The sequence below is a fragment of the Streptomyces sp. B5E4 genome (genome assembly GCF_039871555.1).
GTDB lineage: Bacteria > Actinomycetota > Actinomycetes > Streptomycetales > Streptomycetaceae > Streptomyces.
Genome location: NZ_JBDPMI010000011.1, coordinates 115344 through 224528 on the forward strand (window position 1 = coordinate 115344; position 109185 = coordinate 224528).

Sequence of the window (109185 nt, forward strand, 5' to 3'; positions counted from 1 at the left end):
CCTGGGCGCCGAAAACTACCGGCGCTAGTTTGGTGCCGTACGCACACCGCCGACCCACCGGGAGACGTACCGATGCAGGCTCACGACGGCATGTTCATCGACGGCCGCTGGCAGCCCGCCGCCGGCGACGGTGTCATCGAGGTCGTCGACCCCGCCGACGAGCAGGTCATCGCCACCGTCCCGGCCGGCACCGCCGCCGACGTGGACGCCGCCGTCGCCGCCGCCCGCGCCGCGTTCCCCGGCTGGGCGGCGACCCCGCCGGCCACCCGGGCCGCGTACGTCGGGGCGCTCGGCGACGCGCTGGCCGCCCGGGCGGAGGACGTCGCCGCGACGGTCACCGCGGAGCTGGGCGCACCGCTGACGTTCAGCCGGAAGGTGCACGCCGCGGTGCCGGTCGCCGTCTGCGCGGCGTACGCGGAGATCGGCGCCTCGTACCCGTACGAGGAGAAGGCCGGGACCGCCACCGTCCTGCACGAGCCCGTGGGCGTCGTCGGCGCGATCACGCCGTGGAACTACCCGCTGCACCAGATCGTCGCCAAGGCCGCCCCGGCGCTCGCCGCCGGCTGCACCGTGGTCCTCAAGCCCGCCGAGAACACCCCGCTGGTCGCGCGGATCTTCGCCGAGGCCGTCGCCGCGGCCGGCTTCCCGCCCGGCGTCCTGGGCGTCGTCACCGGGTACGGCGCCGAGGCCGGCCGGGCGCTGGTGGAGCACCCCGGCACCGACTTCCTGTCGTTCACCGGGTCCACCGCCGTCGGGCGGGCCGTCGCCGCGGCGGCGGGCGCGGCGGTCAAGCCCGTGGCGCTGGAGCTGGGCGGCAAGTCCGCCAATGTCATCCTGCCCGGAGCCGACCTCGCCAGGGCCGTCACCGCCGGCGTCGCCAACGTCATGGCCAACTCCGGCCAGACCTGCACCGCCTGGACCCGGATGCTCGTCCACCGGTCCGCGTACGAGCAGGCGCTCACCCTCGCCACCACCGCCCTGGCCACGTACGCGCCCGGCGACCCCCGCGACCCCGCCACCCGCCTCGGGCCGGTCGTCAGCGCCGCCCAGCGCGAGCGCGTCCGCGGCTACATCGAGCGCGGCACCGCGGAAGGCGCCGTGCTGCTCGCCGGCGGTGCCGGGGCCCCCGCGGGGAGCGAGCGCGGCTACTTCGTCCAGCCCACCGTCTTCGCCGACGTCACTCCCGACATGGCCATCGCCCAGGAGGAGATCTTCGGGCCCGTGCTGGCGGTCATGCCGTACGAGGACGAGGACGACGCCCTGCGCATCGCCAACGGCACGGTCTACGGCCTGGCCGGCGCCGTGTGGGCGGCCGACGACGCGACGGCGGCGGCGTTCGCACGGCGGATGGAGACCGGAACGGTCGTCGTCAACGGCGGGAAGTTCGACGTGCTGGCGCCGTTCGGCGGCCACAAGCAGTCGGGCATCGGCCGCGAGCTGGGAGTGGCCGGACTCGCGGAGTTCCTGCACACCAAGTCGCTGCAGTTCTGACGTACGCACCCACGCCGCCACCCGGAGATACGGAGCCCCCGATGACCCGCGCCGCCGTCCTGCCCGCGATCGGCTCCCCGCTCGAACTCGCCGACATCGACCTCCCCGCGCCCGGCCCCGGCCGCGTGCGCGTCCGGCTGGCCGCCGCCGGCGTCTGCCACTCCGACCTCTCCCTGGCCGACGGCACGCTGCGCCAGCCCGCCCCCGCGGTGCTCGGCCACGAGGGCGCCGGCACCGTCGTCGCGGTCGGCGAGGGCGTCGGCGGCGTGGCCCCCGGCGACGAGGTGGTCCTCAACTGGGCGCCCTCCTGCGGCGCGTGCCACTACTGCGGCCTCGGCGAGCCGTGGCTCTGCGCCGCGGCCGGCGCCGCCGCGGCCGAGCCGTACGCCACCCGCGACGGCGCCGGCCTCTACCCGGGCCTGGGCACCGCCGCCTTCGCCGAGGAGACCGTCGTCCCCGCGCGCGCCGTGCTGCCCCTGCCCGCCGGGGTGCCGCTGGCCGACGCCGCGCTCCTCGGCTGCGCCGTGCTCACCGGCTGGGGCGCCGTGCACCACGCCGCCGCGGTACGGGCCGGGGAGTCGGTCGCCGTCTTCGGCGCCGGCGGCGTGGGTCTCGCGGTGCTGCAGGCCGCCCGGATCGCGGGCGCCGGGCCGCTGGTCGCGGTGGACGTGTCGCCGGCGAAGGAGGGGCTGGCGCTCGCCGCGGGGGCCACCGACTTCGTCCTGGCGGCGCCGGGCGCGGAGCGCGACACCGCGAAGCGGATCCGTACGCTGACGGCCGGGATCGGCGCCGACGTGGCGATCGAGTGCGCCGGCCGGGCGGAGTCGATACGTACCGCCTGGTCCTCCACCCGGCGCGGCGGGCGGACGACGGTCGTCGGCATCGGCGGGCAGGATGAGCGGGTCTCGTTCTCGGCGCTGGAGCTGTTCTCCTTCGGCCGCACGCTCGCCGGTTGCGTCTACGGCAACAGCGACCCGGCCCGCGACCTGCCCGCCATCGCCGCGCACGTCCGCGCCGGCGAGCTGGACCTCGGCGGGCTCGTCACCGCGCGCATCGGGCTCGACGGCATCCCGGCGGCGTTCGACGCGATGCTGGAGGGGCGCGGGGGCCGGGCGCTCGTGGTGTTCTGAGCGCCCGCCGCCGTCCGCACCCCGCGGTCAGCCGGATGACGTGACGGCCGTGCCGGCGCGCGGAAAGGAGGCGCCCTGACGGCCGGTCCGCGGTGTCCTCACTTCTCGGAGCGGGGGAAGCGGCGGCCGGTGAACGGGCGGCACGCCGGATAACCCTTCATGGCCCGGTCGCCGAAGTCCGGCGGCACCGGGGCACCGGTCGGCCACAGGGACCAGACCAGCAGCGCCGACAGGACGGCGGCGACAACCGCGGCGGCCCCGACGGCCGCCGCGGAGAGGCGCGCGCCCTCGGTGGAGGAACGCATGCCCGTCTGTCAGTTGCTCCGGCTGCGCCGGCGGCGGGAGGCCAGTAGACCGGCAACCGCGACGGCACCCGTGGTCCCCGAGGCGAACCAGACGGCGGCGGATTTGTTGTCGCCGGCCATCGCGCCGCTCTCACCGGCGCTCGCACCGTGTGGTTAGGAACCCACGCCGCTGATCGTCTGCGTCTTCAGTGCCAGGTTGTCGTCCTCGGCGCTGCCCCAGGCGTAGACGATGGTGTGGGTGCCCTCGGCGAGGTTGAGGTCGGCGGGGCCGATGGCCACGGTGTCCGTCCCGGCCAGGACGACATCGGCGCTCACCGTGCCGGCGGGCACCTTGAGCGACTTCTCGTTGGGGTTGGTCAGGCCCTCGATGACCGGCTTGCCGTCCGCGCGGACGTCCACGGCGGGTGCCGCAGCCACATGGCGGACGGTCAGCCGCGACTCGCCGGCCGGGACCTTGGAGGTGTCGTTGACGAAAGCGGTGAGCGTGGGGTCGCCCTGCGCGTTGAGGTGGGCCGCGATCGTGGCGTTCGCCCCGGCCGGGACCTCGACGCTCTTCTGGATGGCGGGTTCGCCGTCGGGGCCCTCCCCGTCGGGGAAGACCTCGATGTCGTAGGTGCCGGGTGCCAGCGGCTGCGGCTCGGTCAGGGTGCCGGGCTTGAAGTCGGGAACCAATGCGTCCCCGTTGGCGAACACGTCGACCGTGAGGCCCGGAACACCGTGGAAGACGGACACCTCGGTGTCTTTCTGCGCCGTGCCCTCTGCGGAGGCGGGGACGGCCACGGCCAGGGACAGTATGCAGGCACCGGCGGCGGCAGCGGCGGTCTTCCTGCTGCGCGAGTTCATCATATGCAGTCCATTCGTGTGGGGGGGGGACCCATGCGGGCCCGGCTTTCGGATGGATGCCCAACGCGGAGTTCCCGGCCGGACCCCGGCCGGCCTCTCTCACAGCCGCCCGCCGGCCGTCGCGGAATGCCGGGTTGATCACGTGTGGTGTCGGTTGACGCCAGGTGGTCAGGCGGCCCTTACCCAGCACTGTGCCTTGTGGCACCTTTTCCTAGTATGTAATGGAGTGTGACAGTTCGCCACTTGCATCCCTGGCGGTGCCCGAACGCCTTTTACCTGGCCAGGAGTAGAGCGCAGCCGGTCGTTCCCCATTGTGGCGGCCCCACCGCCGAGTCGTACGCCGAGCCGGACTTCGTCCGCCACCTCCTCGGCGGCGTCCGCTGGTCCGCGGGCGCGAGAGAGGCCGACTGCGGCTGAGCCCCGCCCCACGAGACCCGTCGTCGCCGCGAGGGGCGGCGGCGACGGCCCGGTCCCCGGGCCGGGCGGCGGAGGGTGGTACGCCGAACCACCCCCGCCGAACCCAGGTGCCCGGCCGGCCGGGCACCTGGTCCGTACCGCGGCCGGCCCTGCCGCTTCTCCCGTCCTTCTCAGGCGTCCTGGATCCGGCGCCAGGGCAGGTCGGCCTCCAGGGCGAAGGCCAGCTCCAGCAGGGTGCGTTCGTCGCCGTGGGCCGCCGAGAGCATCACGCCCGTCGGCATGCCGTCCGCGGGCGCCGGGTCGGTGGCGGGGGCGGGGAGGGAGAGGGCGGGGCTGCCGTTGATGTTGTTGATGGGGGTGAAGGCCACGTATGCGCGCAGGCGGTTCAGCAGTTCCTCGTAGGGGACGTTGGGCGAGAGGTGGCCCAGGCGCGGGGTGGTGTGCGCGAGGACCGGGGACAGCAGTACGTCGTAGCGGGTGAGGGCCGCGTCGTACGCCTCGTCCGCCGCGCGGCGCAGGCGGCGCAGGAACGCCGGGGTGGTGTGCATCCGGCGCACGTACGTCGCGCGGAGGCCCTTGCTGAGCCCGTCCATCCGGCGCGCGTCGAAGTGCCGGTCGTACACGAACCGGCCGCCCGCGCCCGCGAGGAACGCGAGCATGCCCCAGTACGCGATGAAGTCCTGCTCGAAGCGCCCGTCCAGCGGCAGCGCGTACGTCTCGACCGTGTGCCCCTGTCCCGCCAGCGCGGTGGCGACCGCGGCGACGGCCGCGCGGGTGGCGGCGTCGGTCGGGGCGCCGGTCGGCGACTCGGCGACCAGGCCGATCCGCAGCCGGCGCGTGCCCGGGCCCTCGACCAGGCCGAGCGGGGGCATACGCGGGTTGCGCCAGTGCCGTTCGGCCGCGGCGAGGAACGCGGCGGTGTCGCGCACGGACCGGCTCAGCACCCCGTCGCCGACCATGTCGATGGGCAGCCGGCGGCCCGTCTCGTTGGCCACGACCCGGCCCCGGGTCGGCTTGAGGCCGACGAGCCCGCAGCACGCGGCGGGGATGCGGATGGAGCCGCCGCCGTCGTTGGCGTGCGCGATCGGCACGGCGCCGGAGGCGACGAGCGCGGCGCTGCCGCCGGAGGAGCCGCCGGGGGAGTAGGACGGGTGCCAGGGGTTGCGGACCGGCTCGTCGTTCTCGTACTCCGTGCTGGCGTTGAAGCCGAACTCCGGCAGCCGGGTCTTGCCGAGGAACGTCATGCCGGTGCTCAGGAACTGGCGCGTGAACGGCGCGTGCCGCGGCGCGGCGTGCGGGGTGAAGGCCGCGCTGCCGTGGCCGGTGGGGAGGCCGCCGTAGTCGGTGTTGTCCTTCAGCAGGGTGGGCACGCCGGCGAGCGGGCCGGTGGCCGCGTCGTCCGTCTCGTACGTGTCGTAGGCGGGGACGGCGACGGCGTGCAACTCGGGGTCGACGAGCCGGATCCGCTCGACGGCGGCCCGGGCCAGCTCCCCGGCACCGACCTCGCCGTCGCGGACGAGCGCGGCGAGGGCGACGGCGTCGTGCGCGCCGAGGGCGTCGTCCCGGAAGGCGTGCACGGGCGGGCGGCCGGCGGGCGTTGCCGCCTTGCGGGTACGCGATCCCGCGCCCGCGCCGCCGCGCGGCGCCGCGGTGCCGCTCCTGCCGGCCGCCCCGTCCTCCTGGCGGTCCGCCGTCACGTCGTCGGTCATGGCCTGCCTCCCGGCTCGGGCAACGCGGCGGCCATCCGGTCCACCGCCTCGGTCAGCACCTCGGGCGAGGTGGCGAAGTTGAGCCGCGCGTGGCCCGCGCCGCCCGTGCCGAACGGGATCCCCGACGCCAGCGCCACGCGCCCGTGCTCCAGGAACACCGCCGCGGGGTCGTCCCCGAGCCCCAGCGCGCGGCAGTCCAGCCAGGCCAGGAACGTACCGTCCGGAACGCGGTACTCCACGCCGGGCAGCCGCTCCGACAGCAGCCACCCGAGCAGCCGTCGGCTCTCGTCCAGCCCGGCGAGCAGCGCGTCCAGCCACGGACCGCCGTGCCGGAAGGCGGCCACGTGCGCGATGGCGCCCAGGTGGCTCGCCCCGTGCGACACCTCCTCCGGCATGAGCGCCAGCTCGCCCGCCGACTCCTCGCCGGCGACGGCGACCGCCGCCTTCAGCCCCGCGAGGTTCCACGCCTTGGACGCCGAGAGCAGGGCGAAGCCCCGCTCCGCGCCGGGGACGGTCAGATACGGCACGTGCCGCGCGCCCGGCGGCACCAGCGGGGCGTGTATCTCGTCGGCGACGACCCGCACCCCGTGCTCCCCGGCGAGCGCGGCGACCTGCGCCAGCTCGGCGGCGGTGTGCACGGTCCCGGTCGGGTTGTGCGGGCTGCACAGCAGGTACGCCGCGCGGTGGCCGCCGGCGCGCGCGGAGGCGAACGCCGCGTCCAGGGCGGCGAAGTCGATGCGGCGGTCCTCACCGAGCGGGGATTCGACCACGCGCAGGCCCAGATGCTCGGTGAAGGCGTAGAACGGCGGGTAGACCGGGGAGTTGACGACGACGGCGTCATCCGGGGCCGTGACCAGCTTCAGCACCTCGACGATGCCGAGCATCACGTCCGGCACGAGGGCGCACCGCTCGGCCGGCACCCGCCAGTCCCAGCGGCGCCCGGCGAACTCCGCCAGCGCCTGCGCGTACGGCTCGACGGTCGCGTATCCCGTGTCGCCCAGGTCGATCGCCGCGTGCACCGCCTCGGCGACGGGCGCGGCGAGCCGCGTGTCCATCTCGGCGACCCACAGCGGCAGCACGTCGGGCGGATACTCCCGCCACTTCATCGACGTCCGCCGGCGCAACTCCGCGAGCGTCGGCCCGCGCAGCGGATCGGCCACGGGGGCGTCCCGCGTCCCGGCGCTCATCGGTGCCCGCCGGCCGGGCGTGGCGGGACGGGGCGGGCGCGGGGGCTGTTCGATCGGGCCATGCCCGCCATGGTAGGTCGGCCGACCGACACCGGACCTGCGAATTCACGCCTCTCGACGCGACGGTCACCGGCCGGTCGGGGCGCGTCGTCCGGGCTAGCCCTCCGCCACCTGTTCGAGCCACCTGCGGTACGCCCCGGCGAACGGCTCCGTGCCCGCCGCCACCGCCGTCATCAGCCACTCCGCGGACGCCGTCGCGCGCGCGACGGTCTCCTCCGAGTAGCCGTAGCGGACCCGGTGATCGGCGAACTCGTCCTCGTCCAGCAGCCGCGGTGTGTCCTCACCGCGCCGCCGGGCGACGTCGAGGTCCAGGTCGACCATCGTGACCTCCGCGGCCGAGCGCCACCGCGGCGGCGTGGTGATGTCCACGTAGAGATCGGTGCGCCGCGGCGGGGCGTTGAACTCGGCGGTCCACCAGGCGTCGCGGGGGAAGAGCGCCACGTGCGCGCACTCCATGATCACGGGCGGGCCCGTGCCCTTGCGCGTGGTGCCGCCCGCGGGCTGGCCGAGCCACACGCCGTGTTCGTCCTCGCCGAGGCGGCGCATGGTCGAGTTCCAGTGCAGAGTGCCGTCGTACTTGCGGTAGATCACGCGTACCAGGTCGGCCATTGCGGGATCATAGCCCCGCCCGCGGCCTGCCGGGCGGCATCCCCGCGTCCCGCCCGCGTCAGACCGACGGCTGGCCGCTGAGCTGGGCGAACTGCAATTTCAGCCCGTCCACGAGCGCCCGCAGCCCGGTCTCGAAGGCGCCCTCGTCCACCTCCTGGCGGTGCGCCGCCAGCAGATGCGCCCGGCCGAGGTGCGGGTAGTCCTCCGGGTCGTACGCCGCGGGGTCGGCGACGAAGCCGCCCGCGAACGAGCCCAGCGCGGATCCGGCCACGTAATACCGCATCAGCGCGCCGACCCGGGTGGCCTGCGCCGGCGGCCAGCCCGCCGCGACCATGCCGCCGAACACGGCGTCCGCCAGCCGCAGCGCCGCCGGCCTGCGGCCGGGGCCCTGGGCGAGCACGGGCACGATGTTCGGGTGCGCGGCCAGCGCCGCCCGGTACGACCTGGCCCAGGCGAGCAGCGCCTCGGGCCACGGCGAGCCGTCCGCGAACATCGACAGGTCGACCTCGGCGACCACGGCGTCGACCGCGGCGTCCAGCAGTTCGTCCTTCGTGGTGAAGTGGTTGTACAGCGACGGCCCGCTGACCCCCAGTTCGGCCGCGAGCCGTCGGGTGGACACGGCCTGCAGCCCCTCGGCGTCGACGAGGGCGAGCGCCGCCGTGACGATGCGCTCATGGCTCAGCAGGGGCTTGCGGGGGCGCGCCATGGGGCACATTTTAGAGCGCGCGCACCGGAAACCATCAGCGCCAACCGCGAGGTCACGGGCCGGATCCGCGGGCCCGCCGCGCCCGCGCGCCGGGGGGTCGCACCCGGTCCGCACGGCCCTAAGCGCTTGCTCAGCGTCGGGGGTAGGGTGTTCACGCTGCACCCGGGAGAGCGGAGAGCGAGCATGCAGGACGTCCAGGACCCCGCGGCCTGGGGCGGCGTCGAGCCGGAAGCGGCGCAGCGGCTGCTCACCGCGGGGGTCGAGGCCTTCGCGGAGCGCGGCTACTACGCCACCACCACCCGCGACATCGCCGGCCGCGCCGGGATGAGCCCTGCCGCGCTGTACATCCACTTCAGGACCAAGGAAGAGCTGCTCTTCCGCATCAGCCGGGTCGGCCACGAGCGGGCGCGGGCGATCATCGCCGCGGCGGCCGAGTCCGAGGGCCCGGCGGGGGAGCGGCTGGCGCGCGCCGTACGGGCCTTCGTGCGCTGGCACGCGGAGCACCACACGACGGCGCGCGTGGTGCAGTACGAGCTGGCGGCGCTCGGCGAGGAGCACTACGCGGAGATCGTCGCGCTGCGGCGGGACATCGACCGGCTGGTGCGGGGGATCATCGAGGACGGCGTACGGGACGGCGAGTTCGCGGTGGCCGACGTGCCGGGGACGGCGCTGGCGGTGCTGTCGCTCTGCGTGGACGTGGCCCGGTGGTTCAGCGCGGCGGGCAGCCGGCCGCCGGACGAACTGGCGGCGCTGTACGCGGATCTGGTCGGCCGGATGGTCGCGGCACCGGACGCGCCGGGCGCCCCGGGCTGAGTGGCCGCGAGCGGGGCGGTCAGAAGGAGTAGCGGACCACCGACTCCGCGACGCACACGGGCTTCTCGCCGCCCTCGCGCTCGATCGTGTACCGCACGGCGAGCTGCACGCCGTCCGCGACCTCGGTGACGTCCACGATCGTCGCGGACGCCCGCAGCCGGGAGTTCACGGGGACGGGCGCGGGGAAACGCACCTTGTTCGTGCCGTAGTTGACGCCCATGCGCACGCCCGCGACCTCGATGAGCTGCGGGCCGAAGAGCGGCAGCAGCGAGAGCGTGAGGTAGCCGTGGGCGACGGTCCCGCCGAACGGGCCCGCGGCGGCCCGCTCCGGGTCGACGTGGATCCACTGGTGGTCCCCGGTCGCCTCGGCGAACATGTCGATGCGCCGCTGGTCGATCTCCACCCAGTCCGTGGGCCCCACCTGCTCGCCCACCGCGCCCTTCAGCTCGTCGACCGAGGTGAACGTGCGGGGCTCTGCCATGGCGTGCCTCCCGGGGCGGGCGAGGGTGCGGCGGGATCGTCTAAGCGACTGCTTAGCATGGTCGCGCTGCGGAACGCTGTCAACGGCCCCGCGCCGGGGCCGGCTCCCGCCGGTGACCTTCCCTCCCGACATACCGACCGGTTAGTCTGCGCAAAGTCGGCAACTGTGGGGAGGCGGGCACCGTGGGCGGCGTGCAAGACGCGCGGGCAGTGGTCACCGGGGGCGGCGCCGGCATCGGCGCCGCGCTGGCGCGGCGGCTCGCCGCCGAGGGCGCCCGGGTGGCCGTCAACGACCTCGACGCCGCCAGGGCCCGCGCCGTCGCCGCCGAGATCGGCGGCGTCGCGCTGCCCGGCGACGCCTCCGGCGCCGTCACCGCCGCCCGGGAGGCGCTCGGCGGCGTCGACCTCTTCTGCGCCAACGCCGGCCTCGCCACCGCGGGCGGCCCCGAGGCCCCGGACGACGACTGGTCCGCCGCCTGGGACGTCAACGTCATGGCCCATGTGCGCGCCGCGCGCGAGCTGCTGCCGGAGTGGCTGGAGCGCGGCGAGGGCCGGTTCGTCGCCACCGTCTCGGCCGCCGGACTGCTCTCGATGGTCGCCGCCGCCCCGTACGCCGTCACCAAGCACGCGGCGCTCGCCTTCGCCGAGTGGCTCTCCCTCACGTACCGCCACCGCGGCATCTCCGTGCACGCGGTCTGCCCCCAGGGCGTACGCACCGGCATGCTCCGCGCCACCGGCGCCGCGGGCGACCTCGTCCTCGCCCCCGGCGCCATCGAGCCCGAGGAGGTCGCCGACGCCGTCCTGGCCGGCATCGCCGAGGACCGCTTCCTGATCCTGCCGCACCCCGAGGTCGCCGGTTACAGTGCGCTGCGCGCCACCGACCCGGACCGCTGGCTGACCGGCATGAACCGGCTGCAGCGCACACTGGAGCAGGGCCAGGGCTGACGCGGAAGGCCCCCGGACCTTCCGGGACGCCGGGACGGGCCGGGGTTCCGGGACCGACACTGGAGGCCGGGACGACGAAGGGCGAGAACATGGCGACGACGACGGGCGGAAACAGCGGGACGGTGCCGGAGCGGCTGCTCGCCGCCGCCACGAGGCTCTTCGCGGAGCGGGGATTCGACCGCACCTCGGTGCAGGAGCTCGTCGAGGCCGCGGGAGTCACCAAGGGCGCCCTCTACCACTACTTCGGCTCCAAGGACGATCTGCTCCACGAGATCTACGGCCGCCTCCTGCGGCTCCAGCAGGAGCGCCTCGACCACTTCGCGGCGCTGGACGCCCCGGTCGAACAGCGGCTGCGGGCGGCGGCGGCCGACGTCGTCGTCACCACCGTCGACCACCACGAGGACGCGCTCATCTTCTTCCGCTCGATGCACATGCTGAGCCCGGAGAAGTTCAAGGAGGTACGGGCGGAGCGGCGGCGCTACCACGAACGCTTCCGCGGTCTGATCGAGGAGGGCCAGGCCGGCGGCGTGTTCTCCACCGCCACCCCGGCCGACCTGGTGGTGGACTACCACTTCGGCGCGCTGCACCACCTGGGGAGCTGGTACCGCGTGGACGGGCCGATGTCGGCGCGCGAGATCGGCGACCACCTGGCGGAGCTGCTGATGCGCGCCCTGCGTCCGTAGCTCCGGCGGGCCGCGGCCGTACGGAGCCGCGCACCCCCGCCCGTACGGCTCACGCTCAGCCGCCCGGCGCGTACTTCCGCAGCTCGCGCCGGGCCAGCGACCGCTGGTGCACCTCGTCGGGACCGTCCGCCAGCCGCAGCGTGCGCGCCGACGCCCACAGCCCGGCCAGCGGCGTGTCCTGGCTGACGCCCGCCGCGCCGTGCAACTGGACCGCGCGGTCCAGGATGCCGGTGACCTCCCGCGGCACGGCGATCTTGATGGCCTGGATCTCCGTGTGCGCCCCGCGGTTGCCGACCGTGTCCATCAGCCACGCGGTCTTCAGCACCAGCAGCCGCAACTGCTCCACCGCCACCCGCGCGTCCGCGATCCACGTCTGCACCACACCCTGCCGCGCCAGCTCCTTGCCGAACGCCGAACGCTCCACCGCCCGCCGGCACATCAGCTCGATCGCCCGCTCCGCCATGCCGATCAGCCGCATGCAGTGGTGGATACGGCCGGGACCCAGCCGCGCCTGCGCGATGGCGAAGCCGCCGCCCTCCTCGCCGATGAGGTGCGCGGCCGGGATCCGTACGTCGTCGAGCACGATCTCGGCGTGGCCGCCGTGCAGATGGTCCTCGAAGCCGTAGACCTGCATGGCCCGGCGGACCGTGAGGCCCGGGGTGTCGCGCGGGACGAGGACCATGGACTGCTGGCGGCGGAGGTCCGGCCCGTCGGGGTCGGTCTTGCCCATGACGATGAAGACGGCGCAGTCCGGGTTCATCGCCCCGGAGATGTACCATTTGCGGCCGTTGACGACGTACGAGCCGCCGTCCCGCTCGATCCTGGTCTCGACGTTCGTGGCGTCGGAGGAGGCGACGGCCGGCTCGGTCATCGCGAACGCCGAGCGGATACGGCCCTCCAGCAGCGGCTCCAGCCACCGCGTGCGCTGCTCCGCGTCGCCGAACTGGGCCAGCAGCTCCATGTTCCCGGTGTCCGGCGCGCTGCAGTTGAGCGCCAGGGGCGCCAGGTGGGGGCTGCGGCCGGTGATCTCGGCGAGCGGTGCGTACTGCAGGTTCGTCAGACCCGCGCCGTACGTGTGGTCGGGGAGGAAGAGGTTCCACAGCCCGCGCCTGCGCGCCTCGGCGCGCAACTCGGCCACGACGGGCGGGTGCACCCACGGGTCGCCCTGCTCGGCGAGCTGGGCGGCGGCGACCGGTTCCGCGGGGAGGACGTGCTCGGTCATGAAGGCGAGCAGGCGCTCGCGCAGTTCCCCGGTGCGCGCGTCGGGTGCGAAGTCCATGGCCGGTCAGCCTTCCTGCAGAGCGGTGCGGCCGCCCGCGATGAAGCGGGGCACGAGCTCGCCGATGCGGTCGAAGCCGGCGCCGACGGTCCGGCCGAGCGTGAAGCGGTAGTGGATGCCCTCCAGGATCACGGCGAGCTTGAAGTACGCGAAGGCCGTGTACCAGGCGACGCGGGAGACGTCCCGGCCGGACCGCTCGGCGTAGCGGGCGACGAGCTCGGCGGCGGTCGGGTGTCCCGGGGCGTCGGCGGTGGTGGCGATGGGGGAGTCGGCGCCGGCGGGGGTGCTGTACATGGCCAGCAGGCCGAGGTCCGTGAGCGGGTCGCCGAGCGTCGACATCTCCCAGTCCAGGACGGCGGTCACGGTGCCGGCGGCGTCGACGAGGACGTTGTCGAGGCGGTAGTCGCCGTGGACGACGACGGGCACGGCGGCCGGCGGTAGATCGCGGGCGAGGGCGTCGTGGAGCTCGTCGATGCCGGGCAGCTCGCGGCTGCGGGAGGCGTCGAGCTGCTTGCCCCATCGGCGGAGTTGGCGCTCCAGGAAGCCGTCGGGGCGGCCGAAGTCGCCGAGGCCGACGGCGGCGGGGTCGACGGCGTGCAGGCGGACCAGGGTGTCGACGAGGCCGTCGGTCACGGCGCGGGTGCGCGCGGGGCCGAGCGGCGCCAGTTGCCCGGCCGTGCGGTACACGGTGCCGGGGACGAACTCCATGACGTAGAAGGGGGCGCCGAGTACGGCCTCGTCGGAGCAGAGCAGCAGCGTCCGCGGTACGGGGACGGGGGTGGGGTGCAGGGCGGTGAGCACGCGGTGCTCGCGGGCCATGTCGTGTGCGGTGGCGAGGACATGGCCGAGCGGGGGCCGGCGGACGACCCAGCGGCCGGTGCCGTCGGTGACGTCGTAGGTGAGGTTGGACCGGCCGCCCTCGATGAGCCGGGCGCGGAGCCCGCCGCGGACGAGCCCGGGGAGCTGCGCGTCGAGGTGGCGGCGCAGCGCGTCCGGGTCGAGGCCGGGCGGGTGGTCGTCGCTCATACGGGTTCCCTCCGGGGGCGGCGGTCGACGGGCCCGGAGGCACGGACCCGGCCCCCCATAATGCCGACCGGTCGGTATGTCGTCCAGGGCGCGGCGCCCGGGACCGCCCGCGCGCCGCCGGCGGGGCCACGCGACGGCACGGCACGACCGGCGACCGGGGTACGTGCCGGTCCCGGGTGAGCCACCGGCGGGGCCGGAACGGCCGCGGACCGGGCCGTGCACGCCGAGCCCTGCGCGACGCCTCCGACCGCACACGTGCCCCCCGGCGCCCCGAAGCCCTCCGCCCCGCCCGCCCCGCCGCGCGTGCCGCAGGCGCTACGCATGACAGGGCATCATCTCACCGCCGTTCAGCGCCGCCATGTCCGCGAAGTACTCCGCCGCGTCCAGCGGATGGCCCTCCGGCTCGCCCGCCAGCTCGCTGTACGCCCGGTGCAGGTTCGCCACCAGCCGCTCCGGCTCCCGTAGCTCCGCGAACGCCTCCGGGTCGGCCGCCCGCGCCGTCTCCAGCGGCGTCCGGCCCGCCGCGCGGCCCTGCGCGGCCAGTTCGCCGACGTAGCGCAGATACCGCTCCACCGCGTCGAACACCCCCGCGTCCGTCACCGGACCGTGCCCCGGCACCACCGTCTCCGCGCCCAGCGACCGCAGCCGCTCCAGCGCCCGCAGCGACCCCCCGAGCGAGCCGAACGCGACGAACGGCGTCCCGCCGCACAGCGCTATGTCCCCGGCGAACACCACCCGCTGCTCCGGCAGCCACACCACGGTGTCGCCCACCGTGTGCGCGGGGCCCGGGTGCAGCAGCCGCACCTCCCTGCCGCCGGCGGTCAGCGTCATCGACTCGGTGTACGTCATGTCCGGAGCCGTCAGCCGCACGTCCCCGTACTCCACCTCCGGCCACACCAGCTCCAGATGGCGCCCCGCGGCGAGCACCTGCTGCCGGCACGCGGCGTGGCCGACGACCGTGGCGGGCGCGAAGACGCTGTTGCCGTACGTGTGGTCGCCGTGGTGGTGGGTGTTGACCACGAGCGCCGGGTCCGGCGCCCCGCTGGCCAGGACCGCCTCGCGCAGCAGCCGTGCCCGGGGCTCGGTGGCGGCGGTGTCGACGAGCAGCGTCGTCGTGCCGTCGCTGACGAAGCCCGCGTTGCTCAGGCACCAGCCGCCGTCCGGCTGGACGTAGGCGTGCACGCCGGTGGCGAGCTGCACGCAGTACGGCGTGCGGGCGGCGTCGACCGCGCGGTCCACGATCTGCTCCGGGGTGCCCTCGATGCCGACCGCCGCCCCGTGCTCGTCGGGCGCCAGCGGTTCGAGCGCCGCGAACTGGGCGTCCAGCACGTCGTGCGGCACGAACAGCTCCTTGCGCTCGGCCAGCCGTGCGTCGACGAGTCGCCGCGAGCCGTCGAGGTGCAGGAAGTACAGCCCCGGCACGGCCGCCGCGAGCCGGTCGCGGTCACGGCGGCGCAGCGCGGGCCGGCTGACGACGCCGCCGCTCGCGGCCCGCCTGCGCAGCCAGCCGGCGACGGCTTCGTGGGGCGGTTCGCCGAACGCGCCGGTGAGACCGGCCTCCCGGCCGATGTCGGCGCCGTCCGCGTACGGCACGTTCAGCCGCTCGGCCAGCTCCCGGCCCACCGTGGTCTTGCCGCAGCCGGACACCCCCATCACGACGATCAGCGGCACGGTGACGGCCATGCGCATGTCCCCCTCAAGGCAACTCCTGCCCGCGCTGCGGTGCTGCCTGCGAGCTTAGGACCACGCACCGGCACGGACGGCGGCCCACCGGCGACCGGTGAGCGGACGCGGGGCGTACGGACGGCCGCCGCGGGGGCCTCAGATGAGCAGCACGGCCGCGGACGTCGCCGACGCCACCAGGCACAGGCCCGCGCCCAGCGCGAGCCCCGGGGCCATCGCCGCCGGTGCGGCGGCGGCCAGTTGGTTTATCCGCCGCTGACCCACCACCAGGAAGACCAGCCACGTGCACAGTGCCAGCGACAGCCCGGCGTACCCGCCCGCCGAGCCGCCCTCGACGACCACCCGCCGTATCTCCAGCACCACCACGACCGCGAACGCCAGCGTCGTACGCCGCCACGCGAGCCGCGTCCGCTCCGGCTGCGCCGCGGGGTCCCGGGCGTCGCTCACCGCCTGGTCCCCACCAGCACCGCCACGATCAGCGCGACCGCCGCCACCGCCGTGCCCACGGCGAGCAGCCCGGGGAAGCGGGACTCCGGCAGGTCCTCGCCGCGGCGCATCGCGCGCTCGCAGCGGATCCAGTGGTTGACGGCCCGTACCGCGCAGACCGCGCCGCCCACGAGCAGCACCGCGGCGATGGCGGTACGGATGGGGCGGGCCATCTCGTCGAGGAACTGGTCCGCGGCGATGCCGCCGCCGACGAGCGCCAGCGCGGTCCGTACCCAGGCGAGGAACGTCCGCTCGTTGGCGAGCGAGAAGCGGTAGTCCGGCGTGCGGCCCTCGGCGCGCAGCCGCCGGGGCGAGAACCACAGCCGCACGGCGGACGGACGTTCGGGGTCGCTCACGGCCTCGACCCTAACCGAACGCCCCCGCCCACCTCGCGGCCGACCCGCCCCCGCCCGCGGGCGGGGAAAGTGTCCGGCGTCCGGCGGTTGACGGGCGGGCGCCCAGTCAACAGGATCTGAACCCACCGGTAACCTTCGAAGGGGCGGCAGCCATGGTCTACGACGCCGACGTCATCGTGATCGGAGCGGGGCTCGCCGGCCTCGCCGCGACCGCGGAGCTGGCCGACGCCGGACGCAAGGTCATCCTGCTGGACCAGGAGCCGGAGCAGGCGCTCGGCGGCCAGGCGCACTGGTCCTTCGGCGGCCTGTTCTTCGTCGGCTCGCCCGAGCAGCGCCGCATGCGCATCCGCGACAGCCGCGAGCTGGCCTGGCAGGACTGGCTCGGCACCGCCGGATTCGACCGGGCCGAGGACCACTGGCCGCGCAAGTGGGCCGAGGCGTACGTCGACTTCGCCGCCGGCGAGAAGCGCGCCTGGCTGCGCGCCATGGGCATGTCGTTCTTCCCGGTCGTCGGCTGGGCCGAGCGCGGCGGCTACGACGCGGAGGGCCACGGCAACTCCGTACCCCGCTTCCACATCACCTGGGGCACGGGACCCGGCGTCGTCGCCCCCTTCGAGCGGCGGGTGCGCGAGGCCGCCGAACTCGGCCGCGTCGACATGCGCTTCCGGCACCGCGTCACCGGCCTGGCCCGCAGCGGCGGCACCGTCGACACCGTCAGCGGCGAGATCCTCGAACCCAGCGACGCCCCGCGGGGCACCGCCAGCGGCCGGGAGGCGGCCGACACCTTCGAACTGCGTGCCCAGGCGGTGATCATCACCTCCGGCGGCATCGGCGGCAACCACGACCTCGTCCGCGCCCACTGGCCCGAGCGCCTCGGCACCCCGCCGGAAAAGCTGCTCTCCGGCGTCCCCGCACACGTCGACGGGCTGCTGCTCGACGTCGCCGGGGCCGCCGGCGGCCGGCTGATCAACCGCGACCGGATGTGGCACTACACCGAGGGCATCGAGAACTGGAACCCCATCTGGGCCCGGCACGGCATCCGCATCCTGCCGGGACCCTCGTCGCTGTGGCTGGACGCGACCGGCCGTCGGCTGCCCGTGCCGCTGTTCCCGGGCTTCGACACGCTCGGCACGCTGGAGCACATCATGAAGTCGGGCCACGGCTACACCTGGTTCGTCCTCAGCCAGAAGGTCATCGAGAAGGAGTTCACGCTCTCCGGCAGCGAGCAGAACCCGGACCTGACCGGCAAGAGTGTGCGCGACGTGCTCGGCCGGGCCGGTTCCGGGGCGCCGGGGCCCGTGCAGGCGTTCATGGACAACGGCGCCGACTTCATCGTCGAACGCGACCTCGGCACCCTCGTCCGCCGGATGAACGAGCTGACCGGCGACAAGCTCATCGACGAGGACGCGCTGCGCCGCACGCTCACCGCCCGCGACCGCGAGATCGACAACGCCTACACCAAGGACATGCAGATCACCGCACTGCGCGGCGCCCGCAACTTCCTCGGCGACAAGCTCATCCGCGTCGCCTCCCCGCACCGCTTCCTGGACCCGAAGAACGGCCCGCTCATCGCCGTACGGCTGAACATCCTCACCCGCAAGTCCCTCGGCGGGCTGGAGACCGACCTGTCGTCGCGGGTGCTCGCCGAGGGCGGGGAGCCGCTGCCGGGTGTGTACGCGGCCGGGGAGGCCGCCGGCTTCGGCGGGGGCGGCGTCCACGGGTACCGCTCGCTGGAGGGCACCTTCCTCGGCGGGTGCCTCTTCTCCGGCCGCGCCGCGGGCCGCGCGGCGGCGAAGGCGGTGGGCTGACGGCTCGTACGGGCCGCGCGTCCCTTACGTCTCCGTGCCCGGCGCGGGTGCCGGATCCGGTACGGCGCCGGGCGCCTTGGCCCTCGTCTCCGAGCGCCGCCCGCGCAGCAGTCCCGCGCCCGCGATGAGCCCGGTGGCCAGCACCGTCACCAGCCCGAACGACATGGTCAGCGACGTCGCGTCGGCGACCTGCCCGATCGCGGCCGGGGCGATCAGCCCCGAGGCGTACATGATCGTCGCCACCCCCGCGATCGCCTGGCTCGGCGCGTTGGCGGACCGGGCCGCCGCCGCGAAGACCACCGGCACGACGACCGCGATGCCCAGCCCCAGCAGCCCGAACCCGGCCATCGCCTGCGCCGCGGCGGAGGAGGTGACGATGAGTACCCCGCCGAGCGTCGCCAGCACCCCGCCCAGACGCACCGTGCGCACCGGGCCGAGGCGTTCGACGACCGCGTCGCCCACCAGCCGGGCCACGGCCATCGTCAGCGCGAAGCCCGTGGTGCACGCGGCGGCGAGGCCGGGGGAGGAGCCCATCTCGTCGCGCAGGTAGACCGCCGACCAGTCCAGGCTGGCGCCCTCGGCGAACACCGCGCAGAACCCGACCGCGCCGATGAGCAGCGCCGAGCGCGGCGGCAGCGCGAAGTGCGGCGGCGGCTCCTCGTCGGCGTGCGCGACGGGTGCCAGCACCCAGCGGCAGGCGAGGGCCGAGACCGCGGTGAGGACGGCGGCGGCGATCGCGAAGTGCACCCGGCCGTCCAGCTCGGTGTGCGCGGCGACGGTGCCGGCCGCGGAGCCGGCGAGTGCGCCGCCGCTCCACATGCCGTGCAGCCCGGACATGATCGAGCGGCCGAGCCGCTGTTCGACGTCGACGCCGAGGGCGTTCATCGCGACATCCGCCATGCCGGCCGTCGCGCCGTACACGAACAGGCCCGCGCAGAGCGTCGCGAGCCCGGGCGCGAGGGCCGGCAGCACCAGTGCGAGACACCACAGGACCATCAGCCCGCGCAGCGCGCGGCGGGCGCCGAAGGTGTGGCTGATCCGGCCGGCGAGCGGCATCGCGGTGGCGGCGCCGAGCGCGGGCATGGCGAGTGCGAGGCCGAGCTGCCCGGCGCTGATCCCGGCGTGGTCCTGCACCCAGGGGACCCGGGTGGCGAAGCTGCCGGTGACCGCGCCGTGCGCGGCGAACACCGCCGCGACGGCGTACCGTGCCCGCCGTATCTCGCCCGTGCTCGCCACCCGGCCTCCTCCGTCCGCCTGTTGAGCCCCTTCGGTGCACGGGCCCGCGGGTGCGTTCCCCTGTCCAACCAGCTCGATTCCCGCACACGATCGCATACGAACGCCCGGGGGCCCGCGCGTTGGTGCGATCTTTCCCGCCGTCCCGGGTCTTGCCTCGCGCCGCCGCGCCCTCTACGTTTTGCGATCAGACATCCCACCTCCTACGTCCCATGACTTCGGAGTCGCCGCATGCGTACCTCGACCAGCCTCCTGTTCCTCTCCGCGACCGCCCTCCTCGGCACCCTGGCCGTGGGCCCCGGCACGGCCGCGGCCGACGCCGGAGCCACGGCGTCCGGCAAGGCCAGCTGCACATCCTCGGTCCCCTACAGATCCGGTGAGGGCGGCTACGCCACCTACCGCATCCCCGCCACCGTGAAGACCGGCGGGGGCTCCCTCCTCGCCTTCGCCGAGGGCCGCGTGGGCGGTGCCGGGGACACCGGCAACATCGACGTCGTCGTCCGCCGCTCCGAGGACGGCGGCTGCACCTGGGGCCCGATGTCCGTCGTGGCCGCCGGCGGCGGCGACACCCGTGGCAACCCGGCGCCCGTCGTCGACCCGAAGACCGGCGACCTGGTGCTCGTCACCTCGTACAACAGCGGCAAGGTCACCGAGGCGCAGATCATGCGCGGCGAGGTCACCGCCGAGCAGAGCCGGCGGGTCTTCGTACAGCGCTCCACCGACGACGGCCGCACCTTCGACGCGCCGCGGGAGATCACCGCCGACGTCAAGCTGCCCCAGTGGCGCTGGTACGCGACCGGTCCCGGCCACGCCGTCGCCCTCAAGCACGGCCCGAACCGCGGCCGGCTCGTCATCCCGTCCAACCACTCCACCTCCCCGCCGGCCGGCTCCGCCGACACCGGGCAGGAGGCCAAGTACTACGGCGCCCACGCCCTCTACAGCGACGACGGGGGCCGCACCTGGAAGACGGGCTTCATCGACGACCAGTACGAGGGCGAGATCAACAGCAACGAGAACATCGCCGCCGAACTGCCCGACGGCCGCCTGTACTTCAGCACCCGCGACCAGAACGGCACCGCCGCGGGCAACCGCCTCGACTCCTACTCCAGCGACGGCGGCACGAGCCTCGACCGGCCGTACCGGGTGCAGCCGGACCTGAACGAGGTGCCCGTCGTCCAGGCGAGCGTGCTGCAGCCCGTCGGGCGGCACGCGCCGCTGCTCTTCTCCGGGCCCTCGAACCCGACCAAGCGGGAGAAGATGGCCGTCTGGCGCAGCGACGACGCCGGGCGCAACTTCACCAAGGTGACGACACTGTCGCAGCAGCCGGCGGCGTACTCGGACCTGGTGCAGGTCAACGGCCAGACGATCGGGGTCCTGTACGAGACGGGGACGGCCGGGTCGTACGAGACCATCGAGTTCCGCCGCCTGGACCTGCGGGACCTCGACGGCTGACGGCGCCGGACGGCGCGGTGCGCCGGCTGACGGCGGTGCCTGACGGCCGGTCGGCCGTGTGCCGCTCGACCGCCGCCGGTGCGCCGGGACTTCCCCGGCGCACCGGCGGCGGCGGGCGCGACCTAAAATTCCCCCCGTGGTGGCGATAGGCGTCCTCGGCCCGCTCGCCGCCGATGTCGACGGCGCGCCCGCCGAACCCGGCGGCCCGCGCCAGCGTGCCGTCCTCGCGCTGCTGCTGACCGCGCGGGGCTCGACGCTCTCCGCGGACCGGATGATCGACGACCTGTGGAACGGCGCACCGCCGCCGCGCGCGGGCCTCGCTCCAGGCGTACGTCTCCCACCTCCGGCGCGGACTGGAACCCGGCCGCTCCCGCCGCGCCCCGGCCCGGCTGCTGGTGAGCACCCCGCCGGGCTACGCCTGCCACCTGCCGGAAGAGGCCGTGGACGCCTGGCGGTTCGAGCGGGCGCTCACCCGGGCGCGCGGCCTCCTCGCGGCGGACCCGGGGCGGGCCCGTACCCAGACGGCGGCGGCGCTGCGGCTGTGGCGCGGCGAGGCGTACGCGGAGTTCGCCGGCGCGCCCTGGGCGGCGGCCGAGGCCGCCCGCCTGACCGGGCTGCGCCTGACCGCCCGCGAAACCCACGTGGCGGCGACGCTCCGCCTGGGCCGCCCCGCGGAGGCGGTGGCGGAGGCGGAGGCGCTGACCCGCGAGGAGCCGCTGCGGGAGGAGGGCCGGCGGCTGCTGGTCCTGGCCCTGTGGCCGGACGGGCGCCAGGCCGACGCCCTGGCGGCACTGCGCCGGGTCCGCCGGAGCCTGCGGGAGGACCTGGGGATCGGCCCGGGCCCGGAACTGACGGCCCTGGAAGAGGCCATCCTGAACCGCCGCTGGGACGCCCTCCGGGACAAGGCCCGGGGCGGCCCGCCACCGGCAGGTGCCCCGGCCGCGGGCACCGAGGGGCCTGAACCCCCGGGCCCCGGGCCTGCGGTGGGCCGGGCGGGGTCCTTGCGGGGTGCGGACTCTGCGTCGGTGGGTGCGCGGTGGCCGGGGACGTCGCAGGTCGAGGGGGTCCGGCCGGGCGGCCGGGAAACGGCCGTGGGCCCCGAACTCCCGGCTTCCGGGCCCGCGGTGGGCCCGTCGCCGTCGTCGCCGCCGCTGTGCGGCGCGCGGCCCCGGGGCCCCGGAGGCCGCCGCGCGGAGCGGCGGCAGGGGGCGGATTCCCGTCGGCGGCGGGAAGTGAGACCGGCGGGAGGGGCACCGGGGCATCCCCCGGGCCCCGCCCCTCCCGCCCGCGTACGGCGCCGGAGCCCCGTCAGCGCAGCCCCGCCGCGGCGAGGTGCTTCTCCACCCGCCGTACTTCCTCGGCGTCCAGCGGGATCTGCGGCAGCATCGTCGCCGGGCACTCGATGACCCCGCGCAGATGCAGGGCCGCCTTGAAGGCGCCGAGCGCCGACGAGCTCATGCCCATCCGCGCCGGGTCGCCGCTGCCGACCATCGCGAAGAGCGCGAGCAGCCGCTCCTGTTCGGCGCGGGCCGCCTCCCAGTCGCCCTCCTGCGCGCTGCGGTACAGCCGTACGTAGCCGTGCGGGTCGACGTTGCCCAGGCCCGGGACGACGCCGTGGGCGCCCATCGCCAGCGCGCTGTCCACCATCGTCTCGGAGCCGGTCAGCGCGGAGAAGCCGGCGACCTTGTCCCGTACCCCGACGATGACGCGGCGCAGCCCCGTCTCGTCGCCGCTGGAGTCCTTCAGCCCGGCCAGCACCCCGTCGGCGGCGAGCCGGAGCACCAGGTCGTGGCCGAGCTTGGTGTGCACCGACGCCGGCAGATCGTAGGCGTAGACGGGCGCGCCGGTGCGGCCGGCGACCTCGCGGTAGTGCCGGTCGATCTCCGCCGGGTGGGTGCGGGTGTAGAACGGCGCGGTGACGACGAGCGCGTCCGCGCCGGCGTCGAGCGCGCTGCGGGCGTGGTCGAGCACCCGCGGTGTCGTCATGTCGATCGCGCCGGCGAGCACGGGCAGCTGGCCGCCGACGTGCCGTACCACCGTGTCCACCACGGCCCTGCGCTGCTCGTCCCTGAGGTAGGCGGCCTCCGAGGACGAGCCGAGCACGAAGAGTCCGTCGACGCCCCCCGTCACGAGGTGGTCCACCAGCCTGATCAGCGAGGCGGTGTCCACCTCGGCGTCCGGCGTCAGGGGGGTGCAGACGGGCGGTACGACGCCGGTCAGGTGGGTGGGACGGGTCATGCGTTCTCCTTCGCTTGGATCACGAGATCACGGGTGCTCTCCCCGGCGGCCACCGGATGGTGGCAGCGGAACCGGTGGGCCTGCGCCGCCTGCGTGACCTCCGGCATGGCCGCGGCGCACTCCGCCGTGGCCTTCCAGCACCGGGTACGGAACGGGCAGCCGCTCGGCGGCCGGGTCGCCGACGGCACGGGGCCGACGAGCGGGATCGGGTCGATGGGGTCGAGGAGCCCCGGCGTCGCCGAGAACAGCGCCCGCGTGTAGGGGTGCCGGGCGGTGTCCGTGCTCTTCTCCGCCGGGGAGTCGTTGCCGGAGCCCAGCGCCACCGCAGGCGCCTCCTCCACGATCCTGCCCAGGTACATGGTGATGACGCGGTCGCTCATCCGCCGCACCGTCTGGATGTCGTGCGAGACGAACACCAGCGCCAGGTTCAGCCGCTCCTTCAGATCCAGCAGCAGGTTGAGGATCTGGGCGCGTACGGACACGTCGAGGGCCGACGTCGGCTCGTCGGCCACCACCAGGTCCGGCTCCAGCGCCAGGGCGCGGGCGATGGCCACCCGCTGCCGCTGCCCGCCGGACAACTGGCCCGGCAGGGCGTCCGCGAGGACCGGCGGGAGGCCGACGAGGGCCATCAGCTCCCGGACCCGCTCCGCGCGCTGCGCGGCCGTGCCGCGGCGGTGCACGTCGAGCGGGTCGCGGAGGATCTGCCGGATCGGCAGCCGCCGGTTGAGGGCGGTCGACGGGTCCTGGAAGATCATGCCCGTGCCCGTGCCGATCGCCGCACGCCGCTCGCCGCCGTCCATCTTCCAGATGTCGCGGCCCCGGAACTCCACCGTGCCGGCCGTCGGCGCCTGCACCCCGACCAGCACCTTCGCCAGCGTGGACTTGCCGCAGCCGGACTCGCCGACCACGCCGACCGTCTCGCCGGCCGCGATCGTCAGGTCCGCGCCGGTCAGCGCGTACACCCGGTCGCGGGCGAACAGCCCGCCGGTGCGCGCCCGGTGCACCACGTGTGCGTCCCGCACGGTGATCAGCGCCGGCGCCGCACCGCCGCCCCCGGCCGGTGAACCGCCCTCGATGAGGGGTTCCTTGGCGAGGTCGCCGACCGGCCCCGGGCCGCCGCTGTCCTTCGCGCTCATCGCAGCGCCTCCTTCTCCGCCTCGCCCGCGGCGGCGACCGCCGGCTCGACCGCCGGGTGGTGGCACGCCACCTCGTGCTTGCGTTCCTCGCCGACCAGTGCGGGCGCGGTGTCCAGACAGGCGCCGCCGGCCATCGGGCAGCGGTCGGCGAACCGGCAGCCGGCCGGGAAGTCGGCCGGCGAGGGCACGACGCCGCGGATCTGCGTCAGCCGCTCCTGGGCCGACTCCAGCGACAGCACCGAGCCCAGCAGCCCGCGGGTGTAGTGGTGGGCCGGCGCCTCGACGAGGTCGGCGGTGACGCCGGTCTCGACGATCTGCCCGCCGTACATGACGACCACCCGGTCGGTGACGTCGGAGATCAGCGCCAGGTCGTGGCTGACCAGGACGAGTGCGAAGCCCAGCTCCTCGCGCAGCCGCAGCAGCAGCTCGATGACCTGCGCCTGGACCGTGACGTCGAGCGCGGTGGTCGGCTCGTCGGCGACGATGAGCTTCGGGTTGCGCGACAGCGCCATGGCGATGAGCACCCGCTGCCGCTGCCCGCCGGACAGCTCGTGCGGATAGCTGCGCAGCGTACGCTCCGGGTCCAGGCCCACCAGCTCCAGCAGTTCGGTCGCGGTGCGCGCGCCGCCGCGCCGGATCAACTGCTTGAGCTGGGCACGGACCGTCATGGCCGGGTTGAGCGAGCTGAGCGCGTCCTGGTAGATCATCGCCATCTCGTGGCCGAGCAGCTTGCGGCGTACCCGCATCGGGGTGCCGATCAGCTCGCGGCCGTCGAAGACGACGCTGCCGCGGACCCGCGCGCCGTCCGGCTCCAGGCCCATCACCGTCAGCGCCGTGAGCGACTTGCCGCAGCCCGACTCACCGACGAGGCCGAGGACTTCACCGGGCCTGATGTCGAAGCTGATGCCGTCGACGATGTCCACGCCCGCGTGCCGCTGGTCGAAGCCGATGGCCAGGTCCCTGACCGCCAGCACAGGCTCGCCGCCGGGCAGCGGCCGGGCCCGTTCACGCAGCCGACGCGCTGCTTCGGCGAGCCCGGGCAGCTCCAGCACCTTGCCGGTGCCGGGCGCGGCGGCCTCGATACGGTCCTCGGCGCCGGCCTCCTTGACCGGCACGCTCTCGGCCCGCCGGGAGGCGGGCGCCGCCCAGGCGTCCGAGATGCCCTCGGAGAGGATGTTGAGCGCCAGCACGGTCAGCAGCATCAGCAGACCCGGGAAGACCGTGGCCCACCAGCCGCCGAGCAGCACCATGTTCTTGCCGTCCGCGATGACGCTGCCCCAGGACGGGTCCGGCGGGCGGACGCCCGCGCCGATGAAGGACAGCGACGCCTCGAAGACGATCGCCTCGGCGACCTGCACGGTGCAGAACACCAGGATCGGCGCGGCGCAGTTGATGGCGACGTGCTTGACGATGATGTGCGGCGTTCGGGCCCCGATGACCCGTTCCGCGGTCACGTAGTCCTCGCCGTACTGGTCCAGCACGTTGGCCCGGACGACCCGTGCGATGGGCGGCACGTACAGGAACGCGATGGCGCACACCAGCACCGGGATGCTGCCGCCGAACACGGCGACGAGCACCGCGGCCAGCGCGATCCCGGGGAAGGCCATGACGATGTCCAGGCAGCGCATGACGAGTTCGTCCACCGCCTTGCGGGAGGTGGCGGCGATCGCCCCGAGGACCGCACCGGCGATCAGCGCGAGCAGCGTGGCGCCCAGCCCGATGATCAGCGACCAGCGGGCCCCGTACATCAGCCGGCTGAGGATGTCGCGGCCGAGGCTGTCCTGCCCCATCCAGTGGTCGGCGGACGGGTGTCCGGTGCCGCCGGCCTGCGCCTGCTGGTCGAGCGGGTCGTGCGGGGCGAGCAGCGGCGCGAACACCGCGACCAGCACCACCAGGGCGATCAGACCCAGCGAGATCCGGGACGTCCAGGGCAGCCGGGCGAGCCCGCGGAGCCTGAGGCCCGGCCGGGACAGCCGCTCCGCGAGCTTCTGGCGGCCCCCGAGGGTGGCGAGCATCAGGCGGCACTCCTCAGTCGGGGGTTGACCAGCAGATAGAGGATGTCGATGACGAGGTTGACGACGACGAAGGCGACGGCGACGGTCAGCACCACGCCCTGCACGACCGCGGGGTCGCCGTTCTTCACCGCGTTGATCATCAACGTGCCCATGCCGGGCAGCGAGAAGATCGTCTCGATCACGACGGCGCCGCCGAGCAGATAGCCCACCCGCAGCCCGAGCACGGTCAGCGGGTTGACCAGCGCGTTGCGCAGCACGTTGCGGCCGACCACGACGACCGGCGGCAGCCCGCTGCCGATCGCCGTGCGCACGTAGTCCTTGTCCAGCTCCTCCACCACCGCGGTACGGACGATGCGGGTGAGCTGCGCGGCGACGTGCAGCGACAGCGCGATGGCCGGCAGCGTCATCGTCTTGAGCCAGCCCGTGAAGGAGTCGCCCGGATTGACGTACCCCCCGGAGGGGAACCACCCCCAGTCCACCGCCAGATACTGGATCAGCAGCAGCGCCACCCAGAAGGCGGGCGCGGCGACGCCGATCAGCGAGACGATGCGGATCACCTGGTCCGGGATCCGGTCGCGGTAGATCGCGGCCGTGACCCCGAAGAGCACCGACAGCACGATGGCGATGGCGAGCCCCAGGAAGGTGAGCTGCATGGTCAGGGGCAGCGCGGTGGTGACCTGGTCGATGACCGGCCGGCCGTTGAGCACGCTGAGCCCCATGTCGCCCGTGAGCAGGTCGCCCACGAAGGCGGCGTAGCGGACGAGCAGGGGGTCGTTGAGCCCGTGCTCCTCGCGGTAGTCCTCAAGCTGCTGCTCGGTGGGGTTGGCACCCTGGAAGTGCGCCACCGCCGGGTCGATGTCCGAGAAGCGCATGACGAGGAAGACGAACAGCACGATCCCGAGCATCAGCGGGACGAGCAGGGCGATGCGGCGTAGCAGCATCCTGGCGATCTGGGCCACGTACGTGAGCTCCTAGCCTTGACTGACCGTGACGTGCCGCCCTACGCGGGCTTGGCCTTGAGGAGGTTGATGCCGGGGTAGGGCTGCGGCTGGATCCCGGTGATCCTGTCGGGGTCCCAGGCGGTGACCAGCTCGGTGTGGACCACGGGGTAGATGACCGCGTTCTCGGCGACGACGTCCAGGTACTCCTGCGTCATCAGCTTCTTCTTCTCCTGGTCGGGCTCGCGCGTGGCCGCGTCCATGAGCCGGAAGAGCTGCTTGGCCTCGGGCGCCTGGGACCAGCGGGAGTAGTCCATCCAGACGTTCTCCGCCGTGTAGTTGTAACGGAGGATCAGATCGGGGTCGATGCCGAGCTGGTTGGGGTTCGAGGCGGAGGCGACGACCTGGTAGTCGGCCTTCTGGTCCAGCTTGGTGAAGAGGGCGGAGGTCTCCTGCGGGTCGAGCGTGGTCTCCACGCCGATGGCGTCCCAGGACTCCTTGATGGTCGGGATGCAGTCCGCGATCCAGCTCACGGTCGACGCCATGAGCGTGACCTTCAGCCCGCTGACCCCGGCCTCGTCCAGCAGCGCCTTGGCCTTGTCCGGGTCGTAGCCGTAGACGCTCTTGGCCTCGCGGTACGTGGGGTTGCCCTCGTCGAGGAAGGAACTGGCGGCCTTGCCGTAGCCCTTGAGGCCCGCCTCGATCATCTTGTCGGTGTCGATCGCGTAGTGCAGCGCCTGGCGCACCCGTACGTCGTCGAAGGGCTTCCGCTCGGTGTTGAAGAGCAGGAACATGTGGTTCATCCCCGCCCCGCCCTCGACGGTGAGGCCTTCCTGCTCAAGCTGCTTGACATTGGCGTACGGGATGTTGTCGGAGATCTGGGCGCCGGCGCTCTCGCCGGAGATCTTCGCGACGCGGGGGGCGGCGTCCACGATGGACAGCCAGTTCATCTTCTTGAAGTTCGCCTTGCGCGGGCCGTTGTAGTCCGCGTACGCCTCGAAGGAGGTGTTCGACAGCGGCTGGTTGGCCGTCATCCTGTACGGTCCCGAGCCGACGGTGACCTCGGGCAGGCCGGTGTCGAGGTCCTTCCAGGCACCGGCCTTGCCCAGGATGTGCTTGGGCAGGATCTTCGCCAGGGTGAGCCGGGACAGCCCGTCCGGGAAGGGGAAGGCGAGCACCAGGTCGACGGTGTCGTCCCCGGTCTTCTTGACCTCCTTCAGCCAGCCGGCGAAGAACCCGTGGGTGAGGGTCTGGGTCCCGGTGTCGAGTATCCGGTCGAAGGTGAACACCACGTCGTCGGCGGTGACCGGCTTGCCGTCGTGCCACGTCGCCCCGTCGCGCAGGGTGAACGACCAGGTGGCGGCGCCGGTGTCGGCGGGCAGCTCGGTCGCCAGCGCGGGGTAGGGCTCGCGCGTGATGGGGTCGGTGTCGAGCAGCCCCTCGAAGATGTGGTGGTTGCTGGCCACGGAGAACGCGGACGCGGTCAGCGTGGGGTCCCAGCTCTGGTCGTTGCCGTATCCGATGACGGCGGTGACGGAGTCCCCGCCGCCGCCCCCGCCGGTGTCCGAGGTCGAGTCCGGACCTCCGGAACAGGCGGCCAGCGCCGGCGCCATGACGCCGAAGGCGCTCAGCGCCCCGCCGTACTGCAGCACTCGCCGGCGGTCGACGCCCGGCTCTGGTGATACGTCGCTCACGGTGCCTCCAGGAGGGGAAAAACAGGAGATGGCGCCGCGCCCGTCCCTGTCCCGGGGATAGGCGGGGTCGTGGGAGGTCCTACGTTCTACCTCTTGGCGGTGAACATAGAAGTTGGCCGGGAGGCAGGTCAAGAGGTCGGCGACAAGCGTTATGCGGTGTCAACCCCGCCCGAGCCGGGCGCCGACGACGATCTCGCCGGGCTCCGCGCGCCCTTCCGGCGTGTCCGGCAGCGGCGTTCGGGCCCGCGCGTCGTCCCGTGCGGCGTGCAGCGCGCGTACGTCCGCGGCCGGCGGCTCGGTGCCGGGAGTGCCGGCCGCGGTGCGCCACAGGCCGTGCTCCGCGGTGGCCTTGGCGGCGACCGGGTCGCCGAGGCGCGCCGGCACCGGCCCGGTCAGCGTGGGCAGATGCGCGACGACCTCGCCCGCGCGCACGAGAGGGATACCGGTGAGGAGCACCCGAAAGGGGGCGGCCGTCATGCGGCGGGCAGGTTGCGGTGGCGGACCGAGGCGAGCCAGGACTCCACGCGGGGGTGGTCCGGGGACTCCGGGAGGGCGCTCGCGGGCAGGGCCTCGTCGAGGAGGGTGGACAGCTCCGCGGTCCACGCCGTCACCTCGTCCCAGGTCAGCTCGCCACGCCCGACCGCGAGCAACCGCTCGCGGTGCGGGCCGACGTCGACGCACAGCTCACCCGTACGCAGCAGCGCCGCCCCGCTCAGCAGCAGCCGCAGCCGGTGCACCACGTGCTTCCACCGCACCTCGCCGGTGCGCTCCCGGCGCACGCGTGCCCGGGTGAGCCGGCGGTACGCGTAGCGGCCGAACGTGCGGTGGACGTGCCGGGACAGGCACGCCGGGCTGATCTCGCGCAGTCCCGCCCCGAGCGTCGTGCAGCGCTCGACCAGCGGGGAGTGGAGCACTTCGAGCAGGTTCGGGTTCCCGTCGAGCGCGAGCGCGCAGGCGCGCTCCACCTCCCAGCTGAACTGCTCGGGCAGCGGCCCCTCCCCGTGCGGCGGCGGCTTCTCCGGCTTCCAGAACCATTCGGTCGGCGCGACGTACACCCCGCGCCGGTCGGTGTCGGACGCCGGCGTCGCCAGGCCGAAGGCGCGCGAACCCGCCACCACCGCAAGGACGGTGTGCTTCCAGGCCAGCAGTCCGCCGCGCTCCACCCGGTCATCCTCGCCGGGCCCGGGCCCTCCCGCCAGGGGTTTTACGGGCCGGGCCGCTGCCCCGCGGTCACGACACCTGCGCCAGCACCTCGGTCGCGATCAGCTCCAGGTGGTCCAGGTCCGACAGGTCGAGGATCTGGAGGTAGAAGCGCTGCGAGCCCACCGCGCCGTAGCGGCCGAGCTTGTCGACGACCTCCGCCGGGGTGCCGGCCAGGCCGTTCTCCTTCAGCTCCGGCACCTCCCTGCCGATGGCCGCCGCGCGGCGCGCCACCTCCGCGTCGTCCCTGCCGACGCAGGCGACGAGCGCGTTGGAGTACACCAGGTCGGACGGCGTCCGGCCCGCCGCCTCCGCCGCCTCGCGGACCCGGGCGAACTGCCGCTCGGTGTCCGCCGCCGAGCTGAACGGCACGTTGAACTCCGCCGCGTAGCGTGCGGCCAGCGCCGGAGTGCGCTTCGGGCCCATGCCGCCGATCAGCACCGGCAGCGGCGCCTGCACCGGCTTCGGCAGCGCGGGGGAGTCCTTCAGCTCGTAGTGCGTCCCGGAGTAGCTGAAGGTGTCACCCGTCGGCGTCCCCCACAGCCCCGTCACGATCGCGAGCTGCTCCTCCAGCCGGGCGAACTTCTCCTTCGGGAACGGGATCCCGTACGCGGTGTGCTCGTCCTCGAACCACCCCGCCCCGATGCCCATCTCGACCCGCCCGCCCGACATCTGGTCCACCTGCGCCACCTGGATGGCCAGCGGCCCCGGCAGCCGGAACGTGGCGGCGGTCATCAGTGTGCCCAGCCGGATCCGGCGGGTCTCGCGGGCCAGGCCCGCCAGCGTCACCCAGGCGTCCGTCGGCCCGGGCAGGCCGCTCACGTCGCCCATCTTCAGATAGTGGTCGGAGCGGAAGAAGGCGTCGAAGCCGAGGTCTTCGGTGGCGCGGGCCACCGTCAGGAGGGTCTCGTACGAGGCGCCCTGCTGCGGTTCTGTGAAGATGCGGAGATCCATGGGGCCATTGTGCGTCAGCCGTGCCCCGCGGCTTCCCGGGGCACGGCGGTGGTGCATAGAGTGCATCCACCGCACTGCCCGGCTTGCCGCTAGGGGGTCAGGATGACGGTCGTCTACCGCGCGCCGGAAGGGGACGGCGGACTGGAGTTCACGGTCCGGCTGACCCCCGAGGAGACCACGGCGCTGACCCGCGAGGCCCGGCTGCTCGCGGAGATCGTCGACAGCTGCCTGTGGGCCCTCGGCATGCTCCGCACGGGCGTCAACTCCCGCGACGCCGGCTCCCCGGCGCCGATCCCCGGCGACTGGTACGCCGCCCTGCGCGAGCTGGAGCGCATCGCGCCCCGGATCGAGGGCACCCGGGACGCGGTGATCCGCGCACTCGCCGAGTCCGGGGAGGGCACCGACCGGCTGGCGCACGTGATGCACACCGACGAGGAGGCGGCGTTACGGCGCCGGGCCGCCGTGCTCGGGAACCCGCCGTCGGAGTGGGAGACCTGGGCGGCCAAGGGCGCCGCGGAGTAGTCCCCGCGGTACCGCCCCGCTCAGGCCCGTTCCACCAGCACCGCCGAGCCCTGTCCCACCCCCACGCACATCGTCGCCAGCCCCCGCCGCGCGCCCGTACGCGCCATCCGGTGCAGCAGCGTCGTCAGGATCCGCGCCCCCGAGCAGCCCAGCGGGTGGCCCAGCGCGATGGCCCCGCCGTCCGGGTTGACCGTCTCGGGATCCAGCCCCAGCTCGTCCACGCACGCCAGCGACTGCGCCGCGAACGCCTCGTTGAGCTCGGCCGTCTCCAGGTCCGCCACCGACCAGCCCAGCCGGTCCAGCGCCTTGCGCGTCGCCGGCACCGGGCCGACGCCCATGACGTCGGGACGGACGCCGGCGGAGGCGCCGGCCGCGTACCGGCCGAGGGAGTCCAGGCCCAGTTCCGTCAGCGCCTCCTCGCTGACCAGCAGCAGCGCCGCCGCCCCGTCGTTCATCGGCGAGGAGTTGCCCGCGGTCACGCTGCCGCCCGCCCGGAACACCGGCTTCAGCTTCGCCAGTTGCCCGGTCGAGGTGTCCTCGCGGATGCACTCGTCCGCCGTCACCGGGCCGGCGCCGGGCCGTGCGACCGGCAGCAGCTCCGCGTCGAAGTGCCCCGCCGCCCGCGCCGCCGCGGCCCGCCGGTGGCTGCGCAGCGCGAACTCGTCCTGCCGCGCCCGCCCCACCCCGTACCGCTCGGCCACCTCCTCGGCGGTCTCGCCCATCGCGAGCAGCCCGTGCAGGTCCCCCATCCGCGGGTTGACCAGCCGCCAGCCCAGCCGGGTGTCGGCCGTGGCCATCGCCCGCGGCAGCGCCTCGTCCGGCCGGGGCAGCACGAACGGCGCGCGGCTCATCGACTCCGAGCCGCCGGCCAGCACCACGTCCGCCTCGCCGGCGGCGATGGCGCGGGCGGCGGTCGTGACGGCCTCCAGGCCGGAGGCGCAGAGCCGGTTGAGGGTGGCACCGGGGACGGACTCGGGCAGGCCGGCCAGGAGGACGGCCATGCGGGCGACGTTGCGGTTGTCCTCGCCGGCCTGGTTGGCGGCGCCCCAGTAGACGTCGTCGATACGGGCCGGGTCGAGCGCGGGCACGCCGTCGAGCAGCCCGCGGATCACCCCCGCGGCGAGGTCGTCGGGGCGTACGGCGGACAGCGAGCCGCGCAGCTTGCCGATCGGCGTGCGGCGGGCGGCGGCGAAGTGAACGGTGCGCACGGCGGGCCTCCCCATCGAAACTAGCGGCGCTAGTTTCGGACTATAGCCCGCGCGCCGGGCCCGCGGCCAGGATGCCCCGCGAAGCACCATCCGTCCTCTTCGCGGGTGATCGCTTACGATCGGACACGTTGTCCCGGACGCCCGCGACACCGATGCGAGGAGAGCGCGATGAGCAGTGCCAAGGTTGCCGACCAACTCGTGGAGGTCCTGCTCCAGTACGGCGTGAAGCGCATCTACGGCGTCGTCGGCGACAGCCTCAACCCGCTCGTCGACGCCATCCGCCGCAGCGACGGCGCCATCGAGTGGGTACACGTGCAGAACGAGGAGGCCGGTGCCTTCGCCGCCGCCGCCGAGGCACAGGTCACCGGGCAGCTCGCCGCCTGCGCCGGCTCCTGCGGTCCCGGCAACACCCACCTCATCCAGGGCCTGTTCGACGCCCAGCGCAGCGGCGCCCCCGTCCTGGCCATCGCCTCGCACATCCCGGCCACCCAGATCGGCAGCGGCTACTTCCAGGAGACCCACCCGGAGAAGCTCTTCGACCAGGCGTCCGGCTACTGCCAGATGATCTCCCAGCCCGAGCAGATGCCCCGCATCGCCCGGATCGCCGCCCAGCACGCCGTCGGCGCCAACGAGGTCGCGGTGCTCGTGCTGCCCGGCGACATCGCCGACAAGCAGGCGGCCAACCCCACGGGCCACACCGTGCCCTGCGTCCGCCCCGCCTCGATCGTCCCCGACCCGCAGACCGTGCGCGAGCTGGCCGACGCCCTCAACACGGCCGACCGCGTGGCGCTGTTCGCCGGGGCGGGCGTCCGCGGTGCGCACTCCCAGGTGATGCGGCTCGCCGAGACCGTCAAGGCGCCCGTCGGGCACACGCTGCGCGGCAAGGAGTGGATCCAGTACGACAACCCGTACGACGTCGGCATGATCGGCCTCCTCGGCTACGGCGCCTGCCACGACGCGCTGCAGGAGGCCGACCTCGTCGTCATGCTCGGCACCGACTTCCCGTACGACGCCTTCCTGCCGCAGGCCAAGACCGTCCAGATCGACATCGACGCCACCCGCCTCGGCCGCCGTACGCCCCTGGAGGTCGCCGTGCACGGCGACGTGGCCTCCACCCTGGACGCGCTGCAGCCGCAGCTGCGCGAGAAGCGCGAGCGGCGCTTCCTCGACAGCACGCTGCGCAAGCACGAGCGGTCGCTGACCAAGGTCGTCGAGGCGTACACCTCGAACGTCGACAAGCACGTCCCGATCCACCCCGAGTTCGCCGCCCGGCTGCTGGACCGACTCGCCGACGACGACGCCGTGTTCACCGTCGACACCGGTATGAACAACGTCTGGGCCGCCCGCTACCTCACGCCCAACGGCCGCCGCCGCGTCATCGGCTCGTTCACCCACGGCTCCATGGCCAACGCCCTGCCGCACGCCATCGGCGCGGCCTGCGCCGACCGCGGCCGCCAGGTCGTCTCGCTCTCCGGCGACGGCGGCCTCGGCATGCTGCTCGGCGAGCTGATCACCGTCAAGCAGCACGACCTGCCGGTCAAGACGGTGGTGTTCAACAACTCCTCGCTCGGCATGGTCAAGCTGGAGATGCTGGTCGACGGCCTGCCCGCGTACGGCACCGACCACGGCAAGGTCGACTTCTCCGCCATCGCCCGCGGCGTCGGCATCCCCGCCTGGCGGGTGGAGAAGCCCGGCGAGATCGAGGGCGCGCTGCGGGAGGCGCTGGCGGCGAAGGGCCCCGCGCTGGTCGAGCTGATCACCGACTCCAACGCGCTGTCGGTCCCCTCGCGGATCACGCTGGAGCAGGTGCGCGGCTTCGCGCTCGCCGCCGGGCGCACGGTGCTGGAGGGCGGTGTCGGCACGATGCTCGACCTGGCCCGCTCCAACCTCCGCAACATCCCCCGCCCCTGACCGCGCCACCCTTCGTGCCGTACGGGCCGGGCGCCCGCCCGGTCCGTACGGCACGGGCCGCTCAGGTCAGCCAGGGCAGGTCGCCGAAGTAGCCGCCCTTCGCCGGCGGCGTGAGCATCGCCTGGCGCGTCCGGTACGTCAGCGGCGCGCCCGCGCACCGCGCGTCGGCCCGCGCGCGCAGCTCCCAGCGGCCCGCGGGGGCGCCCTTCGGCGGCGTCACCCGCCAGCGGGTGACCACCTCGGCGCCCGGTGCGAGCCGGCCGCGCGGCCGGCGGGTCGCGGCGCGCACCTTCCAGCCCTCGGGGACCTGCAACTGCACCCGCGGCTCGGTCCACAGGGTGTCGGACCCGTTGTGCAGGGTGGCGGTGACCGTCAGCACCCGGCCCGGCTCGGCGTAGGGCGGGGCGCCGATGCGTACGCCGAAGGGCTCGCGGTCGTACGTGTCGTGCCACTCCCGCCGCATCACGTGCACCAGCCGGGCGGCGATGTCCGGCCGCTCCGCGGCCCGGTCGACGGACTCGACGGGATCGTCCGCCAGGTTGTACAGCTCCACCTGCCAGCGGGCGTCCGGCGCGCCGCGGTCCTTGCCGGGCGCGAAGCGCACCGCCTTCCAGTCGCCGGCGCGCACCGCCTCGGAGATCCGGCCGATCCGGTCGTGGTCGGCGGCGCGGGCCAGCGGCGTGGAGGCGCGCTCGTTGCGGTACCAGTACAGGAACTCGTGCCGGGGCGCCGGTCCTGTGCCGGTGAACAGCGGCGCGAGGGACAGCCCGTCGACGTCCCGGGGCGCGGGGGCGCCGCCCAGCTCGGCGAGGGTGGGCAGCAGGTCTATGTGGGGCGTCGGCCGGCTCACGACGCCCCGCCGGATGCGGTACGGGGACCAGGCGATGAGCGGCACCCGGATGCCGCCCTCGTACAGGTTCCGCTTGTAGCCGCGCAGCGCGCGCTCGCGCTGGAAGAGCGCGGGGGTCACGCCGCCCTCCTCGTGCCGGCCGTTGTCGCTGGTGACGATCACCACGGTGTCCTCGGCGATGCGCTGCTCGTACAGCTCCTCGATCACCTGGCCGACCATCCGGTCGAAGTTCGCGACCTGTGCGGCGTGCCCCTTGTCCTCCGGCTTCCAGTCCGTGTCGCTGTACTCGCCGGTGTCCGGCACGGTGCTCGGCGCGTGCGGCACGTTGGGGGAGAGGTAGAGGAAGAACGGCTCCTCGGCGTGGCCGCGGATGAACTCCAGGGCGCGCCGGGAGAGCTGCTCGGGCGCGTACGTGCCGCGCCCGCCGTCCCCGTTGCCCGCGAGCGGGACGCGGCGGCTGTTGTGCCAGAGGTACTGCGGGAAGTAGTAGTGCGCGTGCCGGTGCGTCAGATAGCCGTAGAACTCCTCGAAGCCCCGGTAGTTGGGGTGGCTGTGCTGGTCCGGCTCCTCGGGGCCGAAGCCCCACTTGCCGATGCACGCCGTGCGGTAGCCGCGGGCCCGCAGCAGTTCGGCGACGGTGGTGTCGGCGTCGCCGATGGAGGGCTGGATGCCGCGCATCGGGTTCTCGCGGACCCGGGCCCGGCCGCTGTGCAGGCCCGTCAGCAGCGAGGCGCGCGAGGGCGCGCAGACCGGCGCGGAGGCGTACGCCGCGGTGAACCGCAGGCCGTCCTCCGCGAGGCGGTCCAGGTGCGGGGTACGGATGAGCTCCTGGCCGTACGAGCCCAGCTCGCCGTAGCCGAGGTCGTCGGCGACGATCAGGACGATGTTGGGGCGGTCGCCCCGCGGGCTGCCCGGCGCGGCGGCGAGCGTGGCGGGGCTCAGGGCCGCGGCGCCGGCGCCCGCGGCGGAGGCCGCGAGGAACTGCCGTCGGGTGGTCAACCGGCTCCCCCTCTCGGACGACTGGTGCCGATGAGCAGCGCCGTCCGGAGGCGGTGGAGGCGGGCACGCAGTGTCCCGGGCCGCGCCACCCGCCGGGGATGAGCCGGTCCGGCAACCGGGTCCGCCGTGGCGGAATCCGGGCCGGAAGCGGTGCGACGGCGCCCGTATCCGGGTACGGGCCGGGCGCTCGACTGCCGCGCCGTCTGGTCGGGACGGCGGAATGGCCGCGCAGGGGTGACCTACGGATCAGTTCCCCCCGGACTGCGTCTACCCCGTGCGCTTGCGTACGGCTTGACGTTTCGAGGGGGACCCTACCACCAACGATCGATGCCTCCCCGCGTGTTGGAAGCTCGCGGAGGCTGTGCCTCCGGTCGTTCCGAACCCCGCTACTCGCGTCCCTCGCGTCCCGCACGCCACTCCCGTACCAGCGTGTCGGCGTCCAGCGGGGCGAGCTTCAGCGGCGGGCCGACGGCGGGCGCGCGGTGCGCCGCACGGATCTTCTCGTTGACCTCCGCGACGATCTCGCGCACCTCCTTCTCGCTCCGCGCCCTGGTCACGGCGGCGAGCGCGGCCTCGGCCTCCTTGCGGACGGCGAGGGAGGGCGGCAGCGCGGACAACTGCTCGCGCGCCACCTTCGCCTTGACCCACCACAGCTCGTCGTACGGCCGGTCGAGATCCGCGAGCGGCTTGCCCCTGCCCGGGAGGTCGTCGAACTCGCCGCGCTCGGCCGCCTCGCGGATCTGCCGGTCGATCCAGGACTCGAAGCTCACCCCCGGCGGCTTGCGTTCGGTCATGTGCGGTGCTCCCCTCCGCTCGCGGCGGTCGCGGATCGGCCGTTCTCCCACCTCAACGGTAACGGCGGCGCCCGGCCTGCGACGCGCGGGCGGCGTCGCGCCGATGGCGGCTCTCAGCTTGCGCACACCTTGGTAACAATTCAGACAATGGCCTCGGAAGGTGTCCATCCGGCCCCGATAGGGAGACCCTCGTGCCCCGTCTGCGTTCCGCGCGCCGTGCACCGCTGCCGTCGCGCCGTGTCCCGCGCCCCGCGCGCCCCACGCCGCGGCTGCCGCGCACCGCGCACCTCGCCGGCGCCGCGGCCGTCGTCCTCGCCCTGTCGGTCGCCGCCGCGTCGTGCGCCGCGCCCGGGCAGGGCGGCAGCGCGGCCGCGGCCGACCCGGCGGCGGAACTGGTGCTGCAGCCCGTCGCCGACCGCGGGCACGACCCCTTCACCCCGAGCACCGCGACGCCCGACGGCGCCGACCCGTCGCCCTCGCCCACCGCCGCGCCGCCGGACAGCCCGCCGCCGGCGGAGCCGAGCAGGCACCAGTCGGTGTCGGGCGGGAAGGACGGGCTGTACGGCGGCGTACGGAACGTCGCGAGCTGCGACGTCGACAGGCTGATCGCCTTCCTCGGCCGGGACGCCGACAAGCAGGGGGCGTTCGCGCGCACCCTGCGGGTCGACGAGGGGGACCTGCCGGGCTTCCTGCGCGAGCTCACCTCCGTGCTGCTGCGCGCCGACACCCGGCTGACCGGCCACGGCTTCACCGGCGGCGAGGCGAGCGCCTTCCAGTCGGTGATGCAGGCCGGTACCGCCGTGATGGTCGACGACACGGGCGTACCGCGGGTGCGGTGCGCGAGCGGCAGCCCGCTGACGGCGCCGGAGAAGCTGAGCGGCAACGACCGCTACGGCGGCACGGGCTGGCGTGGCTACCGGCCGTCGCGGACCGTCGTGGTGACGCCGGCGGGGCGGGCGCTGTCCCGGCTGGTCATCGTGGACGTCACGACCGGCCTGTGGTTCGAGCGGCCCGTCGGCGGCCGGCCCGGCGAGGACCGGAAGCTGCCGCAGCCGCCGCGCGACCACTTCAACCCGCCGTCGCCCGGGCCGAGCGGCCGCTCCGAGAGCCCCAGCACCGAGCCCACGGGCAGCCCCGGGCCGACCACCCAGGGCCCGTCCGAGGGGCCCGGCACCGAGTCCGGGCAGCCGAGCACCGCCCCGCCGCTGCCGGGCGGCGTCGAGGAGGACGAGGACCACGAGCGCGTCTCCGCGGGCGAGTCGGCGGGGGCGGGCGAGTCAGCCCGGTGATCCCGCCGGCTCCGCCGCGGGCCCCGGCGCCGTCCGGGGCGCGGCGGGCCGGCGGCGCACCGGCGCCAGCGTGAACCCGCGCGGCATCAGCGTCAGCCGCTCGGCTATGTCCAGCTTGTAGCCGGGGTCGCCGCGCAGCTCGTACCTGCGCAGCAGCAGCCCCAGCACGAGTGTCGCCTCGTGCAGCGCGAACTGCCGCCCGATACACGCCCGTTCGCCCGTGCCGAAGGGCTTGAAGACATGCCCGGGACGGGCCCGTACCCGCTCCGGCAGGAAGCGGTCCGGGTCGAAGCGGTCGGCGCCCGGGCCCCACACCGCCGGGTCGCGGTGCAGGGCGGGGATCAGCACCAGCGCCCACGCGCCCGCCCGCATCGGGTGGACGCCGCCCAGCATCGTGTCCGTACGCGCGGCCCGGGTGAACGCGGGTGCCGTGGGCCACATCCGCAGCGACTCGTCCAGCACCCGGCGCACGTAACGCAGCTTGCTCACCTGCCGGTACGACGGCTCCCCGGCCGGCCCCCACACCCGGTCCACCTCGGCGCGGGCGCGGGCCCGCACCTCCGGGTGCCGGGAGAGGTAGTACAGCGCGAAGGAGAGCGCGCCCGAGGTCGTCTCGTGCCCGGCGACCAGGAACGTGAGTATCTGGTACCGGATGTTCTCCGGCGACAGCCGCTCCCCGGTGCGCGGATGGCGGGTGTTGAGCATCAGCCCGAGGAGGTCCTGCGTGCCCGGGTCCGGGCGGGCGGTGCGCTCCCGTACGACCTCGTCGACGACGGAGGTGAGGTACGCGGTGTCGGCGCTGCCGCGGCGGCCGGGCCCGCGGCTCTTCACCGGGCTGAGCGGCCGGGGCACGTTGCTGCCCTGCGCGTGGCGCAGGGAGCGGACCATGGCGGCGACGAAGGGGTGCTGCTCGGTGCGCTCGAAGGAGCCGAAGTCGTAGCCGAAGCCGGTGTGGGCGATGGTCTCCAGGGTCAGCTTGGTCATGTCGCCGGACACGTCGGCCGCGGTGCCCGCGGCGGCGTGCGCGTCCCAGGCGGCGGTCAGCCTGGAGGCCATCGCGAGCATCACCGGGTGGTAGCGCTCCATCGCCTCGCGGGTGAAGGCGGGCGCGAGGATGTCGTGGCCGAGCTGCCAGTTCGGCTCGTGGCTGTGCGCCGTGAACAGGCCGTCGCCGCCGACCTCGCGCAGGTTGTGGACGGCGAGCACGACGCGCTTGGTGAACCGCGACTCGTCCGCCAGCTCGGCGACCAGGTCGGCGCCGGAGACCACCACGATCTCCAGCCCGAAGATCTTGCGCCGGAAGATCGGCCCCAGCGCCCGGGCCATCCGCAGCGAGTCCTGTATCGGCCTGGCGGGATCGATGCCGAAGACGTCGCCCACCACCGGCAGCCGGCGCGGCGGATGGGGGATGCGGCTCAGCTCCGGCCAGGGTCCGGGACGGGTGCGTAAGAACGGCTTCGCCATCGTGCCCTCCCTTATTGAACTCGATTCAGTAAGCAGCGTGCGGCACCGCTGAACCGGTGTCAAGTAAGGTGGCGCGATGGCTCGTTCCGGTGCTCGGGGTACGCAGACGGGGCGCCCGCGCACCCGCATGGGCACCGAGGAGCGGCGCCGGCAGTTGCTGCGGATCGGCGCAGAACTCTTCGCCGAGCGGCCCTTCGACGACGTGTGGATCGAGGAGGTCGCCGAGCGCGCCGGTGTCTCGCGCGGGCTGCTCTACCACTACTTCCCGGCCAAGCGGCAGTTCTACGCGGCCGTCATCCGGCACGAGGGCGAGCGCCTGCTGCGCATGACCGAGCCCGACCCGGACACGCCCGTCGGCCGGCAGGTGCAGCAGGGGCTGGAGGCGTACCTGCGCTACGCCGAGGAGCACGCCCGCGGCCTGCGCGCCTTCCACCGCGCCTCGGCCACCGGGGACCGGGAGATCCACGAGATCCACGAGCAGCTCCTCGCCGAGCAGGAGCGCCGGATCGTCACGGTGCTCGACGCCCAGGCCGCCGCCGGGCTGATCGACGGGCCCGCGCCCGCGGCGCTGCGGCTGGCGGTGCACGGCTGGCTGGCCTTCGTCACGGCGGCCGTCCTGGACTGGCTGGAGCGGGGGGAACCGTCGCGGGCGGAGGTGCGGGAGGTGTGCACCCGGGCACTGCTCGGTGCGCTGGCGGGGGCGCGGGGGGACTGAGGCGAGGAGCGGCCCGGCGCGGCTGCCCCCGCGGCCTTCCGGCCGCCCGCCGGGGCGGTCCCCGCGGGCCCCCCGCCGCTCGACTCGTGAGGTGCGGGCCGCGGCCCTACGCTGGTGAGCATGGCCGCGCGAGCACTGGACGCCACCGGGGCCGCGGAACTGGTACACGCCGCGACCGCCGCGCCCTCCATGCACAACGCGCAGCCGTGGCACTTCCGCTGCCACCTCGGCCACCGGATCGTCGAGATACGCGCCGACATGGAGCGCGCCATGCCCGCGGCCGACCCGGAGCGGCGCTCGCTCCACGTCGGCTGCGGCGCCGCGCTGTGCAACCTGCGGGCCCAGGCGGCAGCCGCGGGCTGGCGGACCAGGACCGACCTGCTCCCCGCCGCGCACGAACCGCTGCTGCTCGCCTCCGTCCGGCTCTCCGGCGCGGAGCCCGGCGAGGAGACCGACGGGGAGCTCGCCGGGCTGGCGGAGCAGATCCCGCGCCGGCACTCCAGCCGCTGGCCGTTCGCCGAGAGGCCCGTACCCCCCGCCGCTCTGGCGGACCTCGTCGAGGCGGCGCGGACCGAGGGCGCGAAGCTGGTGTTCCCCGACGCCTGGCACGCGGCGTCCCTGCTGGAGCTGGTGCAGGACGCCGAGGTGCGCGACGCCGAGACGCCCGACCGCGCCGAGGAACTGGCCCGCTGGACGCACCCGTGGCCGGACACCTCCGACGAGGGCGTCCCCGGCTACGCCTATGGCCCCCGGCGCCGCGGCGGCGGCGCCCCGACGCGCGACTTCGGCGGCCGCGCCGAGCCGCCCGGCCGGACTAGCGCGTCCTTCGAGTCCGCGCCGAACCTCGCCCTGCTCGGCACCGCGCACGACAGCCCGGCCGACTGGCTGCGCGCGGGCCAGGCGCTGGAGCGCGTCCTGCTGACCGCCACCCGCGCCGGGCTCGTGGCCTCGCTGACGAGCGAGGCGCTGGAGTGGTCCGACCTGCGCGAGCTGGCCCGCGACCCGCTCACCGACGTCGGCCAGGTCCAGATGGTGCTGCGCATCGGCTACGGGCCCCGCGGCCCGACGACGCCGCGCCGGCCGCTGTCGGAGGTCATGGAGATCGTCTGACCGCCGGCGGGGCGCCGGCACGTACACGAAGGGGCCGGAAACGACGAACGGCAAGGAGCACCGCGCTCCTTGCCACTCTCAACGTATAGCGCACCCCGGGGCTTGCGGCAAGGCCCCGGGACTGTTGCAGAATCTCCCGCCGAAGCCAGGACCTGCGGAAACGGGAGACTCATGAGCGACGTGATCATCGCCGGCGGCGGCCCGACCGGGCTGATGCTGGCGGCCGAACTCCGGCTGCACGGCATGCGCGTGGTCGTGCTGGAGAAGGAGCGAGAGCCGACGAAGGTCGTGCGGGCGCTCGGACTGCACGCACGCAGCATCGAGGTGATGGACCAGCGCGGGCTGCTGGAGAAGTTCCTGGCGCCGGGCACGCGGTATCCGGTCGGCGGCTTCTTCGCCGGCATCGCCAAGCCGGCGCCGGAGCACCTGGACAGCGCGCACGCGTACGTCCTCGGGCTCCTGCAGACCACCACCGACCGGCTGCTGGAGGAGCACGCCGCCGAGGCCGGCGCCGAGATCCGCCGCGGCCGCGAGGTGGTCGGGCTGAGCCAGGACGAGGACGGCGTGACCGTGGAGGTGGCCGGATCCGGCCCGGTGCGCGCCCGTTACCTCGTCGGTTGCGACGGCGGCCGCAGTACGGTGCGCAAGCTGCTCGGCGTCGGCTTCCCCGGCGAGCCCAGCCGGGTCGACACGCTGCTCGGTGAGATGGAGCTGACCGCGTCGCCGGAGACGGTGACCGCCGTGATGGCCGAAGTCCGCAGGACCCAGCTCCGGTTCGGCGTCATGCCGCTGACGGACGGTGCGTACCGGGTCGGCGTGCCGGCCGCGGGGGTGGCCGAGGACCGCTCGGTGCCGCCCGCCTTCGACGAGTTCACGGCGCGGCTGCGGGCCGTCGCCGGCACCGACTTCGGCGTGCACTCCCCGCGCTGGCTCTCCCGCTTCGGCGACGCCACCAGGCTCGCCGAGCAGTACCGGGTGGGCCGCGTGCTGCTGGCCGGTGACGCGGCCCACGTCCACCCGCCGGCGGGCGGGCAGGGGCTCAACCTCGGCGTCCAGGACGCCTTCAACCTCGGCTGGAAGCTCGCCGCGGCGCTCGCCGGCTGGGCCCCGGAAGGGCTGCTGGACAGCTATCACGCCGAGCGTCACCCGGTGGCCGCCGGCGTACTGGACTTCACCCGTGCGCAGATGGAGCTGATGTCCACCGAGCCGGGGCCGCGGGCAGTGCGCCGGCTGATGGCGGATCTCATGGACTTCGAGGAGGTCCACCGGTATCTGATCGAGAGGGTCATGGCGATCGGCATCCGCTACGACTTCGGCCCGGGCCACGAACTGCTCGGGCGCCGGCTGCGGGACATGGCGCTGAGCAAGGGCCGGCTGTACGAGCTGACGCGCGCCGGCCGCGGGCTCCTGCTCGACCGGACCGGCCGTCTCTCCGCCGCAGGATGGGCGGGCCGTGTGGACCACGTCGTCGACGCCGCTGCGGAACTGGACGCTCCCGCCGTGCTGCTCCGCCCGGACGGACACGTCGCCTGGGTGGGGGAGGACCAGGCCGATCTCCTCGACCACCTGCCGAGATGGTTCGGCGCGCCCGCCGCCTGACCCCCGCGGCCGGCGTCAGTACTCGGCGAGCAACCGCTCCAGCATCTCCTGGCTCGACTCCTGCTTCTCCGCCGCCGCGCACAGGCCGTCCATGGTCAGCAGGTAGCGCTCGACGTCGTTGCGCTTGTCGAGGTAGAGGGCGCTGGTCAGTTGCTCGATGTACGCCACGTCCGGCAGGTCCGGCTCCGCGAAGCGCAGGATCGTCAGCGGGCTGACCACGGCGGCGAAGCGGCCGGTGGCCAGCCGGGCGACCTGGACCGTGATGTTCGACAGCTCCAGGATCCCCAGCAGGTGCTTGATCTGCGCGCGCATCACCGCGCGCCCGCCGAGCGGGCGCCGCAGCGCCGCCTCGTCCAGGACCACCCAGTAGCGCGCCGGCCGGTCCGTGTGGCCCAGGATCTGCTGCCTGCGCAGCCGCAGGTCGACATGGCGCTCTATGGCCGCCTCGTCCGCGCTCGGGTACGCGATCTGCGCGAACGCCCGTGCGTAGTCGGCGGTTTGCAGCAGGCCGGGGATGCGCTGGGCCTGGTAGGAGCGGATCAGCGAGGCGGCCTCTTCGAGGCCGAGGAACGTCTCCATCCAGGTGGGCGTTACATCGCTGTACTGATGCCACCAGCCGGTGGTGTTGGCGCCGCGGGCCAGCGCGAGGTAGTGCTCGCGCTCGGCCTCGTCCTCCACCCCGTACAGCGTGAGCAGGGCGGCGATGTCGTGTTCCTTGCAGCCGCCCCGGCCCAGCTCCAGCCGGCTCAGCTTGGGCTGTGAGGCGCCGATGGTGCGCGCGGCGGCCTGGAAGGTGATGCCGCGCTGCTCGCGCAGCCGCCGTAGGTTGTTGCCGAGGATGATGCGGCGGACGGTGGGGCCGCCTCGGGACGGGGCCGGCAGAGAGTTCGTCTCCGACATGCTTGGCGCGTGCATCGGGCTCCCAAGGATGATCAGGTCGCGCCCTTCAGTCTCGCATCGAAGGAGTCAACGTGTACAGGGAAAGCGATTGTTAAAGTTGAATATGCCTCTGGTACGCGGCTGTTACGCTCCTCGGCCGCCCGGACCGGTCAGGGGCGCCGCGCGAACACCGCGCGGGCGCGCGGACTGCCGTCCGGCCGCCGCCCCAGCTCCTCCAGCGCGGCCGTCGCCACGGTGAACCCGGTCCGCTCCAGGTCCGCCAGCACGTCGGGCAGGCGGAACGTGCGGTAGTACATGACGAACCGCGGGCGCCACAGCGCATTGCGGACCCGCATCACGGCGTCGAACCCCCACAGCGCCCAGTACCCCCGGGACCCGACCGTCTGCGGCGCGGGGACGGGAAAGGCGAAGTACCCGCCGGGGCGCAGCGATCGGAAGACCTGCGCGAAGAGCGCCGGGCGCTCCCGGGGCAGGAAATGGCCGAACGCTCCGAAGCTCACCGCGAGGTCGAAGGCGGGTGCGAAGGGCAGCGCCAGGGTGTCCGCCCGTACCCAGCGCATCGAGGGCGGGGCCGCGGCGTCCGCGTACGCGCCGCGCGCCTCGGCCAGCATCCCGGCGCTGAAGTCGACGCCGACGACCCGCTCGGCACACACCCGCCGCAGCATCCCGGCGCCCGCGCCGGTGCCGGTGCACACGTCGAGGCCGTGCGCGAACGGCCCCAGCGGCTCGACGGCGGCGGCGAACGCGTCCAGCACGCGGTCGGGGGTGCGGAACGGGGAGCTGTCGAACTTCGCCGCCAGCAGGTCGTAGCCGCGTTCCGTGGAGGACATCGCCTGCACGGTCAGCTCGAGAAGGGTCGGGCCCTCGGGACTGAACATCGTCGATCAGCGTAGTGGCGCCGGGCGCCCGCGGGCGCCGCCTCTCCGTTGGTGGCACGTACCTCGCCGCGCGGCCGGGACATCGCGGCGGCCGTCTCGCGCAGGAAATCCGCGGCGAGCCCGACGTTGAACCGCGCCCACGGCACCGTCGCCCCCACCTCGCGCGCCACCAGCGCCACCGCCTCGTCGGCGCGCGACTCCAGCAGATCCGCCGCGCCGACTGCTACGCCGCCACCGGCCCCGGCTGCCCGTCCTCCCCGGCCCGTCCGGCGCCCCCCGCGCCGGGCAGCCGCCGCGTGCGCGGCACGGGCGAGGGCAGCAGCCACAGCACCGCCAGCGCCGCCCCGACCGTCGCCACCCACAGCGTCGGCCGCAGCCCGAGCGCGCTGCCCAGCGCCCCGCCCGCGAGCGCGCCGAGCGGGCGGATGCCGAAGTTGACGGTCTGGATGGCGCCGAGGACGCGGGAGCGCAGCTCGTCGGGGATGGCGGCGGCGAAGTAGGCGTTGGCCGAGATGTCGAGGATCATCACGCCGAACGCGGAGGCGAACTCCGCGGCCAGCAGCATCGCGGCGACCACCGGCGTCGGCCCGTCCGCCAGCGGTATCAGCGTGAGCGGCACGCTGAAGCCGGCGAACCCCGCGGTCATCGCGGGACCCACCCCGTACCGCGCCACGACCCGGGTGGCGAGGACCGCGCCGACCAGGCCGCCGACGCCGCCGGCTGCGAGCACGAGGCCGAGGAGCCCGGGGCCGAGGCCCAGCTCCCCGGTCGCGTAGAGCACGAACAGCGCCTGGAAGATGAAGTTGAAGAAGTTGAGCGTCGCCGTGGCGGCGGCGCAGGCGCGTACCGCGGGCGTCCGCAGGATCCACCGGACACCGGCGGTGCCCGGCTCTTCTCCCGTGCGGCGGGCGGGGGTTCGGAGGGGGAGATACGGCCGAGGAAGAGCGCCGAGACGAGGTAGCTGAGCGCGTCGAGCAGCAGCGCGAACGGCGCCGTGGCCACCTGTACGAGACCGCCGCCGACCCCGGGTCCGGCCGTGAACGCCAGCGCCCGGCTGCCGTTGAGCAGCGAACTGCCCTGGACGTAGCGCTCGACGGGCAGCAGGGCGACGTACACGGTGCCGGCGCAGACGTTGAACAGCGCGCCGAGGGTGCCGACGGCGAAGGCGGCCGCGTACAGGTGGGTGAGCGTCAGCGCGTCGAGCGCGTACGCGACGGGGACGGAGGCGACGGCCGCCATCCGGCCGAGGTCGGCGGCGATCATCACCCGGCGGCGGCTGCGCCGCCGGTCGGCCCAGGCGCCGGCGGGGAGGGAGAAGAGCAGTGCGGGCAGCAGGGCGGCGGCGGTGAGGAGGCCCATGTCGGCGGCGCCGGCGCCGAGGAGCAGCACGGCGGCGAGGGGGAGGGCGATGCGGTGGACCTCGTCGCCGAGGAGGGAGACGCTCTGGGCGGCCCAGTAACGGCGGAAGGGGCGGTCGCGGAGCAGCTCGGGGAGGGCGGGGTGTCTCACGACGGGCGCTGCGGGGGGCCGGCGGGGTCCTCCGCGGTGGCCGGGGGCGGTGCGTTCGCCGCATCCGCCGTATCCGTCCCGTCCGGCGGGTCGACGAAGGCCAGGCGCAGCATGCTGACCAGCCGGGCCCCTTCCGGGCGCCGCGCCGGGTCCTCGAAGCGGTCGTCGTAGCGGGACAGCAGCCGGGTCATCTCCTCCATGAGTCCGGTCAGCTCCTCGGGCGTGAGGTACAGGCTCCGGTCCCCGGAGTACTCCGCCTCCTGCCAGGCGCGCGGCAGCCGGTGGCGGACGGCGAGCGCGGCGCCGAGCTTGCGCACGTACGCGTCCACCTGGGCCATCGTCAGGTCCCCGACGGCCTCGGTCGCCGCCGGATCGTCGTACGCGGCCTCCCAGTGCGTCGTACGCGCCGTGGCCCGCCACGGCTTCTCCCGCCCCCGTCCGCCGCCGCTCTGCTCGACGAGCCCGTACTTGGCGAGCATCCGCAGGTGGTACGAGCACCCGGCGACGGACTCCCCGGTCAGCTCCGCGGCCCGGGTGGCGGTGAGCGGCCCGTGCCGGCGGAGCAGGCCGACCAGCTCCATCCGGGTGGGGTGGGCGTAGGCGCGCAGGGCGCGGGCGTCGGTGAGGTCGATGCGGTCGGGCATGCATCTAAAGGTACCTTTAGAAAGGTTTCTTTAGAAGCCTCGTGAGCCGACCGGCAGGAGAATGGGTCGGATGGACCTGGAGAGCGTCGCGGACGAGCTGTACGGGCTGCCGCCGGGCGAGTTCGTCGCCGCCCGCGGCCGGCACGTCGCGGCGGCGCGTACGGCCAAGGAGCCGGCGCTCGCCAAGCAGATCGCCGCACTGCGCAAGCCGACGCTCGGCGCCTGGGCGGGCAACCTGCTGGTCCGCTCCGCGCCCGACCAGGTCGACGCGCTGCAGCGGCTCGGGGAGGGCCTGCGAGCGGCGCAGGACCGGCTCGCGGGAGACCGGTTGCGTGAGCTGACCCGGCAGCGCAACGCGCTGGTCGCCGAACTCGCCCGCGAGGCCCGCCGGCTCGCCGCCGAGGCCGGCCAGCCGGTCGGCGACGCCGTCCAGCACGAGGTCGAGACGACCCTCCACGCCGTCCTCGCCGACCCGGACGCGGCCCGCGAGTGGGCCGCCGGCCACCTCGCCAAACCCCTGACCACCCGCCCGGGCTTCCCGGGCACGGGAGCCACCGCCGGTGCGCCCGCACCCCGCCCGGCCCGCAAGCGCCACCTCAAGCTCGTGGAGGACCCCGCGAAGGCCCGCACCGAAGAACTGACCCGGGCCCGTAAGGAAGCGAAGGCCGCCGAGCGGGAGGCCCGCGATCAGGACAAGGCCCTGCACCGCGACGAATCCCAGCGGAGCAAAGCGGAATCCCGCCTCGACGAGGCCACGGCCCGCGTCGCCGAGCTGACCGAGCAACTACGGTCCGCCGAGAAGGCCGAATCCCAGGCCCGCGAAGCCCTCACCCAAGCCCGCCGCACCCTGACCGCCACCACCCGCGCCACCCGCGAATCCCGCAGGGCGGCCGACAGGGCGGCGGCGAAGCTGGCGGACCTGGAATCCGAATCGGACACGTGAGGCATCCCTTCCGGGACGCACGGACCCGGCCCGGACACTCCATAGGCGTAGCCCACTCTTCGAAGCGCCTGCCCCACTGGTGTCACGCCCGGGGCGCGGGCGGTGTCTGGATGGGGACCGGATCGTGTGAGCAAGGAGAGATCGTGGCGGTGCGTGTTCCCAGGGCGGAGCTTCCCGGCGAGATGCGGGAGGCCATGGTGAAGCAGTTCGGCGAGTTGCCCGAGCCGGTGGAGGTGCTGTTCAACCACCCCGACGTGGCCGTCGACAATCTGGAGTTCGCGGCGAAGGCGGCCTCGTGGCGCGCCGTCGACGCGAGTCTGAAGTCGTTCGCCCACATGGCGGTCGCCGCGCTCGTCGGGTGCAGTTGGTGCCTCGACGTCGGCTACTTCCAGGCGCAGAACGAGGACCTGGACCCGGCCAGGGCCAGCCAGGTGCCGCGGTGGCGGGACTCGGACGTGTTCTCGCCGCTGGAGCGCGAGGTGATGGCGTACGCGGAGGCGATGTCCGTCACGCCGACGGCCGTCACCGACGAACAGTCGGCGAGCCTGCTGGCGCAGCTCGGCCCCGCGGGGCTCGTGGAGCTGACCGCGTTCGTCGGGTTCGTCAATCTGTCGACACGGGCCAACACCGCCCACGGCGTCACGTCGCAGGGCTTCTCCGAGGCGTGCGGGATCCCGCTGGCCGGCCGCACGGAAGCCGTCGGCCGGGCATGACGACGGCGCCCGACGACCCGTTCGTCACCCACCGCAGCCTGCTGTTCACCGTCGCCTACGAGATCCTCGGCTCCGCGGCGGACGCGGAGGACGTCCTGCAGGAGTCCTGGCTGCGGTGGGCCGCCGCCGACCGGTCGGAGGTACGGGACCCGCGGGCGTACCTCGTACGGACCGTCACCCGGCAGGCGCTCAACCGCCTGCGGACGCTGGCGCGGCGGCGCGAGGACTACGTCGGCGAGTGGCTGCCGGAGCCGTTGCTGACCACCCACGACGTCGCCGACGACATCGTGCTCGCGGAGAGCGTGTCGATGGCGATGCTCACCGTGCTGGAGACCCTCGGGCCCACCGAGCGGGCGGTGTTCGTGCTCCGCGAGGTCTTCGACATGCCGTACGGCGAGATCGCCGAGGCCGTCGGCAAGCCGGCGGCCACCGTGCGGCAGATCGCCCGGCGGGCCCGCGGCCACGTGGCGGCCCGCCGGCCGCGGGTGCGGGTCAGCCCGACCGAGCAGCAGGCGGTGGTGGAACGGTTCCTGGCCGCGCTGCACACCGGCGAGCTGCAGGAGTTGCTGGAGGTCATGGCGCCCGACGTGGTCCTGGTCGCCGACGGCGGCGGGATCGTGGCCGCCGCGCTGAACCCGGTCCGGGGGGCCCGCCGGGTGGCGACGCTGCTCGCGACCGCGAACCGGGTGGCGCTGGCGACGGCCGCCGTCTGGCTCAACGGCGCCCCCGCGGGCCGGGTCGAGTTCGACGGCGAGCCGGCGGCGGTGAGCCTGGAGCTGGCCGACGGGAAGATCACCCGGATCTATGTCGTTCGCAACCCGCACAAGCTCACCGGCATCGACCACCCCGCCCGCCTCACCCGGTGACGCCCGGACACCGCGCGGTGCGGCGGACGGCCGGATCCGCTTCGCATCCGGCGTCCTGGACCGAGCGCCGGACGGGGACCGGCTCCCACGGCACACTGGTGCGGGTCCACCCCGCATGCGAACACGAGGAGCGCCGATCATGGCCGAGCAGCACTTACCCGACGGAACCAGGTCACTGGACCAGCAGCGGCCGCACTCGGCGCGCGTCTGGGACTACTGGCTGGGCGGCAAGAGCAATTACGAGGTCGACCGTGCAGTCGGCGACCAGATGGCGGAGGTCGTGTCCGACGTCGTGGAGGCCGCGCGAGCCGACCGCGGCTTCCTGATGCGGTCGGTGCGCCACTTCGCCGCCGAGGCCGGGATCCGCCAGTTCCTCGACCTCGGTGCCGGACTGCCCACCAACCACAACACCCACGAGGTCGCGCAGGACCTGGCGCCCGAGTCGCGCGTCGTCTACGTCGACAACGACCCACTCGTGCTGCGGTACGCCGAGGCGCTGCTCACCAGCGGCCCCCAGGGCGCCACCAACTACGTCGACGCCGATGTGCGCGACGTGGCGGCGATCCTCGAACAGGCGGCGAAGACGCTGGACTTCAGCCGGCCCGTCGCCGTGATGATGCTGGGGATCGTGCAGTTCATCGTCGACGACGCCGAGGCGCGCGAGGTCGTGAGCCGGTTCGTCGCGGCCGTGCCGTCGGGCAGCTACCTGGCCCTCGCCCACCCCGTCAGGGGCGTGAGCAGCGAGGTGGACGGCGTCCTGCAGATGTGGAACGAAGCGAGCGTGGACCCGCAGACGCTCCGCGCCCCCGACGACGTCGCGGGCTACTTCGACGGCCTGGAGATCCTCGAACCGGGCGTCGTGCCCTGCGCCCAGTGGCGCCCCGACGACGCGGCCGTCGGCCGGAACCGCACGGTGGCCCCCTGGCGGGTCTGCGCCGTGGGCCGAAAGCCCTGACGCCGCACCGGGGCGGCGCCGCCGCGACGGCCGGCGGGCCGCCCGCATCCGCGGCGGCATCGCCGTCCGAGGTCCACGCTGCCCCCGCCGCAATCGCCTCGGCCGTACGGCTGTCGGGGCGGCCGCCGTGCGGATCCGCAGGTGACGGGGACCTTCAGTCGTCCTCGGCGACCCGGATGATCGTCTTCCCGGGCGTACGCCGACCGGGGGCGAACGCCTCCGGCGCCTCGGCGAGCGGCCGTACGCTCCCGACCAGGGGCTTGAGCCGGCCGTCCCGCAGCATCCGCGCCAGCTCCGCGAGGCGGGGCCGGTCGGGTTCGACGACGAAGAAGACCGCCCGTCCGTCGCCGGGCCGGACCGTGACCGGCTCGGCGATGGTCACCAGGGTGCCGCCGGGGCGGACGAGCGCGGCGGAGCGTTCGAGGATCCCGCCGCCGAGGACGTCGAAGACCACGTCGAACTCGCCCGCGTCCTCCAGCCGCTCGGACTCCAGGTCGACGAACGCGGCGGCGCCCAGGTCCAGGGCGGTGGCCCGGCCGCCGGCGCGGCCGGTGCCGATCACCCGGGCGCCGGCCTCGCGGGCGAGCTGCACGGCGATGGATCCGACGCCGCCGGCCGCGCCGTGGATGAGCACGGTCTGCCCGGTGGTGAGGCGGCCGTGGTCGAACAGCCCCTGCCAGGCGGTGAGTCCGGAGATCGGCAGCGCCGCCGCGGTGACGTGGTCGACGTCGGCCGGCAGTGGTGCGAGGTTGCGGGCCTCGACGGCGGTGTACTGCGCGAGCGTCCCGTCGCGGGTCCAGTCCGCGAGCCCGTAGACCCGCTGCCCGACGGTGAGTCCGGTGGTGCCGTAGCCGAGCTCGGTGACCACGCCGGACAGCTCGTGCCCCGGCACGCTCGGCGTCCGGTCCCGCCCGGCGCGATCGGTCCACGTGCCCGGCCAGGCCAGCTCGCCCGGGGTGAACCCGGCCGCGTACACCTTCACGATGACGTCGTTCTCGGCGGCGTGCGGGTGGGGCAGGTCGGTCGGGGACATCCCTGCCGGGCCGGCGTCACGGTCGCGAACGGTGAGGGCTTCCACGGGAATCCCTCCTCTCCGGGCGGCCGGGGACGGCTGTCCGCTCTCGAACAGGTGGGTGCTCTCTTCGGGGAGGAGGTGGCGTACACCGGCGCCGGTCTACGCGGCGGTGGCGGAGCCGACCGGTGCGGGTGCTGCGGGCCGGGCCGTTGCGGCCTGGTCCGCCTCCACGCGCTCGCAGACGCGCGCGCACGAGTGGCTGATCAGCCGGGAGACCTGCATCTGCGAGATGCCCAGGTGGTCGGCGATGCCGCGCTGCGTCATGTCGCAGAAGAAGCGCAGGTAGAGGACCTCGCGTTCGCGTTCCGGCAGCCGGCTCAGATGCGGTCGCACGGCCTCGCGGTCCACGGCCTGGTCGAAGCCGGGTTCGGTGCTGCCGAAGGTGTCGATGAGCGAGTAGCCGTCCTCGGTGCCGGGGAGGGCCGCGTCGAGGGAGAGCGTGGCGTAGCTCTCCCAGGCCTCCAGGCCCGTACGCACCTCGTCCTCGGTCAGGCCGGTGGCCTCCGCGAGGTCCGCGGTCGTCGGGAACCGGTCGTCGGCCGTGACGGCCAGCGACAGTCCCGCGCTGCGGACGCGGTTGCGCAGTTCCTGGACCCGGCGGGGCACGTGCACGCCCCACATGTGGTCACGGAAGTGGCGCTTCAGCTCGCCGACGATCGTCGGCACGGCGAAGCTCTCGAAGGCGTTGCTGCGCTCCGCGTCGTACCGCCTGACGGCCTTCACCAGGCCGAGGTGGGCGACCTGTTCCAGGTCCTCCAGCGTCTCGCCGCGGTTTCTGAACTGGTGGGCGAGCCGCTCGGCCATCGGCATCCAGGCGCGTACGACCTCCTGCCGCAGGGCCTTCTTGTCGGGCCCTTCCGGCATTCCCGCGAGCAGACGGAACTGCGCGGAGGTGTCCGGTGCGTCGTGGTGCGGGTGTTTTCTCCTTGCCCTGACATGCGCCACGGGGGCCTCCCTCGGGCGAGTCGTGCGTGTGCGATTCTCACGGGAGGACGACGGCGGCGGACACCTGCCACCGGGACGCCGGCCGCGGCCGGAGCGCCGGCGACAGGGAAACCGTGTACTCCCGCGGCGTGCCTCCCGTCCGAAGCACGGTGGGCCGCCTGCCCGACGCCGTGGGACGCAAACAGGGCCCACGGGCCTGTTCCAGAATACGCCGGGGCGGCACGTCGCACGAGCGGTCGCCGTCCCGCCTCCGGGACCGCCCGCCGGATCGGCCACCGCGGCCACCTCTGCCGGGCCGCGGGGCGCGAACGCACCCGGCTGCGCCCCCGCCGCCCACGGTGGCCTGCCCACCCCGCCGGGAGATCGTTCGTTAGGACGCGCAGGAGCGTGGTACCCGGCACTGAGGACCGACCAGGACACGGCGCGTACGTGACCGGACCGGCGCGTCGCCGTGCCCGTGGGCCGGGACAGCACTCACCGCCCGGACAAGGAGCACGACATGACCTCCGTCGATGTGGATCTGGACCTCTCCACCGCGCTCGGTCGCCAGTTGCGCGTGGACGCCGTACGGGCCGCCGCAGCCGCCGGATCCGGCCACCCGACCTCCTCGATGTCCGCGGCCGACCTGATGGCCGTGCTGCTCGCGAGGCATCTGCGCTACGACGTCGACCGGCCCGACCACCCCGGTGCGGACCGCCTGGTTCTCTCCAAGGGGCATGCCTCGCCGCTGCTGTACGCGGCGTTCAGGGCGGTCGGTGCCGTCGACGACGAGGAACTGCTGACGTTCAGGCAACTGGGCAGCCGGCTGGAGGGGCACCCGACCCCGATGCTGCCGTGGGTCGACGTGGCCACCGGGTCGCTCGGGCAGGGGCCGCCCGTCGGCGTCGGCATGGCGCTGGCGGGCAAGCGGCTCGCGCACCTCCCGTACCGGGTGTGGGTGCTGTGCGGCGACAGCGAGATGGCCGAGGGCTCGGTCTGGGAGGCGTTCGAGCACGCCGGGTACGAGCATCTGGGCAACCTCACCGTGATCGTCGACGTGAACCGGCTCGGCCAGCGCGGGCCCACCCGGCACGGCTGGGACCTGGAGGCGTACGGCCGCCGGGCGCGGGCGTGCGGCTGGCACACCGTCGAGGTCGACGGACACGACATAGCCGCCATCGACGCCGCGTACGCCGAGGCCGAGTCGGTGACCGACCGGCCGACGGTCGTCCTCGCCCGCACGGTGAAGGGCAGCGGGGTCGCCGCCGTGGCGAACCGCGAGGGCATGCACGGCAAGCCCCTGCCGGACCCCGAGGCGGCGATCGCCGAGCTGGGCGGCACCAGCGACATCCGCGTCGAGCCGCAGGCCCCGCCGCCCGCGCTCGCGCCCCCGCGCGCCGCCGCGCCGCATCCGGCGCTGCCGCGGTACGACGTGGGGGACCCGGTGTCCACGCGGGACGCGTACGGGCACGCCCTGGCGGCGCTCGGCACCGCACGGCCGGACGTCGTCGCCCTGGACGGCGAGGTCGGCGACTCCACGCGCACCGAGCTCTTCGCCAAGGAGCACCCCGACCGGTACTTCGAGTGCTACATCGCCGAGCAGCAGCTCGTCGCGGCGGGCGTCGGCATGCAGGCGTGCGGCTGGGTGCCGTTCGCCGCGACCTTCGCCGCGTTCATGACCCGCGCCCACGACTTCGTACGCATGGCGGCCGTCAGCCGGGCGAACCTCAGCCTGGTCGGCTCGCACGCAGGCGTCGCCATCGGCGAGGACGGCCCGTCGCAGATGGGGCTGGAGGATCTGGCGATGTTCCGCGCCGTGCACGGCAGCACGGTGCTGCACCCCTGCGACGCCAACCAGGCCGCGCGACTCGTCGCCGCCATGGCGGACGAGGAGCTGACGGGCGTGCGCTACCTGCGCACCATGCGCGGCGCCCGGCCCGTCCTCTACGGCCCCGACGAGGACTTCCCGGTCGGCGGCAGCAAGCTGCTGCGTGCCGCGCCCGGCGACAGTGTGACGATCGCCGCGGCCGGGGTCACCGTGCACGAGGCGCTGGCCGCCGCCGAGTTGCTGGCCGCGGAGGGCATCGGGGCCCACGTGCTCGACCTGTACTCCGTCAAGCCCGTCGACGCCACCGCCGTGCGCGCCGCGGCGGAGCTGACCGGCCGGGTGCTCACGGTCGAGGACCACCGTCCGGAGGGCGGCCTGGGCGACGCGGTGGCCGAGGTGTTCGCCGACGGGCGCGCCGTTCCGCGGCTCGCCCGGCTGGCGGTACGCACCATGCCCGGTTCGGCGACGGGGACGGAGCAGCTCGCGGCGGCGGGCATCGACGCGGCGGCGATCGCGGCGGCGGCCCGCGACCTGGCCGCGGTGGACGGCACCCGGACGGCCTGACCACGGCGCATGCCGGCGGCGACCGCCTCGGCGACGTCCCTCGCCTGCGCACCCCGGGGGTGTCCCCGGGGGGTGCGCACGGGTGGGGATGCCGTACGGGTGCAGGTCCGGGCCGCAGGGTCCCGACGAGGCGATCCGCACCACCGCTTCGAGGTGAACGGCTCGCCCGCCGTGTCCCAGGAGGGCCGCCGGCGTCCCGCGCGAGGCCGGTCGGTGTTCCCCGGCCGGCTACCCGCGCCGTCGCTCACGACCCGTGGACGAAGCAGAACGGATGCCCCGCCGGATCCGCGTACACGCGGAAGTCCCGCCTGCCCCCGTCGTCGTCCGTGTCCAGCGGCCGGGCACCCAGTTCCAGAGCGTGCCGCTCCGCCGCCTCGACGTCCGTGACCCTCAGATCCAGGTGCAGTTGCTGCGAGTTGCCGTCGGCTCGCGGCCAGTCGGGCGGACGCAGGTCGGGCGCGTGCTGGAAGGCGAGCCGTCCCGTGCCGTCCGGCAGGAAGAGCTCTGCCCAGTCGTCGCGGTCCGCCTTCACCTCGCCCCCGAGCAGCCCCTGGTAGAACTCGGCCAACCGGCGCGGTTCCGGGCAGTCCAGCGCGACCAGGCAGAAGGTGGCGACCGGCATGACGACCTCCGATGTCGGTGTGACCCACGGGTGGCGTACGCCGGGGTACCCGGCCTGCGACGGTACGCCGCGGCTCAGGCCGTGGCCAGCAGGTCCCTCACTCCCTGGGCCGTCAGGGCCATCTCTTCCGGCGTGCCCACGTCGACGACCAGCACCGGGCCGTCCGAGGGCCAGCCGCGGGCGAGGTCACCGAGGGCCACCGCGTTGTAGTGCTCGACCTCGGGGAAGACCTGCTCCAGGCGGTCGGGGGAGGTGAAGACCGGCACCAGCCGGGTGCCGTCGCCCTGCTCCACCACCGGCAGACTCAGCGCCTGCGCGGACCCGACGGGCTCTTCGGCCGGTTCCGGGTCGGGCAGCAGCACCCTGCTCTCGGCGAGCGTGTGCAGCGCTTCCTGGTCGGGACCGTTCTCGGCGACGGTGTGCAGCGCCTGCTGCGCGGCAGAGCGCTGGCCGTCCGGTTGGTACGTCATGGGTGTCCCTTCGCTGTGCGGTGCCGGAGGCCGGTCTCGGCCCGGGTTCCCCGGGCCGGCGAGCTGAAACCGGAGTGCACAGCAGACCGTTTTGTCCGTTTGGTGCGGAATCTCCGGTGGCTGAGGATGGGGGCGTTGCATCGGACCCACTGCCAGGGAGAAGACATGCCGAGAGGATCCGGCCCCAAGCGGGAACGCCAGTCCGAGCACATGGAGAAGGGCGCCCGGAAGCGCGGCGCCCGCCCGGCACGGCCAAGGAGATCGCCGCCCGTACCGTGAACAAGGAGCGCGCCCATACCGGCGAGGCCCGCACCGCGAGCCGTACCTCCACCCGCGACCTCTCCTCCGCCCGCCGCGGCGGCCTCCGCTCCCACCGCGGCGCCGAGGGCCCCACGTACGACCAGCTCTACGCCGAGGCCAGGCGCCGCAACATCCGCGGCCGCTCGTCCATGAACAAGGCCCAGCTCACACGCAAGCTCGCCCGCTGACCCCCAGGGCCCCCGTCACCCGCCCGGCCGAGACCCGCCCCGTCTCCTTCACGGCCGCCCGGGTGCCGGGTGCCGGGGGCCTCGGCCGGCGCGGGATCGGCCACGACGCGCGCGAACACCCGGAGGCAGCCCTCCGGGCGCCCTCGTCGACGGCGCACGGCCGGACCCCTCACAGCGCGCCCCTCCACGCGCCCCCCGCGGGTAGGGATCGGCCCGAAGGCGGGCGGGCAGGTACTTGTCAGCGTGCCGGCAACGGGCCGCATCGCGCCCCGCATCCCCGATAGCATCGCCGCCACACGAGAGGGGGTCCCCCCGGTGATCGAACTGGCCGAGGTGATCCGGGCGTTGAGGCGTGAGCTGCAGGACGCGATCGCCGACCCGGACGCCGGCCCGCTCCGGTTCCGGCTGGGTCCGGTGGAGGTCGAGACCACCGTCGCGGTCACCCGGAGCGGCGGCGCCGGCGGGAAAGTCGCCTTCTGGGTCGTCGAGGCGAACGCCGACGGCCGCACCGAAACCGCCCGGACGCACCGGATCGCCTTCACCCTCGATCCGACCCTCGTCGACCCGGAGGGGACCGCTCACGCGGTGATGATCGCGGACGCCGCGGAAGAGGCGGAAAGATGACCCTGTGCGGCCGTCGTCACGATGGCTCGCGGGGACTGCTGGCCGTACCCTGTTTGCACGACGCGCGGGCTGATGCGAGAGCAACTGGGGGCACAGGCGTGGAGGGACGCAGTCCTGCACGGGTTCGCAACGAGTTATTGGCCTCCGTGGTCGACGTGCTCCAGGAGGCGGAGACGATCCGGCGTCCTGCCAGCATGGAGATGGTGGTCCAGGCCGTCGCCTCAGAACTGCGGACACCCGTGGAACCACCGCGCCAGGACCAGCCGTTGCGCGTCTGGCTGTTACGTCTCGTCGGTATCTGCGCCGACGTGGACGAAGGGCTGCAGGGACTGGCGCGCTGCCTCGGCTATGTAGAGCAGCAGTCCGTGCTCATGGACGACCTGGCGCGGCTGCTGGACGAGTGGGAGGCCGCGGTCTTCTTCCGCTTCACCGACCTGTATCCGCTGCGGTCCGTGCTGCAGAAGCTGCCGTCCGACGCCCTGCTCACCCTGGCCCGGCGGGCCAGCCGCTCCCGTACGCAGGAGCTGGAGGCGTGGTGCAAGACCGGCTGGGACGTGTTCCTGCGTCTGGCCGGCGACAACACCACCGAGGAGGAGCTTCCGCCGTGCCTGGCGTACCTGGACCTCGCCGCCGACCTCCTGGTCGAGGAGGGGCGCCACAGCGAGGCGGAGGAACTGCGCCGCTGGGCCCGCCGGCAGGCCCAGACCAGGGGACTGCTCGACGCGCAGGCCGACTGGGTCGCCACCAAGCAGCGCTCCCGTACGTCGCAGCCCGCCGCCCCCTCCCTGCACCCGGCCTACCTGCTCATCCAGTGTGAGCCGGACGGCGTCGACCCCGACCGCTTCTACCTGTCCCACTGGCGTCAGGCCGACGCGGACGGCTGGCACCCCGTCCCCGGCGAAACGCTCAACGTGCGCCGCAGCGACCTCGAGGTCGAGGTGGAGCGGCTCGTCGAGCAGGCCGAAGCGCGCTGGGCGGAGCTGCGGCAGCCGGTGGTGATCGAGTTCATCCTTCCCTGGGAGCTCCTCAAGGAGCCCGTGGAGTGGTGGAACAAGGAGACCGACGCGCGGCATCCGACCCCGCTGGTCATGTACTACACCGTGGTGCTCCGCTCGCTCGACCGCCTGCGCAAGCCCTGGTACCGGCCGTGGAACAACCGCTGGCGCCACTTGAGGGACAAGCCTGCCGAGAGCCGGTCGCACTGGAGCAGGCCGGGCCAGTCGGCGTTCCATCTCGAACGGGAGCTCCAGGAGGACGACCAGATCGTCTGCCTCGTGCTGAACGAGGTTCCCGGCAGCGACTCGGAGGCCGCCCAGGACGAGTTCACCGCGGCCCTGCGGGCGGGCGTCCCGGCGATGCTCTGGCAGCGCGGCGAACCCGACCCCGGCTTCCGGGAAGCGGCGGCCGACATCCTTCAGGAACGCAGCCTGGCCGGCCTCCTGGAGCGCACCCGCGTCTGGCGCAGACAGGCGCTCTCGCTCGGCCGGGAGAACTGGGACGGCCATATAGGGCGTCATCTGGCCGTGCTGCTGGACGACCCGGAACGTATACCCGGACCCTCGAGCCGACCCGACGCGGGCGGCACCGACCGGAGGCGGTGAGGCATGTATGGCAGGGAAGGAGACACCACCCGGTGATGTGGAGTACGCCGGCAGACATGCGCCCCCGTCCCGGCGAGGGACGGTCATGTACCGAGGCCCCGCGACGAAGGTGCCGTGATCGCAGTGCTGCCCATGTCCGATGACGACGCGCGGGGCGAGCAGTCCAGGCCCTCGGCGGACCCGGCCGGTCCGAGCGCCCCGTTGGCGGCAGGACCGGATCTGGCGCGGCTGTGGGAGGGCTGGCCCGCCGGGGACGCCGGGGAGCCGAGCCGGGTGCTGCTGGTCGTCGACGCCCACGTGACGGTGCAGGTGTGGGACCGGATGCTGGCCGATCTGCAGCAGGCGCTGGCGGACTGCTTCTCCGAGGTACGGGTCCTGCGTCTGCTCCGCACCGACGAGACGGCACCCGGCCGCGTGCACACCGACGTCCCGCTCGACGGGACGCCCACGACGGGAGCGCGGACCGTGGTCCTGGTCGTCACCGACGGCCTGGCCGCCGGCTGGCATCTGGGTGTGGTGCAGTCGCTGCTGCGGGACTGGGGACGGAACCTGCCGGTCGCCGTGATCGAGCTGCTCCCGCCCCCGCTGTGGTACCGCACCGGCCTCACCGTCTCCCGCCTCCGGGTCCGGGCGGACCACGCCTGGGCCGCCAACAGCACCTGGGAGTGGCGCGAGCGGGACGTCCGTACCGCATTACGGGGTGACGCCGCCGACGACGCGGACGATCCGTCCGTCATGCCCGTACTCTCCCTCACCCAGCACGGGGCGCAGGCCCTGTCGCTCCTGCTCTCCGGCGACCGGCAGCGCTGGGTGGACCTGCCGGCCTTCCCGGCCCACCGCTGGAAGAACCGGCCGGACCTCGCCCGCCCGCTGCCCTGGCTGGCCGAACCCCCCGACGCGGAACAGCCGCAGTCCGCCGCCGACCGCGTCTTCGAGTTCCGCGCCGCCGCCTCGCCCACCGCGTTCCGGCTGGCCACCCGACTGGCCGCGGCACGCTGAGCCTGCCGGTCATCCGCAAAGTGGTGGAGTCCACCCCCGGCGCGGGGCCGGTGCACGCCGCCGAGTTCTTCATGAGCGGGCTGGTGCGGCCCACAGGCGTGCCCGACGACGCCCCGGCGGCCCTCGCGTACGAGTTCACCCCGGGCACCCGCGGACAACTGCTGGCCCTCGGGCGGCGCAGCGCCACCGTGCGCACCCTGCGGGACGTCCACGAAGTCCTGGCGTCGGATCCGGGCAGCGCCACGCTGCTGCCGCCGCTCTCCGCGCCGCTGGACGAGACGGCGCCCCCGTCCGTCACCAAGCGCAGTGCCGCGTTCCTCCGGGTGGAGCTGGCCGCCCTGTCGGCCCTGTCCGGTGCATTTCATCAGCGCGCCGCAATTCTGCGGAAAGCACTGAAATGGCACGATCAGTGGAACGCGACCCGTCCCCCCGATGCTCTGCCCAGCGCATCGCCGACAGCATCACCCACATCCGCAGCAGGCGAAGGAGCATCGCCCATGTCGACCACGCCCCAGCGCACCCTGGAAGGAGAGCGCGCCGCACGGCCACGCATCTGGGGTAACCTGCCGCCGCGGAACCAGAACTTCACCGGCCGGGACGAGCTCCTGGCCCTGCTGGAGCAGCGGTTGCAGGAGGGTACGACGACGGTCCTGCCCGAGGCCATCCACGGCATGGGCGGTGTCGGCAAGACGCAGTTGGCGATCGAGTACGCCTACCGTCACCAGTCCGAGTACGACATCGTGTGGTGGATCCCCTCGGAGCGGCCGGGCCAGATCGGCCAGTCCCTGGTGGAACTCGCCAAACGGCTGGGCCTGGAGACCACCTCCGAGGTCAACGTCGCCGGTCCCGTCGTCCGGGAGGCGCTGCGCGAGGGGAAGCCGTACTCGCGCTGGCTGCTGATCTTCGACAACGCGGACAGCCCCGAGCAGGTACGCCCCTACTTCCCCACCGGCGGCACCGGGACCATCGTGGTGACCTCGCGCAACCGGCGGTGGAGCCTGGTGGGCGGCTCCCTCGACGTGGACGTCTTCACCCGCGAGGAGAGCAAGAAGCTGCTCAGCAGGTCGGGGCCGGAGCTGGCGGACGAGGAGGCCGAGGCGCTGGCCGAGGCGCTGGGCGACCTGCCGCTGGCCCTGGTGCAGGCGGCCGCCTGGCGCACCGAGACCGGCATGCCGACCTCCGAATACCTGCGGCTGTTCGAGGACAAGAAGAACGAACTCCTCGAAACCGCCCCGCCGCCGGACTACCAGCTTCCGGTCGCCGCCGCCTGGAACGTCTCCCTCGACCATCTGGAGCAACGCAGCCCGACAGCCCTCCGCCTGCTTGAGCTGTGCTCCTACTTCGCCCCCGACCCGATCAGCCGCTCGGTCCTCAAGGGACCGGGCCCGCAGAGCATCTTCCCCCAGCTCGATGCCGCCCTCAACGACCCGATGAAGCTCGCGCGCGCGATACGGGAGATCAACCGTTACTCACTCGCCCGCATCGACCACCGCACGAACTCCATCGAGATGCACCGACTCGTGCAACTCGTACTGGTGAACCGCATGAGTCCGGAGGAGCAGAACCGCATGCGCCAAGGCGCTCACTCCTTGATGGCCACCGCAGATCCCAAGGAACCGAACGACCCGTCGAACTGGCCGCGGTATGCGGAGCTCTACACGCATGTCATCGCCTCCGACGCCGTCAGGTCGGACCAGCCCTGGGTACGCCAGCTCGTGCTGAACGCGGCCCGGTACCTCTACCACTGGGGCGACCACGACGTCGCGGTCTCCTTCTCCGAGGACGCGTGGAACGCCTGGACGGAGTTGTTCGAGGAGGACGACTCGCTGTCCCTGCTGATGGGTCAGCACCTGGGCTTCATGTACTGGGCCGTCGGACGGTACGGTGACGCGGCGCGGCTGGTGGAACTGCTCCGGCAGATCTACGACCGTACGCAGCCCGCGGACAGCGAGGGCGCGCTCGACGCCCTCCAGCTGGAAGCGGCCGTCCGGCGCGCGGAGGGACGCTTCGCGGAAGGCGCCGAGATCGACAAGATCGCCCACGACCGGGCCCTCCAGGCGTTCGGCGAGGAGGATCCCACCACGCTCAACGTCGCCCACAACTACGGCGTGAGCCTGCGCCTCATGGGCGACTTCCAGAACGCGCTGGAGCTGGACCGGCAGACCTGGCTGCTGCGGCAGCGGCTGTTCGGACGCGACGACCCGCGCAGCCTGGAGTCCGAGATCGCCGTGGCCATCGACGTACGGGAGAGCGGCGACTACATCGGCGCCCTGTCGTTGCACGAAACCGTCGTGGCGGCCCGGCAGGACATCCTCGGCAGCCGCAACCCCTCCACCTTGCACGCGCTGCGCGAGCTGAGCATCACCACCCGGAAGGCGGGTGACCACGCGCGTTCGCTGGAGCTGGCCATCGAGGCCCACGAGGGCTTCAACCGCCGGTACGGCGAGGCCCACCCCCAGTCGCTGGCCGCCGCCCTGACGCTGTCCATCGCCCTGCGCCAGACCGCCGACCTGGACGCCGCCCGGGTCCGCGGCTCCAAGGTGAGCGAGGGCTACCGGGAGCTGTACTCCGCGGAGCACCCGTACGCCCTGGCCGCCGACGTCGACCTCGCCCTCTCCGAACGGCTCCTGGGCCGCCCGGAGGAGGCACGCCGGCTCGACGAGCACGCGCTCCGCACCCTGACCGAAGTCCTCGGGGACGACCACCCCCACACCCTGGTGGCCGCGGTGAACCTCGCCAGTGACATGGCGGCGCTCGGCGACCACGAAGAATCCGTCCGCTGGGGGCGCCCGACCCTGGGACGGTGCCAGGAGGTCTTCGGCACGGCCCACCCCACCACCCTGGCCTGCGCCGGCAACCTCTCCCTCGACCTGGCGGCGACCGGTGAAGCCGAAGAGGCCACCGCGATGCGTCAGGACACCCTGGAGCGGATCCGGCAGGCGCTTGCGGCCCCCGAGCCCTCGGGGGAGGAGACACCCGCGACACACCCGGCGATCGTGGCCTTCGCCGCCGGGCTGCGGGCGGACTGCGACATCGACCCGGCACCGCTGTAAAAACCGGACCGCGGCGGGTCGGGAGCCCGCCCCGCCGCGGGCAGCCGGTCCGTCCCGGTCAGTTGGCCGCGACGTCGGCGCCCAGCCAGTCGGCGAGTTCGACCGGATCCGCGGATGGCGCCCCCGTCGCCCGGAGGGCGTCATACAGCGCCCGCGCACGCTCGGGGAACCGCCGCAGGAGCCGGGACGCGGCGAGGTGTGCCGGGTCGTCTTCCAGGGCCCGGCCCAGGACCGCCCAGGTACCGATGGGAACGTGCTCGTCGCGCAGCCGGGCCCGCAGGGCATGCTCCGCCGCCGTCCGGTTTCCGCCCGCCAGCAGCACGTCGGCCGCCTGGGCCCCTCTCACGCCGGCGGCCGTGTCCGTCCAGGCCCCGTCGCCCTTGCTGAGACTGTGCCGGGCCAGGACGGCCGCCGTGTCGAGGAATCCCACCGCGGGGTCTGGCACCATCGAGGGCTCGGCGGCGAGGGCCGACGGCGGCCGGAGGGCTCCGCGGTACCAGGCCCGCGCGGCCTCGGCCACGGCCCCGGCGGGCGGGCGCAGGTGGTATTCGCGCCAGCGGGCCCGGTGGTCCGACGCCGACTCCTCGGCCAGCCGGGACACGTGTGCGGGTACGTCGTCGGCCGCCCACTCCGCGCAGCGCTCGCCGAGCCCCGCGATCAGCCGGGAGCCGAGCGGCGTGAGCCTCTCGTGGCCTCGTACGCCCTCCAGCGTGGACCGCACCTCGTCGCGCCAGAAGACGTATTCGAAGTGGGCCACCGGTGCGTCCGCCGGGTCGACGGCGTGCCGGTGGGCGCGCCAGAAGCGTGCCACGCCGAAGAAGGCGTAGATGCCCTGGAGCAGGCCCTCCAGGGGACGTGGGTCGTCCCGCCAGGGGGCGTGGAACAGCTCGGGTCCTTCCCCGTCCGCGGGCCCGGCCGGCCGGAGTAACGGGTACAGGTGTAACAGCGCGCCGAGCTTGATGTGCTGGAACTCGTGCACCAGCGTCGCGGCGAAGTGCGAAGCGCCGTCCGGCAGGGAAACGTTCATGCCGCCGAAGGCGTCGCCCGCGGAACTGCTGTAGGGCCGAAATCTCTCTCTCGGCCCGACCGGAGTGATCGAGAGCAGCCCGCGGCGCATCGCCTCGGCGGCGACCGGTTCGTCACGCAGCAGGATGCTCCACGCCTCGCCGACGTACGCCTGCCACTGCGCCGCCTCGGCCTCCGACAGGACACGCGGCGGGCTGGTGCCGAGGTAGGTGCGGTAGGGGTCGGACTCCTCCAGCGCCAGGACGAGTTCGCGACCGGGCGGGCCGACCGTGAGGCGACGCGTGGGCAGCCACTCCGCGCTCCGGCGCTCCCCGCGGGCCGCGATGACGGTCTCTCCCCGGTAGCCGGATAACGTCAGGTCGCCTGCCCGGCCCGTGACCTGCGCCGTGCTCCACTCCGCCGCCGCCGGCAGCGCGGCGCAGCCCACCGTCGGCAGGTGGACGTACCCGCGGCGCACCGGGACCGTGGCGGTGAAGCCGACTCCGGCGCGGGTGGCCGCGGCCGCGGCCACGGCGGACAGATGTCCGGCGGTCACCCAGGCCGGGGCGTCCTCCGGCGACTGGCCGCGCAGCCGGCGCAGCGCACTGGACAGCCAGATGCCCGTACCGGGTGCCATCAGGAGGTCGTCGACGACCTCGGGCGCCCGGCGCTGCACCTCCTCCAGCAAGGCCCACGCGTCGGCCGAAGCCTGTCCGCCGGTCTGGTCGAGCAGCGCGCGCAGCAGCAGCATGCGGCGGCTGAGCTCCGCGTTCATGAGCTGTCCGACGACCTCGCGATCACCGTCACCTCGGGTGAGGGCGTCGAGGGCGGCCTCCGGGAGCCTGTGGAAGGCAGCGCGTTCCTGTGGTGCACTTTCCTCTGCGGGCACCAGGTCTCCCCTGTTGGCCGTCGACAGTCCTCACCCGGGCTCAGTCGATACGCTGGGCGCCGTAACCGCCTGCCAGGACGGCCGGAGGGTGGTCGATGTGCTGCATCAGCCGCTCCAGAGACGCCACGATGGCCGGGCCATCCATGGAGCGCAGCGATGCGAGAGAGACCCCCGAGAGGTCCAGGACCGCGGACTCCACGTCAGGCATTTCCGACTCCATAGCGGCAAGTCCCCTCCCCGTCGTGTGGTGGCATGTACGCGGCGTCGTTGCCTTAGCCAATGATGACTCAGCCGGGCAGGCGTCGAAACCCCGCGGATCAGCCAGTCGTAAAACACCTCACCTGTGGCGTCGGGCCAGACCAGCGGCTTCCTCGGAGGCCCGGGCCATGGCCGCGGACCCCTCCTCCCACACCCGTAACGCGGCCAGGAACTCGTCGAGCGTGCCGGGATAGCGCAGGCAGGTGCGGAGAACGCCGTAGAGCTCGGCCCGCAGCGTCGAGGCGCGCATACGGTTGCCCGCGATCCGCGGATCGACGTCGTCCAGCACCGTCTCCAGGCCGTCGGGCCGGCGCAGCGTGGGCAGTTCGGCCAGCGCGGCGATGAGGTCCTTCAGATCGCCCATGGCCAGATCGGGGGGCAGCGACGCGAGCGACGGCACGCCCGCCGCCGGGTCGACGGGACCGCCGACCTCGGCCAGTTCCTCCCTCGGAGGCAGCCCGGCGCAGGTGTGAAGGACGGCCAGCTCGGCCGCGGACAACGTCTCGTACCAGCGCTCGACCCGGGTGGCGGCGAGCCGGCCGGGGCCGTCGGTGCGGTGATGGGTCGCGATCACGCCGATCACGGCGTCGTCCGACCAGACGGCGGCGCCGGACATGCCCTGCCAGGGGGAACGATCGGGTTCGACGGTGTCGGAGGGCGGCTGGACGGCGAGTTCGAGGGTGCCCTCGCGCCGGTTGGAGAGCGCGGCGATGGTCCCGGACGCGTGGAAGGTGTCGCGGTACTGGGCGAGCGAACCGTCGTCGGGGCGGCGGGCGGTGCCGTCGTCCTTGCGGAGCTTGAACCGGGGGAAGCCGACCGCGGTGAACGGCAGGACCACGTCCGTGTCGGGGACGGCGGCGTACCGGGGCGGGGACACGGCCGTGCCCCGTGGTGCGGCGAGTTCCAGGAGGGCGAGGTCGGCGGCCTCGGAGCGCAGGCCGATCACGGCCTCGGTGGTCCACTCACCGGGCCGGTCGGCGTCGAAGCGGACGCGCAGGGAGGCCACGGGCGGTGCCACGAGGTGCGCGGCGATCAGGACGTACCGGTCGCCGACACGGTACCCGGACCCGCGACGGCCGGGCGTCCCGGGCGGACGGCCGACCAGGATCTCGGCCACCCGGGCCATTCCCAGCCCCTGGGCAGCACGTTCCGGCCTTCTCATGACCCACCCCGGTCGCTCACACGAGGAACGTACCCGCCGACGTACCGCGAGGCACCCGAAGCCGGAGCACGCGACGACCTGGGGAAGAGATCCACGCCGTGGTCGAGGCTGCGCTCGATCCGCACCGGAGAGGGAAGTGTGGTGTCCAGGGCCCGACTCGCACCACAACCCCAACCCATCGTGCTCCGCGGCGCTCTGCACCTTGATGGTGCCGTGGAGGACGAACCGCACGTCGTGCTGCCCAAGGGCGGGTGTGTGCGACCGACGGTAATCGTTTACGCCGGGTCACGCTTGGGTCGTGGTCTTCTGCCGGAGGCGTTCGTAGGGCGTCTGGCCTCCGAGGCCGCCGTGGGGCGATGGTAGTTGTAGTAGTCCTCTCACTCGCGCAGCTTGTCGTTGAAGACGTCGGCGTCGTCGATGAGGACGCCGTCGAGGAGGCGGTAGAACTCCTCGGCGTCGATCCGGTGGGAGCGCTCGACCTTGCCGTTCAGCCGCGGGGTGCGGGGTGCGGGGTTTGATGTAGGTGTGCGCGATGCCCCTGTCGAGGACGTGGAAGTGAAAGGCGGACTGGAACTCGGCCCCGTTGTCCGTCTGGATGACCTCGACTTGGAAGGGCAGCCGCTGGATGACGTGGTCGAGGAACTGGATGGCGGTCTTCTGGTTGAGCGTCGGATAGATCCGTAGCACGCGCAGCCTCGTGCAGTCGTCGATCGCGGTGAACTGGTAGTACTTGTTGCGCCCGCCCCGGCGGCCGGTGGTCGTGCCGGCCAGGGGTTCGATGAACTTGACGTCGATCTGCACCCGGTGGCCGGGCATCTGCTTCTCGTAGCGCTTCCAGCGGCGGCCGTGGCGTTTGTAGCGCTGGGAGGCCGGCAGGCGGCCCATGTCCAGGCGCTTGAGGATGCGCCAGACGCCGGATTTGCTGATGGTGACGTCGTGGTATCGCTTGAGGTACATCGCGATCTTCTCGGGTCCGAAGTGGTAGGTCTGCCGTAGGTAAATAATCTTCCCGATCACCTCGACGTGGGTGGCGTTGGGCGACGTCTTCGGGGCATTGGAACGGGTGCGCAGGCCCTCGACGCCCTCGGCTGGTAGCGGCGGTACCAGAGGTAGTACGCCTGCCGGCTGATCCCGAAGTACCGGCAGGTCATGGCGACGTTGCGGGTGACCTCTTCCACGTGGCCTATGACTGGCCGGGCGCCGCTTGGCCTCACGATCGAGCGGGGGTGTCTTCGACATGTGGATCTCCGTATCTGTCGGAGACCCAGGTGTCAACGATGATCGTCAGTTCTAGACCGACAACCCATCCGGTGACATTGCTGTCCCCACGCGAAGGCGCCCGGGTGATGGGGTCTGCACCTACAGCAGCGGGCCTGGAGTGGATCTGGGTGGATCTGGCCAACGGCGACATACCGCCACCAGCACGTGATGGTGAACTGGCCAGGGCCTTACGCAATGTTGCCCGGATCCTCCGCGACGGCTCAGGCGTTGTCATCCACTGCTCAGCCGGGATCCACCGGACCGGAATGTTCGCTTACAGGCTGCTTCGTGCGACTGGGATGGGCGCCGTAAACGCGAATCAGCATTGACGCAACTGCGAGCCGGCACCGCGGAAGGAGTCGGTGAGCACCGCCTTGAATGGGCCGACCGCCTCTGCACCACGATGGGATGGGCTTCCAGGCACGAGTGACACGCTTGCCGGCCCACTACAGAAACCAGGTTACCAAGTACAGCTGGAGTAGTAAGCTCCTGGGATGTCTCTCGGGCGGGACGCACCAAGCAGGGCTTCGGGGCCCGGGTTCCGGGTGTCTCGCATCCCGGAACCCGAACCTCACCGAAACCCTGCACGGATCAGGGGATCAGCCGGCCTTCGTCATGATTCCCGCACTCGAAAAGACGGTCATGCCAGGGCAGTAGACATATGAGTGCTTGCTGCCGCCTGCCTTTTGCCACACCGGCGCCAGCCGGTAGACGATGGGTCCACCGGTGATGGGTTTGCAGTTCACCGCCGCCTTGAAGTAGCCCCCGCCCGACCCGCAGTACGCTTGAGCGCCTTCGGAACCGAGGACGTCCTTGTAGTAGTCGTAGCTGCAGTCCTTCGGCCACGCCTTGGCCGCCGTCGTGGTCTGGGACGACTGGGCTTCCGGTGCGGGAGCCGCGTTGGCCGTGCCGGTGACTCCCGTGACGACGCCCATCGCCAGCGCGGCACCGGCGGACAGCGACAGCAGTCGCTTCTTCATGGTGAAGCTCCTCATCGGGTCATGTCCTTGGTGGTGGTTTCGATACCGGCGCTCTTCACCTTGCTGTCACCGTTGCAGTACGCCACCGACACCGCCCCCTTGGTCCACTGGCCGTACCCGTAGAGGATCTTTCCCTCGGTGCTCTTGCACAAGGCAATGGCCCGCCAGGAGCCACCGTTGTCGTCGTCACACATGGCCCAAGTCGCGTCGAGGCCGTCCCAGATTCCGTAATCGCAGCCGCTCGGGCGCCCCTTGGTCCCGATGTCGTTGGTCCCGATGCCCGAGGTGACGCGCGCCGTCGAATCGGGGGCGGCGGCTGATGACGGGGTGGCCGCGAGGACCGGCAGGGACAGGACCGCTATGGATGCCCCCAGCAGCCCCAGCATCTTTCGTGAAGTGGTGATGGTCATACACCTCTCATGTGGGTGTCGCTCAGACGTTGAGCTGAGCCGACCATGCCGCAGTGCACTGTGCAGAATCTTGAGAAAATCTGACAGCGTCACCGGCCGCCCGGTCATCGAGTGAGGACCGCCGGCACCCTATTTCCGGCCGAAGCGCTCCCGGCCGGACGCGGACGCCCTACTGAGTTTCAAAGGGTGGTGTCGTGTGGGCTGACGTCCCGTGATACCTGCGGTATGCCGGTTGTGTGAGGTACGCGCAAGGCGGTGGGCTGACCGGTGAACGGCGGGCCTTCCGCGAGAAGTTGCAATGAATCCGGCGCCGCGGCGCCGGCGCCCATGGGGGCAGACAGCCACTTGTGCGGGTCCACGGTGACCCTGTCGGCCCGTTCGACGCCGGCGAGCAGCGGGCGCAGCCGGTCGGACAGCGCCACCGCGCTGGCCCAGGCCGCGTCCACGTGGAAGTGCAGACTCCGCCCGGCGGCCAAATCCGCCGGCCGCGGCAGCGGGTCGACCGTCCCACCGCCGGTGGTGCCCGCGGTGCCGACGAGCAGGAAGGGCAGCCGCCCGGCCGCGATGTCCGCGTCGTGCAGCTCGCGCATCCGCGCGGCGTCCGGCCGGCCCGCCGCGTCGACCGGGACGAGCCGTACGGCGCGCCGGCCGAGCCCGGTGGTGTGCGCGATCTTCAGCCAGGCGAGGCGGCTCTCCGCCGAGGCGTAGAGTACCGGCACCCCAGGCACCCCAGGCACCCCAGGCAGGCAGGCAGGCCCGGTGTCCGGTAGCCGGGGAAGCACCGGGTCAGGGCGACGACGACGGCGGTGAGGTTGGCCTCGGTGCCACCGGTGGTGAAGCTGCCGTCCGCATCCGGCGGCAGGCACGGGCGCGCGGACGGTACGCGCGACATCATCGTCGCGCACGGGAAGGGCCGGCTGCCGAACCACTCGGTTTCGGACTGGGTGAGGTACGCCGACGATGTCGTGGTCGTCACCGCCACCGCCGAGAAGGAACTCCCGGCGAACGAGGACGAGGTGGAGCTGGGTGCTGGTTACATCCCGCGCGAGGTCGCCCTTGAGGTCGAGGACACAGTGTGGTCCCGCTCCGGCACCGCCAGGCCGGCGCCGGAAGCCGGGTTCGCCTGGCCGGCGGCGGGGTGGACGTTCGACGAGGACGGGAAGGCCCCGATGGCGATGGAGGGATAGCCGCGCATCGAGGTCGGGCACCGCGCTACCTCACGGCCGTCGCGTGGGAGCCCGCGGTCTCCGTCGACGGCGAGACCGTTCCAGGCAAGTGGAACGGCCTGGGCGAGAACGCGGTGCTCCGGTACGACGACGGGCGTGATCGGCAAAGGCGAGTCCGAAGGCGCCGAGAGGGCCACCGCGAAGGCCGAGCACGCGGACGAGGGCGCTGACGGCCCGTCGATCGAGAAGGAGCTGAACGGCAAGTCCGCGGCCGACCTCACCGCCGCGCTCGACGCCGCGAAGCCCACCGAAAGGGAATAGGGCAAGGCCCCGCGGGCCCTGACGGCACACGGCCGCCGCCGCGAATTCCCCCCGGCGGCAGCTACTCCGTCCCCGGCATGGCCTGGCCACGTGGGCGGTGGGGTTGTCCGTCCCACTCCCCGGCGGACTCGTGGATCTTGGCCGCTACGGTCCGGAAGGCCCGGCCGATCGTCTCCAGTTCGGCAGGGCTGAGCAGGTCCACGAAGTGCTCGCGCACCGTCTCGGCGTTGTCCTTAGCGGCCTCGACCAGCAGCGCCTCTCCGGTTCGGGTCAGTGACGCGACCACGCCGCGCCTGTCGTCCGCGTCGTCGCCTCGTCGGACGAGCCGGCGGGCTTCCAGCCGGGAGACCGTGTGCGAGAGCCGGCTGCGCGAGTAGTACGAGAGCTCGGCGAGGTCGGCCATGCGCATACGGCCCTCGGGTGCTTCGGAGAGCCGCATCAGGATCTCGAAGTCGGCCAGCGAGAGGTGGTGACGGCTGCGCAGCCGCCGGTCGCGCACGTCCACCAAGAGCGCCGATCCTTCCACGTAGGAGCGCCAGGAGCGCTGCTGATCGTCGTCCAGCCACCGTGTGCCACTCATGACCTGAGACTAACAGTTGAAGATTTCAACCAGCCGGGTAGGCTGGCAAGGTAGTTGAATAGTTCAACTGTCGGGGCGGGGGCGCCGGCCGTGTCGGCGAGGGAGGTTCCTATGAACGCGAAGTTGTTCGCGCTCGCCTCCGGCAACTTCGTTGTCGGGGTCTCGACGTTCGTGATCGCGCCCATGCTCGGGCACATCGGCGCGGACCTGGACGTCAGCCGGACAGCCGTCGCGCAGCTCGTCGTGGTGTACGCACTTGCCTACGCGCTCGGCGGCCCGGTGCTCACTGCGCTGGCCGGGCATCGGCCGCCACGGCAACTGCTGTTCGTGGCGCTGGCCGTGTTCGGCGCCGGCAACGGCCTGACCGCGGTCGCGGCGAACTTCCCGGGTGCGGTCGCGGCGCGCGTGCTCGCCGGCGTAGGCGCCGGTGTATACACCGCCAACGCACTGGCGGTCGCGCGCCGACTGGCCCCCGGTGACCGTCAGGGACGTACCGTGGCCGTGGTCGTGGGCGGACTGACGACGGCGATCGTGCTCGGCCTTCCGCTCGGCGCGTGGCTCGGCGGCGCGACCAGTTGGCGGCTCGTGCTCGGCCTGGTCTCGCTGGTCGCAGTGCTGCCCATCGCCGCGATCCGGCTGCTGCCGGCTTTCGGAGATTCACCCGCGGTACCGCTCGCCGCGCGCGTCGCACCGCTGCGCGACCGGCAGGTGCTGGCCACGCTGCTGGCGACCTGGCTGTGCCTGACGGCGAGCTGGACGGTCTACAACTTCATCGACGAGGCGCTGCTGGAGGCCACCGGAGGCGACCCGGACCGCCAGTTCCCGGCGCTGCTCGTCTTCGGCGTCGGCGCCGTGGTCGGCAACCTGCTCGCCGGGCGGCTGGCGGACCGCTTTGGCCCTGACCGGACGATCGCGGTGGTGGCTCCGGGACTGGTCGTGGCGGTCCTGGTGGTCCCGCTGGCTGCGCTCGCCATGCCGCCGGCGCTGCTGAGCGTCGGGGCCTGGGCGATGCTGCACTGGATGGTCAACGTTCCGCAGCAGATGCGGGTCGTCGCCGCCGCGCCAGAGGCGGCTCCCGTCGTCCTCGGTCTGCACCAGAGCACCATCTACCTGGGCATCAGCGCCGGTGGCTTCGTCGGCTCGCTCGGCTACGGACTGGCGGGCCGAAGCGGCATCGGCTACGCCGCCTTCCTCACCGGACTCGCGGCGTTGACCGCCCTGTGGTGGTCCTTCCGCACGCGCCTCCCCTCCAGACCACTCCCACCCCCCACTCCCACGCACACGCAAGCGCCGAGGCGGAAGAAGGCAAGAAGGTCATGACGGATCGAGTCACCATCACCGGCGTACGGGTCTTCGACGGCCGACGGTTGTCCGAGCCACGCAGTGTCGTCATCGCCGACGGTGTGATCGGCACCGGCCACGACGACACCGACCGTTCCGGAGGCGACGTCGTGACAGCCGACGGCGGGGTGCTGCTGCCGGGCCTGATCGATGCGCACGTTCACCTCGGCGGCCGTCAGACTCCGGACAGGCTCTGCTCGTACGGCGTCACCACGGCGCTGGACATGTCGAGCTACCCCGCGCAGCGGATGGCCGCGCTGCGGGACGCCCCGCGCGGGGCCGACGTGCGCAGCGCCGGCACCCCGGCCATCGGGCCCGGCGGCCTGCACGCACGTATCCCCACGATGCCGGCCGACGCCGTGGTGACCCACCCCGGCCAGGCCGAGCCGTTCGTCGCCGCGCGGCTGGCCGAGGGCAGCGACTACATCAAGATCATCGCCGACCCGGGCGACGGCGGTCCGGACCAGCCGACCGTCACGGCGCTCGTCCGCGCGGCGCACGCCCGCAACGTCCTGGTCGTGGTGCACGCGACGTCCCGGGACGCCGTCCTCCAGGCCCTCGACGCCAGCGCGGACATCGTCACCCACCTCCCGCTCGGCGCACCGCTGGATCGCCCGGTCGTGGACCGCCTCGCGGCCGACGGCCGCATCGTGGTGCCCACCCTCACCATGATGGAAGGCATCGCGGCAGGCATCGGCCGGCCGGAGGCCTTCAGGGGCACCGGCCGCAGCGTCGCTCTGCTCCAGCAGGCCGGGGTTCCCGTCGTCGCCGGCACCGACACCAACGACACCGCCGGCGTGCCGTTCCAGCCCGAGGGCGGCACCAGCCTCCACCACGAGCTGGAGTTGCTGGTCGGCGCCGGGCTGAGTGCCGCCGAAGCGCTCCACGCGGCGACGGGCCTGGCGGCTCAGGCCTTCGGCCTGACCGACCGCGGTTCCGTCGAGGCGGGGCTACGGGCCGACTTAGTCCTCATCGACGGCGATCCGCTGTCCGACATCCGCGCCACCCGGAACATCCGCCGTATCTGGTGCGGCGGTGTGGAGCGTACGCCGGCCGGCAGCCCGACTCCGAAGAGCGGGAACCGGAGCGACCGCCGGCCGGGGACCGCGGGACACACGCCCGTGTACGAGAAGAAGGCTGACGAGGATGCCTGACCTGCGGCTGCTGGGGCCGGTCGAGCTGAGCGACGCCGCCGACCGCCGGTACCCTCTCGGGCCGCCCCAGCAGCGGTGCTTCATGGCCGTGCTCGCGATGACCCCGGGGCGGCTGGTGCCGGTGGAGACACTGATCGCGCGTGTGTGGCGCGACGAGCCCGCCAGGGACATGCGCGACGTCGTCTACACCTACGTCTCGCGGCTGCGCCGGACGCTGCGGCAGGCAGAAGAGGGAGGAACACCAGCGCCGGAGATCCGCCGGGACAACGGCGGGTACGTGCTGACCCTCGAGGACGCGAACGTGGATCTGCACCGTGCCCGGGGTCTGGTCCGCCAGGCCCGGCAGCAGCAAACCGGCGACCCCGTGCGGTCGGCGGAACTGCTCGGCGAGGCAGCCGCGCTGTGGCGCGGTACCCCGCTGGCCGGGTTGCGCGGACGGTGGGCGGAGCAGATGCGCGTAGCACTGCAGCTCGAGTTGGTGACGCTGCTGACCGAACGCTACGACCTGGAGCTGCGGCTGGGCCGCCATGCACAGTCCGTGGTGGCGCTCTCGGCCGAGGTGGCCGACCATCCGCTGGCGGAGCCGCTGACCGGGCTGCTGATGCTGGCGCTGTACCGATCCGGCCGGCAGGCCGACGCGCTGCAGGCTTACTCCCGAACCCGGGACGTGCTCGTCCAGAGGATCGGCGACGAGCCCGGCCCGGAGCTGCGCCGGCTGCACGAGCAGGTGCTGCGCCGAGACCGGGCGCTGGAGCAGGGCCCAGACCTACGGGGCCGGCCGGTGGACCGGCGAGAGCGGATCGGAGAGCCTTACCCCGCCATCCGCACGTCCGTCAGGGACGGCTCGCCCGACGCCGCCGTGGCCGGGTGCCCGGCGCAACTTCCTCCCGACGACGCCGGGTTCATCGGGCGCGGGGCGTACACGGAACGCCTGGACCGGATGGGGGAGGAGGCAGCCGGCCCGTCGCGCGGCGCGGCGGTCTGCGTCATCGCGGGCAGCGCCGGGGTGGGAAAGACCGCCCTGGCCCTGCACTGGGCACACCGGGTGGCCGGGGCTTTCCCGGCCGGGCAGTTGTACGTCAACCTGCGCGGCTACGCGGCCGCTGACTCCCCGACCGAGCCGGCCGAGGCGCTCCACGGCTTCCTGCAGGCACTCGGGGTCCCTGACGACCAGATACCGCAGAGTACAGACGCCCGCACGGCGCTGTTCCGCAGCCTCCTGGCCGGACGGCGGTTCCTCGTCGTGCTGGACAACGCCCGCGACACCGATCAGGTGACACCACTACTACCCGGAGCTTCCGGCTGCGCCACCGTGGTCACCAGCCGTCGGCAGATGCCCTACCTCGTCGCCACCACCGGCGCGGACCAGATCATCCTCCCGCCGTTCAGCCCTGAGGAGGCGCGGAGCATGCTCTTCCAGCTGAGAGGGGAGGAGCGCGCGGAAAGCCGGGAACAGGCGGTGGCGGAGGTCGTCGGCAAGGGCGTACGACTGCCGCTGGCGCTGCGCCTCGTCGCGCCGCATCTCACCGCCCCGCCAGGGAATACCCGTGCCGTACCGGCAGAGGGTGCACCGCAGGTGTCCGGCAGCGCTTCCGCCGCCGACATCCGAACGGTGTTCACCTGGTCCTACGGTCACCTCAGCCCCGCGGCCGCCCGGCTCTTCCGCCTGCTCGGGCTGCATCCGGGACCTGAGCTGAGCACCGATGCCGCCGCCGGTCTGGCGGGCCTGGACCCCCGGCGGGCCAGACCGCTGCTGTCCGAACTCACCCGCGCCGGTCTGTTCACCGAACCGGCCCCCGACTGGTTCACCGTGCACGACCTGCTGCGCGACTACGCCGCCGAACTGGCCCGCACACACGACACCGCAGACGACCGCCAGGCCGCCGTACAACGGGCCCTGGACCACTACGTGCACTCGGCCCACGCTGTGTGCCGCACACCTGCCCGCTCCACCCGGCCCGGGGATCCCGGTGCCTTGCCGGCCGGTGCCACCCCTAGGACCAGGACCGGCCCGGTCAAGGTTTGGGCCGAGGATCCGTCAGGGTGCGGCGGGCACGATGTGCGGTGAGGACGCCACATCGTCGTTTCGTCGAAAGGAGGCACACGTGACGACATACGTCACCGAGCCGCTTCCGGATCTGCTCGGACTCAGTGTGCGGGAGCTGCGCCGACTTGAGCACCCGGTGCTCACCGAGGTGCTTGAGGACATGCAGGCCCGCGTGGACAACCCCGCCACCCAGATCTGGTTCTTCCAGCAGAGTGCCCCTCTGGGCTGGCCCATCATCTGGCCGTAACACGGTGGACTCGACAGGCGACCCGGTGCCGGTCGCGCAGGTTGTGCCCTTCCGGCAGTTCATCGTCAAGGTCAACAGCCGCTGCAACCTCGCCTGCCGGTACTGCTACATGTACTTCGCCGCAGACCAGGGCTGGCGGGACCAGCCGGTCACCGCGTCGCCGCGGATGCTGCGCCAGATGGCCCGGCGCATCGGTGAGCACGCGGCCCGCCACCGGCTGCCCGCCGTCTCCCTCGTGCTGCACGGAGGCGAGCCGCTGCTCACCGATCCCGAAATCCTGGGCGCGTACGTCCAGGACGTGCGCGAGCAGGTGCCCGACGGCTGCGAGGTCTTCGTCACCTTGCAGACCAACGGCGTGCTGCTCACCGAAGACCGGCTCCATGCGCTCGCTCGCCACGGCATCCGCGTCGGACTGAGCATGGACGGCGGGCTCGCCCACCACAACGACCAGCGGGTGGACCACGCAGGCCGGCCCTCGTGGCCCGCGGTCGAACGGGCCGCGCGGATGCTCGCCGAGCCCGGTCACCGCGGGGCCTACGCCGGGGTGTTGTGTGTCATCGACCTGGACGCGGACCCCGTCGAGGTCTACGAATCACTGACGGCGTTCGACCCGCCGGCCCTCGACTTCCTGCTCCCGTACGGGAACTGGACCAACCCGCCGGCCGGACTCCCGGCCGCACCCGGGGACCCCGCACCGTACGGAGACTGGCTGTGCGCCGTCTTCGACCGGTGGTGGCGGGCCGACCGCCGCCGCACCCGCATCCGCTTCTTCGAGGAGTGCATCGCAGCGCTGCTCGGCCGGCCCGCCCTCAGCGAGGTGTTCGGGCTCGAAGCGTTCGCGGCCGTCGTCGTGGAGACGGGCGGCACCATCGAGCAGGTCGACGCCCTCAAGACAACCTACCCGGGTGCGGCGGCCACCGGACTCGACGTCTTCGCCCACAGCTTCGACGATGTCCTCGACCACCCGGGCGTCACGGCCCGGCATGCCGGGCCGGACGCACTGGCCGAAGAGTGCCGACGCTGCACGCTGGTCGACACCTGCGGCGGTGGGCACTACGTCCACCGCTACCGCGCCGGCAACGGCTTCCGTAACCCCTCGGTGTACTGTGCCGACCTCCAGCGGATCATCCGGCACGTCACCCACGCTCTCCACGAGGTGACCACGTCATGACCCGAACTCTCACCCGCGGCCTGACCACCGCACAGATCCGCCAACTGGGCCGTGCCGACGGCGACGACGAGACACTCGCCGTTCTCGTGGCCGCTCAGCAGACCAAGCGCCTGCTCCTGTTGCGCATGCTCTTCGACGTCATGCCCGCCGCACCCCCACCCGCCGCGGCCCTGGCCGCACGGCACGCCGACCTGATCGAGACCGCCGAGCAGCACGCTGCCGGAGCCGTGCGCGATGTGCTCCAGTACCCGCTCGTCGGGCCCTGGCTGGAGCACTGCATCAACCACCTGAAGAACGGACCGGAGGACGAAGCAGTCCGTGACCTCGCCCACCTCGGCGGAATCGCCACGGCCACGGCGGCACGCGCCGGCCTGTCCTTCACCACCGCCGCCACCGTCCACGGCGCACACCTGGCGCTGCCCACCGTGGGTTTGTTCCGCCTCTCCGTTCCCGACGGATCCGCCGTGGACATCGCGGGAGAGGACGGCGTGCTGGTGCTCACCGGCGCCGGTGAGCGGCCCGTCGAAGTGTGCCGGGACGACGCCGGGGATTGGCACTCGGGCGACCCCCGCTGGCTGCCGCTGCGCTCCCTGGACGGCGGGCCGCGCCCCGTCGCGCTGGACGACCTCCATCCGAACCTCGACCTGGGAGCGCTGCCCGTCCGCGGGGCAGTCGGCGGCCAGGCCTCGTACGAACGCTGGCACCAGCTCTGGGAAGGTGCGCTTCCGCTTCTGCGCGGTACCGGCCGCGACCGGTTCACCGCGCTCTCCCTGCTGTCCTGCATCGTGCCCCTGGGATCAGCCACCGAGGAACCGGGCCGAGCGCGCTACGCCGGGACCAGCGAACAGGGCTTCGGCGCGGTGCTGATGATGACGCCGTCCAACGCGGTCGGCCTCGCCCAAGGGCTCACCCATGAGCTGCAACACGCCAAGCTCGGCGCGCTCAGCGAACTCATGCCGCTGCACGCCATGGACGCAGACAACCGCTACTGGGCCCCCTGGCGCCCGGACCCGCGGCCGTACGACGGACTGCTGCACGGCGTCTACGCGCACCTGGATCTTTCCGGCTTCTGGCACCGCGTGGCCCTGTCGACGGACGACGACGCCGTGCGAAACGAAGCCTGGTCCAAATACGCGGAGTGCTGGACCATGAACGACGCCGTTCTGTCGGATATACGCGACAACAGCACGCTGACGGACGCCGGACGGGTGTTCATCCAGTCGCTGGTGGAACGGCACGAACAGCTCGGCGGGGTCGGGGCCCCCGAGAAGAATCTGACACAGGCCGCCAAGGATATTTCTGACCTGCGCGCTGAATGGCTGGGGCGGAACGGGCGGTGATCAGAGCTGCGTGTGGTCGTCAATTCCGTCCGCCGCAGGGTGAATCCAGGTCGGACTTCGTCAAGGTTCCGTACCAGCGGGTGCCGATAGCGTATTGATCACGCGCTCCCGGCGGAGCCGGCCCACGTCCGCTGCCGAGCACCTTCCTACCGGCATCACACAGATATCAGGAGAGCGATGCGCATCATCTCAAGGACCCTGGGCGTCGCCGTCGCCACCGGGGGCATTGTGGCCGCTGCCGCCGCCCCGGCCCTCGCCGACTGCATTCCCTTCACGAAGGCGGCGGCCTGCACCACGGAGTCTGTCGTCGGCTCCGGCGCCCGGGCCACCCTCACCAGTTGCACGGACGCCGGCACGATTCGGGTGACGGGACAGTTGCAGAGCACCGCCGATGACGGCGAGTGCACGCGCCTGACCGTACGGATCGGCCGCTACAGCGACAACTGGACCGTGTGCGGCGAGTCGGAGAATGTCGACACCGGATACCAGACCGGAACGAGCGCCACCTACAGCCTGGCCACCATATAGCGGAGTTCTTCTCCGCTCCACCATCGTCGGCCTGAAGACGCCGCCCATACCCCCGTTAAGCGGCGCCGGGGCCGACATCAGGACCCCGGCGCCGCCTGAGCCCCCGTTCGGCGGCGCCGGGGTCCAACAAAGGCCGCCGCCTGGCCGACGGTGAGCCGCTGTCCACTCGATGACCACCTCGTCCGCCGCAAGCCCCTGACCACCCTGGGAATCGCGGCTACAACGGCCCCGACCCGAGGAGCCAGCCATCGCATCTCATCGCAGCAAGCCGGGCGGGCAGCGGCCCGAGCACATTGTGGCCCATACAGTCCAGAACTAGTAGGGGGGATTCCCCGACCTCGCGAGTTTGACGAAGATCGTGTGCTTCTCGCAATCCGCGACGAGTTCTGGGTTAAAGGCGACGCGGCGACGTCGATTGAAGTTCCCTCGTGATCTTGGACACTCGATGCTTACGCTGCGAGGGTGTGGCCTTGTTCGCGTCGCTGCCGTGTCTCCAGGGGTGTGAGATAGCCCCGGGTCGGGTGCTTGCGTAGCCGCTTGCGGTTGTGGAAGGTCTCGATGAATGTGAAGATCTCGGCGCGGGCGGTGGCCCGGTCCGGCCAGACCCTAGACAAGTCTCATCGTCCCAGGTCAGAAGCATTCTTCTGCATTCGGGTCCCCTCCAGAAGCCACCCGCCGCGAAAGCGCGAGGCTAGGTCGCGGCTGATGCCGCGTAAGGAGCGGCCTTCGGCGCGGCGGAGGTTCTGGACAGCTTGGTCGCGTTCGCGGATGGTGGCCACGATCCGGCGGGGCTGTCCACGGATGTCGAGGAAGCCGTCCGGCATCGCAGGTGGTTCCGGTTCGTTGGCGGCAGCGGCGGCTTCATGGGCGGAGCGGAGACAGCCGTAGTGCGCGGAGACCGTCTTCTCGACGGCCTTCGACAGGTTGCTCCATAAATGCCACACGTCAGCGACCTGGACCGCCTGCGGGGCAGCCTGGCTGGCGGCCTCTGCGTAGGCGGTAGCACGGTCCCGGCATACGATCTCCACCTCGGGATGGCCGGCGAGCCAGCGGGCCACCGGCCCGGCGTCCCGGCCGGGCAGGACGTCGATCGGCCGTCGGGCTTCGAGATAGACCAGGATCGTGGCGTAGGTATGCCCCTTGAGCAGGGCGAATTCATCCACCCCGAGCACACGGACCGCTCCCGGTTCTGGCAGGGGCGTGGTCCGAAGAAGTCGAAGGAGGTGTCCTTGGCCACCGTCATGCCGAGTCTTCTGGCGAGCCTGGAGCCCGGCCTGCCGGCCAGCACTTCGGCGACCCGGTTCAACTGCCCACGCAGTACTGACGTGTAGCGGGCATGCGGGCCGGCCAAACCCGGTATCGGCTCCGCGAACGTCACCGCCGGGCAATCGGCGGACAGGCACTTGAACGCCGTATGAGCAGCACAATCACCACCGGAACCCCGCCCAACGGGGCGTCTCTCAACCGCCGTTCGTACCGTCCATGGACCCGACCCGATCTTCCGCCACACCGCGGACAGCACGCCGAAGCCGTACGCGAACGCGTACGCAACATGACCAGGTCCGTATACCGGTCCACGGACTCCACGATCACACCGGCCAGATGCGCCAGGACCTGCTGCAAACCCCCTGAGCTGCACACGCACCGAGAACGATCAAGCAGCTGCCCCGTCACAAGATTAGCGACAGACCCGATGGACGTGCCCAGATGCCGGCTGCCCGACGCGCGTCAGGGAAGTGTCGGCGCTCTCCGGAACCCGTCCAGCGTGAAGGTCAGCAGTCGCTCGCCCTGGAGTTCCGAGCTCTGCTCGCTCGCCCACGCCGCCGCATTGACCAGTGCGAACACGTCCCGGGCGGTGAGGTCAGGCCGCACCTGCCCGGCCTCCCGTGCCCGTACGACGAGGGCGTCCCCGGCGGCGAGCACCGCCTGGCATGCCGCGTGCAGTTCCGAAGTCTCGTCCTCGACAGCCTGCATGAGGGCAGTGCCCAGCCCGCGGTAGAGCGTCGTGTGGACCAGGGCTTCGCGGATCCAGGCGGTCAGGCCGTCGAAGGGGGAGGCATCGGCGAGGAGTTGCTCGCCGGTCCCGGCCAGAACCCGCATCCGGTCGCCCAGCAGTGCCTCAAGCAGTGCGCGCCGGTTGGGGAAGTGGCCGTAGAGCGTGCCGTTGGCCACCCCGGCCCGGCGCGCGATCTCCTCCAGCGAAAAGTCCATACCGTGCTCGGCGAACGCCGCCGCCGCCTCGGCGAGCAACCGCTCGCGGTTGCGGCGCGCGTCCGCTCGCAGGGGACGTCGACGTGCAGGTGTACCGGTGCCCATGGGCGAACCTCTACTGGAAAAATCGAGACAGCCTCGATATCTTTTTCGAGACAGTCTCAGCTTACCGATGTCCGGAGACGGTGCCATGAGCCACCCCATCGAGCGTCCGCCCATGCCCGCAGCCACTGCGGGCAGTACCGGCAAGCCGATCCTTGTCGCCGGCGCCACCGGCCGGCAGGGCGGAGCCGCCGCGACCCGCCTGCTCGCCGACGGCTGGCCGGTCCGCATCCTCGTCCGCGACCCCGCCAGTCCCGCCGCCCGCAAGCTCGCGGCGGCCGGCGCGGAACCGCGCCGCGGCGACCTCGACGATCCCGACAGCCTCGAAGCAGCCATGGCCGGAGCCCACGGCGTCTTCGCCGTCACCCCGGACGACATGGACGGCGAACGTGAGATCCGGCGCGGCCGGAACCTCGCAGAGGCCGCCGCGGCGAGCGGCGTCGGCCACCTGGTCTTCGCCTCCGTCGGCGGCGCCGAGCGGGACACCGGAATCCCCTACTGGGAGTCCAAGTGGACCATCGAACAACACATCAAGGCCCTCGGGCTGCCGACGACCGCCCTCAGGCCCGTTCGGTTCATGGAGAACCACGCCACTCCCGGACTGCCGCTCGGCGGCATCTCCGCCGACGGCGTCCTGCGTCACCTCTTCGCCCCGGACACCCCCGTGCAACTGATCGCCGTCAGCGACATCGGCGCCTTCGCCGCCCACGCCTTCGCCGACCCCGCCTCCTACCTCGGCCAGGCCCTGGAACTGGCAGGCGACGAGTTGACCCCCGACGCCGCCGTGCGCCTCATCAGCCAGCACCTCGGCAGGGAAGTCACCTACAAGCAGGTCACGGCCGAGGATGACCACCTGTCCGAGCGTGCCAGGCGCACCATCACCAACCCACACGGCATCTGGCAGGCCGACATCCCAGCCCTACGCCGACGCCACCCCGCCCTCCTGGACTTCCCCGCCTGGCTGGACCGAGGCGGCGCCGACGCCATCGCCGCGCTCCTCGACGACTGATCCCACCCCGACCTGCCGGAACCGGAGGGGAGAGGCCGCGTCCAGGTGTTCGGCCAGCTTGAAACTGGTGTATTGGCTGCCCGCATCGCTGTGGTGTATCAACTCGCCGTGAACGTGGGGGTGTTCATCGCGGTCGCGCTGCCACAGCGCCATCTCCAGAGCGTCCAGGACGAGCCGGGTCTCCTTCGATGCCGCGGCGGACCAGCCGACGGTGCGGCGGGAGAAGGTGTCCACGACGAAGGCGACGTAGACCACCCCGGCCCAGGTAGCCACGTGCGTGAAGTCCGCGACCCAGCAGCGGTTCGGCGCGCTCGCGACGAAGTCGCGGTCCACCCGGTCCGGTGCCCGCTCGGCCTGCCGGTCCGGGATCGTGGTGATGACCTTCTTGCCGCGGACGGCGCCGGCGATTCCCGGCTCGCGCATCAGCCGTTCGACGGTGCAGCGGGCCACCGCGTGACCTCGCCGGTTCAGCTCTCGCCAGATCTTCCGGGCTCCGTAGACCAGGTAGTTGTCGCTGTGGACCTGCCGGATTAGCTCCTTGAGTTCCGTGTCCCGCACGGTACGGGCGGACGGGGTGGCCAGTCGTTTCTTGTGGGCGTAGTAGGTGGAAGGTGCGATCTTGCAGTCGTGCTCGGTGAGCGTCCTGCAGATCGGCTCGACCCCGCCGAAGCGGTCCCGGTGCTCGTCGATGAACGCTACGAGCGCGTGAGGATCTCGTTCGCCCGCTTCAGCTCGGCGATCTCCTTCTTCATCGCCTTGAGCTGGGCCGATTCCTACGTCGTCGTCCCCGGCCGCGTCCCCGCGTCGATCTCGTGCTGCTTCAGCAGTTCCGCAGCGTCTCGCGGGAACCGATGCCGAGCTTGTCGGTGACCGCTTGCAGAGCGGCCGTCTCGTTCGGGTAGTCGTCGCGCACCTCGGCGACCATGCGCACCGCACGACGGCGGAGCTCAAGCGGGTAACGGGAAGGTCGTGCTATGACTCGATCCTTTCATGAAATCGAGTCTCCATTCGACGCGGGGCGGTTCAGTCGTCTCCCGCCCCGCCGGCAGAAGAGGCCAAGCGAGTGATCGCCGAGTGCGACGCCAAGCTGACCCGCTACCGGGAGGCGCTGGAAGCCGGCACCGACCCGAAACTCGTCGCGCGATGGACCGACGAAGTGCAGGCCCGGCGTGCAGAGGCAGTTGCTCAGAGTGCCCAGAGTTCCGGGGAGCGCCCGATGACCAAGGAGGAGATCCACGCCATGATCAAACCGCTGGGCTCTATCAGGCGAGTCCTCGCCACCGCGGAGCCGGAAGCGAAAGCCGAGGTCTACCAGAACCTCGGCCTGAAGTTGATCTACCAACCCAAACGTCAACTGGTGCGTGTGGAGGCCAAGCTCGACCCACACCAGTTGGGGATAAGGTTCGTGTCCAGGGGGGGACTTGAACCCCCACGCCCTAATACGGGCACTAGCACCTCAAGCTAGCGCGTCTGCCATTCCGCCACCTGGACCGGTGGAAGCCGCGCGGGCGGGGCCCGCCGCGACGCGGTACACCCTAGCAAACCCGCGGGGTCCCGCGATCACCCCGCGGGTTGGGTCGGGGGGTCCGGCGGGGCAGGATGGGGCGTGGACCCCGAACGTGCCAGGGAGGCATCGTGAGCCAGCCGGAGAACGCCCGTGGCGGCACCGTCGAGCGCGCGGAGAGCGAGGTCGTCGACCTCTGCCGTGAGCTGATCCGGATAGACACCAGCAACTACGGCGACCACTCCGGTCCCGGGGAGCGGGCGGCCGCGGAGTACGTGGCGGAGAAGCTGGCCGAGGTGGGTCTCGAGCCGGAGATCTTCGAGTCGCACCCCGGGCGGGCGTCGACCGTGGCGCGGATCGAGGGCGAGGACTCCTCGCGGCCCGCGCTGCTCATCCACGGCCACCTCGACGTCGTACCGGCCAACGCCGCCGACTGGACCCACGACCCCTTCTCCGGCGAGGTCGCCGACGGCTGCGTCTGGGGGCGGGGGGCGGTGGACATGAAGGACATGGACGCCATGACCCTCGCCGTCGTACGCGAGCGGCTGCGCACCGGCCGCAAGCCCCCGCGCGACGTGGTGCTGGCCTTCCTCGCCGACGAGGAGGCCGGCGGGCTCTACGGGGCCAGGCACCTCGTGGACACCAGGCCGGAGCTGTTCGAGGGCGTGACCGAGGCCATCGGCGAGGTCGGCGGCTTCTCGTTCACCGTGAACGAGGACGTACGGCTGTACCTCATCGAGACCGCGCAGAAGGGCATGCACTGGATGCGCCTGACGGTCGACGGGACCGCCGGGCACGGCTCGATGACCAACCGTGACAACGCCATCACCGAGCTGTCCGAGGCCGTGGCCCGGCTGGGGCGGCACGAGTTCCCGGTGCGGCTGACCAAGTCCGTACGCGGCTTCCTCGACGAGCTCGGCGACGCCCTCGGCGTCGAGCTGGACCCCGAGGACATGGACGCCACCCTCGCCCGGCTCGGCGGCATCGCGAAGATCATCGGCGCCACCCTCCGCAACACCGCCAACCCCACCATGCTCGGCTCCGGCTACAAGGTGAACGTGATCCCCGGGCAGGCCACGGCGCACGTCGACGGCCGCTTCCTGCCGGGATACCAGGAGGAGTTCCTCGCCGACCTCGACCGGATCCTCGGCCCGCGCGTCAAGCGCGAGGACGTGCACGCCGACAAGGCGCTGGAGACCACCTTCGACGGGGCGCTGGTCGACGCCATGGCGACGGCCCTCAAGGCGGAGGATCCGATCGCCCGCGCCGTGCCGTACTGCCTCTCCGGCGGCACCGACGCCAAGTCCTTCGACGACCTCGGCATCCGCTGCTTCGGCTTCGCGCCGCTGCAGCTGCCGCCGGAGCTGGACTTCGCCGGGATGTTCCACGGGGTCGACGAGCGGGTACCGGTCGCGGGTCTGCAGTTCGGCGTCCGGGTGCTGGACCGGTTCCTCGACGCCTGCTGAGCTGGGGTTTCTCCCGGACGGAGGTGCGGTCGCGGGCAGGTGACGTACGCCGTCGAATCGACCACCTGTGCCAAACGGACTGAAACGGGTGAATGGCACGATAAGTGCGTAGCCCGATACCTGCCTCGTCGTTGCATTGGGTGCGGTCCGCTGCTGGGGCCGCACCGTCAACGAGGAGGAAGAATGATCAAGAAGGTTGTCGCCGCGGCGGCTGCCACGGGCGGTCTCATGCTCGCGGGCGCCGGCGTCGCCGCCGCCGACTCGGGTGCTCAGGGCGCTGCCCTGCAGTCCCCGGGCGTGCTGTCCGGCAACGTCGTGCAGGCCCCGATTCACATCCCCGTGAACGCCTGCGGCAACACCGTGAACGTGGTCGGGCTGCTGAACCCGACGTTCGGCAACACCTGCATCAACAAGTGACGTTGAACCTCCCGTAAGGGGGGTGACCGTACGGCCCCGGGGCGCGCTGAGCGTTCCGGGGCCGGACGGGCTTTTTGGACGAGCGGGACGGGGACGGCCCGCCTGCTCGAGTACCCAGAGCTCAGAAGGCAGGAAAGACCCATGCGACATGTCGCAAGGAAGGGCCTGTTCACCATCGCCGCCGCGGGCGGCATGCTGGCCGCCGTAGGCGGCGCCACGGCACAGGCCGACGCGGGCGCCCAGGGCGCCGCGCAGAACTCCCCCGGCATCGCCTCCGGCAACACGGTTCAGGTGCCGGTGAACGTACCGGTGAACGCGTGCGGCAACACGGTGGACGTCGGCGGGGTGCTCAACCCCGCGGTCGGCAACACGTGCGTCAACGACGGCGGCGGCACGAAGCCCCACGCCGCGGAGACCGGCGGCGCGGAGACCGGCGGTACGGAGACCGGCGTCGGTACGCAGCCCGACGCCGGCAGCCAGACCGGCGGCCATCCCGCGGGCGGCGGCGCCGCGGCCCAGGGCCAGTCGTCGCAGTCCCCGGGCGTGCTCTCCGGGAACACGGTGCAGGTGCCCGTCGACGTACCGGTGAACGTGTGCGGCAACTCCGCCAACGTCGTCGGCGTCGCCAACCCCGCCATCGGCAACGAGTGCGGCAACGGTGCCATCCCGAAGCCGCCCGAGCCCGAGGAGCCGCCGACCGCGGAGGAGCCGAACCGGCCCGACCGGCCGGACACCCCCGAGCGGCCCGACACCCCGGAGGAGCCCAAGGAGCGAAGCCACACCCCGCCGAACCACGAGACGCACGCCGCGCCGGTCTCCGAGCCGGAGCAGCTCGCGGAGACCGGCTCCGGCATCCCGCTGGGTGCCCTCATCCCGCTCAGCGGCGGCCTGCTGCTGGGCGGCGCGGTCCTCTACCGCCGCGCCCGCGCGTCAGCGGCCTGATCGAGCCGGCCGCCCCGACCGGGCGGGAAGCTTGATCAAGTAGTCGGCGGCAGGGGCGGGTCCGGACAGCCGGACCCGCCCCTCCGTCGTCTCCGCCGCGGCTCGGCGCCGTCCGGCGCCGGCCCGCTGGGCGGGTGGAAACCGCAGGTCGGCGGCTTATCCACGCGAGGGACGGGCTTCCGCGGGCCTCACCATGTCGCTCGCACCTGTCTGATGATCCGGCGCCGCAGCCGCGCCCTGCGGCTGCCGTCGGGATACAGCCTGAGCCGGTGCAACTCCCAGTGCCCGTACTCGGCTTGGTCGGTCAGGAGCCTCGCCGCAGCGGCCCGTGAGACTCCCCGCGGCACATAGACATCACGAAACTCGTATTCCGGCATCGCATCCATTGTGCGGAAAGTGCCTCGCTCCGGATAGCGTCTGCACTATGTCTGATGCTGCGCAGCCTACGGCTGCCGAGGTACGCGCCGCCGCGTCGGTGCTGAAAGCCGCGATCGACCGCCACCTCGAAGCGGTCGAGCGCCGGTCCGGCGAGGAGGGCTCTGCCGTCTATGCCGCCTTCGAGGAGCTGGCAGCGGCAGCCGAGGCGTACGACGAGGTGTTGTACGAGGTCCACGACGAGGTGACCCCCTTCGAGATCCCCAGCAGCGACACGCTGCCCGCCTACACCGGGCCCGACGAACCGGGGGCGCTCAGCGTCCTCATCCGCCGGGACTACACGGTGGCGGAGCCGCACCGGTTGCTGGCTCAGGCACAGCGCATCGCCGACCTCGACCCGGATGTCGCGGGCGTGGACGACGCGGACGACCGGGAGGCCGTGGGCAGCAGCCTGACGGCGGCGGTCGGGGTGCTCTTCGGCGAGTTCGAACCGGACGAGATCGCCTCGCGGCACCGGGAGTTCGGCCTCTCCGAGGGCGACTCCGCGGTCTGGGTGGCGGCGGCGGAGGAGCCGGCGGAGCCGGGGGAGTGGCTGTCGGCGCCGTTCGACCAGGTCGATCCCGAGCTGGTGATCTGCCGCTTCGACGTCAGCGCGTCGTTCGAGGACGAGCTGGACTTCGACGCGGACGACGAGGCGGACATCGAGGACGAGGACGTCGAGGCGCGGGAGGACGACCGGGTGGTCGACGCGCTCGACGAGCTGGACGACGGCGACGACGAGCTGGAACGGGTGGACACGGGCCGCTGAGGGCGGCGCTGCGGGCCCGGCGCGGACGCGCCGGGCCACGGCCGTCCGGTGCCGGTCGCACGCTCAGGCTCGCGTCTGGGCGTCGAGCAGGCCCCGCAGCCGCGTCGTACGCCGCGGTGCCGGCACCTCCGCGAGGCGCCGGGCCAGCACGGGGCCCGCGCCGTGCACGACGGACAGGTGCCGCTCGCCGCGGCTGAACGCCGTGTACGCCCAGGCACGGCTCAGCGCCGCCTCCGCGTCCCCGGGCACGACGACCACCGCGGCGGGCCAGCGCCGCCCCGCCGCCTGGTGCGCGGTCAGCGCCCAGCCGTGCCGTACGGCCTCGGCGACCCGGTCCGGCCGGACGGTGACGGCCGTGCCGTCGCAGTCGAGGTGCAGCCCGGCGTCGTCACCGGAGGTGACCAGGCCGGGTACGGCGGTGCCGGGGGCGGGGACGTAGACGACGCGGTCGCCCGTGTCGAAGCCGCCGAACGTGCCGGGGCCGGGGTTCAGCCGCTCCTTCAGCGCCGCGTTCAGCACCCGGGTGCCGGCGGCGCCGCCGTGCCCCACGGCGATCACCTGCGTCTGTGCGGCGGGCACCCCGAGAGCGCGCGGCACGGAGTCCGCGACGAGCTGCACCGTGCGGTGCACCGCCTCGCCGGGGTCCTGCACCGGGACGATCACGACCTCCTTGCCGGGCGCCGCCACGGCCTGCAGCTCGCCGGCGCCGACGCCGGAGACCAGCTCGCCGATCGGGCCCGGGTCGGGGGTACGGGACGTGACCTGCGGGCAGACCCGCGCGGCGGCGACGTCGGCGTAGACCCGGCCGGGTCCCGCGGACTCCAGCAGCCCGGGGTCGCCGCTGAGGACCAGCCGGGCGCCGTCGGGAAGGGCCTCGACGAGGGCGGCGGCGGCCTCGGCGTCGAGCTGCGGCGCGTCCAGCACGGCCAGCACGTCGACGGCGAGCAGCCCGTCCGCGTCGCGCCCGGGGCCCTCCCGACCGGAGAGCAGCCCGCGCACGGTCACGGCGCCGGCGTCGGCCGGGTCCGCTCCGGGCGCGGGGTGGTCCCCCGGGCCGGCGGCCTCCGAGCCGGTGGCCGCCGCGGCGAGCAGGCCGGCCAGCCGGGTGCGGCCGTCGTCGGTGTGGGCGGCCGCGTACGCGCGCAGCCCCAGGGCGCGGGCCGCGGCGACCAGCGCCGCCGGTTCCGCGCGAGCGGCCTCACCGCCGCTGTGCAGCACGAGACCGCTGCCCGCGGCGGCACGGATCAGCTCCGCGGCGGAGGGCGACGGCGCGGCGCCGGCCGCGGTCTCCCACGCGCCCGCGCCCACGGCCCGGACGGCGGTTTCCCCGCCCTGCCCGTCGGCGTCGTCCTCCGCCGGACCCGGGGGCGGCGTGAACGTGCCGACGAGCCGGGACAGGCCGTCCGCCAGGCTCTCCTCCGCCATCGCGTAGCGCTCCAGGCCGAGCAGCAGCCGTACGGGGACCTCCTCCTCGCCGTCCTCCTCGCCCTCGGGGGCGGGGGCCGACGCGGGCGGCTGCCCGCGCTCCTCGCGCTCCTCGAAGACCAGCACGCCGCCCGTCGACGCCGCCTCGCGCAGCGCCTCCTCGGCGTCCGGCACCCCGTACCCCTCCAGGGCCTCCGCCAGTGTCGGGAACTCCAGCGCGGTGTGCCCCCTGAGGGCCGCCTGCGTCAGCAGCCAGCCCACCAGCGCCTCCACCCGGCGCTCGTCGCCGGGCTCCGCGGACTCCAGCAGCCCGCGGGCGAACTCGTCGGCCTGCGACGGCCGTACGCCCGGCACCGCCAGCAACTGCCACGGGTCCGTACGCAACAACTCCGCCGCGCCCTCGCCGAACTGCCCGGCGACGCGGGCCGCCGGACCCTCGGGGGCGCCCGCCCCGGCGAGCAACTGCCGTACGGCGGCCACCGCCTCCGCACTCGGCTCCGGCGGACGCGCCGCCTGCGCCGGCTCGGCACCCGCCTCAGCGCCGGGCACCGGCCTCGTCCCGGCCGGTGGCTCCGCGCGCCGTACGGGCCGGGGCGCGGGCGCCCGCGCGGGAGCGGGGAAGAACGCGGTGGCGTCACGCTCGCCCCGCTCCACGGCCCGCACGGCGGCCAGCAGCTCCGCCGCCTTCCCGGTCAGCGCGGTCCCGCTCTCGACGGCCGCAGCGGCCCGTCGCGGGCGCTCCCCGCCGCCGTCCGCATCCCCGCCGCCGTCCCCGGCCGCCGCACCCGCGTCGGCCGCCGCACCCGCGTCGGCCGCCGCACCCTCATCGGTCTCCGCGCTCGCGTCGGACTCGTCCCCGCCGGTCCCGCCCGGCTCCCCGCGCACGCCGGACTCCACGCCCCCGCCGTCGTCCCCCGCAGCCGCAGCCCCCGGCCCCGTACCGCCCCCCGCCGCCGTCTCCGCGGCCTCCGGTGCGTCGTTCACAGCGTGCTCCAGTCCTGATCGGGATAGCGGTGCACGGGCGCCGACACGTCGTCGAGCGCCTGGCAGATCTCGTCAGGAAGCGTAAGACCCTCCACCGACAACGCCGCCGACAACTGCTCGGCGTTGCGCGCCCCGACCAGCGGCGCCGTCACCCCCGGCCGGTCCCGTACCCAGGCGAGCGACACCTCCAGCGGCGTCACGGCCAGCCCGTCCGCCGCCGTGGTCACCGCGTCGACCACCCGGCTCGCCTCCTCGTCCAGGTACGGCACGACGAACGGGGCCAGGTGCTCCGAGGCCAGGCGCGACCCCGGCGGCGTGGCGTCGCGGTACTTGCCGGTCAGCACGCCGCGGCCGAGCGGGGACGACGGCAGCAGGCCCACGCCCAGGTCCAGGGCGGCCGGCAGCACCTCCCGCTCCACCCCGCGCTGCAGCAGCGAGTACTCCATCTGCGTCGACGCCAGCCGCGTCCGAGCGCCCGCCGCGCCCACGCCACCGCCCGCGGCGCCCGCGAGCTGCCAGGTCGCGGCCTTGGCGAGCTGCCAGCCGCTGAAGTTGCTCACGCCCGCGTAGCGCGCCCGTCCGGACGCTATGGCGGTGTCGAGGGCCTGGAGGGTCTCGTCCAGCGGCGTGTACGGATCGAAGGCGTGCACCTGCCACAGGTCGACGTAGTCGGTGCCCAGCCGCTCCAGCGAGGCGTCGAGCGCACCGAGCAGGTGCCGCCGGGAGGTGTCGAAGCGGCGCTCGGGGTCGGGCACGCTGCCCGCCTTCGTGGCGACGATGATGTCCCGCCTCGGTACGAGGTCCCCCAGCAGGCGTCCCAGCAGATACTCCGCGCCGCCGTCGGCGTACACGTCGGCGGTGTCGACGAGCGTCCCGCCGGCCTCCCAGAACGTCTTCAGCAGTCCGGCCGCCTCGGGCTCTCCGGTGTCCCGCCCCCAGGTGAGGGTGCCCAGTCCCATGCGGGAGACGCGAAGGCCCGTGCGGCCGAGTTGCCTGTGCTCCATGGGCGTTGAGATTACTGGGGACGGCGCGCTGCGCGGCGCGGACCGTCGCGCTAGAGTCGCACAGATATATTACCCACCGGTACGAAACCTCGGCGCGAGGCGCCGGAGAGCAGGGAGGCCCGCATGCGGCTCGGGATCAACCTCGGCTACTGGGGCGCCGGCATGGACGCCGACAACCTCGCCGTCGCGCAGGAGGCCGACCGCCTCGGCTACGACGTGTGCTGGGCGGCCGAGGCATACGGCTCCGACGCGGCCACCGTGCTGAGCTGGGTCGCCGCCAAGACCGAGCGCATCGACGTGGGCTCCGCGATCTTCCAGATCCCGGCCCGCGCCCCCGCCATGACCGCGATGACCGCCGCCACCCTCGACTCCCTCACCGAGGGACGCTTCCGCCTGGGCATCGGCGTGTCCGGGCCGCAGGTCTCCGAGGGCTGGTACGGGGTGGAGTTCGGCAAGCCGCTCGCCCGCACCCGCGAGTACGTGGAGATCGTGCGCAAGGCGCTGTCGCGCGAGCGGCTGGCGTACGCGGGCGAGCACTGGACGCTGCCGCTGCCCGGAGGGCCCGGCAAGCCCATCAAGCTGACCGTGCACCCCGTACGCGAGCACATCCCCGTCTACATCGCCGCCATCGGCCCGAAGAACCTGGAGCAGACCGGCGAGATCGCCGAGGGTGCCCTGCTCGTCTTCTACTCGCCGGAGCACGCCGAGGAGACCACCCTGCGCCACGTGCGCGCCGGGCGGGCGAAGGCGGGCAAGGACCTGGCGGGCTTCGACATCGTGCCCACGGTCCCCCTGGCCCTGGGCGACGACGTGGCCGCGCTCGCCGACGTCTTCCGCCCGTACACCGCCCTCTACGTGGGCGGCATGGGCAGCGCCGAGCAGAACTTCTACAACCGCCTCGCCGGGCGCATGGGGTACGAGCGCGAGGCCGCCGAGATCCAGTCCGCGTACCTCGCCGGCGACAAGGCCGCCGCGGCCGCCGCCGTGCCGCAGGAGCTGATCGACGCCACCACGCTGCTCGGCCCGGTGGAGCGGATCGCGGACCGGATGCGGGCGTACGCGGAGGCGGGGGTGACGTCCCTGTCGCTGGCGCCGTCCGGGTTCACGCGCGAGGAGCGCATCGCGGGCGTACGCGCCGGAGTGGAGGCGCTGGAGCGCGCCGGCCTCGCCTAGCCCCGCGGCCGTGGTGGGGGCTCGGGGCCCTCCCCGCCACGGCCGTCGCCCCCTCCCACGCACCGTCCTCGTACAGGTGACGTATCGCCCGCATGGCGGAGGGTGCGCACCGCGGTGTTGCGTCAAGGGCATCCCCGTCATTCACTCGGATACGGGTGTATTCCGGCAGTGAAAGGCGACGGTGACATGCTCTCGGCCAAGGACCTGTACCAGGAGATCCTCGACAACGACGACACCTTCCGGCTGTTCTGCTCCATCGCCGCCGCCGGGGAGGCCCAGGGCGGCTGGGAGAACGCCCGCATCTCCGTCCTCGTCCCCGACTCGTACCGGGAGCTGGCCCCCAAGGTGGCCCGGCACGGCGCCGACGAGGACAAGCACGGCCGCATCTTCCAGGCGCTGCTGAAGAAGCGCGGCCTGGAGCCGGTGGACGTCCCCGGCGAGACCGACTACACGATGCTGCTGGAGGGCATCGGCATCGGCCTCGCCCACGACCAGCTTCGCCGCGACGGGCAGCTCACCGAGTCCGACATCATCACCTACCTCGCGCACAGCAGGGTCACCGAGCAGCGGGCGTCGGACCAGATGCGGATGCTCCTCAAGTACTTCGGCGACCATCCGGACATCGGCCGCGCGGTGCGGATGATCTCCCACGACGAGGACAACCACCTCGCGTACTGCCACGAGGAACTGCTCACCATGGCCGCGCAGGGGCACGGCAGGCGTGTCCAGGCCGCCCTGCGCGAGGCGGCGCTCGCGGAGATCCGGGTCTACCGGGACGTGAGCCACGCGGTGATGTCCCACATGGGGCGGATCCTGAAGTGGTCGCGCGCCAGACGCGCGCTGCTGTCCGCGGGCATCGACGCGGTGTACGCGTACGAACGCGCCGGCGGCTGGCGGCGGATGGTGTCGCTGCGGATGCCGGAGCGCCGCGACGCGCTCGGCGGGCCGCCGCGCACCGCGACCGAGTTCGCCTGACGCGAACGGCACGCGGCCGCGTACGGCACCCGGCCGGGGAAGCGCGGCCCTCAGCGCCCGTCGCCCCCCAGCCAGCCGCGCCTGCGGAAGAACAGGTACAGCCACAGCACCACCGACGCCATCACCAGCAGCACGGCCGGATACCCCAGCGTCCAGTGCAGCTCCGGCATGTGGTCGAAGTTCATGCCGTAGATGCTGCCGATGACGGTCGGCGCCGCGGCCATGGCGGCGTACGCGGAGATCTTCCGCATGTCGTCGTTCTGCTGCACCCCCACCCGCGCCAGGTGCGCGGCGAGGATGTCGGACAGCAGCCGGTCGATGGTCTCCAGGTGCTCGTTGACGCGCATGAGATGGTCGCCGACGTCGCGGAAGAAGGGCCGGGCCCGCTCGTTGACGAACGGCAGCCCGGCCCCCGCCAGCCGCCCGATCGGGTCGGCCAGCGGGCCGGTGACGCGCCGGAACTCCAGCGCCTGCCGCTTGAAGTCGTAGATCCGCCCCGCCGAGCGGCCGGTGTCGCGGCCGCCGGGCTGGAAGACCTCGGCCTCCAGTTCCTCCAGGTCGGTGTGGAAGTCGTCCGCGACGTCGAGGTAGTTGTCGACGACGGCGTCGCACACCGCGTACACCACCGCCGTCGGCCCGTGCGCCAGCACCTCCGGCTGCCCCTCCAGCCGGGCCCGTACCCCGCCGAGGGGGTTCGCCTCGCCGTGCCGCACCGTGACCACGAAGGAGTCGCCGACGAAGGTGTTGATCTCGCTGACGGTGATGGTGTCGGTGCTGTCGTCGTAGAGCACGGGCTTGAGCACGAGGAACAGCGCCGCGTCGTACACCTCCAGCTTCGGCCGCTGGTGCGCGGTGACCGCGTCCTCCGCGGCGAGCGGGTGCAGGCCGAGCCCGCGCGTCAGGGCGTCGAACTCCTCGCGTGACGGCTCGAAGAGCCCGATCCAGCAGAAGGTGTCCTCGTCCGCGCGCGCCTGCGCGAGCACGGCCGGGACGTCGGCGGGCGCGGGTACGCGCCGGCCGTGCCGGTAGAGCGCGCAGTCGACGATCACACCGTCATTCTTTCCCGAACCGTGCCGCCTGTCGCGCAGGACGTACGCTGGCTGCCATGCCGACCCTCCTCCTGCTCCGGCACGCCCGCTCCACGGCCAACGTGGACGGCGTGCTCGCCGGCCGCAGCCCGGGTGTCGGGCTGGACGAGCGCGGCACCGGGCAAGCCGCCGCGCTGCCCGCCCGGCTGGCCGCCCTGGCACCCGCCGCCGTGGTCACCAGCCCGCTCGAACGCTGCCGCGAGACGCTGAAGCCGCTGCTGGCCGCCCGCCCGGAGCTGCCGGTGCACGTCGACGAGCGGCTGACCGAGTGCGACTACGGCGAGTGGACCGGCGGCAAGCTCGCCGAGTTGGCGGAGGACCCGCTGATGGCCACCGTGCAGCAGCACCCCTCGGCGGCCGTGTTCCCCGGCGGCGAGACGATGCGCGCGATGCAGGCGCGCGCCGTCGAGGCGGTACGGGACTGGAACGCCACCGTGACCGCCGAGCACGGGCCGGAGGCGCTGTACGTGATGTGCAGTCACGGCGACGTCATCAAGTCCGTGGTGGCGGACGCCCTCGGGATGCACCTGGACCTCTTCCAGCGCATCGCCGTCGGCCCCGCCTCCGTCACCGCGATCCGGTACACGCCCCTGCGCCCCTTCGTGCTGCGACTCGGCGACACCGGTGCCCTCGACGGCCTCGCGCCGCCGCCTCCCGCGGCGGCGCCGGGGGCGGACGGGGCGCGGGAGAGCGCGGCGGACGCGTCCGCCGCGGAGGTGGGCGGCGGTGCCGGAGCCGGTTGATCCCCGATGATCAGCTCGCGCAGTAGGGTGGTCGGATCGGGCCCGCAGCGGATCCCGTTCAGGAGTCGAGTAATCGGAGCAGCACGTGCCGCGTGAGGTGTACTTCTACGACCCGCCGGACCGCTTCGTGGCCGGCACGGTCGGGCTGCCGGGGCGCCGCACCTTCTTCCTGCAGGCGTCCAAGTCCGGCCGTACGACCAGCGTTGCGCTGGAGAAGGCGCAGGTGTCCGCGCTGGCCCAGCGGATCGACGAGCTTCTCGACGAGGTCGTACGGCGCAGCGGCGGCACCAGCGACGTGCCGGCCGTCGCCCCCGCCGAGCTGTCCGACACCGCACCCCTGGACGCCCCCATCGAGGAGGAGTTCCGGGTCGGCACGATGGCGCTGGCGTGGGACGCGGAGAGCGAGCGGATGGTCGTCGAGGCGCAGGCCCTGGTCGAGTTGGACGCCGACTCCGACGAGGACCTGGCGGCGGCCGAGGAGGCGCTGCTGCAGGACGACGAGAACGGCCCGCCGATGCTGCGCGTACGCCTCACCGGGCAGATGGCGCGCGCCTTCGCCAAGCGGGCCAACGACGTGGTGAACGCCGGCCGGCCCCCCTGCCCGCTGTGCAGCCTGCCGCTCGACCCGGAGGGACACGTATGTCCGCGCCAGAACGGATACCGCCGGGGGGAGTGAGCCCGCTCGCCCTGGCATCCGACGAGGCCCGCGCGCTGCTCACCGGCGGCGAGCTGACCGTCACCGGACGCATCCGCGGCGCGTCGAACGCGGTCCTGTTCTGCACCGTCGCCCACGGCGGGCGCACGGCGGAGTGCGTGTACAAGCCGGTCGCGGGGGAGCGGCCGCTGTGGGACTTCCCGGACGGCACGCTGGCGCAGCGCGAGGTCGCGGCGTACGAGGTCTCGCAGGCCACCGGCTGGGGGCTGGTGCCGCCGACGGTGCTGCGCGACGGGCCGTTCGGCGAGGGCATGTGCCAGCTCTGGATCCCGCCCGCGGACGGGCACGACGGGCGGGACGGGCAGGACGAGGGCGACGAGAAGGACGACACGGCGGCGGCGCCCGGCGGCGCCGACCTGCTCGCCCTCGTCGACGGCGACGAGCCGGGACCCGGCTGGAAGGCCGTCGGCTACGCCGAGACCGGCGAGGGCCGCCCCGCGCTGCTCGTGCACGCCGACGACGTCCGGCTGCGCCGCCTCGCCGTCCTCGACGCCGTGATCAACAACGGCGACCGCAAGGGCGGCCACCTGCTGCCCGCCGCCGGCGGCCGGCTCTACGCCATCGACCACGGTGTGACGTTCCACACCGACGACAAGCTGCGCACCCTGCTGTGGGGCTGGGCCGGCGAGCCGCTGCCCGCCGAGGCCGTCGCCGTGCTGCAGCGGCTCGCGGCCGGCCTCGCCGCCGACGGGCCGCTGGCCGCCCGGCTGGCGCCCCTGATCACCCCGGCGGAGGTGGCCGCGCTGCGCGCCCGTACGGCCGCGCTGCTGGCCTCGGGACGGCACCCGGCGCCCAGCGGCGAGTGGCCGGCCATCCCCTGGCCGCCGGTCTGAGCCCGTCCTGGGGCCCGTACCGCCGGGCCCGCCCGGTTCTGCATCGACGCCGCGCGGGCATATTCCGTACGAACCCTCCCACCGCTGTCCGAAACCGCGGTCTCGCGCCGCCCCGGTCGTTTCCCCAGGCAACCGGCGGTTACGCTCGTTTACATGCATGCCTGGCCTGCTCCCGAGGTCCCGGTGCTCCCCGGCACCGGCCGCGACCTCCGCCTCCACGACACCGCGACCGGAGGGCTCGTCGCCCTCGATCCCGGCCCGGAGGCCCGCATCTACGTCTGCGGCATCACCCCCTACGACGCCACCCACATGGGGCACGCGGCCACGTACACCGCGTTCGACCTCGTGCAGCGCGTCTGGCTGGACAACAAGCGGCAGGTCCATTACGTCCAGAACGTCACCGACGTCGACGACCCGCTGCTCGTCCGGGCCGCCGAGACGGGCGAGGACTGGACCCAGCTCGCCGACCGCGAGACGGACCTGTACCGCGACGACATGACGGCCCTGCGGAACCTGCCGCCGCGCGAGTTCGTCGGCGCGGTGGAGGCGATACCGCGGATCGTGCCCCTCGTGGAGCAACTGCGCGACGCCGGCGCGGCCTACGAACTCGACGGCGACGTCTACTTCTCGGTCGAATCCGACCCCCGCTTCGGCGCCGTCTCCGGACTCGACGCCGCCACCATGCGGGAGCTGTCCGCCGAGCGCGGCGGCGACCCCGACCGGCCCGGCAAGAAGAACCCGCTCGACCCGCTGCTGTGGAGCGCCGCCCGCGAGGGCGAGCCGAGCTGGGACGGCGGCTCCCTGGGCCGCGGCCGGCCCGGCTGGCACATCGAGTGCGTCGCCATCTCGCTGGACCACCTCGGCATGAGCTTCGACGTGCAGGGCGGCGGCAGCGACCTGATCTTCCCGCACCACGAGATGGGCGCGTCGCACGCGCAGGTGCTGACCGGCGCGTTCCCGTTCGCCCACGCGTACGTGCACTCCGGGCTCGTCGCCCTCGACGGCGAGAAGATGTCGAAGTCCAAGGGCAATCTGGTCTTCGTCTCCCAGCTGCGCCGCGACGGCGTCGACCCCGTGGCCGTGCGGCTCGCGCTCCTCGCCCACCACTACCGCACGGACTGGGAGTGGACCGCTCACGGGCTGGAACAGGCGGAGCGGCGGCTGGCGCGCTGGCGGGACGCCGTCTCGCGGCCGGAGGGGCCGCCCGCGGAGGGGCTCGTGGAGGAGATCCGCGCCGCGCTGGCGGAGGACCTGGACTCGCCTGCGGCGCTGGCCGCCGTGGACCGCTGGGCGGCGCTGCAGCGCGCCGAGGGCGGTACGGACACGGGGGCGCCCGGCGTGGTCTCGCGGGCGGTGGACGCGCTGCTGGGCGTGGCGCTGTAGCGGGGCGGGCGGGCCGGCGTCAGTCTTTGCCGCCGGCCTCGCCGTCGCCTTCGCGGCCGGGGCGCTTGCCGCCGCGGGCGTCCGCGTCGTCGTCGGCGTCCGCGTCGCCGTCCGCGGAGGCGTCGTCGCCGGCGCCGCTGTCCGCGCCGTCGCTGTCCTCGGTGTCGCTGTCCTCGGTGTCCTCGACGGGCCCGGTGTCCCCGTCGTCCTCGGCGGACCCGGAGTCCTCCTCGGCGCCGTCGTCCTCCGGCCCGGCGGCGTCCTCCGCCGTGTCCGCGGCGTCGCCGTCCTCGTCGCGCTCCTCCGGCGCCCGCGGCTCCTCCCGCTCGGTGAGGTCCGCGAGGGGCTGCGGCCCGGAGAGGTCGCGCAGGTACGGTCCCGCCCCCGGGTCGCGGCGGCGCAGATAGCGCTCGAACTCGCGGGCGATCGCCTCGCCCGACGCCTCCGGCAGCTCCGCGGTGTCGCGCGCCTCCTCCAGCGTCTGCACGTACTCCGCGACCTCGCTGTCCTCCGCGGCCAGTTGGTCCACGCCCAACTGCCAGGCCCGGGCGTCCTCGGGCAGCTCGCCCAGCGGGATCCGCACGCCGATCAGGTCGTCCAGCCGGTTGAGCAGCGCCAGGGTGGCCTTCGGGTTGGGCGGCTGGGAGACGTAGTGCGGGACGGCGGCCCAGAGGCTGGCGGTCGGCAGGCCCGCGTGCGTGCACGCCTCCTGCAGGATGCCGACGATCCCCGTCGGGCCCTCGTAGCGGGTCTCCTCCAGGTCCATCGACACGACCAGCTCCGGATCGGAGGTGACCCCCGTCACCGGTACGGGCCGGGTGTGCGGCGTGTCGCCGAGGAGCGCGCCGAGCAGGACGACCAGCTCGACGCCCAACTCGTGGGCGAAGCCCAGGATTTCGTTGCAGAACGAACGCCAGCGCATGCTGGGCTCGATGCCGCGGACGAGCACCAGGTCACGCGGGTTGCCCTTGCCGTCGGCGTCCGCGATCCGTACCGCGGACAACTGCGTGGTGGGCCAGGTGACCTTCCGTACACCGCCGTGGAGGGTGACGGTGGGCCGGTTGACCTGGAAGTCGTAGTAGTCCTCGGCGTCCAGCGACGCGAAGACCTCGCCCTTCCACTCCCGGTCGAGATGGCCGACCGCGGAGGAGGCGGCGTCACCGGCGTCGTTCCAGCCCTCGAAGGCGCAGATCATCACCGGATCGACCAGCTCGGGCAGCCCCTCCAGCTCGATCACCCAGCGCCTCCTTCCGGCGGTGACGGCCCCTGTGGCCACGTGCTCCGAAACATGCGGCCCCCAGCCTAAGGCTTCCCCGTGGGCGCGCCGTATCCCGTGCGGCACGAGTACCGATTCATCCGAGGTGTGCACCTTAAGGAGGGTTGGCAGCGCGTCAGTACGGATAAATCACTCACTGCCTCTGGACGTTGGCAAGCCCATCCCGCTATACATCGGATGACTGCCGAAAGATCCGATGTTCCAGACGCGAGGGAAGCCCGCATGCGACCGACTGTCACCGATTTGGACGTCTCCGACATCCGCTTCCCCACCTCACTGGAGCTCGACGGGTCGGATGCCATGCACCCCGACCCGGACTACTCCGCCGCGTACGTCGTCATCCGCACCGACGACCCCGGCGTCGAGGGGCACGGTTTCTGCTTCACCATCGGCCGCGGCAACGACGTCACCGCCGCCGCCATCCGCTCCCTCGCGCCCTACGTCGTCGGCCGCCCCGCGCCGCGTACCGCCGCCGAGCTGGCCGAGCTCTGCACCACCCTCACCCACGACTCCCAACTGCGCTGGCTGGGACCCGAGAAGGGCGTGATCCACATGGCCGCGGGCGCCGTGGTCAACGCCGCCTGGGACCTGGCCGCCCGGCAGGCGGGGCTGCCGGTGTGGGAGTTCCTGTCCCGCATGACCCCCGAGGAACTGGTCTCCCTCGTCGACTTCCGCTACCTCTCCGACGCCCTCACCCCCGACGAGGCGCTGGACCTGCTGCGCGCCGCCGAACCTGGCCGCGCCGAGCGGGCCGCCCTGCTGCGCGCCGAGGGCTACCCCGCGTACACCACCACCCCCGGCTGGCTCGGCTACTCCGACGAGAAGCTCATCCAGCTCTCCAAGGCCGCCGTCGCCGAAGGCTTCGGCCAGATCAAGCTGAAGGTCGGCGGCGACCTCGACGCGGACGTACGGCGCATGCGGCTCGCCCGCGAGGCCGTCGGCCCGGACGTCCGGATCGCCGTGGACGCCAACCAGCGCTGGGACGTCGCCGACGCCGTGCGCTGGATGACCGCCCTGGCCCCGTACGCGCCGCACTGGATCGAGGAACCCACCAGCCCCGACGACGTGCTCGGCCACGCCGCCGTGCGCGCCGGGCAGCCGGTGAAGGTCGCCACCGGCGAACACGTCGCCAACCGCGTGATGTTCAAGCAACTCCTCCAGGCCGGCGCCGTCGACTTCGTGCAGATCGACGCCGCCCGGGTGGCCGGCGTCAACGAGAACCTGGCCATCCTGCTGCTCGCCGCCAAGCACGGTGTGCCGGTCTGCCCGCACGCCGGCGGCGTCGGCCTGTGCGAACTGGTGCAGCACCTGGCCATGTTCGACTACGTCGCCGTCTCCGGCACCCGCGAGGACCGCGTCATCGAGTACGTCGACCACCTGCACGAGCACTTCACCGACCCGGCCGTCGTCGTGGACGGCCGCTACCGCGCGCCCGAGGCCCCCGGCTTCTCCGCGCGGATGCTCCCCGAGTCGCTGGCCGCGCACCGCTACCCGGACGGCCCGGTCTGGCAGGCCGTGGCCGAGCGGGAGCAGGGGAGCTGAGCCCCCATGCCCGACGCACCGCACACCGCATCCCACGCCGCACGGCCGGCTCCCCGGCCCGCCGCGGCCCGAGCCGAACCCTCCAGCCGCATACCCGAGACGAACGACGGGACGGGACTCCCATGCTGACTCGCAGACTCCGCACGACCGCCGTCGCGGCCTGCACCACCCTCCTGGCCATCGCCCCGCTCGCCGCCTGCAACCGCGGCAACGACGCGGCCGGCGCCGACGGCCAGGTCGGCATCGACATGCCGCGCACCGACAGCGACTTCTGGAACTCCTACCACCAGTACCTGAAGAAGGGCGTCTCGGACGGCGTCGTCGACGCCCTGCCGATCACCAACTCCCAGAACGACATCGGCAAGCTCGTCTCCAACGTGCAGGCGTTCACCGACCAGGGCGCCGACGCCGTCATCATGGCGCCGCAGGACACCGGCGCGGTCGCCTCCACCCTGGAGCGGCTGGCGGAGGAGGACATCCCCGTCGTCAGCGTCGACACCCGCCCCGACAAGGGCGACGTCTACATGGTCGTACGGGCCGACAACGAGGCGTACGGCATCAAGGCGTGCGAATACCTCGGCGAGCAACTGGGCGGCAAGGGCAAGGTCGTGGAGTTCCAGGGCGACCTGGCCTCCATCAACGGCCGGGACCGCTCGGTGGCGTTCAAGAAGTGCATGGACGAGAAGTACCCCGACATGGAGGTCTTCGAGCTGCCGACCGAGTGGAAGGGCGACGTCGCCTCCGCCAAGCTGCAGAGCGTCCTGGCCAAGGAGAAGACGATCGACGGCATCTACATGCAGGCCGGCGGCGTCTTCCTGCAGCCCACCCTCGCGCTGCTGGAGCAGAAGAACCTGCTCAAGCCCGCCGGCGAGGACGGCCACATCACGATCGTCTCCAACGACGGCATCCCCGAGGAACTGGACGCCATCCGCGACGGGAAGATCGACGCCACCGTCTCCCAGCCGGCCGACCTCTACGCCGAGTACGCGCTCTTCTACGCCCAGCAGGCGCTGAAGGGCAAGGAGTTCAAGCCGGGCAAGACCGACCACGGCTCGACGATCGTCAAGATCCCGAACGGGCTGGAGGACCAGCTCCCCGCCCCGCTGGTCACCAAGGAGAACGTCGACGACCCCGAGCTGTGGGCCAACCAGCTCGAAAAGCAGGGCTGAGCCGTGCCCGCGGCGCCCCCCGCCGTACGCGCCGACGGCGTCGTCAAACGCTTCGGCCCCACGCTCGCGCTCGACGGCGTGCACCTGGAGGTCGCGGCCGGCGAGGCACACGCCCTCGTCGGCCGCAACGGCGCCGGGAAGTCCACCCTCGTCTCCGTGCTCACCGGCATGGAGCGCCCCGACGCCGGCACCGTCACCTTCTTGGGCGCGCCCGCGCCGCCGTTCGGCGACACGGCGGCGTGGCGTGCCAAGGTCGCCTGCGTCTACCAGAAGCTCATGATCGTGCCGGACCTCACGGTCGCCGAGAACCTCTTCCTCAACCGCTTCACCGGCGGCGGCGCCATCAACTGGCGCCGGCTGCGCGCGCAGGCCCGCGAGCTGCTCGCGGCGTACGGCGTGGAGGTGGACCCCTCGGCGCGGGCGAAGGATCTCGGCGTCGAGCAGCGGCAGTTCGTAGAGATCGCGAGAGCCCTCAGCTTCGGCGCCCGGCTGATCATCCTCGACGAGCCGACCGCCCGGCTCGACGCCGGCGGCATCGACCGGCTCTTCGACAAGCTGCGCGAACTGCAGCGGCAGGGAGTCGCCTTCCTCTTCATCTCCCACCACCTGCAGGAGGTCTACGAACTCTGCGACACCGTCACCGTCTTCCGCGACGCCCGGCACATCCTCACCGCGCCGGTCTCCGGGCTGCCGAAGGAGGACCTGGTCGCCGCGATGACCGGCGAGGGCGCGCCCGCCGGCGCCGCGGTGCCGGCCGCGCTCCCGCGGCAGGCGAGCGCCGCGAGCGGGGCGGAACCCGTGCTGCGGGCCCGCGCGCTGGCCGTGGCCGGCGCGTACGAGCCGCTGGACCTCGCCGTGCGCGCCGGGGAGGTCGTCGGCCTGGCCGGCGCCGCCGCCAGCGGCAACACGGCGATCGGCGAGACCCTCGTCGGCATGCGGGCGCCCGACGGCGGCGGGGTCGAGGTGCGCGGGAGCGCCGTCCGCACCGGCAGCGTGCCGCACGCGCTGGAGGCCGGCATCGGCTACGTACCGGAGGACCGGCACGAACAGGGCCTGGTGCCCGGCCGCAGCGTGGCGGAGAACGCCACGCTCACCGTCGCGGACCAACTGGGCCCGTACGGCACCGTGCTGCCCTCGCGCACCCGCCGGTTCGCGCAGCGCATGATCGAGTCGCTGGACATCAAGACCTCCGGGCCCGGCCAGGACGTCGACGGGCTGTCCGGCGGCAACCAGCAGAAGGTCGTGATCGCCCGCGCCCTCGCCCGGGACCCCGGCGTGCTGGTGGCGATCAAGCCGACCGCGGGCGTGGACGTGAAGTCCAAGGACGCCCTGCTGGGCGTCGTCCGGCGGGTGGCCGAGGGCGGCAGCGGCGCCGTCATCGTCTCCGACGAACTGGACGACCTGCGCGTCTGCGACCGCGTGCTCGCGCTCTTCCACGGGCGGGTGGTCGCGGAGTTCGCCGGCGGCTGGACCGACCGGGAACTGGTCGCCGCCATGGAGGGCATCGAACCCGGAGACCGCGACCCGCAGCAGGACCACGGCGACACCACACACCGGCCGGACCAGTCAGACCGGCCGGACCAGTCAGATCGGCCCGACCAGCAGGATCAGCCGGAAAAGGGGCAGCAAGCATGACACGGCCTACGTCGACAGCGCCGCCGGCCAGCGCGGCCGAGGGCGGAGCGGCGGTGGAGAAGAAGCCGCAGTTGCAGCTCGGCGGGGTGGAGATCGACCTCGGCCGCTGGCGCGACTTCTCGCTCGTACCCGTCATCTTCGTCCTCGGCGTGATCGGCTTCATCGTCTCGCCCGCCTTCCTGACCTCCGACAACCTCATCGGCGTCGTCCAGCAGTCCACCGAACTCGGGCTGCTGGTCCTCGCGCAGGCGCTCATCCTCATCAGCGGCCGGATGGACCTGTCGCTGGAGTCGACGATCGGCGTCGCGCCGGTGATCGCGCTCTGGCTCGTGCTGCCCGCCGAGGGCGGCCGGTTCACCGGCATCGAACTGCTGCCGTCCGGCACGTCGATCTTCCTGTGCCTCCTCGTCGGCGCCGTCATCGGGCTCTTCAACGGCTTCCTCATCCTCAAGCTCAGAGTGAACGGCTTCATCGCCACGCTCGGCATGCTGGTCATGCTGCGCGGCCTGCACGAGGGCATCACGGGCGGCAAGTCCATCATCGAGGTGCCCGAGTCCTTCGCCTACCTCGGCAAGGAGAGCTGGCTCGGCATCCCGGCCGCCGTCTACGTCTGCCTCGGCCTGTACGCCGTCGGCGGGCTGATGCTCGGCTACCTGCGGCACGGGCGTGCGCTGTACGCCATCGGCGGCAACCCCGAGGCGGCGCGCGCCGCGGGCATCCGCGTCGACCGCATCACCTGGATCGTGCTGGCCATCGGCGGCATGCTCGCGGCCTTCGCCGGCGTGCTCTACACCGGCCACTACGGCTCGGTCTCCGCCGGCCAGGGCAAGGACATGATCTTCCAGGTGTTCGCCGCGGCGGTCATCGGCGGCATCAGCCTGCGCGGCGGGCGCGGCACCCTCTTCGGGGCGCTGACCGGCGTCCTGACCCTCCAGCTCGTCATCAACGTGATGACGCTCGCCGGCGTGCCGGCGGAGTGGACGAAGTTCCTCAACGGCGCGATCATCATCGTGGCCCTGGTCATTTCCCGGTTCGTCAGCGGCGAGAAACAGGACTGAGAGGCGGCGGATGCCCCCCATATCCAGGCTCGGCCTCGGCTGTGCCAACCTCGGCAACCTCTACCGGGCGATGCCGGACGCCACCGCGGCCGAGATCGTCGAGACCGCGTTCGCGCACGGCTACGGCTACTTCGACACCGCGCCGCACTACGGCGTCGGGCTGTCGGAGGAGCGCCTCGGCCGTGCGCTCGCGGGCCGGTCGCGGGACTCGTTCACCGTGTCCACCAAGGTCGGCCGGCGGCTGCGGCCCCTCGGCCCGGACGAGACCGAGCCCGGCCACGACTTCGTCGACACCCCCGCCCGCGGCCGGGTGTGGGACCTGAGCCGGGACGGGATCCGGGCGACGCTGGAGTCCTCGCTGGAGCGGCTGGGGCTCGACCGGGTGGAGATCGCCTACCTCCACGACGTCGAGAACCATCTGCCGCAGGTGTACGAGACCGCCTTCGCCGCGCTCGCGGAGCTGAAGGCGGAGAAGGTCGTCGGCGCCATCGGCTTCGGCATGAACTTCAGCGACCACCTGGCCCGGCTCGTCGCCGACCTCGACGTCGACGTGGTGCTGTGCGCCGGCCGCTGGACGCTGCTGGAGCGCAGCGCGTACGACGACCTGCTGCCCGTCTGCGAGCGGCGCGGCACCTCCGTCGTCGTCGGCGGCGTCTACAACACCGGGCTGCTCGCCGACCCGCGGCCCGGCGGGCGGTTCCACTACGGCGAGGCGCCAGGCGAGGTGGTGGAGCGGGCGCGCGGGATCGCCGAGGTGTGCGGCGAGTTCGGGGTGCCGCTGAAGGCGGCGGCGCTGCGGTATCCGTTCGCGCACCCGGCGGTCGTCTCCGTCGTCCCGGGCGCGTCCCGGCCGCGGGACGTCCGGGAGAACGCGGAGATGTTCGCGTACGACATCCCCGACGCGCTCTGGCCCGCGCTCGTCGAACTCGGGCTGCTCGACGCCGATCTGCCGCTGCCCGCGGCCGCGGGAGGGTGACCGTGCCCCGGATCGACGCCCACCACCACCTGTGGGACATCGGCCGCCGCCCGCAGCCGTGGATGGACGGCTCCTGGGCGGACCCGCTGCGGCGCACCTTCACCCTGGCCGACCTCGCGCCCCATCTGGCGGAGCACCGCATCGACGGCACGGTGCTGGTGCAGACCTCGTCGTCGTACGAGGAGACGGTGGAGCTCTGCACGGAGCCGGACCCGCCGGTGGCGCTGGTCTGCGGCTGGCTCGACCTGACCGCGCCGGGACTGGACGCGGACACCCTGCGCCGCACGCCCCCGCAGCTCGGGGCGCTGCGCCACCAGGCGGAGGACGAGCCCGACCCGCGGTGGCTGGTACGCCCCGACGTGCTGCGGGCGCTGGGGCTCGTGGGGGAGGCCGGCCTCGTGTACGACCTGCTGGTGACGCCGCGCGAGCTGCCGGCGGCGATCGCCGCGGCCCGCGCGGTGCCGCACACCCGGTTCGTCCTCGACCACGCGGGCAAGCCGCAGATCGCGGCGGGGGAGTGGCAGCCGTGGGCGGACCTGGTCGCGGAGCTGGCCCGGCTGCCCAACGTGACCTGCAAGCTGTCCGGCCTGGTCACGCAGGCGGACTGGGATCACTGGCGGCCGGCGGACGTGCTGCCGTACGCCCGGCACGTGATCGACGTGTTCGGGCCCGGCCGGATCATGTTCGGCTCCGACTGGCCGGTGTGCACGCTGGCGGCCGGCTACGGACGGGTGGTCGAGCTGGCCGAGGAGGCGGTGGCGGACCTGACGGCGGCGGAGCGGGAGGCGTTCTTCGGCGGCAACGCCCGCCGGGTCTACCTTCCGGACTGAGGCCGGGCGGCCGGGCGGCCGGGCGGCCCGGCGGCGGGGCGGCGGCGGGGGGCCCCCCCCCGGCCCCGGCATCACAGCGTCCGGCGCAGCCACTGCTCCACGCTCGCGATGTGCACCGTCGCCCACGACCGGGCCGCCTCCGCGTCCCGGCTGCGCATCGCGTCGAGGATCGCCCGGTGCTCGGTGAGCGTGCGCCGTACCGCGTCCTCCTGCGTCAGACCGCGCCAGATCCGGGCGCGGGCCGTCGGCCCGGAGAGCCCCTCCAGCAGCGAGCTGAGCACGGAGTTCCCCGACGCCTGCACGATCCGGCGGTGGAACTCCAGGTCGGCGCGGACCAGTTCCTCCACCGACGGGTCCTGGCCCAGCTCCGTCAGCTCCGCCTCCAGTGCGTCCAGCTCCGGCTCCTCGATGCCGGTGCAGGCCAGCGCGGTGGCGGCGGGCTCCAGGATGCGGCGTACGGCGAGCAGCTCCAGCACCGTGTCGTCGCGGTGGAAGTCGACGACGAAGCTCATCGCCTCCAGCAGCAGTTGGGAGTCGAGGCTCGTGACGTACGTGCCGTCGCCCTGCCGTACGTCCAGGATGCGTATCAGCGCGAGCGCACGTACCGCCTCGCGCAGCGAGTTGCGGGACAGGCCCAGCTCGGCCGCCAGCTCGCTCTCCTTGGGCAGCCGGTCACCCGGCCGCAGCTTGCCGGAGACGATCATTCCCTTGATCTTCTCGATCGCCTCGTCCGTGACCGCCATCTCGCGCCCTCCCTGACACAGACATCCGATGTCTGCGCGCTTCCATTATGACCTGCGTCCGGAGGAAGCGGAGCGGGGAGGGCGGCGAATCCGGCGGGACGCGGAAACGGGGGAGGGGAGAGGCGCCCCCATGGTGCCTCTCCCCTCGGACTTCCCCTCGGACTTCCGGGCCCGCCGCGGGCGCTCAGCCCTGCTTGCGCGCGAGGAGTTCGCGCACCCGTGCCCGCACGTCGGCGGTGTCCAGGCCGCGGATCGTCACCGTCGTACGGCGGCGCAGCACGTCGTCCTCCGTCTCGGCCCACTCGTGGTCGCGGGCGTAGACCACCTGCGCCCAGATCTCCGGCCCGTCGGGGGAGATGCGCTCGCCCAGGTCCGGGTTCTCGTTGACCAGGCGGGCGATGTCGAACGACAGCGAGCCGTAGTGCGTGGCCAGCTGGCGGGCGGTGTCCGGGGCCATGCGGTGGCCCGGGTCGCGGTCGACGAGAAGACGGTGCGCGACCGCGTGGGGGTTCGCCACGCCTGGCAGCGGCGTGCGCCGTACCAGGGACTTCACCGGCTGCATGTCCTCGGCGATCGCCCCGCCGTGATCCTTGGCGAGCTTGCCGAGCACCATCCGGCCGATATGCCGGTACGTCGTCCACTTGCCGCCCGCCACGGACAGCATCCCGCCGGCGCCCTCGGTGACGACCGTCTCCCGCCTGGCCTGCGCGGTGCCGCCGGGACCGCCCGGCAGCACCCGCAGCCCGGCGAAGGCGTACGTCACGAGGTCGGGCGACAGGTCGTCGTCGCGCACCGACAGCGACGCCTCGTCGAGGATCTGCGCGATGTCGGCGTCGGTCGGGTGCACGGCGGCGGGATCGCCCGCGTACGCCTCGTCCGTGGTGCCCAGCAGCAGCTGGTCCTCCCACGGCAGGGCGAAGGTGACGCGGTGTTTGTCCACCCACGTCGACATCGCGGCGCGCCACGGCGACCGCCGCTTGAGCACGATGTGCGCGCCCTTGGAGAGCCGGATGGACGGGGCGGCGGCCGCGTCCTCCATGCGCCGCAGGTGGTCCACCCACGGCCCGGTCGCGTTGAGCACCAGCCGGGCGTCGACGCCGAACTCGGCGCCGCTCAGCCGGTCCCGCAGGTCCGCGCCCGTCACCTGGCCGTGGGTGAAGCGCAGCCCGGTGACCTCGGCGTGGTTGAGGACGACGGCGCCGGCGCCGACCGCGGCCCGTACCGTCATGACCGCCATCCGCGAGTCGTTCATCTGGTGGTCGCCGAAGACCGCGACCGCCTTCAGCCCCTCGGTGCGCAGCGCGGGGATGTCCCGGGCGGCCCGGCCGGGGGTGATGAGGTGCCCCACGCCGTCGCGGAACGCGGACAGCGCGGAGTAGGCGAAGACGCCGGCGCCGAGCTTGGCGGCGCCGTGCGGGCCGCCCTTGTAGAGCGGCAGATAGAAGGGGAGCGGGTTGACCAGGTGCGGCGCTACGTCGCGGGCCAGCACCCGGCGCTCGTGGTGGTTCTCGGCCACCAGCTTCACCGCGCCGTTCTGCAGGTAGCGGATGCCGCCGTGGACGAGCTTGGAGGACGCCGACGAGGTGGCGCCGGCGAAGTCGCCGGCGTCCACCATCGCCACCCGCAGTCCCGACTGCGCGGCGTGCCAGGCCACCGAGGTGCCCAGGATCCCGCCGCCGATGACCAGGAGGTCGTACGTCGCCCGGTCGAGCAGATCCCGGGTCTCCGCGCGGCCGAGGGTGCGGCCGGCAGTCGGGTGCGTCCCGAGCGCGGGTATCCCCGCGGGGACGGTCTGCGGGAGAGTCATCGTCGCTACTCCTTGTCTTCGATCCAGCCCATGGTGCGTTGGACTGCTTTGAGCCAGTCCTTGTATTCGCGTTCGCGGGTGGTTTCGTCCATGCGGGGGGTCCATTCGGCGGCGCGGCGCCAGTTGGCGCGCAGGGTGTC

The 109185-nt window shown here is 73.3% G+C and carries 97 protein-coding genes, 1 tRNA gene and 5 pseudogenes; 51 read left to right on the top strand and 52 right to left on the bottom strand.

Features of this window, described 5'->3' with window-relative positions:
* The first annotated feature begins 72 nt into the window (after window positions 1-72).
* Together ABGA99_RS16920 and ABGA99_RS16925 are read left to right on the top strand one after the other, a co-directional pair.
* A complete protein-coding gene (locus tag ABGA99_RS16920; protein WP_347582929.1) occupies window positions 73-1491 on the top strand; it encodes an aldehyde dehydrogenase family protein in 1419 nt (472 codons plus the stop codon).
* 41 nt (window positions 1492-1532) lie between these two features.
* Window positions 1533-2621 carry an alcohol dehydrogenase catalytic domain-containing protein gene (locus tag ABGA99_RS16925; protein ID WP_347582930.1) on the top strand — a complete coding sequence of 363 codons (1089 nt, stop codon included), beginning with the start codon at window positions 1533-1535 and terminating at the stop codon, window positions 2619-2621.
* Between the two features lie 98 nt (window positions 2622-2719).
* On the opposite strand, the gene ABGA99_RS16930 is transcribed toward ABGA99_RS16925, so the two are convergent.
* Window positions 2720-2926, bottom strand: coding sequence for a hypothetical protein (locus ABGA99_RS16930; protein WP_347578707.1), 207 nt, complete (start codon window positions 2924-2926; stop codon window positions 2720-2722).
* Between the two features lie 156 nt (window positions 2927-3082).
* Window positions 3083-3772 (bottom strand): annotated as a pseudogene (locus ABGA99_RS16935) (DUF4397 domain-containing protein); the annotation flags it as partial.
* 312 nt (window positions 3773-4084) lie between these two features.
* Between ABGA99_RS16935 and ABGA99_RS16940 the strand changes: the two are divergent.
* Window positions 4085-4180 (top strand): annotated as a pseudogene (locus ABGA99_RS16940) (ThuA domain-containing protein); the annotation flags it as partial.
* 176 nt (window positions 4181-4356) lie between these two features.
* On the opposite strand, the gene ABGA99_RS16945 reads toward ABGA99_RS16940, so the two are convergent.
* From ABGA99_RS16945 to ABGA99_RS16960, 4 genes are all read right to left on the bottom strand, one after another.
* On the bottom strand, window positions 4357-5895 hold the full coding sequence (locus ABGA99_RS16945) for an amidase (RefSeq protein WP_347578706.1): 1539 nt from the start codon (window positions 5893-5895) through the stop codon (window positions 4357-4359).
* On the bottom strand, window positions 5892-7082 hold the full coding sequence (locus ABGA99_RS16950) for an aminotransferase class I/II-fold pyridoxal phosphate-dependent enzyme (RefSeq protein ID WP_347582931.1): 1191 nt from the start codon (window positions 7080-7082) through the stop codon (window positions 5892-5894). The genes ABGA99_RS16945 and ABGA99_RS16950 overlap by 4 nt, the downstream gene beginning before the upstream one ends.
* Window positions 7083-7238: 156 nt before the next feature.
* Window positions 7239-7751: a DUF402 domain-containing protein gene (locus ABGA99_RS16955; RefSeq protein ID WP_347578704.1), complete on the bottom strand. Its 513-nt coding sequence runs from the start codon at window positions 7749-7751 to the stop codon at window positions 7239-7241.
* Window positions 7752-7809: 58 nt separating this feature from the next.
* Window positions 7810-8457 (bottom strand): TetR/AcrR family transcriptional regulator, encoded by a 648-nt coding sequence (locus ABGA99_RS16960; protein WP_347582932.1) that lies wholly within the window; start codon window positions 8455-8457, stop codon window positions 7810-7812.
* Between the two features lie 183 nt (window positions 8458-8640).
* Here ABGA99_RS16960 and ABGA99_RS16965 point away from each other — a divergent pair, with 183 nt between their 5' ends.
* The gene (locus ABGA99_RS16965) at window positions 8641-9270 is read left to right on the top strand and encodes a TetR/AcrR family transcriptional regulator (RefSeq protein WP_347582933.1); all 630 of its coding nucleotides are present in this window, start codon (window positions 8641-8643) and stop codon (window positions 9268-9270) included.
* 19 nt (window positions 9271-9289) lie between these two features.
* On the opposite strand, the gene ABGA99_RS16970 is transcribed toward ABGA99_RS16965, so the two are convergent.
* A complete protein-coding gene (locus tag ABGA99_RS16970; protein WP_347578701.1) occupies window positions 9290-9751 on the bottom strand; it encodes a MaoC family dehydratase in 462 nt (153 codons plus the stop codon).
* A 182-nt stretch (window positions 9752-9933) separates the two neighbouring features.
* Between ABGA99_RS16970 and ABGA99_RS16975 the strand changes: the two genes are divergently transcribed.
* Both ABGA99_RS16975 and ABGA99_RS16980 read left to right on the top strand, forming a co-directional pair.
* Window positions 9934-10695: an SDR family oxidoreductase gene (locus ABGA99_RS16975; RefSeq protein ID WP_347582934.1), complete on the top strand. Its 762-nt coding sequence runs from the start codon at window positions 9934-9936 to the stop codon at window positions 10693-10695.
* Window positions 10696-10784: 89 nt separating this feature from the next.
* The gene (locus ABGA99_RS16980; RefSeq protein ID WP_347578699.1) at window positions 10785-11378 is read left to right on the top strand and encodes a TetR/AcrR family transcriptional regulator; all 594 of its coding nucleotides are present in this window, start codon (window positions 10785-10787) and stop codon (window positions 11376-11378) included.
* A 55-nt stretch (window positions 11379-11433) separates the two neighbouring features.
* On the opposite strand, the gene ABGA99_RS16985 is transcribed toward ABGA99_RS16980, so the two are convergent.
* From ABGA99_RS16985 to ABGA99_RS17005, 5 genes are all read right to left on the bottom strand, one after another.
* On the bottom strand, window positions 11434-12657 hold the full coding sequence (locus ABGA99_RS16985) for an acyl-CoA dehydrogenase family protein (protein ID WP_347578698.1): 1224 nt from the start codon (window positions 12655-12657) through the stop codon (window positions 11434-11436).
* A 6-nt stretch (window positions 12658-12663) separates the two neighbouring features.
* Window positions 12664-13683: a phosphotransferase family protein gene (locus ABGA99_RS16990; RefSeq protein WP_347578697.1), complete on the bottom strand. Its 1020-nt coding sequence runs from the start codon at window positions 13681-13683 to the stop codon at window positions 12664-12666.
* Window positions 13684-13998: 315 nt separating this feature from the next.
* Entirely contained in the window at window positions 13999-14922 is a 924-nt protein-coding gene (locus tag ABGA99_RS16995) for an MBL fold metallo-hydrolase (RefSeq protein ID WP_347578789.1), read from the bottom strand.
* 582 nt (window positions 14923-15504) lie between these two features.
* Window positions 15505-15813, bottom strand: coding sequence for a DUF202 domain-containing protein (locus ABGA99_RS17000; protein WP_347578696.1), 309 nt, complete (start codon window positions 15811-15813; stop codon window positions 15505-15507).
* A complete protein-coding gene (locus tag ABGA99_RS17005) occupies window positions 15810-16208 on the bottom strand; it encodes a DUF202 domain-containing protein (protein WP_018837424.1) in 399 nt (132 codons plus the stop codon). Before ABGA99_RS17005 ends, ABGA99_RS17000 begins: the two co-directional genes overlap by 4 nt.
* Window positions 16209-16360: 152 nt before the next feature.
* Between ABGA99_RS17005 and ABGA99_RS17010 the strand changes: the two genes are divergently transcribed.
* Window positions 16361-18016, top strand: coding sequence for an FAD-binding dehydrogenase (locus ABGA99_RS17010; RefSeq protein ID WP_347578695.1), 1656 nt, complete (start codon window positions 16361-16363; stop codon window positions 18014-18016).
* Between the two features lie 24 nt (window positions 18017-18040).
* Here the strand turns inward: ABGA99_RS17010 and ABGA99_RS17015 are convergent, their stop codons facing one another.
* Window positions 18041-19252, bottom strand: coding sequence for an MFS transporter (locus ABGA99_RS17015; protein WP_347578694.1), 1212 nt, complete (start codon window positions 19250-19252; stop codon window positions 18041-18043).
* 228 nt (window positions 19253-19480) lie between these two features.
* Between ABGA99_RS17015 and ABGA99_RS17020 the strand changes: the two genes are divergently transcribed.
* Entirely contained in the window at window positions 19481-20701 is a 1221-nt protein-coding gene (locus ABGA99_RS17020; RefSeq protein ID WP_347578693.1) for a sialidase family protein, read from the top strand.
* A 395-nt stretch (window positions 20702-21096) separates the two neighbouring features.
* Window positions 21097-22107 (top strand): BTAD domain-containing putative transcriptional regulator, encoded by a 1011-nt coding sequence (locus ABGA99_RS17025; protein ID WP_347578692.1) that lies wholly within the window; start codon window positions 21097-21099, stop codon window positions 22105-22107.
* Here ABGA99_RS17025 and ABGA99_RS17030 read toward each other — a convergent pair.
* The 8 genes from ABGA99_RS17030 to ABGA99_RS17065 form a co-directional block, all read right to left on the bottom strand.
* Window positions 22010-22939 carry a dihydrodipicolinate synthase family protein gene (locus ABGA99_RS17030; protein ID WP_347578691.1) on the bottom strand — a complete coding sequence of 310 codons (930 nt, stop codon included), beginning with the start codon at window positions 22937-22939 and terminating at the stop codon, window positions 22010-22012. The genes ABGA99_RS17025 and ABGA99_RS17030 overlap by 98 nt on opposite strands.
* A complete protein-coding gene (locus ABGA99_RS17035) occupies window positions 22936-24075 on the bottom strand; it encodes an ABC transporter ATP-binding protein (protein ID WP_347578690.1) in 1140 nt (379 codons plus the stop codon). The genes ABGA99_RS17030 and ABGA99_RS17035 overlap by 4 nt, the downstream gene beginning before the upstream one ends.
* Window positions 24072-26090, bottom strand: coding sequence for a dipeptide/oligopeptide/nickel ABC transporter permease/ATP-binding protein (locus ABGA99_RS17040; RefSeq protein WP_347578689.1), 2019 nt, complete (start codon window positions 26088-26090; stop codon window positions 24072-24074). Before ABGA99_RS17040 ends, ABGA99_RS17035 begins: the two co-directional genes overlap by 4 nt.
* Window positions 26090-27049: an ABC transporter permease gene (locus ABGA99_RS17045; protein WP_347578688.1), complete on the bottom strand. Its 960-nt coding sequence runs from the start codon at window positions 27047-27049 to the stop codon at window positions 26090-26092. The genes ABGA99_RS17040 and ABGA99_RS17045 overlap by 1 nt, the downstream gene beginning before the upstream one ends.
* A gap of 41 nt (window positions 27050-27090) precedes the next feature.
* Window positions 27091-28722 carry an ABC transporter substrate-binding protein gene (locus ABGA99_RS17050; RefSeq protein WP_347578687.1) on the bottom strand — a complete coding sequence of 544 codons (1632 nt, stop codon included), beginning with the start codon at window positions 28720-28722 and terminating at the stop codon, window positions 27091-27093.
* A 159-nt stretch (window positions 28723-28881) separates the two neighbouring features.
* Window positions 28882-29199, bottom strand: a complete 318-nt coding sequence (locus tag ABGA99_RS17055; protein WP_347578686.1) for a hypothetical protein — start codon at window positions 29197-29199, stop codon at window positions 28882-28884.
* Window positions 29196-29885 carry a nucleotidyltransferase domain-containing protein gene (locus ABGA99_RS17060; protein ID WP_347578685.1) on the bottom strand — a complete coding sequence of 230 codons (690 nt, stop codon included), beginning with the start codon at window positions 29883-29885 and terminating at the stop codon, window positions 29196-29198. Before ABGA99_RS17060 ends, ABGA99_RS17055 begins: the two co-directional genes overlap by 4 nt.
* Before the next feature lie 67 nt (window positions 29886-29952).
* Complete coding sequence (locus tag ABGA99_RS17065) at window positions 29953-30876, bottom strand: LLM class F420-dependent oxidoreductase (RefSeq protein ID WP_347578684.1); 924 nt, start codon at window positions 30874-30876, stop codon at window positions 29953-29955.
* Between the two features lie 102 nt (window positions 30877-30978).
* On the opposite strand from ABGA99_RS17065, the gene ABGA99_RS17070 reads away from it, so the two are divergent.
* A complete protein-coding gene (locus ABGA99_RS17070) occupies window positions 30979-31398 on the top strand; it encodes a hypothetical protein (RefSeq protein ID WP_347578683.1) in 420 nt (139 codons plus the stop codon).
* Window positions 31399-31418: 20 nt separating this feature from the next.
* Here the strand turns inward: ABGA99_RS17070 and ABGA99_RS17075 are convergent, their stop codons facing one another.
* A complete protein-coding gene (locus ABGA99_RS17075) occupies window positions 31419-32606 on the bottom strand; it encodes an acetyl-CoA C-acyltransferase (RefSeq protein ID WP_347578682.1) in 1188 nt (395 codons plus the stop codon).
* Window positions 32607-32774: 168 nt separating this feature from the next.
* Between ABGA99_RS17075 and ABGA99_RS17080 the strand changes: the two genes are divergently transcribed.
* On the top strand, window positions 32775-34517 hold the full coding sequence (locus ABGA99_RS17080) for a pyruvate dehydrogenase (RefSeq protein WP_347578681.1): 1743 nt from the start codon (window positions 32775-32777) through the stop codon (window positions 34515-34517).
* A 61-nt stretch (window positions 34518-34578) separates the two neighbouring features.
* Here the strand turns inward: ABGA99_RS17080 and ABGA99_RS17085 are convergent, their stop codons facing one another.
* A complete protein-coding gene (locus ABGA99_RS17085; protein ID WP_347578680.1) occupies window positions 34579-36366 on the bottom strand; it encodes a sulfatase-like hydrolase/transferase in 1788 nt (595 codons plus the stop codon).
* 386 nt (window positions 36367-36752) lie between these two features.
* Complete coding sequence (locus ABGA99_RS17090; protein WP_347578679.1) at window positions 36753-37160, bottom strand: DUF1992 domain-containing protein; 408 nt, start codon at window positions 37158-37160, stop codon at window positions 36753-36755.
* A 191-nt stretch (window positions 37161-37351) separates the two neighbouring features.
* Here ABGA99_RS17090 and ABGA99_RS17095 point away from each other — a divergent pair, with 191 nt between their 5' ends.
* The gene (locus ABGA99_RS17095; RefSeq protein ID WP_347578678.1) at window positions 37352-38449 is read left to right on the top strand and encodes a DUF6777 domain-containing protein; all 1098 of its coding nucleotides are present in this window, start codon (window positions 37352-37354) and stop codon (window positions 38447-38449) included.
* On the opposite strand, the gene ABGA99_RS17100 is transcribed toward ABGA99_RS17095, so the two are convergent.
* Window positions 38438-39913, bottom strand: a complete 1476-nt coding sequence (locus ABGA99_RS17100) for a cytochrome P450 (protein ID WP_347578677.1) — start codon at window positions 39911-39913, stop codon at window positions 38438-38440. The two genes, ABGA99_RS17095 and ABGA99_RS17100, sit on opposite strands and share 12 nt — an antisense overlap.
* 76 nt (window positions 39914-39989) lie before the next feature.
* Here ABGA99_RS17100 and ABGA99_RS17105 point away from each other — a divergent pair, with 76 nt between their 5' ends.
* From ABGA99_RS17105 to rox, 3 genes are all read left to right on the top strand, one after another.
* Entirely contained in the window at window positions 39990-40628 is a 639-nt protein-coding gene (locus tag ABGA99_RS17105; RefSeq protein ID WP_347578676.1) for a TetR/AcrR family transcriptional regulator, read from the top strand.
* Between the two features lie 120 nt (window positions 40629-40748).
* Complete coding sequence (locus tag ABGA99_RS17110; RefSeq protein WP_347578675.1) at window positions 40749-41738, top strand: nitroreductase family protein; 990 nt, start codon at window positions 40749-40751, stop codon at window positions 41736-41738.
* Window positions 41739-41909: 171 nt separating this feature from the next.
* Window positions 41910-43337: a rifampin monooxygenase gene (gene rox / locus ABGA99_RS17115; protein WP_347578674.1), complete on the top strand. Its 1428-nt coding sequence runs from the start codon at window positions 41910-41912 to the stop codon at window positions 43335-43337.
* A 15-nt stretch (window positions 43338-43352) separates the two neighbouring features.
* Here the strand turns inward: rox and ABGA99_RS17120 are convergent, their stop codons facing one another.
* From ABGA99_RS17120 to ABGA99_RS17135, 4 genes and pseudogenes are all read right to left on the bottom strand, one after another.
* Entirely contained in the window at window positions 43353-44237 is an 885-nt protein-coding gene (locus ABGA99_RS17120) for a helix-turn-helix transcriptional regulator (RefSeq protein WP_347578673.1), read from the bottom strand.
* Between the two features lie 149 nt (window positions 44238-44386).
* Complete coding sequence (locus ABGA99_RS17125; protein WP_347582935.1) at window positions 44387-45115, bottom strand: class I SAM-dependent methyltransferase; 729 nt, start codon at window positions 45113-45115, stop codon at window positions 44387-44389.
* Window positions 45116-45338: 223 nt separating this feature from the next.
* Window positions 45339-46624: pseudogene (locus tag ABGA99_RS17130) on the bottom strand (MFS transporter).
* A complete protein-coding gene (locus tag ABGA99_RS17135; RefSeq protein WP_347578671.1) occupies window positions 46621-47268 on the bottom strand; it encodes a helix-turn-helix domain-containing protein in 648 nt (215 codons plus the stop codon). The pseudogene ABGA99_RS17130 and the gene ABGA99_RS17135 overlap by 4 nt, the downstream one beginning before the upstream one ends.
* A 70-nt stretch (window positions 47269-47338) precedes the next feature.
* On the opposite strand from ABGA99_RS17135, the gene ABGA99_RS17140 reads away from it, so the two are divergent.
* The 4 genes from ABGA99_RS17140 (at window position 47339) to ABGA99_RS17155 (ending at window position 50745) form a co-directional block, all read left to right on the top strand.
* Window positions 47339-48211, top strand: a complete 873-nt coding sequence (locus tag ABGA99_RS17140; RefSeq protein ID WP_347578670.1) for a hypothetical protein — start codon at window positions 47339-47341, stop codon at window positions 48209-48211.
* 143 nt (window positions 48212-48354) lie between these two features.
* Window positions 48355-48924, top strand: coding sequence for a carboxymuconolactone decarboxylase family protein (locus ABGA99_RS17145; RefSeq protein ID WP_347578669.1), 570 nt, complete (start codon window positions 48355-48357; stop codon window positions 48922-48924).
* The gene (locus ABGA99_RS17150; protein ID WP_347578668.1) at window positions 48921-49790 is read left to right on the top strand and encodes an RNA polymerase sigma-70 factor; all 870 of its coding nucleotides are present in this window, start codon (window positions 48921-48923) and stop codon (window positions 49788-49790) included. Before ABGA99_RS17145 ends, ABGA99_RS17150 begins: the two co-directional genes overlap by 4 nt.
* Window positions 49791-49929: 139 nt before the next feature.
* Window positions 49930-50745 (top strand): SAM-dependent methyltransferase, encoded by an 816-nt coding sequence (locus ABGA99_RS17155; protein WP_347578667.1) that lies wholly within the window; start codon window positions 49930-49932, stop codon window positions 50743-50745.
* A 154-nt stretch (window positions 50746-50899) separates the two neighbouring features.
* Here ABGA99_RS17155 and ABGA99_RS17160 read toward each other — a convergent pair whose 3' ends face one another.
* Together ABGA99_RS17160 and ABGA99_RS17165 are read right to left on the bottom strand one after the other, a co-directional pair.
* Window positions 50900-51823, bottom strand: coding sequence for an NADP-dependent oxidoreductase (locus tag ABGA99_RS17160; RefSeq protein WP_347578666.1), 924 nt, complete (start codon window positions 51821-51823; stop codon window positions 50900-50902).
* A gap of 96 nt (window positions 51824-51919) precedes the next feature.
* Complete coding sequence (locus ABGA99_RS17165; protein ID WP_347578665.1) at window positions 51920-52765, bottom strand: SigB/SigF/SigG family RNA polymerase sigma factor; 846 nt, start codon at window positions 52763-52765, stop codon at window positions 51920-51922.
* A 499-nt stretch (window positions 52766-53264) separates the two neighbouring features.
* Here ABGA99_RS17165 and ABGA99_RS17170 point away from each other — a divergent pair, with 499 nt between their 5' ends.
* Window positions 53265-55136 carry a transketolase gene (locus ABGA99_RS17170; protein WP_347578664.1) on the top strand — a complete coding sequence of 624 codons (1872 nt, stop codon included), beginning with the start codon at window positions 53265-53267 and terminating at the stop codon, window positions 55134-55136.
* A 244-nt stretch (window positions 55137-55380) separates the two neighbouring features.
* Here ABGA99_RS17170 and ABGA99_RS17175 read toward each other — a convergent pair whose 3' ends face one another.
* Window positions 55381-55758 carry a VOC family protein gene (locus ABGA99_RS17175; protein WP_347578663.1) on the bottom strand — a complete coding sequence of 126 codons (378 nt, stop codon included), beginning with the start codon at window positions 55756-55758 and terminating at the stop codon, window positions 55381-55383.
* A gap of 74 nt (window positions 55759-55832) precedes the next feature.
* A complete protein-coding gene (locus ABGA99_RS17180) occupies window positions 55833-56228 on the bottom strand; it encodes an SseB family protein (RefSeq protein WP_347578662.1) in 396 nt (131 codons plus the stop codon).
* A 165-nt stretch (window positions 56229-56393) separates the two neighbouring features.
* Between ABGA99_RS17180 and ABGA99_RS17185 the strand changes: the two are divergent.
* The 5 genes and pseudogenes from ABGA99_RS17185 (at window position 56394) to fxsT (ending at window position 62993) form a co-directional block, all read left to right on the top strand.
* Window positions 56394-56716: pseudogene (locus ABGA99_RS17185) on the top strand (plasmid stabilization protein).
* Window positions 56717-57031: 315 nt separating this feature from the next.
* Window positions 57032-57340 (top strand): trypco2 family protein, encoded by a 309-nt coding sequence (locus ABGA99_RS17190; RefSeq protein ID WP_347578661.1) that lies wholly within the window; start codon window positions 57032-57034, stop codon window positions 57338-57340.
* A gap of 146 nt (window positions 57341-57486) precedes the next feature.
* A complete protein-coding gene (locus ABGA99_RS17195) occupies window positions 57487-58941 on the top strand; it encodes a hypothetical protein (protein ID WP_347582936.1) in 1455 nt (484 codons plus the stop codon).
* A 132-nt stretch (window positions 58942-59073) separates the two neighbouring features.
* Window positions 59074-59940, top strand: coding sequence for a hypothetical protein (locus tag ABGA99_RS17200; protein ID WP_347582937.1), 867 nt, complete (start codon window positions 59074-59076; stop codon window positions 59938-59940).
* A gap of 23 nt (window positions 59941-59963) precedes the next feature.
* Window positions 59964-62993, top strand: coding sequence for an FxSxx-COOH system tetratricopeptide repeat protein (fxsT, locus tag ABGA99_RS17205; protein WP_347582938.1), 3030 nt, complete (start codon window positions 59964-59966; stop codon window positions 62991-62993).
* A gap of 58 nt (window positions 62994-63051) precedes the next feature.
* Here the strand turns inward: fxsT and ABGA99_RS17210 are convergent, their stop codons facing one another.
* The 7 genes and pseudogenes from ABGA99_RS17210 to ABGA99_RS17240 all read right to left on the bottom strand — a co-directional run bounded on the left by ABGA99_RS17210 (window position 63052) and on the right by ABGA99_RS17240 (window position 69676).
* Window positions 63052-64887: an HEXXH motif domain-containing protein gene (locus ABGA99_RS17210; RefSeq protein WP_347582939.1), complete on the bottom strand. Its 1836-nt coding sequence runs from the start codon at window positions 64885-64887 to the stop codon at window positions 63052-63054.
* 40 nt (window positions 64888-64927) lie between these two features.
* The gene (locus tag ABGA99_RS17215) at window positions 64928-65095 is read right to left on the bottom strand and encodes a hypothetical protein (protein WP_347578657.1); all 168 of its coding nucleotides are present in this window, start codon (window positions 65093-65095) and stop codon (window positions 64928-64930) included.
* A gap of 129 nt (window positions 65096-65224) precedes the next feature.
* Window positions 65225-66271: a trypsin-like peptidase domain-containing protein gene (locus ABGA99_RS17220; protein WP_347578656.1), complete on the bottom strand. Its 1047-nt coding sequence runs from the start codon at window positions 66269-66271 to the stop codon at window positions 65225-65227.
* A 321-nt stretch (window positions 66272-66592) separates the two neighbouring features.
* A pseudogene (locus ABGA99_RS17225) lies at window positions 66593-67524 on the bottom strand (IS481 family transposase).
* Window positions 67525-68166: 642 nt separating this feature from the next.
* Entirely contained in the window at window positions 68167-68547 is a 381-nt protein-coding gene (locus tag ABGA99_RS17230; protein ID WP_347578655.1) for a hypothetical protein, read from the bottom strand.
* 11 nt (window positions 68548-68558) lie between these two features.
* Window positions 68559-68957, bottom strand: coding sequence for a hypothetical protein (locus ABGA99_RS17235; RefSeq protein ID WP_347578654.1), 399 nt, complete (start codon window positions 68955-68957; stop codon window positions 68559-68561).
* A gap of 179 nt (window positions 68958-69136) precedes the next feature.
* Complete coding sequence (locus tag ABGA99_RS17240) at window positions 69137-69676, bottom strand: pyridoxal-dependent decarboxylase (RefSeq protein ID WP_347582940.1); 540 nt, start codon at window positions 69674-69676, stop codon at window positions 69137-69139.
* Between the two features lie 111 nt (window positions 69677-69787).
* Between ABGA99_RS17240 and ABGA99_RS17245 the strand changes: the two genes are divergently transcribed.
* Window positions 69788-70144: a hypothetical protein gene (locus tag ABGA99_RS17245; RefSeq protein ID WP_347582941.1), complete on the top strand. Its 357-nt coding sequence runs from the start codon at window positions 69788-69790 to the stop codon at window positions 70142-70144.
* A gap of 135 nt (window positions 70145-70279) precedes the next feature.
* The gene (locus ABGA99_RS17250; protein ID WP_347578651.1) at window positions 70280-70444 is read left to right on the top strand and encodes a hypothetical protein; all 165 of its coding nucleotides are present in this window, start codon (window positions 70280-70282) and stop codon (window positions 70442-70444) included.
* Between the two features lie 61 nt (window positions 70445-70505).
* Here ABGA99_RS17250 and ABGA99_RS17255 read toward each other — a convergent pair whose 3' ends face one another.
* The gene (locus tag ABGA99_RS17255; protein WP_347578650.1) at window positions 70506-71024 is read right to left on the bottom strand and encodes a MarR family transcriptional regulator; all 519 of its coding nucleotides are present in this window, start codon (window positions 71022-71024) and stop codon (window positions 70506-70508) included.
* A gap of 111 nt (window positions 71025-71135) precedes the next feature.
* On the opposite strand from ABGA99_RS17255, the gene ABGA99_RS17260 reads away from it, so the two are divergent.
* The 7 genes from ABGA99_RS17260 to ABGA99_RS17290 all read left to right on the top strand — a co-directional run bounded on the left by ABGA99_RS17260 (window position 71136) and on the right by ABGA99_RS17290 (window position 78852).
* Window positions 71136-72344 carry an MFS transporter gene (locus tag ABGA99_RS17260; protein WP_347578649.1) on the top strand — a complete coding sequence of 403 codons (1209 nt, stop codon included), beginning with the start codon at window positions 71136-71138 and terminating at the stop codon, window positions 72342-72344.
* Complete coding sequence (locus ABGA99_RS17265; protein WP_347578648.1) at window positions 72341-73519, top strand: amidohydrolase family protein; 1179 nt, start codon at window positions 72341-72343, stop codon at window positions 73517-73519. The genes ABGA99_RS17260 and ABGA99_RS17265 overlap by 4 nt, the downstream gene beginning before the upstream one ends.
* Complete coding sequence (locus tag ABGA99_RS17270; protein ID WP_347578647.1) at window positions 73512-75587, top strand: BTAD domain-containing putative transcriptional regulator; 2076 nt, start codon at window positions 73512-73514, stop codon at window positions 75585-75587. Before ABGA99_RS17265 ends, ABGA99_RS17270 begins: the two co-directional genes overlap by 8 nt.
* A 37-nt stretch (window positions 75588-75624) precedes the next feature.
* Window positions 75625-75813, top strand: coding sequence for an FXSXX-COOH protein (locus tag ABGA99_RS17275; protein ID WP_347578646.1), 189 nt, complete (start codon window positions 75625-75627; stop codon window positions 75811-75813).
* A gap of 4 nt (window positions 75814-75817) precedes the next feature.
* A complete protein-coding gene (locus ABGA99_RS17280) occupies window positions 75818-76984 on the top strand; it encodes an FxsB family cyclophane-forming radical SAM/SPASM peptide maturase (protein ID WP_347578645.1) in 1167 nt (388 codons plus the stop codon).
* Window positions 76981-78324 (top strand): HEXXH motif domain-containing protein, encoded by a 1344-nt coding sequence (locus ABGA99_RS17285; RefSeq protein WP_347578644.1) that lies wholly within the window; start codon window positions 76981-76983, stop codon window positions 78322-78324. The genes ABGA99_RS17280 and ABGA99_RS17285 overlap by 4 nt, the downstream gene beginning before the upstream one ends.
* 177 nt (window positions 78325-78501) lie before the next feature.
* The gene (locus tag ABGA99_RS17290) at window positions 78502-78852 is read left to right on the top strand and encodes a hypothetical protein (RefSeq protein WP_347578643.1); all 351 of its coding nucleotides are present in this window, start codon (window positions 78502-78504) and stop codon (window positions 78850-78852) included.
* A 617-nt stretch (window positions 78853-79469) separates the two neighbouring features.
* Here ABGA99_RS17290 and ABGA99_RS17295 read toward each other — a convergent pair.
* Together ABGA99_RS17295 and ABGA99_RS17300 are read right to left on the bottom strand one after the other, a co-directional pair.
* The gene (locus ABGA99_RS17295) at window positions 79470-80024 is read right to left on the bottom strand and encodes a transposase (RefSeq protein ID WP_347578642.1); all 555 of its coding nucleotides are present in this window, start codon (window positions 80022-80024) and stop codon (window positions 79470-79472) included.
* A gap of 556 nt (window positions 80025-80580) precedes the next feature.
* Entirely contained in the window at window positions 80581-81168 is a 588-nt protein-coding gene (locus tag ABGA99_RS17300; RefSeq protein WP_347578641.1) for a helix-turn-helix domain-containing protein, read from the bottom strand.
* Window positions 81169-81280: 112 nt separating this feature from the next.
* On the opposite strand from ABGA99_RS17300, the gene ABGA99_RS17305 reads away from it, so the two are divergent.
* Window positions 81281-82174 carry an NmrA/HSCARG family protein gene (locus ABGA99_RS17305; RefSeq protein ID WP_347578640.1) on the top strand — a complete coding sequence of 298 codons (894 nt, stop codon included), beginning with the start codon at window positions 81281-81283 and terminating at the stop codon, window positions 82172-82174.
* Here the strand turns inward: ABGA99_RS17305 and ABGA99_RS17310 are convergent.
* Window positions 82085-82945: an IS3 family transposase gene (locus ABGA99_RS17310; protein ID WP_347578788.1), complete on the bottom strand. Its 861-nt coding sequence runs from the start codon at window positions 82943-82945 to the stop codon at window positions 82085-82087. The genes ABGA99_RS17305 and ABGA99_RS17310 overlap by 90 nt on opposite strands.
* Window positions 82946-83580: 635 nt before the next feature.
* Window positions 83581-83665 (bottom strand) — tRNA-Leu (locus tag ABGA99_RS17315).
* Between the two features lie 144 nt (window positions 83666-83809).
* Between ABGA99_RS17315 and ABGA99_RS17320 the strand changes: the two genes are divergently transcribed.
* From ABGA99_RS17320 to ABGA99_RS17330, 3 genes are all read left to right on the top strand, one after another.
* Window positions 83810-85144, top strand: coding sequence for a M20/M25/M40 family metallo-hydrolase (locus ABGA99_RS17320; protein WP_347581430.1), 1335 nt, complete (start codon window positions 83810-83812; stop codon window positions 85142-85144).
* A gap of 183 nt (window positions 85145-85327) precedes the next feature.
* Window positions 85328-85561, top strand: coding sequence for a chaplin (locus ABGA99_RS17325; RefSeq protein ID WP_347581431.1), 234 nt, complete (start codon window positions 85328-85330; stop codon window positions 85559-85561).
* A gap of 141 nt (window positions 85562-85702) precedes the next feature.
* Window positions 85703-86503 (top strand): chaplin, encoded by an 801-nt coding sequence (locus tag ABGA99_RS17330; protein ID WP_347581432.1) that lies wholly within the window; start codon window positions 85703-85705, stop codon window positions 86501-86503.
* Window positions 86504-86691: 188 nt separating this feature from the next.
* Here ABGA99_RS17330 and ABGA99_RS17335 read toward each other — a convergent pair whose 3' ends face one another.
* The gene (locus ABGA99_RS17335) at window positions 86692-86880 is read right to left on the bottom strand and encodes a DUF5703 family protein (RefSeq protein ID WP_026276372.1); all 189 of its coding nucleotides are present in this window, start codon (window positions 86878-86880) and stop codon (window positions 86692-86694) included.
* A 47-nt stretch (window positions 86881-86927) separates the two neighbouring features.
* Between ABGA99_RS17335 and ABGA99_RS17340 the strand changes: the two genes are divergently transcribed.
* The gene (locus tag ABGA99_RS17340; protein WP_347581433.1) at window positions 86928-87686 is read left to right on the top strand and encodes a hypothetical protein; all 759 of its coding nucleotides are present in this window, start codon (window positions 86928-86930) and stop codon (window positions 87684-87686) included.
* 63 nt (window positions 87687-87749) lie between these two features.
* On the opposite strand, the gene ABGA99_RS17345 is transcribed toward ABGA99_RS17340, so the two are convergent.
* Together ABGA99_RS17345 and ABGA99_RS17350 are read right to left on the bottom strand one after the other, a co-directional pair.
* Window positions 87750-90095: a helix-hairpin-helix domain-containing protein gene (locus ABGA99_RS17345; RefSeq protein WP_347581434.1), complete on the bottom strand. Its 2346-nt coding sequence runs from the start codon at window positions 90093-90095 to the stop codon at window positions 87750-87752.
* On the bottom strand, window positions 90092-91099 hold the full coding sequence (locus tag ABGA99_RS17350; protein WP_347581435.1) for an aldo/keto reductase: 1008 nt from the start codon (window positions 91097-91099) through the stop codon (window positions 90092-90094). The genes ABGA99_RS17345 and ABGA99_RS17350 overlap by 4 nt, the downstream gene beginning before the upstream one ends.
* A 123-nt stretch (window positions 91100-91222) precedes the next feature.
* Here ABGA99_RS17350 and ABGA99_RS17355 point away from each other — a divergent pair, with 123 nt between their 5' ends.
* Together ABGA99_RS17355 and ABGA99_RS17360 are read left to right on the top strand one after the other, a co-directional pair.
* Window positions 91223-92272 carry an LLM class F420-dependent oxidoreductase gene (locus ABGA99_RS17355; protein ID WP_347581436.1) on the top strand — a complete coding sequence of 350 codons (1050 nt, stop codon included), beginning with the start codon at window positions 91223-91225 and terminating at the stop codon, window positions 92270-92272.
* A 186-nt stretch (window positions 92273-92458) separates the two neighbouring features.
* Window positions 92459-93247, top strand: coding sequence for a ferritin-like domain-containing protein (locus tag ABGA99_RS17360; RefSeq protein WP_347581437.1), 789 nt, complete (start codon window positions 92459-92461; stop codon window positions 93245-93247).
* Window positions 93248-93297: 50 nt separating this feature from the next.
* Here the strand turns inward: ABGA99_RS17360 and corA are convergent, their stop codons facing one another.
* Window positions 93298-94296: a magnesium/cobalt transporter CorA gene (corA, locus tag ABGA99_RS17365; protein ID WP_347581438.1), complete on the bottom strand. Its 999-nt coding sequence runs from the start codon at window positions 94294-94296 to the stop codon at window positions 93298-93300.
* A gap of 56 nt (window positions 94297-94352) precedes the next feature.
* On the opposite strand from corA, the gene ABGA99_RS17370 reads away from it, so the two are divergent.
* The 4 genes from ABGA99_RS17370 to mshC all read left to right on the top strand — a co-directional run bounded on the left by ABGA99_RS17370 (window position 94353) and on the right by mshC (window position 98009).
* Window positions 94353-95078, top strand: coding sequence for a histidine phosphatase family protein (locus ABGA99_RS17370; RefSeq protein ID WP_347581439.1), 726 nt, complete (start codon window positions 94353-94355; stop codon window positions 95076-95078).
* A gap of 85 nt (window positions 95079-95163) precedes the next feature.
* Complete coding sequence (locus ABGA99_RS17375; RefSeq protein ID WP_326795000.1) at window positions 95164-95754, top strand: DUF3090 domain-containing protein; 591 nt, start codon at window positions 95164-95166, stop codon at window positions 95752-95754.
* On the top strand, window positions 95718-96626 hold the full coding sequence (locus ABGA99_RS17380; RefSeq protein WP_347581440.1) for an SCO1664 family protein: 909 nt from the start codon (window positions 95718-95720) through the stop codon (window positions 96624-96626). Before ABGA99_RS17375 ends, ABGA99_RS17380 begins: the two co-directional genes overlap by 37 nt.
* Before the next feature lie 153 nt (window positions 96627-96779).
* Window positions 96780-98009, top strand: a complete 1230-nt coding sequence (gene mshC / locus ABGA99_RS17385) for a cysteine--1-D-myo-inosityl 2-amino-2-deoxy-alpha-D-glucopyranoside ligase (protein WP_347581441.1) — start codon at window positions 96780-96782, stop codon at window positions 98007-98009.
* A 19-nt stretch (window positions 98010-98028) separates the two neighbouring features.
* Here mshC and ABGA99_RS17390 read toward each other — a convergent pair whose 3' ends face one another.
* Window positions 98029-99246, bottom strand: a complete 1218-nt coding sequence (locus tag ABGA99_RS17390; protein WP_347581442.1) for a PAC2 family protein — start codon at window positions 99244-99246, stop codon at window positions 98029-98031.
* Between the two features lie 261 nt (window positions 99247-99507).
* Between ABGA99_RS17390 and ABGA99_RS17395 the strand changes: the two genes are divergently transcribed.
* The 6 genes from ABGA99_RS17395 to ABGA99_RS17420 all read left to right on the top strand — a co-directional run bounded on the left by ABGA99_RS17395 (window position 99508) and on the right by ABGA99_RS17420 (window position 106495).
* Complete coding sequence (locus ABGA99_RS17395) at window positions 99508-100827, top strand: enolase C-terminal domain-like protein (RefSeq protein ID WP_347581443.1); 1320 nt, start codon at window positions 99508-99510, stop codon at window positions 100825-100827.
* Window positions 100828-100949: 122 nt separating this feature from the next.
* The gene (locus ABGA99_RS17400) at window positions 100950-101996 is read left to right on the top strand and encodes a sugar ABC transporter substrate-binding protein (protein WP_347581444.1); all 1047 of its coding nucleotides are present in this window, start codon (window positions 100950-100952) and stop codon (window positions 101994-101996) included.
* Between the two features lie 3 nt (window positions 101997-101999).
* Window positions 102000-103631 carry a sugar ABC transporter ATP-binding protein gene (locus tag ABGA99_RS17405; RefSeq protein WP_347581445.1) on the top strand — a complete coding sequence of 544 codons (1632 nt, stop codon included), beginning with the start codon at window positions 102000-102002 and terminating at the stop codon, window positions 103629-103631.
* A 53-nt stretch (window positions 103632-103684) separates the two neighbouring features.
* A complete protein-coding gene (locus tag ABGA99_RS17410; protein WP_347581450.1) occupies window positions 103685-104689 on the top strand; it encodes an ABC transporter permease in 1005 nt (334 codons plus the stop codon).
* A 10-nt stretch (window positions 104690-104699) separates the two neighbouring features.
* A complete protein-coding gene (locus ABGA99_RS17415; protein WP_347581446.1) occupies window positions 104700-105665 on the top strand; it encodes an aldo/keto reductase in 966 nt (321 codons plus the stop codon).
* Between the two features lie 2 nt (window positions 105666-105667).
* Entirely contained in the window at window positions 105668-106495 is an 828-nt protein-coding gene (locus ABGA99_RS17420) for an amidohydrolase family protein (protein ID WP_347581447.1), read from the top strand.
* 71 nt (window positions 106496-106566) lie between these two features.
* Here ABGA99_RS17420 and ABGA99_RS17425 read toward each other — a convergent pair whose 3' ends face one another.
* Window positions 106567-107238, bottom strand: a complete 672-nt coding sequence (locus ABGA99_RS17425; protein WP_347581448.1) for a FadR/GntR family transcriptional regulator — start codon at window positions 107236-107238, stop codon at window positions 106567-106569.
* A gap of 184 nt (window positions 107239-107422) precedes the next feature.
* Window positions 107423-109045, bottom strand: coding sequence for a glycerol-3-phosphate dehydrogenase/oxidase (locus ABGA99_RS17430; RefSeq protein ID WP_347581449.1), 1623 nt, complete (start codon window positions 109043-109045; stop codon window positions 107423-107425).
* Window positions 109046-109185: the final 140 nt, after the last annotated feature.

What these genes read in the sequence shown, in the direction of transcription:
- ABGA99_RS17110 (WP_347578675.1), top strand. Translation starts at nt 40,749, where the DNA reads ATGGCCGCGCGAGCACTGGACGCCACCGGGGCCGCGGAACTGGTACAC.
- ABGA99_RS16970 (WP_347578701.1), bottom strand. Translation starts at nt 9,751, where the DNA reads ATGGCAGAGCCCCGCACGTTCACCTCGGTCGACGAGCTGAAGGGCGCG.
- ABGA99_RS17090 (WP_347578679.1), bottom strand. Translation starts at nt 37,160, where the DNA reads ATGACCGAACGCAAGCCGCCGGGGGTGAGCTTCGAGTCCTGGATCGAC.
- ABGA99_RS17380 (WP_347581440.1), top strand. Translation starts at nt 95,718, where the DNA reads ATGTCCGCGCCAGAACGGATACCGCCGGGGGGAGTGAGCCCGCTCGCC.
- ABGA99_RS17255 (WP_347578650.1), bottom strand. Translation starts at nt 71,024, where the DNA reads ATGAGTGGCACACGGTGGCTGGACGACGATCAGCAGCGCTCCTGGCGC.
- ABGA99_RS17055 (WP_347578686.1), bottom strand. Translation starts at nt 29,199, where the DNA reads ATGACGGCCGCCCCCTTTCGGGTGCTCCTCACCGGTATCCCTCTCGTG.
- mshC (WP_347581441.1), top strand. Translation starts at nt 96,780, where the DNA reads ATGCATGCCTGGCCTGCTCCCGAGGTCCCGGTGCTCCCCGGCACCGGC.
- ABGA99_RS17285 (WP_347578644.1), top strand. Translation starts at nt 76,981, where the DNA reads ATGACCCGAACTCTCACCCGCGGCCTGACCACCGCACAGATCCGCCAA.
- ABGA99_RS17340 (WP_347581433.1), top strand. Translation starts at nt 86,928, where the DNA reads ATGTCTGATGCTGCGCAGCCTACGGCTGCCGAGGTACGCGCCGCCGCG.
- ABGA99_RS17265 (WP_347578648.1), top strand. Translation starts at nt 72,341, where the DNA reads ATGACGGATCGAGTCACCATCACCGGCGTACGGGTCTTCGACGGCCGA.
- ABGA99_RS16945 (WP_347578706.1), bottom strand. Translation starts at nt 5,895, where the DNA reads ATGACCGACGACGTGACGGCGGACCGCCAGGAGGACGGGGCGGCCGGC.
- ABGA99_RS17415 (WP_347581446.1), top strand. Translation starts at nt 104,700, where the DNA reads ATGCCCCCCATATCCAGGCTCGGCCTCGGCTGTGCCAACCTCGGCAAC.
- ABGA99_RS17335 (WP_026276372.1), bottom strand. Translation starts at nt 86,880, where the DNA reads ATGCCGGAATACGAGTTTCGTGATGTCTATGTGCCGCGGGGAGTCTCA.
- ABGA99_RS17425 (WP_347581448.1), bottom strand. Translation starts at nt 107,238, where the DNA reads ATGGCGGTCACGGACGAGGCGATCGAGAAGATCAAGGGAATGATCGTC.
- ABGA99_RS17350 (WP_347581435.1), bottom strand. Translation starts at nt 91,099, where the DNA reads ATGGAGCACAGGCAACTCGGCCGCACGGGCCTTCGCGTCTCCCGCATG.
- ABGA99_RS17120 (WP_347578673.1), bottom strand. Translation starts at nt 44,237, where the DNA reads ATGTCGGAGACGAACTCTCTGCCGGCCCCGTCCCGAGGCGGCCCCACC.
- ABGA99_RS17370 (WP_347581439.1), top strand. Translation starts at nt 94,353, where the DNA reads ATGCCGACCCTCCTCCTGCTCCGGCACGCCCGCTCCACGGCCAACGTG.
- ABGA99_RS16965 (WP_347582933.1), top strand. Translation starts at nt 8,641, where the DNA reads ATGCAGGACGTCCAGGACCCCGCGGCCTGGGGCGGCGTCGAGCCGGAA.
- ABGA99_RS17325 (WP_347581431.1), top strand. Translation starts at nt 85,328, where the DNA reads ATGATCAAGAAGGTTGTCGCCGCGGCGGCTGCCACGGGCGGTCTCATG.
- ABGA99_RS17105 (WP_347578676.1), top strand. Translation starts at nt 39,990, where the DNA reads ATGGCTCGTTCCGGTGCTCGGGGTACGCAGACGGGGCGCCCGCGCACC.
- ABGA99_RS17080 (WP_347578681.1), top strand. Translation starts at nt 32,775, where the DNA reads ATGAGCAGTGCCAAGGTTGCCGACCAACTCGTGGAGGTCCTGCTCCAG.
- ABGA99_RS17200 (WP_347582937.1), top strand. Translation starts at nt 59,074, where the DNA reads ATGTCCGATGACGACGCGCGGGGCGAGCAGTCCAGGCCCTCGGCGGAC.
- ABGA99_RS17170 (WP_347578664.1), top strand. Translation starts at nt 53,265, where the DNA reads ATGACCTCCGTCGATGTGGATCTGGACCTCTCCACCGCGCTCGGTCGC.
- ABGA99_RS17355 (WP_347581436.1), top strand. Translation starts at nt 91,223, where the DNA reads ATGCGGCTCGGGATCAACCTCGGCTACTGGGGCGCCGGCATGGACGCC.
- ABGA99_RS17125 (WP_347582935.1), bottom strand. Translation starts at nt 45,115, where the DNA reads ATGTTCAGTCCCGAGGGCCCGACCCTTCTCGAGCTGACCGTGCAGGCG.
- ABGA99_RS17290 (WP_347578643.1), top strand. Translation starts at nt 78,502, where the DNA reads ATGCGCATCATCTCAAGGACCCTGGGCGTCGCCGTCGCCACCGGGGGC.
- ABGA99_RS17135 (WP_347578671.1), bottom strand. Translation starts at nt 47,268, where the DNA reads ATGCCCGACCGCATCGACCTCACCGACGCCCGCGCCCTGCGCGCCTAC.
- ABGA99_RS17330 (WP_347581432.1), top strand. Translation starts at nt 85,703, where the DNA reads ATGCGACATGTCGCAAGGAAGGGCCTGTTCACCATCGCCGCCGCGGGC.
- ABGA99_RS16990 (WP_347578697.1), bottom strand. Translation starts at nt 13,683, where the DNA reads ATGAGCGACGACCACCCGCCCGGCCTCGACCCGGACGCGCTGCGCCGC.
- ABGA99_RS17360 (WP_347581437.1), top strand. Translation starts at nt 92,459, where the DNA reads ATGCTCTCGGCCAAGGACCTGTACCAGGAGATCCTCGACAACGACGAC.
- ABGA99_RS17175 (WP_347578663.1), bottom strand. Translation starts at nt 55,758, where the DNA reads ATGCCGGTCGCCACCTTCTGCCTGGTCGCGCTGGACTGCCCGGAACCG.
- ABGA99_RS17270 (WP_347578647.1), top strand. Translation starts at nt 73,512, where the DNA reads ATGCCTGACCTGCGGCTGCTGGGGCCGGTCGAGCTGAGCGACGCCGCC.
- ABGA99_RS17300 (WP_347578641.1), bottom strand. Translation starts at nt 81,168, where the DNA reads ATGGGCACCGGTACACCTGCACGTCGACGTCCCCTGCGAGCGGACGCG.
- ABGA99_RS16920 (WP_347582929.1), top strand. Translation starts at nt 73, where the DNA reads ATGCAGGCTCACGACGGCATGTTCATCGACGGCCGCTGGCAGCCCGCC.
- ABGA99_RS17070 (WP_347578683.1), top strand. Translation starts at nt 30,979, where the DNA reads ATGACGGTCGTCTACCGCGCGCCGGAAGGGGACGGCGGACTGGAGTTC.
- ABGA99_RS17305 (WP_347578640.1), top strand. Translation starts at nt 81,281, where the DNA reads ATGCCCGCAGCCACTGCGGGCAGTACCGGCAAGCCGATCCTTGTCGCC.
- ABGA99_RS17395 (WP_347581443.1), top strand. Translation starts at nt 99,508, where the DNA reads ATGCGACCGACTGTCACCGATTTGGACGTCTCCGACATCCGCTTCCCC.
- ABGA99_RS16925 (WP_347582930.1), top strand. Translation starts at nt 1,533, where the DNA reads ATGACCCGCGCCGCCGTCCTGCCCGCGATCGGCTCCCCGCTCGAACTC.
- ABGA99_RS17235 (WP_347578654.1), bottom strand. Translation starts at nt 68,957, where the DNA reads ATGACCATCACCACTTCACGAAAGATGCTGGGGCTGCTGGGGGCATCC.
- ABGA99_RS17215 (WP_347578657.1), bottom strand. Translation starts at nt 65,095, where the DNA reads ATGCCTGACGTGGAGTCCGCGGTCCTGGACCTCTCGGGGGTCTCTCTC.
- ABGA99_RS17155 (WP_347578667.1), top strand. Translation starts at nt 49,930, where the DNA reads ATGGCCGAGCAGCACTTACCCGACGGAACCAGGTCACTGGACCAGCAG.
- ABGA99_RS17260 (WP_347578649.1), top strand. Translation starts at nt 71,136, where the DNA reads ATGAACGCGAAGTTGTTCGCGCTCGCCTCCGGCAACTTCGTTGTCGGG.
- ABGA99_RS17150 (WP_347578668.1), top strand. Translation starts at nt 48,921, where the DNA reads ATGACGACGGCGCCCGACGACCCGTTCGTCACCCACCGCAGCCTGCTG.
- ABGA99_RS17040 (WP_347578689.1), bottom strand. Translation starts at nt 26,090, where the DNA reads ATGCTCGCCACCCTCGGGGGCCGCCAGAAGCTCGCGGAGCGGCTGTCC.
- ABGA99_RS16930 (WP_347578707.1), bottom strand. Translation starts at nt 2,926, where the DNA reads ATGCGTTCCTCCACCGAGGGCGCGCGCCTCTCCGCGGCGGCCGTCGGG.
- ABGA99_RS17020 (WP_347578693.1), top strand. Translation starts at nt 19,481, where the DNA reads ATGCGTACCTCGACCAGCCTCCTGTTCCTCTCCGCGACCGCCCTCCTC.
- ABGA99_RS17035 (WP_347578690.1), bottom strand. Translation starts at nt 24,075, where the DNA reads ATGAGCGCGAAGGACAGCGGCGGCCCGGGGCCGGTCGGCGACCTCGCC.
- ABGA99_RS16960 (WP_347582932.1), bottom strand. Translation starts at nt 8,457, where the DNA reads ATGGCGCGCCCCCGCAAGCCCCTGCTGAGCCATGAGCGCATCGTCACG.
- ABGA99_RS16985 (WP_347578698.1), bottom strand. Translation starts at nt 12,657, where the DNA reads ATGGACTTCGCACCCGACGCGCGCACCGGGGAACTGCGCGAGCGCCTG.
- ABGA99_RS17220 (WP_347578656.1), bottom strand. Translation starts at nt 66,271, where the DNA reads ATGGCCCGGGTGGCCGAGATCCTGGTCGGCCGTCCGCCCGGGACGCCC.
- ABGA99_RS17180 (WP_347578662.1), bottom strand. Translation starts at nt 56,228, where the DNA reads ATGACGTACCAACCGGACGGCCAGCGCTCTGCCGCGCAGCAGGCGCTG.
- ABGA99_RS16980 (WP_347578699.1), top strand. Translation starts at nt 10,785, where the DNA reads ATGGCGACGACGACGGGCGGAAACAGCGGGACGGTGCCGGAGCGGCTG.
- ABGA99_RS16955 (WP_347578704.1), bottom strand. Translation starts at nt 7,751, where the DNA reads ATGGCCGACCTGGTACGCGTGATCTACCGCAAGTACGACGGCACTCTG.
- ABGA99_RS17100 (WP_347578677.1), bottom strand. Translation starts at nt 39,913, where the DNA reads ATGGCGAAGCCGTTCTTACGCACCCGTCCCGGACCCTGGCCGGAGCTG.
- rox (WP_347578674.1), top strand. Translation starts at nt 41,910, where the DNA reads ATGAGCGACGTGATCATCGCCGGCGGCGGCCCGACCGGGCTGATGCTG.
- ABGA99_RS17065 (WP_347578684.1), bottom strand. Translation starts at nt 30,876, where the DNA reads ATGGATCTCCGCATCTTCACAGAACCGCAGCAGGGCGCCTCGTACGAG.
- ABGA99_RS17140 (WP_347578670.1), top strand. Translation starts at nt 47,339, where the DNA reads ATGGACCTGGAGAGCGTCGCGGACGAGCTGTACGGGCTGCCGCCGGGC.
- ABGA99_RS17030 (WP_347578691.1), bottom strand. Translation starts at nt 22,939, where the DNA reads ATGACCCGTCCCACCCACCTGACCGGCGTCGTACCGCCCGTCTGCACC.
- ABGA99_RS17430 (WP_347581449.1), bottom strand. Translation starts at nt 109,045, where the DNA reads ATGACTCTCCCGCAGACCGTCCCCGCGGGGATACCCGCGCTCGGGACG.
- ABGA99_RS17230 (WP_347578655.1), bottom strand. Translation starts at nt 68,547, where the DNA reads ATGAAGAAGCGACTGCTGTCGCTGTCCGCCGGTGCCGCGCTGGCGATG.
- ABGA99_RS17010 (WP_347578695.1), top strand. Translation starts at nt 16,361, where the DNA reads ATGGTCTACGACGCCGACGTCATCGTGATCGGAGCGGGGCTCGCCGGC.
- ABGA99_RS17400 (WP_347581444.1), top strand. Translation starts at nt 100,950, where the DNA reads ATGCTGACTCGCAGACTCCGCACGACCGCCGTCGCGGCCTGCACCACC.
- ABGA99_RS16950 (WP_347582931.1), bottom strand. Translation starts at nt 7,082, where the DNA reads ATGAGCGCCGGGACGCGGGACGCCCCCGTGGCCGATCCGCTGCGCGGG.